At 37.3% G+C, this 115,343-nt stretch carries 102 protein-coding genes, 1 pseudogene, 1 riboswitch and 1 other annotated feature (1 of these 105 running past the window's edge); of the genes and pseudogenes, 18 read left to right on the forward strand and 85 right to left on the reverse strand.

The genetic code is table 11. The features are described from left to right. Positions 1-649 precede the first annotated feature (649 nt). From lysS to pth, 12 genes are all read right to left on the reverse strand, one after another. Complete coding sequence (lysS, locus tag AB5M32_RS10180; RefSeq protein ID WP_010720573.1) at positions 650-2,146, reverse strand: lysine--tRNA ligase; 1,497 nt, start codon at positions 2,144-2,146, stop codon at positions 650-652. Positions 2,147-2,264: 118 nt separating this feature from the next. After that, a complete protein-coding gene (gene dusB, locus AB5M32_RS10185) occupies positions 2,265-3,260 on the reverse strand; it encodes a tRNA dihydrouridine synthase DusB (protein WP_034700012.1) in 996 nt (331 codons plus the stop codon). Continuing rightward, complete coding sequence (hslO, locus tag AB5M32_RS10190) at positions 3,261-4,148, reverse strand: Hsp33 family molecular chaperone HslO (protein ID WP_010720575.1); 888 nt, start codon at positions 4,146-4,148, stop codon at positions 3,261-3,263. A 175-nt stretch (positions 4,149-4,323) separates the two neighbouring features. Further along, positions 4,324-6,435: an ATP-dependent zinc metalloprotease FtsH gene (gene ftsH, locus AB5M32_RS10195; protein WP_063627630.1), complete on the reverse strand. Its 2,112-nt coding sequence runs from the start codon at positions 6,433-6,435 to the stop codon at positions 4,324-4,326. A 90-nt stretch (positions 6,436-6,525) separates the two neighbouring features. After that, positions 6,526-7,071 carry a hypoxanthine phosphoribosyltransferase gene (gene hpt, locus AB5M32_RS10200; protein ID WP_010737292.1) on the reverse strand — a complete coding sequence of 182 codons (546 nt, stop codon included), beginning with the start codon at positions 7,069-7,071 and terminating at the stop codon, positions 6,526-6,528. Further along, entirely contained in the window at positions 7,071-8,513 is a 1,443-nt protein-coding gene (gene tilS, locus AB5M32_RS10205) for a tRNA lysidine(34) synthetase TilS (RefSeq protein WP_063627631.1), read from the reverse strand. Before tilS ends, hpt begins: the two co-directional genes overlap by 1 nt. Before the next feature lie 110 nt (positions 8,514-8,623). After that, positions 8,624-9,106 carry a S1 domain-containing RNA-binding protein gene (locus AB5M32_RS10210; protein ID WP_010720579.1) on the reverse strand — a complete coding sequence of 161 codons (483 nt, stop codon included), beginning with the start codon at positions 9,104-9,106 and terminating at the stop codon, positions 8,624-8,626. A 44-nt stretch (positions 9,107-9,150) separates the two neighbouring features. Further along, the gene (locus tag AB5M32_RS10215; protein ID WP_010737290.1) at positions 9,151-9,564 is read right to left on the reverse strand and encodes a septum formation initiator family protein; all 414 of its coding nucleotides are present in this window, start codon (positions 9,562-9,564) and stop codon (positions 9,151-9,153) included. A gap of 62 nt (positions 9,565-9,626) precedes the next feature. Further along, complete coding sequence (locus AB5M32_RS10220; protein ID WP_178287069.1) at positions 9,627-9,902, reverse strand: RNA-binding S4 domain-containing protein; 276 nt, start codon at positions 9,900-9,902, stop codon at positions 9,627-9,629. Then, positions 9,902-11,512, reverse strand: a complete 1,611-nt coding sequence (locus AB5M32_RS10225; RefSeq protein WP_178287067.1) for an oligosaccharide flippase family protein — start codon at positions 11,510-11,512, stop codon at positions 9,902-9,904. Before AB5M32_RS10225 ends, AB5M32_RS10220 begins: the two co-directional genes overlap by 1 nt. Positions 11,513-11,527: 15 nt before the next feature. Continuing rightward, complete coding sequence (mfd, locus tag AB5M32_RS10230) at positions 11,528-15,049, reverse strand: transcription-repair coupling factor (protein WP_178287065.1); 3,522 nt, start codon at positions 15,047-15,049, stop codon at positions 11,528-11,530. A 15-nt stretch (positions 15,050-15,064) separates the two neighbouring features. Further along, a complete protein-coding gene (gene pth, locus AB5M32_RS10235; protein ID WP_010720584.1) occupies positions 15,065-15,625 on the reverse strand; it encodes an aminoacyl-tRNA hydrolase in 561 nt (186 codons plus the stop codon). Positions 15,626-15,978: 353 nt separating this feature from the next. On the opposite strand from pth, the gene AB5M32_RS10240 reads away from it, so the two are divergent. The 3 genes from AB5M32_RS10240 to AB5M32_RS10250 all read left to right on the forward strand — a co-directional run bounded on the left by AB5M32_RS10240 (position 15,979) and on the right by AB5M32_RS10250 (position 19,085). Then, complete coding sequence (locus AB5M32_RS10240) at positions 15,979-16,953, forward strand: L-lactate dehydrogenase (protein WP_005875171.1); 975 nt, start codon at positions 15,979-15,981, stop codon at positions 16,951-16,953. Between the two features lie 170 nt (positions 16,954-17,123). Then, a complete protein-coding gene (locus AB5M32_RS10245; protein WP_010720585.1) occupies positions 17,124-18,530 on the forward strand; it encodes a L,D-transpeptidase family protein in 1,407 nt (468 codons plus the stop codon). A gap of 111 nt (positions 18,531-18,641) precedes the next feature. Continuing rightward, positions 18,642-19,085, forward strand: coding sequence for a hypothetical protein (locus tag AB5M32_RS10250; protein WP_368024455.1), 444 nt, complete (start codon positions 18,642-18,644; stop codon positions 19,083-19,085). Between the two features lie 238 nt (positions 19,086-19,323). On the opposite strand, the gene AB5M32_RS10255 is transcribed toward AB5M32_RS10250, so the two are convergent. Then, positions 19,324-19,830 carry a VanZ family protein gene (locus AB5M32_RS10255; protein WP_010720587.1) on the reverse strand — a complete coding sequence of 169 codons (507 nt, stop codon included), beginning with the start codon at positions 19,828-19,830 and terminating at the stop codon, positions 19,324-19,326. A gap of 118 nt (positions 19,831-19,948) precedes the next feature. Here AB5M32_RS10255 and AB5M32_RS10260 point away from each other — a divergent pair, with 118 nt between their 5' ends. Beyond that, a complete protein-coding gene (locus AB5M32_RS10260) occupies positions 19,949-21,751 on the forward strand; it encodes a M3 family oligoendopeptidase (protein WP_178287064.1) in 1,803 nt (600 codons plus the stop codon). Between the two features lie 462 nt (positions 21,752-22,213). On the opposite strand, the gene AB5M32_RS10265 is transcribed toward AB5M32_RS10260, so the two are convergent. The 18 genes from AB5M32_RS10265 to AB5M32_RS10350 form a co-directional block, all read right to left on the reverse strand. Then, positions 22,214-23,776 (reverse strand): NlpC/P60 family protein, encoded by a 1,563-nt coding sequence (locus AB5M32_RS10265; protein ID WP_063627634.1) that lies wholly within the window; start codon positions 23,774-23,776, stop codon positions 22,214-22,216. A gap of 217 nt (positions 23,777-23,993) precedes the next feature. After that, positions 23,994-24,503, reverse strand: coding sequence for a rod shape-determining protein MreD (gene mreD / locus AB5M32_RS10270; RefSeq protein ID WP_010737284.1), 510 nt, complete (start codon positions 24,501-24,503; stop codon positions 23,994-23,996). A gap of 3 nt (positions 24,504-24,506) precedes the next feature. Continuing rightward, complete coding sequence (gene mreC / locus AB5M32_RS10275) at positions 24,507-25,361, reverse strand: rod shape-determining protein MreC (protein WP_010720591.1); 855 nt, start codon at positions 25,359-25,361, stop codon at positions 24,507-24,509. A 155-nt stretch (positions 25,362-25,516) separates the two neighbouring features. Next, positions 25,517-26,152 carry a thiamine diphosphokinase gene (locus AB5M32_RS10280; protein ID WP_010720592.1) on the reverse strand — a complete coding sequence of 212 codons (636 nt, stop codon included), beginning with the start codon at positions 26,150-26,152 and terminating at the stop codon, positions 25,517-25,519. Beyond that, complete coding sequence (rpe, locus tag AB5M32_RS10285; protein WP_136770961.1) at positions 26,153-26,803, reverse strand: ribulose-phosphate 3-epimerase; 651 nt, start codon at positions 26,801-26,803, stop codon at positions 26,153-26,155. A 12-nt stretch (positions 26,804-26,815) separates the two neighbouring features. After that, positions 26,816-27,715: a ribosome small subunit-dependent GTPase A gene (gene rsgA / locus AB5M32_RS10290; protein ID WP_088745191.1), complete on the reverse strand. Its 900-nt coding sequence runs from the start codon at positions 27,713-27,715 to the stop codon at positions 26,816-26,818. A 128-nt stretch (positions 27,716-27,843) separates the two neighbouring features. Beyond that, positions 27,844-29,886 carry a Stk1 family PASTA domain-containing Ser/Thr kinase gene (pknB, locus tag AB5M32_RS10295; protein ID WP_178287062.1) on the reverse strand — a complete coding sequence of 681 codons (2,043 nt, stop codon included), beginning with the start codon at positions 29,884-29,886 and terminating at the stop codon, positions 27,844-27,846. Next, on the reverse strand, positions 29,883-30,623 hold the full coding sequence (locus tag AB5M32_RS10300) for a Stp1/IreP family PP2C-type Ser/Thr phosphatase (protein ID WP_010720596.1): 741 nt from the start codon (positions 30,621-30,623) through the stop codon (positions 29,883-29,885). Before AB5M32_RS10300 ends, pknB begins: the two co-directional genes overlap by 4 nt. 12 nt (positions 30,624-30,635) lie before the next feature. Next, entirely contained in the window at positions 30,636-31,994 is a 1,359-nt protein-coding gene (gene rsmB, locus AB5M32_RS10305) for a 16S rRNA (cytosine(967)-C(5))-methyltransferase RsmB (protein ID WP_178287060.1), read from the reverse strand. Beyond that, a complete protein-coding gene (fmt, locus tag AB5M32_RS10310; protein WP_010737278.1) occupies positions 31,994-32,935 on the reverse strand; it encodes a methionyl-tRNA formyltransferase in 942 nt (313 codons plus the stop codon). The genes rsmB and fmt overlap by 1 nt, the downstream gene beginning before the upstream one ends. Next, the gene (gene def / locus AB5M32_RS10315; protein ID WP_010720599.1) at positions 32,928-33,419 is read right to left on the reverse strand and encodes a peptide deformylase; all 492 of its coding nucleotides are present in this window, start codon (positions 33,417-33,419) and stop codon (positions 32,928-32,930) included. Before def ends, fmt begins: the two co-directional genes overlap by 8 nt. A 13-nt stretch (positions 33,420-33,432) precedes the next feature. Beyond that, the gene (priA, locus tag AB5M32_RS10320; protein ID WP_368024456.1) at positions 33,433-35,841 is read right to left on the reverse strand and encodes a primosomal protein N'; all 2,409 of its coding nucleotides are present in this window, start codon (positions 35,839-35,841) and stop codon (positions 33,433-33,435) included. 245 nt (positions 35,842-36,086) lie between these two features. Further along, the gene (gene rpoZ, locus AB5M32_RS10325) at positions 36,087-36,392 is read right to left on the reverse strand and encodes a DNA-directed RNA polymerase subunit omega (RefSeq protein WP_010720601.1); all 306 of its coding nucleotides are present in this window, start codon (positions 36,390-36,392) and stop codon (positions 36,087-36,089) included. A gap of 4 nt (positions 36,393-36,396) precedes the next feature. Next, positions 36,397-37,011: a guanylate kinase gene (gene gmk, locus AB5M32_RS10330; protein WP_010720602.1), complete on the reverse strand. Its 615-nt coding sequence runs from the start codon at positions 37,009-37,011 to the stop codon at positions 36,397-36,399. Positions 37,012-37,314: 303 nt separating this feature from the next. Next, positions 37,315-37,599, reverse strand: a complete 285-nt coding sequence (locus tag AB5M32_RS10335) for a hypothetical protein (protein ID WP_010720603.1) — start codon at positions 37,597-37,599, stop codon at positions 37,315-37,317. Positions 37,600-37,615: 16 nt separating this feature from the next. Next, positions 37,616-38,506 (reverse strand): YicC/YloC family endoribonuclease, encoded by an 891-nt coding sequence (locus AB5M32_RS10340; RefSeq protein WP_178287056.1) that lies wholly within the window; start codon positions 38,504-38,506, stop codon positions 37,616-37,618. An 18-nt stretch (positions 38,507-38,524) separates the two neighbouring features. Continuing rightward, entirely contained in the window at positions 38,525-38,743 is a 219-nt protein-coding gene (locus AB5M32_RS10345) for a YdbC family protein (protein ID WP_010720605.1), read from the reverse strand. Further along, on the reverse strand, positions 38,713-40,428 hold the full coding sequence (locus AB5M32_RS10350) for a patatin-like phospholipase family protein (RefSeq protein ID WP_178287054.1): 1,716 nt from the start codon (positions 40,426-40,428) through the stop codon (positions 38,713-38,715). Before AB5M32_RS10350 ends, AB5M32_RS10345 begins: the two co-directional genes overlap by 31 nt. A gap of 262 nt (positions 40,429-40,690) precedes the next feature. On the opposite strand from AB5M32_RS10350, the gene AB5M32_RS10355 reads away from it, so the two are divergent. Next, entirely contained in the window at positions 40,691-41,467 is a 777-nt protein-coding gene (locus AB5M32_RS10355) for a hypothetical protein (RefSeq protein WP_010720607.1), read from the forward strand. A gap of 76 nt (positions 41,468-41,543) precedes the next feature. Here the strand turns inward: AB5M32_RS10355 and thiT are convergent, their stop codons facing one another. The 9 genes from thiT to mprF form a co-directional block, all read right to left on the reverse strand. Next, on the reverse strand, positions 41,544-42,104 hold the full coding sequence (thiT, locus tag AB5M32_RS10360) for an energy-coupled thiamine transporter ThiT (RefSeq protein WP_010720608.1): 561 nt from the start codon (positions 42,102-42,104) through the stop codon (positions 41,544-41,546). Between the two features lie 84 nt (positions 42,105-42,188). Next, a riboswitch (TPP riboswitch) is annotated at positions 42,189-42,290 on the reverse strand. A gap of 17 nt (positions 42,291-42,307) precedes the next feature. Then, positions 42,308-43,276 (reverse strand): ribose-phosphate diphosphokinase, encoded by a 969-nt coding sequence (locus AB5M32_RS10365; protein WP_010737274.1) that lies wholly within the window; start codon positions 43,274-43,276, stop codon positions 42,308-42,310. Between the two features lie 93 nt (positions 43,277-43,369). After that, positions 43,370-44,743, reverse strand: coding sequence for a bifunctional UDP-N-acetylglucosamine diphosphorylase/glucosamine-1-phosphate N-acetyltransferase GlmU (gene glmU / locus AB5M32_RS10370; RefSeq protein ID WP_178287052.1), 1,374 nt, complete (start codon positions 44,741-44,743; stop codon positions 43,370-43,372). Positions 44,744-45,119: 376 nt separating this feature from the next. Then, positions 45,120-45,938, reverse strand: a complete 819-nt coding sequence (purR, locus tag AB5M32_RS10375; RefSeq protein ID WP_010720611.1) for a pur operon repressor — start codon at positions 45,936-45,938, stop codon at positions 45,120-45,122. Between the two features lie 165 nt (positions 45,939-46,103). Continuing rightward, positions 46,104-46,928 (reverse strand): metal ABC transporter permease, encoded by an 825-nt coding sequence (locus AB5M32_RS10380; protein WP_010720612.1) that lies wholly within the window; start codon positions 46,926-46,928, stop codon positions 46,104-46,106. Next, complete coding sequence (locus AB5M32_RS10385) at positions 46,901-47,581, reverse strand: metal ABC transporter ATP-binding protein (RefSeq protein WP_010737272.1); 681 nt, start codon at positions 47,579-47,581, stop codon at positions 46,901-46,903. Before AB5M32_RS10385 ends, AB5M32_RS10380 begins: the two co-directional genes overlap by 28 nt. A gap of 17 nt (positions 47,582-47,598) precedes the next feature. After that, the gene (locus AB5M32_RS10390; RefSeq protein WP_010720614.1) at positions 47,599-48,549 is read right to left on the reverse strand and encodes a metal ABC transporter substrate-binding protein; all 951 of its coding nucleotides are present in this window, start codon (positions 48,547-48,549) and stop codon (positions 47,599-47,601) included. A 324-nt stretch (positions 48,550-48,873) separates the two neighbouring features. Next, complete coding sequence (gene ispE, locus AB5M32_RS10395) at positions 48,874-49,722, reverse strand: 4-(cytidine 5'-diphospho)-2-C-methyl-D-erythritol kinase (protein WP_014834412.1); 849 nt, start codon at positions 49,720-49,722, stop codon at positions 48,874-48,876. A 241-nt stretch (positions 49,723-49,963) separates the two neighbouring features. Next, complete coding sequence (gene mprF, locus AB5M32_RS10400) at positions 49,964-52,537, reverse strand: bifunctional lysylphosphatidylglycerol flippase/synthetase MprF (protein ID WP_178287050.1); 2,574 nt, start codon at positions 52,535-52,537, stop codon at positions 49,964-49,966. Between the two features lie 174 nt (positions 52,538-52,711). Here mprF and proC point away from each other — a divergent pair, with 174 nt between their 5' ends. After that, on the forward strand, positions 52,712-53,518 hold the full coding sequence (proC, locus tag AB5M32_RS10405; protein WP_010720617.1) for a pyrroline-5-carboxylate reductase: 807 nt from the start codon (positions 52,712-52,714) through the stop codon (positions 53,516-53,518). 153 nt (positions 53,519-53,671) lie between these two features. Here the strand turns inward: proC and AB5M32_RS10410 are convergent, their stop codons facing one another. The 9 genes from AB5M32_RS10410 to AB5M32_RS10450 form a co-directional block, all read right to left on the reverse strand. Continuing rightward, positions 53,672-53,833 carry a hypothetical protein gene (locus AB5M32_RS10410; RefSeq protein WP_010720618.1) on the reverse strand — a complete coding sequence of 54 codons (162 nt, stop codon included), beginning with the start codon at positions 53,831-53,833 and terminating at the stop codon, positions 53,672-53,674. Positions 53,834-53,957: 124 nt separating this feature from the next. Beyond that, on the reverse strand, positions 53,958-56,861 hold the full coding sequence (gene lanM, locus AB5M32_RS10415; protein WP_178287048.1) for a type 2 lanthipeptide synthetase LanM: 2,904 nt from the start codon (positions 56,859-56,861) through the stop codon (positions 53,958-53,960). Positions 56,862-57,335: 474 nt separating this feature from the next. After that, positions 57,336-58,892, reverse strand: a complete 1,557-nt coding sequence (gene rny, locus AB5M32_RS10420) for a ribonuclease Y (protein WP_010720620.1) — start codon at positions 58,890-58,892, stop codon at positions 57,336-57,338. Positions 58,893-59,461: 569 nt separating this feature from the next. Further along, positions 59,462-60,502, reverse strand: a complete 1,041-nt coding sequence (recA, locus tag AB5M32_RS10425) for a recombinase RecA (RefSeq protein ID WP_010720621.1) — start codon at positions 60,500-60,502, stop codon at positions 59,462-59,464. A 105-nt stretch (positions 60,503-60,607) separates the two neighbouring features. Next, entirely contained in the window at positions 60,608-61,855 is a 1,248-nt protein-coding gene (locus tag AB5M32_RS10430; protein ID WP_126342878.1) for a competence/damage-inducible protein A, read from the reverse strand. 315 nt (positions 61,856-62,170) lie between these two features. Then, on the reverse strand, positions 62,171-62,749 hold the full coding sequence (gene pgsA / locus AB5M32_RS10435) for a CDP-diacylglycerol--glycerol-3-phosphate 3-phosphatidyltransferase (protein WP_010720623.1): 579 nt from the start codon (positions 62,747-62,749) through the stop codon (positions 62,171-62,173). A gap of 168 nt (positions 62,750-62,917) precedes the next feature. Next, positions 62,918-63,808, reverse strand: a complete 891-nt coding sequence (locus AB5M32_RS10440) for a RodZ domain-containing protein (protein WP_010720624.1) — start codon at positions 63,806-63,808, stop codon at positions 62,918-62,920. Positions 63,809-64,038: 230 nt separating this feature from the next. Then, positions 64,039-65,328: a M16 family metallopeptidase gene (locus AB5M32_RS10445; RefSeq protein ID WP_368024457.1), complete on the reverse strand. Its 1,290-nt coding sequence runs from the start codon at positions 65,326-65,328 to the stop codon at positions 64,039-64,041. Beyond that, positions 65,321-66,589 (reverse strand): pitrilysin family protein, encoded by a 1,269-nt coding sequence (locus tag AB5M32_RS10450; protein WP_088762081.1) that lies wholly within the window; start codon positions 66,587-66,589, stop codon positions 65,321-65,323. Before AB5M32_RS10450 ends, AB5M32_RS10445 begins: the two co-directional genes overlap by 8 nt. Before the next feature lie 235 nt (positions 66,590-66,824). Between AB5M32_RS10450 and mscL the strand changes: the two genes are divergently transcribed. Further along, positions 66,825-67,289 carry a large conductance mechanosensitive channel protein MscL gene (mscL, locus tag AB5M32_RS10455; protein WP_368024458.1) on the forward strand — a complete coding sequence of 155 codons (465 nt, stop codon included), beginning with the start codon at positions 66,825-66,827 and terminating at the stop codon, positions 67,287-67,289. A 90-nt stretch (positions 67,290-67,379) separates the two neighbouring features. Here mscL and AB5M32_RS10460 read toward each other — a convergent pair whose 3' ends face one another. The 12 genes from AB5M32_RS10460 to AB5M32_RS10515 form a co-directional block, all read right to left on the reverse strand. Next, positions 67,380-67,817 carry a GNAT family N-acetyltransferase gene (locus tag AB5M32_RS10460; protein ID WP_178287044.1) on the reverse strand — a complete coding sequence of 146 codons (438 nt, stop codon included), beginning with the start codon at positions 67,815-67,817 and terminating at the stop codon, positions 67,380-67,382. A gap of 92 nt (positions 67,818-67,909) precedes the next feature. After that, positions 67,910-68,155, reverse strand: a complete 246-nt coding sequence (locus AB5M32_RS10465) for a Veg family protein (protein WP_005875105.1) — start codon at positions 68,153-68,155, stop codon at positions 67,910-67,912. A gap of 113 nt (positions 68,156-68,268) precedes the next feature. Beyond that, positions 68,269-68,847, reverse strand: a complete 579-nt coding sequence (locus AB5M32_RS10470) for a sigma-70 family RNA polymerase sigma factor (RefSeq protein ID WP_034700053.1) — start codon at positions 68,845-68,847, stop codon at positions 68,269-68,271. A gap of 77 nt (positions 68,848-68,924) precedes the next feature. Further along, positions 68,925-69,455, reverse strand: coding sequence for an NYN domain-containing protein (locus AB5M32_RS10475; RefSeq protein ID WP_034700055.1), 531 nt, complete (start codon positions 69,453-69,455; stop codon positions 68,925-68,927). A 4-nt stretch (positions 69,456-69,459) separates the two neighbouring features. Then, entirely contained in the window at positions 69,460-70,347 is an 888-nt protein-coding gene (gene rlmB / locus AB5M32_RS10480) for a 23S rRNA (guanosine(2251)-2'-O)-methyltransferase RlmB (protein WP_010720632.1), read from the reverse strand. Continuing rightward, positions 70,340-70,735: a Mini-ribonuclease 3 gene (locus AB5M32_RS10485; RefSeq protein WP_010720633.1), complete on the reverse strand. Its 396-nt coding sequence runs from the start codon at positions 70,733-70,735 to the stop codon at positions 70,340-70,342. Before AB5M32_RS10485 ends, rlmB begins: the two co-directional genes overlap by 8 nt. Then, a complete protein-coding gene (gene cysS / locus AB5M32_RS10490) occupies positions 70,732-72,144 on the reverse strand; it encodes a cysteine--tRNA ligase (protein WP_053765951.1) in 1,413 nt (470 codons plus the stop codon). Before cysS ends, AB5M32_RS10485 begins: the two co-directional genes overlap by 4 nt. After that, positions 72,141-72,677, reverse strand: a complete 537-nt coding sequence (gene epsC / locus AB5M32_RS10495) for a serine O-acetyltransferase EpsC (protein ID WP_010720635.1) — start codon at positions 72,675-72,677, stop codon at positions 72,141-72,143. The genes cysS and epsC overlap by 4 nt, the downstream gene beginning before the upstream one ends. A gap of 75 nt (positions 72,678-72,752) precedes the next feature. Beyond that, positions 72,753-72,993: a binding site (T-box leader), on the reverse strand. Continuing rightward, positions 72,990-74,450 carry a glutamate--tRNA ligase gene (gene gltX / locus AB5M32_RS10500; protein WP_010720636.1) on the reverse strand — a complete coding sequence of 487 codons (1,461 nt, stop codon included), beginning with the start codon at positions 74,448-74,450 and terminating at the stop codon, positions 72,990-72,992. It overlaps the preceding feature by 4 nt. A gap of 216 nt (positions 74,451-74,666) precedes the next feature. Further along, positions 74,667-75,827, reverse strand: coding sequence for a PIN/TRAM domain-containing protein (locus AB5M32_RS10505; protein WP_010720637.1), 1,161 nt, complete (start codon positions 75,825-75,827; stop codon positions 74,667-74,669). A gap of 33 nt (positions 75,828-75,860) precedes the next feature. After that, the gene (gene radA, locus AB5M32_RS10510; RefSeq protein ID WP_010720638.1) at positions 75,861-77,231 is read right to left on the reverse strand and encodes a DNA repair protein RadA; all 1,371 of its coding nucleotides are present in this window, start codon (positions 77,229-77,231) and stop codon (positions 75,861-75,863) included. 50 nt (positions 77,232-77,281) lie between these two features. Continuing rightward, positions 77,282-77,812 (reverse strand): dUTP diphosphatase, encoded by a 531-nt coding sequence (locus AB5M32_RS10515; protein WP_178287042.1) that lies wholly within the window; start codon positions 77,810-77,812, stop codon positions 77,282-77,284. A gap of 201 nt (positions 77,813-78,013) precedes the next feature. Between AB5M32_RS10515 and proB the strand changes: the two genes are divergently transcribed. The 3 genes from proB (at position 78,014) to AB5M32_RS10530 (ending at position 80,509) form a co-directional block, all read left to right on the forward strand. Then, positions 78,014-78,820: a glutamate 5-kinase gene (proB, locus tag AB5M32_RS10520; RefSeq protein WP_010720640.1), complete on the forward strand. Its 807-nt coding sequence runs from the start codon at positions 78,014-78,016 to the stop codon at positions 78,818-78,820. Continuing rightward, the gene (locus AB5M32_RS10525; RefSeq protein ID WP_034700060.1) at positions 78,817-80,061 is read left to right on the forward strand and encodes a glutamate-5-semialdehyde dehydrogenase; all 1,245 of its coding nucleotides are present in this window, start codon (positions 78,817-78,819) and stop codon (positions 80,059-80,061) included. Before proB ends, AB5M32_RS10525 begins: the two co-directional genes overlap by 4 nt. Positions 80,062-80,164: 103 nt before the next feature. Beyond that, on the forward strand, positions 80,165-80,509 hold the full coding sequence (locus tag AB5M32_RS10530) for a hypothetical protein (protein ID WP_368024459.1): 345 nt from the start codon (positions 80,165-80,167) through the stop codon (positions 80,507-80,509). Positions 80,510-80,597: 88 nt separating this feature from the next. Here the strand turns inward: AB5M32_RS10530 and AB5M32_RS10535 are convergent, their stop codons facing one another. Then, positions 80,598-80,915: a hypothetical protein gene (locus AB5M32_RS10535; protein WP_010737260.1), complete on the reverse strand. Its 318-nt coding sequence runs from the start codon at positions 80,913-80,915 to the stop codon at positions 80,598-80,600. 262 nt (positions 80,916-81,177) lie between these two features. Beyond that, positions 81,178-82,392, reverse strand: a complete 1,215-nt coding sequence (locus tag AB5M32_RS10540; RefSeq protein WP_053765955.1) for an MFS transporter — start codon at positions 82,390-82,392, stop codon at positions 81,178-81,180. Positions 82,393-82,504: 112 nt separating this feature from the next. On the opposite strand from AB5M32_RS10540, the gene AB5M32_RS10545 reads away from it, so the two are divergent. Next, positions 82,505-83,020, forward strand: coding sequence for a PadR family transcriptional regulator (locus AB5M32_RS10545; protein WP_178287040.1), 516 nt, complete (start codon positions 82,505-82,507; stop codon positions 83,018-83,020). A gap of 152 nt (positions 83,021-83,172) precedes the next feature. Here AB5M32_RS10545 and AB5M32_RS10550 read toward each other — a convergent pair whose 3' ends face one another. Beyond that, positions 83,173-83,613: a DUF2798 domain-containing protein gene (locus AB5M32_RS10550; protein ID WP_010720646.1), complete on the reverse strand. Its 441-nt coding sequence runs from the start codon at positions 83,611-83,613 to the stop codon at positions 83,173-83,175. A 445-nt stretch (positions 83,614-84,058) separates the two neighbouring features. After that, on the reverse strand, positions 84,059-84,907 hold the full coding sequence (locus tag AB5M32_RS10555) for an SDR family oxidoreductase (protein ID WP_178287038.1): 849 nt from the start codon (positions 84,905-84,907) through the stop codon (positions 84,059-84,061). A gap of 127 nt (positions 84,908-85,034) precedes the next feature. Between AB5M32_RS10555 and AB5M32_RS10560 the strand changes: the two genes are divergently transcribed. Together AB5M32_RS10560 and AB5M32_RS10565 are read left to right on the forward strand one after the other, a co-directional pair. Continuing rightward, positions 85,035-85,502 carry an Rrf2 family transcriptional regulator gene (locus tag AB5M32_RS10560; RefSeq protein ID WP_010737255.1) on the forward strand — a complete coding sequence of 156 codons (468 nt, stop codon included), beginning with the start codon at positions 85,035-85,037 and terminating at the stop codon, positions 85,500-85,502. Between the two features lie 156 nt (positions 85,503-85,658). After that, a complete protein-coding gene (locus AB5M32_RS10565) occupies positions 85,659-86,891 on the forward strand; it encodes an SWIM zinc finger domain-containing protein (protein WP_034700067.1) in 1,233 nt (410 codons plus the stop codon). A gap of 347 nt (positions 86,892-87,238) precedes the next feature. Here the strand turns inward: AB5M32_RS10565 and essC are convergent, their stop codons facing one another. The 11 genes from essC to AB5M32_RS10620 all read right to left on the reverse strand — a co-directional run bounded on the left by essC (position 87,239) and on the right by AB5M32_RS10620 (position 102,489). Beyond that, complete coding sequence (essC, locus tag AB5M32_RS10570) at positions 87,239-91,600, reverse strand: type VII secretion protein EssC (protein ID WP_368024460.1); 4,362 nt, start codon at positions 91,598-91,600, stop codon at positions 87,239-87,241. Positions 91,601-91,622: 22 nt separating this feature from the next. After that, complete coding sequence (essB, locus tag AB5M32_RS10575; protein ID WP_178287034.1) at positions 91,623-92,795, reverse strand: type VII secretion protein EssB; 1,173 nt, start codon at positions 92,793-92,795, stop codon at positions 91,623-91,625. Beyond that, a complete protein-coding gene (locus AB5M32_RS10580) occupies positions 92,796-93,071 on the reverse strand; it encodes an EsaB/YukD family protein (protein WP_010720653.1) in 276 nt (91 codons plus the stop codon). A gap of 151 nt (positions 93,072-93,222) precedes the next feature. Then, a complete protein-coding gene (locus AB5M32_RS10585; RefSeq protein WP_010720654.1) occupies positions 93,223-93,516 on the reverse strand; it encodes a WXG100 family type VII secretion target in 294 nt (97 codons plus the stop codon). Between the two features lie 260 nt (positions 93,517-93,776). Then, entirely contained in the window at positions 93,777-94,646 is an 870-nt protein-coding gene (locus AB5M32_RS10590; protein ID WP_010737250.1) for a phytoene/squalene synthase family protein, read from the reverse strand. Continuing rightward, positions 94,633-96,123 (reverse strand): NAD(P)/FAD-dependent oxidoreductase, encoded by a 1,491-nt coding sequence (locus AB5M32_RS10595; RefSeq protein ID WP_063627654.1) that lies wholly within the window; start codon positions 96,121-96,123, stop codon positions 94,633-94,635. The genes AB5M32_RS10590 and AB5M32_RS10595 overlap by 14 nt, the downstream gene beginning before the upstream one ends. 859 nt (positions 96,124-96,982) lie before the next feature. Continuing rightward, positions 96,983-97,945, reverse strand: coding sequence for a tRNA-dihydrouridine synthase (locus tag AB5M32_RS10600; RefSeq protein WP_010720657.1), 963 nt, complete (start codon positions 97,943-97,945; stop codon positions 96,983-96,985). Positions 97,946-98,061: 116 nt separating this feature from the next. Beyond that, positions 98,062-98,580 carry a GNAT family N-acetyltransferase gene (locus tag AB5M32_RS10605; protein WP_081128962.1) on the reverse strand — a complete coding sequence of 173 codons (519 nt, stop codon included), beginning with the start codon at positions 98,578-98,580 and terminating at the stop codon, positions 98,062-98,064. A 260-nt stretch (positions 98,581-98,840) separates the two neighbouring features. After that, positions 98,841-99,611, reverse strand: coding sequence for an ABC transporter permease (locus tag AB5M32_RS10610; RefSeq protein WP_010737247.1), 771 nt, complete (start codon positions 99,609-99,611; stop codon positions 98,841-98,843). Then, positions 99,604-100,539, reverse strand: coding sequence for an ABC transporter ATP-binding protein (locus tag AB5M32_RS10615; RefSeq protein WP_010720660.1), 936 nt, complete (start codon positions 100,537-100,539; stop codon positions 99,604-99,606). The genes AB5M32_RS10610 and AB5M32_RS10615 overlap by 8 nt, the downstream gene beginning before the upstream one ends. Positions 100,540-100,839: 300 nt before the next feature. Then, the gene (locus AB5M32_RS10620; RefSeq protein WP_178287033.1) at positions 100,840-102,489 is read right to left on the reverse strand and encodes a DNA mismatch repair protein MutS; all 1,650 of its coding nucleotides are present in this window, start codon (positions 102,487-102,489) and stop codon (positions 100,840-100,842) included. 251 nt (positions 102,490-102,740) lie between these two features. On the opposite strand from AB5M32_RS10620, the gene AB5M32_RS10625 reads away from it, so the two are divergent. After that, the gene (locus AB5M32_RS10625; RefSeq protein WP_010737245.1) at positions 102,741-103,109 is read left to right on the forward strand and encodes a hypothetical protein; all 369 of its coding nucleotides are present in this window, start codon (positions 102,741-102,743) and stop codon (positions 103,107-103,109) included. Between the two features lie 122 nt (positions 103,110-103,231). Here AB5M32_RS10625 and AB5M32_RS10630 read toward each other — a convergent pair whose 3' ends face one another. Next, complete coding sequence (locus tag AB5M32_RS10630; protein WP_178287031.1) at positions 103,232-104,665, reverse strand: 6-phospho-beta-glucosidase; 1,434 nt, start codon at positions 104,663-104,665, stop codon at positions 103,232-103,234. 585 nt (positions 104,666-105,250) lie between these two features. Between AB5M32_RS10630 and AB5M32_RS10635 the strand changes: the two are divergent. From AB5M32_RS10635 to AB5M32_RS10650, 4 genes and pseudogenes are all read left to right on the forward strand, one after another. Further along, positions 105,251-106,134 (forward strand): annotated as a pseudogene (locus AB5M32_RS10635) (ABC transporter ATP-binding protein). Next, positions 106,131-106,883 carry an ABC transporter permease gene (locus AB5M32_RS10640; RefSeq protein WP_063627659.1) on the forward strand — a complete coding sequence of 251 codons (753 nt, stop codon included), beginning with the start codon at positions 106,131-106,133 and terminating at the stop codon, positions 106,881-106,883. The pseudogene AB5M32_RS10635 and the gene AB5M32_RS10640 overlap by 4 nt, the downstream one beginning before the upstream one ends. Further along, positions 106,880-107,995 carry a sensor histidine kinase gene (locus AB5M32_RS10645; RefSeq protein ID WP_094940713.1) on the forward strand — a complete coding sequence of 372 codons (1,116 nt, stop codon included), beginning with the start codon at positions 106,880-106,882 and terminating at the stop codon, positions 107,993-107,995. The genes AB5M32_RS10640 and AB5M32_RS10645 overlap by 4 nt, the downstream gene beginning before the upstream one ends. After that, positions 107,988-108,593 (forward strand): response regulator transcription factor, encoded by a 606-nt coding sequence (locus AB5M32_RS10650; protein ID WP_010737241.1) that lies wholly within the window; start codon positions 107,988-107,990, stop codon positions 108,591-108,593. Before AB5M32_RS10645 ends, AB5M32_RS10650 begins: the two co-directional genes overlap by 8 nt. 250 nt (positions 108,594-108,843) lie before the next feature. On the opposite strand, the gene AB5M32_RS10655 is transcribed toward AB5M32_RS10650, so the two are convergent. The 8 genes from AB5M32_RS10655 to rpsI all read right to left on the reverse strand — a co-directional run. Beyond that, positions 108,844-109,359, reverse strand: a complete 516-nt coding sequence (locus tag AB5M32_RS10655; RefSeq protein ID WP_088745227.1) for a YjbQ family protein — start codon at positions 109,357-109,359, stop codon at positions 108,844-108,846. Then, entirely contained in the window at positions 109,356-110,051 is a 696-nt protein-coding gene (locus tag AB5M32_RS10660) for a triose-phosphate isomerase (RefSeq protein ID WP_081128968.1), read from the reverse strand. Before AB5M32_RS10660 ends, AB5M32_RS10655 begins: the two co-directional genes overlap by 4 nt. Before the next feature lie 12 nt (positions 110,052-110,063). Beyond that, positions 110,064-110,891 carry a class II fructose-bisphosphate aldolase gene (locus AB5M32_RS10665; RefSeq protein WP_178287029.1) on the reverse strand — a complete coding sequence of 276 codons (828 nt, stop codon included), beginning with the start codon at positions 110,889-110,891 and terminating at the stop codon, positions 110,064-110,066. A 26-nt stretch (positions 110,892-110,917) separates the two neighbouring features. Continuing rightward, entirely contained in the window at positions 110,918-111,202 is a 285-nt protein-coding gene (locus tag AB5M32_RS10670) for a PTS sugar transporter subunit IIB (RefSeq protein ID WP_178287027.1), read from the reverse strand. A gap of 22 nt (positions 111,203-111,224) precedes the next feature. Beyond that, complete coding sequence (locus AB5M32_RS10675; protein WP_034700117.1) at positions 111,225-112,571, reverse strand: PTS galactitol transporter subunit IIC; 1,347 nt, start codon at positions 112,569-112,571, stop codon at positions 111,225-111,227. 23 nt (positions 112,572-112,594) lie between these two features. Continuing rightward, positions 112,595-113,056: a PTS sugar transporter subunit IIA gene (locus tag AB5M32_RS10680; protein WP_178287025.1), complete on the reverse strand. Its 462-nt coding sequence runs from the start codon at positions 113,054-113,056 to the stop codon at positions 112,595-112,597. Between the two features lies 1 nt (position 113,057). After that, a complete protein-coding gene (locus AB5M32_RS10685; protein WP_178287023.1) occupies positions 113,058-115,001 on the reverse strand; it encodes a transcription antiterminator in 1,944 nt (647 codons plus the stop codon). A 218-nt stretch (positions 115,002-115,219) separates the two neighbouring features. Then, positions 115,220-115,343: the end of a 30S ribosomal protein S9 gene (gene rpsI, locus AB5M32_RS10690; RefSeq protein WP_002287505.1), read on the reverse strand. Its footprint extends 269 nt past the window's final position; only the last 124 of its 393 coding nucleotides appear in the window; its start codon lies beyond the right edge, outside the window; it ends in the stop codon at positions 115,220-115,222.

Here is a 115,343-nt window from a genome sequence, read left to right on the forward strand (position 1 = left end):
AACTTCATTTTTCAGAAGTGTTTCAGCAACTCATTTATCATAACTCATCGTTTGTTATTTGTCAACAACTTTTTTGAAGTTTTTTTCGATAGAATCAAGCTTCGTAAGCTATTGTTTTTTAACGACTCAGTTATCTTATCATGTGATCTCTCACACGTCAAGAACTTTTTGAAGTTATTTTTTATTTTTGTCAGAAGTTATTTAGTGATAACTTTTGAACAAATAATAATATACCAACTAAACCTTTAACGGTCAACGAATTTTTTGTATTTTTTCAAGTTTTTTTCATTGGACGATCATTTCTGTAATTTTAAAAATAATCATTCGTATTTTAATAGTTTTCCCGCGATATTACTCATCCCTTATTCTTTAATATTCGTTATAAATAAGAAAGATCGTTTAATCAATCCACTCAAATACAAGCAAGCAATTCCTTTATCTATGCCTCCACATAATAAATTTCTCGATTATCCTCGCCTTGCATTTTTTTACCGTACCTCATTATTTCAAAAAAGAAACTGACAAAAAGTGGTGTAAGTTTTACGCTATCTACTAGAAATAGAGTGATCCTTTGACTTCTCTCTTTTACTAGATTATAAAAAAAGAAGCCAAGAGTTCTTGGCTTCTTTTTTATTCATATTCACCATATCTAACGCATCGTTGGGAATAGCAAAACATCACGGATCGACTGTGCATCCGTCAATAACATAACTAAACGGTCAATTCCGATACCTAGACCGCCAGTTGGTGGCATACCATATTCTAAAGCTTCCAAGAAGTCTTCATCGACACCGTGTGCTTCATCGTTTCCTAGCTCACGTTCTTTTTCTTGGGCTTCAAAACGTTCTCTTTGATCAATTGGATCATTTAATTCGGTAAAGGCATTCGCAAATTCCCGACCAACGATAAACAATTCAAAACGATCGGTAAAGCGTGGATCTTCTGGATTCTTTTTCGCCAATGGAGATACTTCTACTGGATGTCCGTAAACAAAAGTTGGTTGTGTCAATGTTTCTTCCACAAAAGTTTCAAAGAACTCATTGATGACATGTCCTACGCCCATTGCTTCGGTCACTTCTACGTGATGCTCTTCAGCAAGTGCTAATGCTTCTTCTAATGTCATTTCTTTCCAGAAATCGACACCTGTTTGCTCTTTGATCGCATCTACCATATGGATACGTTTAAAGTCACTTTCCAAATCAACTGCTTGGCCATCATAAGTGATTTCTGCTGTACCAAGAACTTTTTGGGCTGCATTACGAATGATTCCTTCAGTCAAGTTCATGACATCCTGGAAATCTGTATAAGCGGTGTAAGCTTCTAACATCGTAAATTCTGGATTATGAGTTGTATCGATTCCTTCATTACGGAAAACGCGACCGATTTCGTAAACTTTTTCCATTCCACCCACAATTAGGCGTTTTAAATGAAGTTCTAACGCAATACGTAAGTATAAATCAATATCTAGTGCGTTATGGTGTGTAATAAATGGACGAGCTGCAGCACCACCGGCTTCATTGTGTAAGACTGGTGTTTCTACTTCAATATAGCCATTACCATCTAAGTAACGACGGATTTCGCTAATAATTTGGCTACGTTTCATGAAGCGATCAAAACTTTCACGGTTACTGATCAAATCAAGATAACGTTGACGATAACGTTGTTCGATATTAGTCAATCCATGGTATTTATCTGGTAGCGGACGTAAAGCTTTTGATAAAATAGTGATTTCTGATGCCTTGATTGAAACTTCGCCAGTATCAGTCTTCATGATTTCACCTGTTACGCCAAAGAAGTCGCCTAAATCAGCATGTTTGAATACATCATAGGCTTCATCACCTACTTGATCTTTACGTACATAAATTTGGATTTGGCCTTCACGATCTTGTAAGTGAGCAAATCCAGCTTTTCCTTTACCACGACGAGTGATCATTCGACCGGCTACACTTGCAGTTAGCCCCATCTCTGCTAATTCTTCTTTTGTTCTTGGATCAAACAATTCATGTAATTCTTCTGAATTGTGCGTACGTTCAAATCGTTTACCAAAAGGATCAATCCCATTTTCTCTTAATTGCTCCATTTTTTGACGGCGAACAAGCATTTGATCGTTTAAATCTTCTACTTGATGTTGTTGTTCCTGTGTCACAAAAGTTCCTCCATTCTCATGTTATTCTCTTTCCTATAATGCCAATGAAACACAAAAAAAGCAAGCCGAACTTAAAGTTCGACTTGAAAATTCACGAAAAACTTAGAAAATCACTGGATTATTTCACAGATACTTTTTCTGTTTTCTCTAAAAAGCGGTCAAGCAGTTCATTGATTTCTACTTGTTTTTCTGCTTGATTGATTGCAACTTTTACTTTTGCTGCTCGAGAGATTCCTTTTAAATAATAGGAAGCATGTGTCCGAAATTCTCGGCACGCAACAACCTCTCCTTTTAAATCGACTAAACGTTTCAAATGTAATTTAGCGGTCTCGATTTTTTCTCTTGGTGTTGGTTCAGGGATTAACTCCCCGGTTTCTAAGTAATGCTGGGTGCGATGGATCATCCAAGGATTGCCTAACGCTGCACGCCCGATCATTACACCATCCGCTCCTACGTATTCTAACATTCTTTTAGCATCTTCCGGAGTTTTGACATCTCCATTGCCCATAAATGGGATCTTGAGCTGACTTTTAACTTCTTTCAATACTTCCCAGTTTGCTTTACCTTCATACATTTGTACTCTCGTACGTCCGTGCATGGCGATTGCACTGGCGCCAGCTGCTTCAGCCGCTAAAGCATTTTGCACAGCAAAGACATGTTGTTCATCCCAACCGATTCTCATTTTCACAGTAACTGGTACATCAACGGCAGAAGAGACAGCTTGCACCATCTCATAAACTTTATCTGGATCCAATAACCATTTAGCGCCTGCTTCTGCTTTGATGATTTTGTTCACTGGGCAACCCATATTGATATCAATGATGTCAGCCGCTGTATTTTCTTGAACGAATTGGGCAGCCTCGACCAAAGTATCTTTGTTTCCACCAAAAATTTGCAAGCTTAGTGGATGTTCTGTTTCTTCGATATGCAGCATCTCTAATGTTTTCTTGTTTCTAAAATGGATTCCTTGGTCACTGATCATCTCACAGACGACTAATCCAGCACCGAACTCTTTGACGGTCACACGAAAAGCTGAATTAGTGATTCCAGCCATCGGTGCGACAACTACTCGATTGGGAATTTCAACATGTCCGATTTTCCATGTATGTTCCACTTATTTTCCTCCCAGCGCTTCTGCTTTTAGCTCGGATAATTCTGCTTCACTGTATTCATACTTGTTGTTGCAGAATGAACAAACGGCTTCTGCTCCGTGATCTTCATCAATCATCGCTTGGATTTCTTCTGCCCCTAAAGCAATAATTGCTTCCCCAAATTTTTCTTTTGAGCAATCACATTTGAATTGTACCGGCATTTTCTCTAAAATATTCAACTCACTAGTTCCTAGTAAACCTTCAAGAATTTTTTCAGGTGTTAATCCTTCGTCTAATAAAGTAGAAATACGTGGTGTCGTTTTTAATTGTTCTTCGATTTTACTGATAGTTTCTTCATCTGCACCAGGCATGATTTGGATCATAAATCCACCAGCTGTTTTGATACTGTCATCCGTGTTAACTAAAACGCTCAATCCAACTGCTGAAGGAATCTGTTCTGAGATTGCAAGATAATAGGTAAAGTCTTCCGCAATTTCTCCAGAAACAATAGGTGTTTGTCCCGAAAATGGTTCTTTCAAACCGAGGTCTTTAGTAACACTGAACATCCCTTGCGTTCCCACAGCACCACGCACATCAATTTTTCCTGCTTCATTCAAAGGTAGGCTCAAATGAGGGTTTTGGATATAGCCTTTGACTTCTCCTTTACCATTCGCATCTACCACAATCCCATTAGCCGGACCATTCCCTTGAATCCGCACAGTTAACTTGTCTTCGCCTTTTAGCGTCGAACCTAGTAAAAGTCCGCCAACAAGCGTACGACCTAATGCAGCCGATGATGTATGCCAAGTGTCGTGTCGTTTTTGGGCTTCTGCAACAGTATTTGTTGCTTGAACTGCATAAGCACGTACATAGCCATCATAGGCCAGTGCCTTGATCAAATAATCTTCCATTTATTTATGTACCTCTTTTCCGATTTTTAAATTCATAGTGAATCATACTAGTTACGCTGATAATTTTCAACTTATGAATGTTATCTTTTCTTTTATTTGCCTATTCTATAATAAAAAATAAAACAACTACTAAAAAAGAGCCACGACTTTTGTCGTAGCTCTCATTTTTTAGCGATTATTTCGGTTGATCACCCGAATCATCTGTTGAAGAAGTTTGATGTTCTTCTTCATTTAATTCTTTTTTCTCTTCTTCAAATTCTTTCTTATCGTGCTCAAAATCTTGCTTTTCTTCCGCTTGTTTTTCTGCGTCTTTTTCTTCCAAAGCACGTTTTGCTTCTTCAAAAGTTTGCGCTTCTTTTTCACTAGGATAGTTAGCAGATTCTGAACCTTCAGGCATAACACCTTTTTCAAATAAAGATTTGATTGCTTTCGCATCGAGTGTTTCAAATTCTAACAGTTTTTCAGCGATCAATTTATGTTGCGCTCGATGTGCTTCGATGATCTCATGCGCTTTTTGATGAGCTTCCATCAAAATCTTACGCACTTCTTGGTCAATTTCAAAGGCCACTTGTTCAGAGTAAGCTTTCGTTTGACCATAGTCACGACCAACGAATACTTGATGATTTCCTTCATATTGAACTGGACCTAAACGATCACTCATTCCATATTCAGTTACCATGCTTCGTGCTAAAGCTGTTGCTTGTTCAAAGTCATTAGAAGCCCCAGTTGATTGAACGTTGAAGATGATTTCTTCTGCTGTTCGACCACCAAGCAAACCAACGATTTGTTCAAACATATCTTCTTTTGTCATCAAGAATTGATCTTCTTTTGGTAAGGCGATCATATAACCACCTGCACGTCCACGTGGAATAATGGTAACTTTATGAACCACACGTGCCCGACTCAAGACTAAACCAACGATCGTATGACCTGCTTCGTGATAAGCCACCATTTCTCGTTCTTTTTTGCTGATTACGCGATCTTTCTTAGCTGGACCTGCAATCACGCGATCTTCTGCTTCATCAATATCTGAAGCATCGATTTTCTTCTTGTTACGACGAGCCGCAACTAAAGCTGCTTCGTTTAAGACATTTTCTAAATCTGCACCAGCAAAACCTGGTGTTTGTTGTGCCACGACTTTCAAATCAACGTCATCTGCCATCGGTTTGTTTCGTGCGTGAACACGTAAGATTGCTTCACGGCCTTTCACATCTGGACGACCAACTAAAATTTGACGGTCAAAACGTCCTGGACGTAAAAGTGCAGGGTCAAGTACATCTGAACGGTTTGTTGCAGCAATGACGATAACACCTTCATTCCCATCAAATCCGTCCATTTCAACTAGCAATTGGTTCAGTGTTTGTTCACGTTCATCATGTCCACCGCCCATGCCTGCGCCACGTTGACGACCAACAGCATCAATTTCATCGATGAAGATGATTGCTGGAGCATTTTTCTTCGCTGTTTCAAATAAGTCACGAACACGACTTGCCCCAACACCCACAAACATTTCTACAAAGTCAGAACCTGAAATAGAGTAAAACGGTACACCCGCTTCTCCAGCTACAGCTTTTGCTAACAATGTTTTACCAGTTCCTGGAGGTCCTTCTAAAAGAACACCAGCTGGGATACGTGCGCCTAACTCAACAAAACGTCGCGGATCTCTTAAGAATTCAACAACTTCAACCAACTCTTGTTTCTCTTCTTCTGCACCAGCGACATCCGAGAAGCGTACACGGTTCGCTTTTTTGTCTGCTTCTTTGGCTTTTGATTTACCAAAGTTCATGACACGGCCACCGCCGCCTCCGCCACCACCTTGTTGCCCCATCATCATATAGAAGAAGAACACAAGGATGATAATTGGTAAGAAGCTTAGCAATAAGGATACCCATACGCCACTGCTTGATTCTTCTTTGACTGTTGTAGCTACGTTATGTTCTTTCGCTAAATCAGTCACTTGGCTAAGTGTGGTATCGTTTGGCAAAATAATCGTTGTAAAGTGTGTCGTTTTTGTATCTGTCGATCCTAAGATAGCAAGTCCACCACTGTTAGAGACGGTTTGCTGTTCTTTATACTCTCCAGAAATTTTATATACACCATTTGCAGGTTGCACTTCAAATTCTTTGATTTTCCCTGCTTGTAATTGTTCTGTAAATTTTGTGTACTCGATATCTGACGATCGTTGGCCGTTATTACCAAAGATAAAATATACGACCATAACCATCGCTAAGATTACGAGGACATAATACAAGGCATTTTTCATCATGCCATTGTTTTTTTTGTTCATAGTTGCCCTCCCTATGCGTTATTTTAATTTAGCATTTTTTTTATCAATCCTGACCATTCTATTGTAACACAATTTATAGTAGATACAGCACTAATTTGATTGATAAACGCTAGGCTTCAATACACCGATGTATGGTAAATTACGGTAAGCTTCTGCATAATCTAATCCGTAACCCACTACAAATTCATTAGGAACATTGAATCCAACATAGTCTGCTTCAATATCAACTACTCTACCTTCTGGTTTATCAAGCAATGTGACAATTTTCACTGATTTTGCTTTACGGTATTTAAATAGATCAACCAAATAAGCGAGTGTTCTTCCACTATCGATGATATCTTCAACGATCAGTAAGTCACGGCCTTCAACATTGGTATCTAAATCTTTGACGATTTTGACTTCTCCTGATGAAACCGTTGCATTTCCATAACTTGAAACATCCATAAAGTCTATTTCCAAGTGAGCATCAATCGAACGTATGATATCTGCCATGAATGGAACAGCGCCTTTTAGAACACCAACAACGAGTGGATTATTATGCTTATAAGTTTCTGCCAATTCTTTGCCTAGTTCTTCACAACGAACTTGTATTTCTTCTCTTGTAATCAAAACTTTTTCAATATCCTTTTCTAACATCAGGTTCTCCTTCCAATTGCTTCTTTGTGATATTTGTAAAGAAGTATGTAGTGTATTTTATCAGTTTCTACACCAATACTCAAATAGGAATAGGTAAATGGGACCAAACTATAAATATTTTCATTTTGATCCCTCACGACCCATGCCTCTTTTCTTTGTGAATCAGGTACTTTGTTATCAATCAAATATCTGGATATTTTCTTTTTTAGTTTGCTATTTAGCTGGATACGCTCTCCTGCTTGTCTCTTTCCTACAAACAGTTCTTGATGTGAAGATAGCCAAAGATCATGAGAAAACTCGTCCCAATCATCTGCTTTTCTAGCTTCTTCGGCTGCTTCAGGTGTAAACAAGCCGATCCAGCAGCTTTCATCTAACCTGATGCGTTGATTCAACTCCAACTTATACGCCTCTGTTCGTTCTTGTATTGTTTTTGAGGGATCAGCTTTCTCTTGGATAAGATAGATTTTTTCATAGCTACGTTGCAGAACCCACCCTCGTTCAAGAGTAATTTTCCATTGGCCTTTTTTCTGTTGACACTGTTGTAAAATCAGTTGGATTTGTTTTTCTTTGATCACGATCGCTGTTTTTTCAAAAAAATGATCAAAGAATGCGTATAAGAAATAATAGCTTTCTTCTTCTGGCATCTCCGCTAATAGTTTCCAAGGAAAATGCACCCATTCGTTTTCTTCTACGACATTTTCCATCAAGACTTTCTTCATGTGTGTTTGAATCAATCGATCTGCCCATTGGATCTGCTGCGAAAAACGTTGAAAATGAACCATTGCTTGTGGATTTTCTTGTTTTAGTTGAGGCAGAACCAAATGACGAAGGCGATTACGTTGAACATCCAACTCTTGATTCGTATGGTCTTCAAAATAAACCAGCTCTCGCTCTGAAGCATATTGATATAATTGCGCCTTACTAAATCCTAGTAACGGACGAATCAATCGACCATTGGAGAAGGGTTGGGCTTCTTTGATCCCAGCATAGGTACTAAGTTGCCCCCCACGCAACAACTTCATTAAAACCGTTTCCATTTGGTCATCCCCATGATGTGCCGTCATTAGGCAGTCATAGCTGCCGCTTTGCATCTGCTTCGCAAACACTTGATAACGAAACTCTCGAGCCGCTGTTTCAATGCCCTTTTTTGTTGGCTTTTCCCAAACTTCCACTTGTAATGGGAGTTGATGTTGTTGACAATACTTCTTTAAATACGCAACTTCATGAACAGATTCTTCTCTTAATTGATGATTGATATGGGTCACTGCCAAAAAGAAACCCCATTTTTTTTGCGCTTCCATCATTAAATCCAGAAGAACCATAGAATCTACTCCCCCAGAAACCGCCAGTAGCGCTCTTGTTTTTTCATTCAAATAACCATTGATTTCACAATTTGTCAAAAAACGTTGTCTGATCTTCCTTGCGTCTTGTTCTTCTTCCATCGAATCACTTCCTTGTTCCTTCTCGGCTTCGATCAACCTACCATCAAAGATTCCAATGAAAAAAAGAGCGGACAAAAGTCTGCGACAATTGCCTGCTCTTAAGTTTTTGGTTAGCTGCGACGTCCGCCGCGTCCGCCACGTTTACCTTCTGTATTGCGCTTCAAGGAAGTCAATCGATCATCACTATCCTTTAAAAATGAACTCATTAATGAATCGAAGTCTTCTTTATGGTTATTAGAAGATTGACTGCGAGAAAAAGGTTTTTTCTGTGTTGAACGACCTCGATTATCGCGAGGATCTCTTTGTTGGTATTTTTTTGGACGCTTATCATCATCTGATTCTGTTGATTCCGCTGGTTTTGGTTGTGTTTGACGGATTGATAATCCAATTTTACCATCATCATTAACTGAGATAACTTTAACAGTTACTTCATCACTGACACTTAAAACATCATGAATATCTTTGATATAGCCATTTGAGACTTCACTGATATGAACTAGACCAGTTTTTCCAGCTCCTAAATCAATAAACGCGCCAAAATTTGTAATTCCTGATACTTTTCCTTGCAGTTTTGCTCCTACCTCGATTGACATAAAAAAAATGTTCCTCCTAATTATTAACCTATTTATAATACTGCTTATTTTGCAGTTGTTGAACTAGTTGTTTGGTCTGTGTCATCCGTATTTGATTCTAATACTGGATAAACCTGCTCGCCTTCTTTTGAATAAAAGTATTTGCTTCTCGCAAGTTTCGCCACATAGTCATCATCTTTCAATAATGAGACATCCTGTGTTAGCTGATCCACATCAGCATTGACTTGGCTTAATTCCGTATTTGCTTCAACTTTCAATTCGTTTAATTGATTCATTCTTTGCATATCACGAAAAATTTGAAAACCTAAAATTGCGAAAATGACCAAAGCACCTATAAAAATAACTGCTAATCGACGTCTACGAAAAATCAACTGGCGTTGTTGTTCTTGAAATTCGACATATTTTTTCTTTGCATACTCTGTATCTAAAGCAGCAATTTTGTTGCTTTTTTTTGTCACTTCTCTTCGCTCCAATCTTTTTTGATTGTCGTTTTCATTATACCAATATCATTGAGGGTTGTCTAATCTATTTCGTCAGTGTTTTGCTTGCGAATCTCCGAAATGATCGCATACATTTTTTGAGCATCTTCTTTTTTCGTTGACTCATGTAATTCATTGACTTTTACTTCCATTGTTTTGTTTCCAAATTGGATCTTCAATTGATCGCCTACCTTGACATCACTAGAAGATTTAGCCAATTTTCCGTTGATTTGAATTCTTCCTTTATCTGCCACTTCTTTTGCTACAGAGCGGCGTTTGATAATTCGAGAAATTTTAAGAAATTTATCTAATCGCATTAGGATTCCTCACTTTTATTTTTTATAAGTTTATTAAATCGTAAAATATTTTTTCCAAACGGTAACATCAACCATTCTCTAACCGTAAATAATTTTGTCCAGATCACAGCATTCACAAAGACGAACGCTCCGATTCCTACACCTGCTAAACTGGCAAAGAATGCAGAAGACCGATGAGCAACCGGTCCAAAAATCATCGTCAGTCCGCCATAATAAATCAGTAAGGCTAAGATCATCCATCCCAAACATTGAAGCAATTTACTTCCAAAGCGACGTTCTTTCCAGAACTGATTGATTTCACTAGTCTCCGTGTGGACAAAATACCATAGAGTGACAGCCAATCCTAGCAAAGTCGACAAACTAGCTCCTACTGTCCCTAGATAACCAGTTAGAAACGGGGTTGCCAAAGCTTTGGCTAACAGCCCCCAGCCTGCACCTTTCAAAGAGGGACGAAAAGAATTTTTACTTTGGGCAATACTTTGATAGGTTTGGATGATTGCTGTTAAAGCAATTGCAAAGACGAATAGCACCAACGCTGCATTCCCAGCGTAATCTTTAAATAGCGCATAGTTGATATACGGTAAAAGCATAGCTAGTCCTACAGAAGCAGCTAATGCTAAAGTCGTTGTTAACCGTAAATAGATTTTGGCAGTCTTTAGAAATTGACTATGCACAGCCGTCATCAAGTACTTCGTCAATGCAGGTAAAAAAGTCGCACTTAATGCAGTCGCAATCACTAGTCCTAATTGAACTAACGGTTGCCCACGATCATAGACCCCTTTTGCAATTTTTGCACTTTGTTCAGAAAGTCCATAAACTTGAAGCGCATTTTTTACAAAAAATGAGTCGATCAGCTGAAAGAAAATCAGCAGACCACTATAGATTGACACTAAGCCCCCTTCAACTAAAAAACGCCGGATCAATCGTTTGTCAGGTCGTTTCGTGACCGAAAAATGTCGAAAACTTAACGCTCCACCATGGATTTTTTGTTCATAATAGCGCAACACACCATAGGCACAAAGTCCCCCGATGACTGCACCACTCATAGCAGCAGTTCCTGTTTGGTAAACTGACCAGCCAAATAGTCGAAAAGCAAAGGCACTGAAAACGATGATCGCCACTCTCACAAATTGTTCAACGACTTGTGAAACAGCTGTCGGTTCCATCAAAAATCTGCCTTGGAAATTTCCTCGATAAAAAGATAGTCCTGGCATCAGTAAGAAAGTAAATGAAACGATTTGGATCAGCGGTCGTAATTGCTGATCCCCCATCATCCAAGCAATCCAACGGCTAAAGAGAAAAGTAAACAGCCACAGAACAATCCCTGTCCAAAAAACTAATGGATAAAGCCGTTGCAGTGCTTCTTTTCGCTGAATTGGATCTTTTCGTTCAGCGACATATTTTGAAATGAATTGCGGTAAACCAGACAACGCTAAAGTCATGGCAATCCCATAGATTGGGTATACTTGTTGGTATACATAAAATCCTTCATCACCAACTAAGTTTTGGAGCGGAATGCGGTACAGCGCACTTAGGACTTTTGCTATGAAAGAAGCAATCGTCAATATAAATGCGCCATGCATCACGCGACGCATCTCTTTATGGTCCAAAGTATTCGCTCCTTCCTAAGCAGTCAGATATTTTTGTTCACGTAATGCTTTGACAAAACGTTGGATTTCTTGCAACCAAACTGCTTCATCGGTCTTGTTAGGAACCGTTAGTCGAATCACCATTTTTTCTTTTTCTACACCTAAACTTGCTTTTAGTTTTGTTGCAGTCAAAGCTTCAAATAACTGTTCTACAGTATAGCGTTTTGTTCCTGCTTTACTTAAATTAAAGACGATAGTCTGCTGTTGCTTGCGAATTGTTTCAATCAAGGCGCGATCGCCATCCATTTTGATTTGGCCAATCGTTAAGAGATGTGCCACCTCTTCAGGGTATTCCCCAAAACGGTCTAAAAGATCATCTTCTAATTCATCAAGCATTTCTTGTGAATCAAGTTCCCTGATCCGTTTATAGATTTCAATTTTCTGTCTTTGGTCCGAAACATATTCTTCTGGCAAGTAAGCATCGACCCCAAGATCGATTTCAACTGCTGTTTTTTCCACTTGGTTGTTCTTTCCTTGTTTACGTAAAACAGCATCACTTAACATTTGCGAATACATGTCGAATCCGACAGCATCAATAAAGCCGTGCTGCTGCGCACCTAGCAGATTTCCTGCTCCTCGGATCGATAAATCCCGCATAGCGATTTTAAAACCAGAGCCTAGTTCGGTGAAATCTTTAATGGCTTGAAGACGTTTTTCGCTGACTTCATTCAAGATTTTTTGTTGTTCATACATGAAGTAGGCGTACGCCACTCGGTTGCTTCGTCCCACACGACCTCGTAATTGATAAAGAGTCGATAGCCCCATGTAATCAGCATTTTCAACGAAGAGCGTATTCGCATTTGGAATATCGACACCCGTTTCAATGATCGTCGTTGTGACTAACACATCATATTGTCCTTCAATAAAATCAAACAATGTATTTTCTAATTGTGCTTCAGTCATTTGACCATGCGCATAACCGATTCGTGCTTCTGGTACAAGTTCTTGGATTTCTTCCACTTTTTGTTCGATCGTCTCTACTCGATTATAGAGATAGAACACTTGACCGCCACGCCCCATTTCTCGATGGATAGCTTCACGGATCGCTCCAGGATTTTTTTCCATCACGTAAGTTTGAATCGGATAACGATTGGCAGGCGGTGTTTCGATCACTGATAAATCACGAACCCCGAGCATTGACATGTGGAGTGTCCGTGGGATCGGTGTCGCTGTCAACGTCAAGACGTCCACTTGGGCACGTAGTTGTTTCAAACGTTCTTTATGTTTTACACCAAAACGCTGTTCTTCGTCAACGATCAATAACCCTAAGTCACTAAATTCAATGTCTTTAGATAAGATACGATGCGTTCCGACTACGATATCGATTTGTCCAGTACGTAATTGTTCAATCGTTTCTTTTTGTTGTTTTTTCGTTCGGAAACGACTCAATAGACCTACATTTACTGGAAATCCTTCAAAACGTTCCAACATCGTTTCATAATGTTGTTGGGCGAGAATGGTCGTAGGAACTAAAAAGGCAACTTGTTTACTTTCCTTGACGGCTTTAAAAGCAGCTCGTAAAGCCACTTCCGTTTTACCGTAGCCAACATCACCAACGAGCAAACGATCCATCGGTTTTTCTTTTTCCATATCTCGTTTGATCTCTGCGGCACTCCGTAATTGGTCATCCGTTTCAGAGTATGGGAAGGCATTTTCAAATTCTTTTTGATACCCATCATCCGGTCCAAACGCATACCCTTTTTCTGATTCTCTGGCAGCATATAGTTTGATCAGATCATCTGCGATATCTTCAATTTTAGACGAAACCTTTCTTTTGGTTTTCGTCCATTCACTACTGCCTAATTTATTGATACGAGGTGCTTTTGATTCAGAAGCAACATATTTTTGGATCAAATTCAGCTGGGTAACCGGAATAAATAATTTATCGTCATTTTGATAAAGGATCGTCATGTAGTCTTGATGGACACCATCCACTTCTAACGTTTCCATCCCAATATATTTACCGATCCCGTGATTTGCGTGAACGACATAGTCGCCTGCTTTTAGTTCATTATAGCTTTTTAAACGTTCCGCATTCGTTACGGTTTGTCGCCGTGTTTGTTTCTTCGTCGTTTTTTGGAAAATTTCTTTTTCCGTAATTGCGACTATTTTCTCTTGAGGAAGTTCGAACCCTGTTTGCAGCGCCCCTTCCACTAGTTGCACTTGTCCTCTGATCAGTTTTTCTTTTTCGGTTTCCACGACTAGGATCTCTTCATCACGTAACATCTGCTCCGCTTTTCTAATCCGTTCTTTCGTAGGAATAAAGATGACTACTGTTTGTTCTTGCTTACGCCATCGGTCCATTTCTGTTTTCAATAATGGCATTTGACCGAAAAATTGTTGCATCGTACGATATTGAAAATTGTGAATCGCTTGAAAACGTAAATTCCCCATACCCTTTTGAAAAAGCGCAAAAAAAGTCGTCACAAATTTTTCTTTTTGAACTAATTTATGCACATCATTGACAAAGACTTGCTCTGAGAAGACACGTAATTCACTAATTTTTTGTGTGTGCCATTCAGCTGCTTCTCTTTCGATCTCCCGATTTGTTTCCATGATTCGTTGATAATCATCCACAATGAATAAACTACTTGTTGGAAAATAATCAAGGATCGTCGTTTCTTCTTGATAAAGAAGATCAGCATAAAGTTTCGCGTCTTCTGTCGGATTTCCTGCTTGCCATTGCGCGATCACTTGTCCAAAATAATCCTGCACGAATTGACGGTCTGTTTCTTCTGAAATCGTCGCTAGTTTATTTTCTAACAACTTTTCCAGTCGGTCGATCCCATGAAGTAAATCAGCTTGGTCGTAGACCTGTTCACTTGTCGGTGCGATCCAAATTTCTGTTACTTTTTCGATCGAGCGTTGAGTTTCTACTTCAAAATATCGCATGGAGTCAATCTCTACATCAAATAATTCGATACGTACGGGATGTTCGAGATTGATCGGATAGATATCAATGATGCTGCCACGAATACTATACTCTCCTGTTTTTGCCACCATCTCAACTCGTTCGTAGCCTAATAAAGTCAATAGACGAGGCAGATCGTCAACGGCTATTTCCTCTCCCGTTCGCCAAGTCAATTGGGCTTGTTTCCAAACTTTTGGACTGGGTAATCGTTTATGCAATGCTGCTACTGGTAATAAATAGACCCCTGGTTGTTTTTGTTGCAGGGCATTTAGTGTAGCAACTCGTTCTCTTCTTGCTTCTGGGGAAGAAAAAGCCATTTCCGCAGAAAGAACTTCATCTACTGGAAAAGAATGTATTTGTTCTGCTGGCAAAACATGTTGCAAATCTTCTGCTAGTTGATTCGCATAATACAGATTAGGCATTAATACGACTAAGTTTTTCTTTGTTTTTTTGAACGCTCGAGCAAAGAGAAGAGTTTTGGCTGAACCAGCTAAACCAGTGATCAATTGTCTTGGTGATTTTTCTTCTATCTGGTTGAGCCATTCCTTTACCTGTGGATCTTTACCAATTAATTGAACGATATCCATTTTTTTCCTCCTTCGCTAATTGAATTTGTTCATCGTATCGATAAACGAATGACCATCCAGCATAAACTCGAGTGCTGCCACTGACTGATCGATACTTGCTTCAATCAATGGTTGAACTTCTTTACTAAATGGGCTTAGCACGTGTTGAACAACAGTTTTGTTTCCTTCTGGTCGACCAATGCCTACTTTGATACGGTCAAATACATTCGTATTCAAGTGAGAAATGATACTTTTTATTCCATTATGCCCTCCAGCACTCCCTTTTTGGCGCAAGCGGATCTTGCCAGTTACAAGATCTAAATCATCATAAACAACAACTAATTCTTCCGGATAAATACCGAAATAAGTCATTAATGGTCCTACAGCACGACCAGATTCGTTCATAAAAGTTTGCGGCTTCACTAATAAGATTTTTTCTCCTTGATAGAAAAACTCTGCAACTTCCGCTTCAAATGTATTTTTTTTAAACACAGCTTGTTGCTTTTCAGCCATGCGATCAACGACCATAAAGCCGATATTATGTTTGGTTTGTGCATATTTGGTTCCTGGGTTTCCAAGCCCTACGATCATTTTCATTTGTTCTACCACCTAATTGAAAAAAGCAGCACAAAAGGCTGGAGCGCCCTAAAGCAATCCAGTCTTTGACTCATTTTTTCATTTTTTTACTTTCTACTATTAAGTATAACACACAAGTACCTGTTTCAACAAAAAGAGAATGTTTAACAAATGATAAAGAAATTAAAATTTTCTTCAAAGTCTAATAAATTAATAACCTTTTAAAAATAGTGAAATCACGCACATGTAAGCTTTTACATATAATACAACCTTGTTATCTGTTATATTTTATAGCCAAATAGCGTGACAGCGGGCTTGATAAATGTTAGCATAGGCATGGGAAAAAACAAAATCAATGGAAGGATTGATATATAATGACTGCAGCTGCAGAAAAAAAAGATCATCAAAAAGTAATTCTTGTTGGAGATGGCGCCGTAGGTTCTAGCTATGCCTTTGCTCTAGTTACTCAAAACATTGCACAAGAAGTAGGTATCGTAGATATCAACACAGCAAAAACTGAAGGAGATGCTATTGATTTATCACATGCTCTAGCATTCACTTCACCTAAAAAAATCTACTCTGCTACTTATGCAGATGCACATGATGCTGACTTAGTAGTTATCACTGCTGGTGCACCACAAAAACCAGGTGAAACTCGTTTAGACTTAGTAAATAAAAACTTAAAAATCAACCGCGATGTAGTAACACAAATTGTTGAATCAGGATTCAATGGTATTTTCTTAGTTGCTGCTAACCCAGTAGATATTTTAACTTACTCAACTTGGAAATTCTCAGGCTTCCCTAAAGAACGCGTAATCGGTTCAGGTACTTCACTTGACTCAGCTCGCTTCCGTCAAGCACTTGCAGAATTAGTTGATGTTGATGCACGTAACGTCCATGCTTATATCTTAGGTGAACACGGTGACTCAGAATTTCCTGTTTGGTCACATGCTAACGTTGCTGGTTTACAAATTTATGAATGGGTTAAAAACAATCCAGACGTTGATGAAGAAGCAATGGTTAACTTATTCTTTGGTGTACGTGATGCTGCTTACACAATCATTGAAAAGAAAGGCGCTACTTTCTATGGTATCGCTGTAGCCTTAGCACGTATCACTCGTGCCATCTTAGATGATGAAAATGCTGTACTTCCACTATCTGTATTTATGAATGGTGAATACGGCTTGAACGATATCTACATTGGTGCCCCTGCAGTAATCAACCGTCAAGGTATCCAAAAAGTTATCGAAATCCCTCTAAGTGACAGCGAACAAGATCGTATGGCTGCTTCAGCTAAACAATTAAAAGAAATCTTAGATGAAGCTTTTTCTAAATTAGACGCTGAATAATTAGAATAAATTTAACCACTTAATCAAGCAGAATGTCAGCATTCTGCTTGTTTTTTTTACTTAACGATCGTTAAATTTTTGCTAAATCATTTGTCCCCTTCGTCTTTTTTCTCAAAATATGCTATGATTAGTTCGTTATACGCTAAACTATCAAATAAGGAGCTGCCCGCATGACAAGATCTTCTCATCATAAAAAATCGAAATCGCTACACATTGGTCTATTAACTACGCTAGGCGTATTCCTCGCATTAATCGGCTTTTACGCTTACCGCAGTACATATTACACCAATCATTTTTTACCTAACACGGAAATTAATTCCATCAATGTAAGTAACCTGACCGTGCAACAGGCAAATGACAAATTAAAAGACACCTTTTCCAATAAAAAGCTGACGATTGAAGAAAATGGGAAAGTTTGGGAAGAGATCGCAAAATCTGAGCTTGGTTATAAAGATGACTTTTCAGCAGATTTATCTCGATTGTTAAACCAACAAAATGCTTGGTCATGGGGCATGAACTATGTTTCCGCTAGTGAAAAACAAGAAATTGATCCACAAGATACTGATCATCAAAAACTAGATGAAACGTTGGCTTCCACGACGAATAAGCTAACCGAATTAAATAAAGATCGGACACAGACACAAGATGCGACGATTGAAAAATCTGGTGACTCTTTCAAAATAAAACCAGAAGTAACTGGCGATACGATTGATGTGACAGCAGCTATCAACGCGCTGAAAACCAGTGTGAAGGATGGCAAAAACAAAATTGATTTAACTAAATTTCAAACAAAACCAAAAGTGACAGCGACCGATAAAAATTTAACAAAACAAGTCGATGAAATGAATGCCATTGCTAATATCAAAGGAACCTATAGTATCAACGGCAATACTTTCCAGATACCTCGTTCTGAAATTGCTAACTGGCTAACTTACACAGATGGTAAAGTTGATTTAGATACAACACAAGTTAAAAACTATGTAACAGGTTTAGGAGAAAAATATAACACAAGTACGAATGACACAAAATTTAAAAGTACAAAACGTGGTGAAGTAACGGTTCCTGTGGGTACCTATAGTTGGTCAATCAAAACTGATGCAGAAACAGAAGCTTTAAAGTCAGCCATTTTGGCAGGTAAAGACTTTACCCGATCACCAATTGTTCAAGGTGCCACAACAGCTGATCATCCTTTAATAGAAGATACCTATATCGAAGTTGATTTAAAAAACCAGCATATGTGGTATTACAAAGATGGTAAAGTTGCGCTAGAAACTGACATCGTGTCTGGAAAACCTAAGACCCCTACTCCAGCTGGTGTTTTCTATGTTTGGAACAAAGAGGAAAATGCTACATTAAAAGGAACGAATGATGATGGAACCCCTTATGCAAGTCCTGTAAACTACTGGATGCCAGTTGACTGGACCGGTGTTGGTATCCATGATTCCGACTGGCAACCTGAATATGGTGGCGATCTTTGGAAAACTCGTGGATCTCATGGATGTGTCAATACGCCACCAAGTGTCATGAAAGAATTGTTTGGCATGGTAGAAAAAGGTACACCAGTAATCATTTTCTGATAGCTTCAATAAAAAATGAATTCATAAAAAAACTGGTTTCTCAACAAAGTTTATCTTAAACTTTAGAGAGACCAGTTTTTTTACGTCTATCACTATCAAAGGGGGAATAACATGGACGATAAGTTACAAGCTAAAAAAACTTATTATCAACAGTTTCTTGGTTACACTGAGCAACAGATCTTAGAATTATCCGCCAGTATCGCAGACCAGCAAAAACTACTCGTCAAACCAGAGAATAATGAATTTGAACAAAAGATTTTAGTCAAAAAACTAGCTAGTGACAAGAGAAAAATGCAATCATTTTTAAATGGTGAGGGCCTCCTCCGTTCAATCCTTCAGCAACTGGATAATATTCATACTACGATCGCGAATCAAGATCAAAATAATTCGCTATGGAATAGTTTTTTTCGCTCATCATCCAATGAGTTGGCTAATCACCAGAAATTATTACATACATATGAACTTCTGTTTGAAGAAATAATGAAAGGATTATACAGCGATACACAAAAGGCGTCACCGTATAAAAAACTAGTGCCCAAAGAGAGGTACAGATAATGATTCAAGGATAAAATCAACCACTCTTAAAATAAATTACAATCCAATCTATCCATAAATAAACAACAGCTGGCTTTGATCCACAAGTTCTATTTTATAAAAATGAATCACAAGTATACTACGAAATGAAGCCGAAAAATCCTAAAATAGAAAACTATTTTAGGATTTTTCGGCTTCATACTCAATTTTAATTACTTCTATAACTCATTTTTTCATGTACACTAATTGATACTTCTACCTAAAATTTTTTTCTCACAAAACCAACGATCAAGCATAAGACAATCGCTGTCAATGCCCCCATTGAATCGAGCATGACATCTTGGAAAGACGGTGTTCGATCCCCTGTAAGCATCTGATGAAATTCATCTAACCCAGCATAACCGGTCGCCGATAACCAAGCTAAGACACTTGTTAACCACCAGATTTTCATTTTAGGAAAGACCCCTAAAAACAAACTACCACCTAAAATAAAATAAGACCCAAAATGAGCACCTTTTCGTAAGAAAAATTCAACGAATTTACCATAACCTAAATGATCTACACTCACTACACCATCGCCATAAGTAAAACGAATATTATCAAATACTTGTTTAAACGGATGATTGGGAAACCACTCTTCGATCCTGGAGACTTGGGATTGTTGTCCGTAAGTTTGCGATGAACTGTAAAATAAGAGAGCCATGATGAGTACTGCAATAACTAAATAAAAGTTGCCATTTTTCATTTGTTTTTTTATTGAATTCATAAGTCACCTCTGCCATTTATAATAGCTCTTTTTTTGCGAAACAACAAACTTTTCTTAGAGACTTAAATAAGAAAATAATGCTATACTAATTGTATTATAAATTGAAGGGAGCTTTTTCATGACATATTCACTAAATTGGGATCTTGATTCAATTTTTTCAGGTGGAAGTGATTCCCCAGCCTTAAATGAACGTTTAGAACAATTAGAAAAACAAATCAATACCTATTATCAATCCGTTAATCAGTGGGATCATTCAGTCAGTACAAATGATGAACTTACGACACTGATCAAACAACAAGAAACAATTACAGAAGGTTTTTCTCAATGTAATAGTTATATTACGGCTTTGTTATCTGCGAATGTCAAAGATACCCAAGCAAAGCTTTTATCAGGAAAATTATATGCACTATTACCACGTTGGCAATCCGCCGATACGATTTTATCGAAAAAATTTGCAGAAATATCTGACAATAATTGGCAAACATTGCTCCAAACAGATGAATTTTCTTTGATTGCTTTTCGTATGAATGAGATTCGCAGAGACGGTCATCGTTTATTGTCCGAAGCAGAAGAAAACATCATCAATACACTCTCATTAGACGGGCTGAACGCGTGGAGCAGTCATTACGACACAATTGTGGGAACAATCGTGATTCCATTTGAAGAAAATGGCAAGGTAACTGACTTGTCAGCAGGTCAAGCCTTCAATAAAATGATGGGTGATCCAGATCAACTCGTACGTGAAAAGTTATTTATTGCCTGGGAAAAAGCTTGGCAAGAAAAAACGTCTTTACTATCGGACACATTAAATCACTTAGATGGTTTCCGTTTATCAACCTATAAACTACATGGTATGAACGACTATTTACAAAAACCATTAGAATACAATCGTTTGAAAAAAGAAACACTTGATGTGATGTGGGCAACTATCCAAAAAAATAAACAACCGTTAGTTGATTACTTAACAAGAAAAGCCAATCTTTTCGGTAAAGAAAAAATGGAGTGGCAAGATCAAGATGCACCAATTATTTTAGGAGATCTAAAGGAAAAGACGTTTACCTTTGACGAAGCTGCCTCTTTTATCATTGAGAATTTCCAAAAATTCAGTCCCAAAATGGCAACCTTTGCACAATCTGCATTTGAAAAAAGTTGGATTGAAGCAGAGGATCGTCCGGGAAAACGACCTGGCGGGTATTGTACTGAGCTGCCAGAAACCCAAGAATCCAGAATTTTTATGACCTATAGTAACTCAGTCAATGAAGTAGCTACGCTAGCCCACGAATTAGGTCATGCCTTTCATAGTAGTGTCATGTGGGATCTGCCAGCATTGAACCGTGATTACGCAATGAATGTTGCAGAAACTGCTAGCACGTTTGCTGAATTGATTGTCGCTGATGCTACCTTAAAAGCAGCCAAAACGAAAGAAGAAAAAATCAATTTATTAGATACTAAATTACAAAATGCTTTGGCCATGTTTATGAATATCCATTCTCGTTTCATTTTCGAAAATCGTTTCTATTCTGCGCGACAAGAAGGACTTGTTTCAGAAGAAGAAATCACTCAAATGATGGTTGAAGCTCAAAAAGAAGGTTATCATGATGCCTTAGCTACTTACCACCCACACTTCTGGGCAGCTAAATTGCATTTCTTTATTGATGATGTTCCTTTTTATAACTTCCCTTACACGTTTGGCTATTTATTTAGTTTAGGTATTTATGCTTATGCAAACAAAAAAGGAACAAGTTTTGAGCAAGAATACATTGAGTTATTAAGAGATACAGCTTCAATGACAACCGAAGAACTTGCTCAAAAACATTTAGGTGTTGACTTAACGAAACCAGATTTCTGGCAAGCAGGCATCGATATGGTTTTAGAGGATATCAATAGTTTCATGACACTTTCTGAAGAATATGTACATTAATTGATCAAGCTAAATCATTACTAGATAAAATGATCGATTCATAAACAGTAAAAATAGCAGTTTTTTCATTCATTGGAAATCCTATTTTGACTAATAAGTCCAAATGAGCTAGAGAGAATAGTGATTGGTTTACACCAACCTTCTTCACTCTAGCTCATTTATTTTGGTTGCTTCGTCTCTCATTCCAAACATCCATGATCATTTTTTGTGAAAATCACCAATGTCCCCTACTATTTTATAGCTACATATAAACTTCATTCTTTACTCACTGATTGCATTACAGACTAAAAAAGACACGTTGTCAAAGGATATTGGTAAAAAGAAACCTTAGAATCATAGGGTATCATTTTTATACTTTTTAAACCATAAAAAAGATGTTGGTGAATTTCACCAACATCAAAAAGAATAGAGCCACAAAAAAATGAACAGGAAGGTTTCTCCTCCTGTTCATTCTATTTATTATTACATACTTACTGCAAAATCAGGTGTGTACCATTGAACTGAACCAACTTTAACATTTTCACCTGGTTGAGGTGCATGGATATATTGTCCGCCACCTAATGAAATAGCTACGTGATAAGTTCCGCCAGCAGAACCCCAGAATAACAAGTCTCCAGCTTTTGCTTGAGAAACTGAAATTTTTGTTCCAGCTGATTCTTGAGGTACTGTCCAACCACCGATGTCACGGCCAGTTACTTGTAAATATACATAGCGTGTAAATCCAGAACAGTCAAAGCCACTTGGATCTTTACCACCCCATACATATGGAGTACCAATATATTTGTAAGCTTCTGCTACAATCGCAGCGCCGTTCACACTACCAGAAGGATTTGGTGCTGGTGTTGGAGCAGGCGTTGGTGTAGGTGTTGGAGCTGGTGTTACAGTATTATTGTTATTGTTGTTATTTGTTGTACTGTTATTAGTGCTATTATTAGTGCTGTTATTAGTACTATTGTTTGTATTATTATTTACATTTGTATTAGAGCTGCTTGAACTGCTTTCTGTATTCGCAGGTGTTGACTCTTGTGTAGAAGATTCAGGAACTGTTGATTCTTCTGTTGAAGATGATTCAGTAGAAGAAGAGCCAGTTGATGAATTTTCTGTTGTTGTAGAAGATTCAGTAGATGTTGATTCTTCTGTTGTTGAAGACTCAGGAGCTTTTGATTCTTCACTTGAAGATTGTGCAGCTGATGAGCTTTCTGTTGTAGTTGATGCTGATGATGAAGCTTGTGTTTGTGCAGCTTGTGCAGCAGCTTGTTCACGTGCTTCTTTTTCAGCTTTTTCTTGAGCTGCTTGTTGACGAGCTTGTTCTGCTAAGCGAGCTTGTTCACGGATACGTGCTTGCTCTGCTTCTGCTTCAGCTTTCTTACGGTTCAAGTCAGCTTTCTTATCTTCTGCTGTTGCTTGTTCAGCAGCCAATGAAGTTTTCAAGACATTTAAGTCAGCTTGTTTTGCTAATAAATCGCCTTTTTGTGACTCTAAAGCAGCTTGGTTGTCAGCAAGTTCTTTTTGTTTTGCTTCATTTTCAGCTTTTTTCGCTTCTACTGCTTGTTTGTCTTCTTTTTGTTGTTGTACTAAGTCTTGGTTTGCTTTAACGATTGTAGACATTGCTTGGATACGACCAACAGCATCTGCTAATGAATCTGCATTTAACACAGCGTCAATATAGTTTGAACTAGTATTTTTTACTTGTGTTTCACGTGCTTGTTTTTGGATTGTTGCTTCACGTTTTTCAATACGTTCTTGTAAATCTTTGATTTCTTGTTTTAATTGAGCAGATTCTTTACGCAATGTATCTTGTTTAGTTAATAAATCTTGCGCTTTTGTGTTAATAGCAGAAACTTGACCTTCTAATGCTTCAATTTGTGATTGTGCACTTGCTTGTTGGTTTTGTAAGTCTGCAATTTTTTTGTCTTGTTGTTGTATCTGAGAATCAAAATCGTCCGCCGCGGCAGCGATCGGTGATCCTACGGCAGTTAAAGCGATTGAACTTAGCATTACCGCTGATAATAAACTCTTTTTCACTCTTCATTCCTCCGACTGGCTTAATTTAATAAATATCTAAATATATTTAAGTCTTTCTTAACGATATAAAAATTGTACCATAGCAGTATGTCAACGATATAATAGTTATGTTACAAAAACATTTCAAAATAAAATCTTAAAATGACAAACATGTAAGTTTCAATGATTATTCACAAAATATGACATTTATTTCAGAAATCAGTACAAAAAAAAGAAATTATTCATCACTGAATAATTTCTTGAATGGAAAAACAAAAACTGCGAATAGAATCATCGTTAATAATAAAGTTGGCCCAAGATATCTAGTAATAAAGTAAGTGTTATTTACAGATACTAATTTGAATATCAATTGTACAGCTAAAGTGAACAACTCATACCCCGTAACAAAAATAATCATACTAAAAAATTCTGTAAAGATATTAAAGTGGATATAAGAACTCATCGAATACATAATAAAGACCATCAGTGGTAATGCCACCGCATAGATCCCGATTACACCGATATAGTAGGTATCAAAGATTGCTCCAAGGACGACCGTTGTAATCAATAAATACCTTTTAGGAAATTTCATACTGCAAAACAGCAAAGCCAAAATGAGAAAATGGGCACTAGCCATGTATTGCCCATTTGACCACTCGACAAACATTCTAGTCAAATGCCCATCGATCAACATCAATAAGAACAATACAACTGGCAAGTAATATTTCATTGTATCTTTTTTCAGCATAGGTTAATCCTCCACCAGTCGTTGCACGATCGTCACAACTGGCAGATCATACATTCCAGCGTAAGGCTTAACATATACTTCACGATCCAAGCCATAACTATCTGGTTTGGTCTTGATGACTGTTCCGATCGGCAGATCTGCCGGTGAGTTCCCACCTAAGCCAGAAGTTTGAACGACGTCGCCTTCTTTGATATTCGTATCTCCAGTTAATTGTGTCACGACTAACGCTTGCAGTTTTTCGTCATAGTTTTTCAATAATCCAAACGCTTCTCCACTAGAAGAAGATACCCGAACTGGGAAATGATTCGAACTTTCATTTGACGAAGTCAGCAGCTCGATCTTAGAAGAAGTACGATTGACTTCAACTACTCGACCAATTAATCCTTTTTGTGCCATTACCGCCATGTTCACTTCAATGCCATCTTTTGATCCTTTATCAACGATCAACATATCTTGCCAAGTATCTGGTGAGCGTGTAATCACATTCGCCGTTACTTTTTCATAGTTAGTCAATGTTTGATTTAAGTTAAGTTCTTTCTTTAATGCTTCGATTTCTTTTTGGTCATTTTTATTTTTTAATGCTAATTCATCATAACTATCGATTTTCTCTTTTAATCGCTCATTTTCAGAATAAGTCGTGAAAAGATTATGGACTGAATCCACTCCATTTTCGACCCATCTTACGGGCGCAGAGATTGCACGGTCAACAAATGAAACACTGTCATTGACAAAAGACTGGAAGAAATTAGGTTTTCCTTCATTCGCTCGTTGCGCGGCAGTCACACTTAAGATTGTCACCACAATGATAACAATGATTAAGGTAATAATAATATTTTTATTAGGATTGAACTTCTTCACAAAGACACCTCGAATTAATTAGACTCTTATGGTCAATTTTATCACTAATTGAGGCGAAACAAAAGGTATGACACCTCTCTTAAGCTTTTTTTTAGTAAATAATTTGACTTGTCATTTTTAACTATTTCTGTTGTATTTACTCGGTTAGAGCAAACTTAATCTTTACTTTGAATCACTGCGACCATCCCAGTTGAAAAGGAAAAATCAGCCGTATCTGAAACAAATTCATTGCTTGCATAAGAAGTTGCTTGGCTCACATCAGTTGTTTCCAGTTCATACTTGCTCTTTTGGATGGACAGCTCTGTTACAGGCGTCAAACAACAATAGGCCAAATAACGCATTTTATCCATCTTGGTAATCACATGTTTGCCAGGTAAATAGTAGGTGACATGATTTTGACGATCCCAAATAATGATCTTTTGAGCATGTGGTTTAAATCTTGGTTCTAACGGTAGCCAAAGGTTAGCAAGCAGGTGATCCAATCGACCACCAGTTGCGCCAATGATCGTGATTGTTGCTTCCGGATATCGTTCAATGGCTTGACACAACCCCAACTGCGTATCTGTATCATCTTTTTCTGCTGGTGCTTGGATCAGTTCATTCGTTGCTTGTTCAACTTGTTTTTTTTCATCTACCGATAACGAATCAAAGTCACCGATTGCTAAATCCAAGGGGAAATTGTTTTGAAGAAGATACCATGCACCACGATCAATGCCTACATAACAGTCATAACTGTTTTGTAGTTCTGGCCAATTTTCAGGAGAACCTCCTGCCACTAATAAAACCTGCATTTATTTCAATGCCTCTTTTAACTGGTTGATTTGACCCACTGGATCTTCTGAGTTATAGATATAAGAACCGGCAACGAAAACATCTGCTCCAGCTTTTTGACAAATTTGTGCGGTTTCAGGAACGATACCGCCATCTACTTCAATGGAATAATGCCAATTATTTTGCTCGCGTAATTCTGATAATTCAGCAATTTTCTCTACCGTTTCTTCAATGAAACTTTGTCCGCCAAATCCTGGGTTAACAGTCATCACTAAGACCTGATCTGCTATCGGTAAAACATGTTTGATCATCATTATAGGTGTGCCTGGATTAATCACGACTCCTGATTTCACGCCTAGATCTTTCATCATTTGCAATGCTCGATGAATGTGTGGAGTGGCTTCCACATGCACCGTGATGATATCTGCTCCAGCCTTCGCAAACGCCGGAATATATTTTTCCGGGTCAACAATCATCAAATGTACGTCTAGTGGTAACTTAGTAATTGGTCGAATGGCTTGTACGATATTGGGACCAAATGTAATATTTGGAACAAATTGTCCATCCATTACATCTACATGGATGTAATCTGCCCCTCCTTTTTCTACTAGTTCGATGTCTCTTTGTAAATTAGAAAAATCTGCGCTTAAGATAGATGGTGCTATTTTCATCAATGCTTCCTCCTATTTTCGTTTACCTTCTTTTTTAGAATAGATTGGTTTTCGATTTTCGACTTCCTGTAAAAATTGCAAATAGTTCTCATAACGTGTTTGGGCAATCTCACCTGTTTCGACCTGGCGTTTCACCTCGCACCCAGGCTCTTTAGCATGCATGCATTCTCTAAAACGGCAATGGTTCGATGCACTGACAAATTCAGGAAATTGTTTTGGCAATTCAGTCGTTTCGATCGTCAAAAAATCGATCGAGCTGAATCCTGGTGTATCTGCTACTAAACCATCATACAATGGGAGTAATTCCACATGTCTCGTTGTATGTCTCCCACGTCCTAAAGAATCAGAGATTTCCCCCGTTTCTAAGTTTAGATCTGGCGAAATTTGGTTTAAGAGTGTAGATTTTCCAGCACCAGATTGGCCCATAAAAACGGTCAATCGTTCTGGGAAGTAACGAATTAATTCTGCAGTATCTCCAGGATATTTCGGAACAATCACTGGATAACCGATCGTTTCATACGTTTGCTTGATCTCATCGATTTGCTGTTCGTTCGAAGCGAGATCTGTTTTTGTCAAAAATATGACAGGGTCAATGGATTCATATTCTAAAGTCACTAGAAAGCGATCCAATAAATTATAAGAAAAATTTGGTTCTACCAAGCTTGTAACTACGACACCTAAATCGACATTTGCTACCGGTGGGCGCACCAGTTGATTTTTACGAGGCATCACTTCTAACAAATAACCGTCCGTCTTGTTTTCGCTTTCAAATAGTACTTGGTCACCCACTAACGGAGTGATTTTTCGATTACGAAAGTTTCCTCGTCCTCTCGTTTGATAGGTCTCACCGTCTGCGTGTACATAATAAAACCCACTAATTGCTTTTCTGATTTGTCCTTTGATGTATGCCACCTCCAGTTTTCCTTATTTTACCACAGGAAAGAAAAATCATGTGGCGTTCCTGACAAGAAACTTAGCGAAACTCAATAAAAAATAGCAGAGCACGTTTAGAAACGCTCTGCTATTTTTTATTGTTATTACTATTTGGATGAAGACGACGTGCTTTCTTCTTTAGACGTAGTAGTACTTGAACTTTCTTTGCTACTTGACGATTCTTTGGTTGAACTTGATGATTCTTTTGATTCTTTTGATTCTTTGGTTGGTTCTGGTCCTTTTGAATAAATGACATTGACGATCGTTCCTGGAGTGATCGATGCCCCCACGCCAGGAGCTGTTCGGATCACTTTATCTTTTTCTACGGTATCAGAATATTCATAAGACTCATGTCCGATGTATTCTGCGCCAATACTTGATAAATAACTTTGTGCATCACTTTTCGTATAGCCTGAAATATCATTTAATGTTTTCGCATTTGGTCCTTGACTAACGACAAAACTGATATAGCTATTTTCAGTCAATGGTTCACCGTAACTAGGTAATTGGCTAATGATTGAACCAGCTGGAACCGTATCGCTGTAATCATAAGTCTCACTGATCCTTTTATAACCATTTGAGCTCAATATCCCACGAACGGTGTCATAATTTTGACCAGTATAATCCCCCATCGTTGGTTGCGCGCCTTGGCTTACAACAAATGTGATCTTATCTGTCGTTGGATCGACTTCCGTTCCTTCTTCATCCGACTGGGAAATGATTCGTCCATTTTCTACTTCATCACTGAACTCGTCTTTTTTCTCGATACTATCAGCTGGAAAACCAAGCTTCTTCAATCGGCTACTTACTTCGTCAAAATTCATCCCAGTATAATCATCTAACTTGATTTTTTTCTTACCTGTGCTGACGTAAAGGGTAACTTCACGGTTTTGTTTCACTGTAGTTCCCGCTGCTGGGTCCGTTTTGACAACGTCTCCTTCTTCGATTTGTTCATCAGGGATCTCTTCGGTTTTTGTTGCTGCTTCTAATTTAGCTTTTGCTAAAGTATCTCTGGCAGACGCTTCTGATAATCCCGAAACGTCAGGAATTTCAACTTCTCCACGACCTCCAGAAGCAAAAAAGACGGCTGTTCCGATTCCTAATAAGGCTAAGATAACCAATAAAATAATCCACCATTTTTTATGCTTTTTACTCTTTGGATCAGGAAGTGTCTCTTCTGCCATCACAGGAGTTTCTTCTGATTTTTCTTTAGGTAATGGCATGGATTTAAATGACTCTGGCATTGGTGTATCTTCTTCTAATGGTGTGATCACTTGAGTTTCTTTGGTCATTGCTTGTGGCACCCATTTGGCTTCATTTGCCCGAGCAGGAGACAGCGCTGTTGCTAAGTCTTCTGACATTTCTTCTGCTGTTTTATATCGATCTGCCGGTTCTTTTGCAGTAGCTTTCAATACCACATTTTCTAAAGCTTGCGGCGTTGTTGGGTCTAGATCCTTGATTGAAGGTAACTCATCTTGGAAATGCTTCAAGGCAATCGTCACTGCAGACTCACCATCAAAAGGAACACTGCCAGTTAATAATTCGTAAAGAATGATCCCTAAGGCATAGATATCTGATTGTTTCGTAGCCATACTTCCTCTAGCTTGTTCAGGAGATAAGTAATGGACAGAGCCTAACATCGTATTCGTTTGTGTGATCGATGTTTCAGATAATGCGATTGCTATACCAAAATCAGTGATTTTGACCACGCCCTCATTATCGATCAAGACATTTTGTGGTTTCAAATCACGATGAATGATTTGGTGCGTATGTGCTAAAGAAATAGCTGATAAAATTTGTTGCATAATATTGACTGCTGTATCATAAGGAACAGGATAATGGGTTTGAATATAGCGTTTCAGGTCCATTCCTTTTACATATTCCATCACGAGATACTGCATGTTGTCTTCTTCTCCAACATCATACACACTAACAATATTAGGATGAACTAGTTCAGTCGCAGCTAGTGCTTCTCGTTGGAATCGTCTAATTGCCGTTTGATCATTTTGGAAATCGAATCGTAACACTTTGACTGCGACATCACGATCTAAAATAAGGTCATGGGCTAGAAAAACATTTGCCATGCCCCCACTACCAATATTTCCAGTGATTTGATAACGACCATTCAACTTTTTGCCTAACTCAATCATGCTACGTCCTCCTTGTATTCGATCAGAAGAACGGTAATATTATCTGCTCCGCCTGCTTCATTTGCACGTTCGATTAATTCTGTTACCTTGTCGAACAAAGCCCCTTCTTGATTGATAATCGTTCCAATCGTTTCTTCAGATAACATGTTCGTTAACCCATCCGAACACAACAACAAACGATCTTTTAATTGCCAAATATAAGTCGATACATCGACTTCTACAGATCCTGGCATTCCTACAGAACGAGTTAAAATATTTTTTCGTGGGTGGTTCGCTGCCATTTCTTCACTGATTTCTCCAGATTTTACTAGTTCATTCACTAAAGAATGATCTTCTGTCAGTTGAATGATTTTATCTTCACGGATCAAGTAGGCACGGCTATCCCCCACATGAGCAATAGTAAACTGATCTTCTGATAAAGCTGCTGCTACGATCGTCGTTCCCATCCCATTGTATTCTGGTTGCTCTTGGCCACGTTGATAAATACGAGTATTTTCTTCTTGGATCGTTTGGATGAACCATTGCGCTACTTTTTCGTCATCACTTAAACTTAGATTTTCCCAAGCAGTTCCTAAGTTTGTCACTGCCATCTGGCTCGCGATATCACCTGCACGATGACCGCCCATTCCATCTGCCAATACTGCTAGTTTAATTCCAGCTTGATTCGTAAAAACACTCGCATAGTCTTGATTTGTATTACGTCGTCTTCCTACATCTGATTGATATTCAATCTGCATTCTTTCACCTCATTACTTTTTACGCAAACAACAAATGAAAAACCCATCTGTATAGAACTGATGTGGGTATAAAGTCAACATTTTATCTTCGATTGATGATTGTAGCACAGGATCAACTAAAACATCAATCCTTTCAAAATCAGTATGTCGCTGTAAAAATGTTTCAATGACTTCTTGGTTTTCCTCTTTAAGAATCGTACAAGTACTATAAGTTAATATTCCAGAAGATTTTAACACAGATGCACAACTTTCCAAAATCGCCAATTGGATCGCTGGTAAATTAGCTAACTCGCTGGCATTTTTTTTATAACGAATATCCGGTTTTCTTCTCAATAGTCCTAATCCTGAGCAAGGGGCATCAACTAAGATACGATCAAATGTTTCAGCTGAAAATTCCTCTTTCACTTCACGTGCATCCATTTTTTGTGCATAAACAGTTGTAAAAACACCTAAGCGTTCCGCATTTTCTTCGATGAGTTTTACTTTATGTTCATGAACATCCAGTGCTGTAACTTCGCCACCACATGTTGGATCTAAAAACGTGGCAATATGCGTTGTTTTTCCTCCTGGTGCCGCACAAGCATCTAAAACATGATGTTCTGGCTCGATTTGCATAGCGGGTGCGACCAGCATCGAACTTTCATCTTGGATCGTCATGACCCCGTCATGGAATAAGGAACTAGATGCTAAATGTCCTTTTTCAGCAATTACCCCATAAGGACTAAGTTTACTTGCTGTCGCTGAAATTTCTTCTGCTTGGAGTGTCTCGATTGCTTGTTCTCTAGAGTATTTTCTGATATCTACTCGACCACTGACGTGACTTGGCTGGTAGAGGGAAAGTCCTAATTTTTCCGTTTCTTCATAACCGATTTGATCAGTCAATCGCTTGGTTAACCAGATCGGTAAACTGATTTTTACGGATAAGCGTTCAATCGGATCACTGATTTGTTCAACATCTGGTTTACCTTGTCGTTGATAATTTCTTAAAACACCATTTACAAATTTCCCAGTACCAGGATTTCCCTTGATCTTAGCAATTTCGACCGCTTCATTTAAAATCGCATGAGCTGGAACTTTATCTAGAAATTCCAACTGATAAACTGACAAATAAAGTAATGTTTTAACCCAATCATCCACTTTTTTTGCTTTTGCTATCAATGGAGCGACATAAAATTCCAGTAAAAGTTGACGACTGATCGTTCCATAGACCAATTCAGTAAACAAGCCAACATCTTTTTGATTTAAATCCCCTTGATTGATCATTTCGTTCAATAATAAATTAGAATAAGCACCGCCCTTGTTTACTCTTTCAAGGGTGATCAGTGCCATATAACGAACAGATTTTTTCATTTTTTTTGGTATTTTTGCCATTATTTCACCTGCTGCCCAATCATTACCTGTTGTCCACTACCATTCAAAAACTCATTGATCGCTTGTTTTCCTTTACCTGCTGGCTGTAGTTCTTTGATTGCCAACACCGTTTGTTTACCACAAGCAATCCACAGATTTTTCTTATCTTTTTTGATGATGGTCCCTGGCTCAGCCGTAGTTTTCTCAGCTAACGCTTCTACATTTAAAAGTTTCCAACGGGTTTGTTCGTATGTCGTAAATGCAATCGGCCATGGTCGCATCCCACGGACTTGGTTGTCGATCTCTTCTGCTGTCTTGTTCCAATCAATTGCTTCTTGCTCCCGTGTGATATTTGGCGAAAAAGTTACCTTTGATTCATCTTGTGGACGTGGACTCAAATTTCCATTCAAAATATCAGGTAATGTTTTAAGTAATAGTTGTTTCCCTAATGCACTTAACTTTTCAAACATGGTTCCCACATCGTCTTGTTTAGTGATTGGTAAACTTTCTTGAGCATAAATGCCCCCTGCATCCATCTTTTTGATCATTTCCATGATCGTTACACCGGTTTCTTTTTCCCCGTTGATAATCGAGTAATGAACTGGCGCCCCTCCTCGATATTTTGGCAATAAAGATGCATGTACATTTATAGCTCCGTGAACAGGTGCCTGTAATAATTTTTCTGGTAAAAATTGACCAAATGCAGCTGTGATAATCACATCTGGTTGTAGGGCAATGATTTTTTCCATTTCTTCTGAACCAGAGATTTTTTCAGGTTGTAAAACCAATAAACCGTGTTTCACGGCTGCTTCTTTTACTGGGGTAGGGGTGATGATTTTTTTACGTCCCACAGGGCGATCAGGTTGTGTCACGACTGCGACTACTTCATACCCTTCTTCTAACAAGCCTTCAAGGATCGGTACTGAAAAAGCTGGCGTTCCCATAAATACTAATTTAGTCATCAAGATGTTCCTCCATATACTCTTCTAATTCGGCTTCTGGAATTTGCTCAATCATTTTTTCAACGAATAATATACCGTCTAAATGGTCGATCTCATGCTGAAAGGCACGAGCTAAGTAACCAAAGGCTACTACTTCGATTTCTTCACCTTCACGATCATAATAGCGAACCGTTACTTCGTCAAACCGTTTGACGGTCCCATAAACATGAGGGATACTTAAGCAACCTTCTACATCAATGCTTTCTCCCTTTGCATCAATAATTTCTGGATTGATTAATTCAAACTTTTCACCTTCATCTACTTCTACGATTGCAACTCGCTTGTTTTGACCAACTTGTGGAGCGGCAATGCCAATACCGTCGTTAGCAACCATCGTTTCATATAGGTTATCTAGTAAAGTAATTGTTTCATCTGTGATCACATCGATTGGTTGTGCGACACGTTTCAATTTATCATTGGGGTGGATCAATATAGGATAGCGCATGTAAATTCCCTTCTTAAATAAAGTGTAATGGTTCATTATCAATCGCGACAAATAATCCTTGTCGTTGTTCTTTTTGGCTCTGGTCTAAAATATTTTTTAAGATATTCGCTAAATTAGGCTCATGTTTATATTTAATGATCAACTGGTAATAGTACCGATTTTTTACCCGATTCACTGTACTAGGGGTCGGTCCTAATAACAAGCTTTGATTTCCTAACACTTGCCGTAACTGATTCGCAACCTCAAAAATCTTCTTAGCAGCAACTTGTTCTTCCTCATGGCTGGTCGTGATTTTGACAGTAAAATAATAAGGTGGGTATCCACTACGATGTCGGACGGCCATTTCTTGTTGATAGAATCGCTCATAATTTTGTTCTTTTGCTAATTCAATTGCATAATGTTGCGGATTAAAGGTTTGGATAATCACTTCGCCTGCTTTTTCGGCTCGGCCTGCCCTTCCCGAAACTTGCGTAAGCAATTGGAACGTATGCTCGCTTGAACGAAAATCAGGCAAGTTAAGGGAAGTATCAGCATTCAAAACGCCGACCAATGTCACATCAGGAAAATCCAACCCTTTGGCAATCATTTGCGTCCCCAGTAAGATATTCGCCTTTTTTTGACCGAATTGTTGCAAGATACGTTCATGCGCACCTTTCTTTCTGGTCGTATCAACATCCATACGTAAAACACCAGCTTCTGGGAAAAGGGTCTTTAATTCTTCTTCGACTTTTTGGGTCCCTGTTCCATAGTAACGAATTTTATTCCCTCCACAGTTAGGACAACGGTGTGGGATTGGTTCTTCATGTCCACAGTAATGACAACGCATGGAGTGGGTGTCCATATGAAGGGTCAGAGAAATATCACAATTGGGACAAGGTAAAACAAAACCACAATCCCGACACATCACAAAGGAAGAATATCCTCGCCGATTTAGTAACAGCACAATCTGTTCTTTTTTCGCCAAACGGTCTTGGATTTTTGCTTGTAACTGTTTGGAAAATGTGGACGTATTATGTTGTTGCAATTCTTGTCGCATGTCAACAACTTCAATTGTTGGAAGTTGAGCAGACAAGTTGGCTCTTTGACTCAAATGGAGTAATTCATACAGCCCTTTTTGTGCTCGAGCACGTGATTCAAGAGATGGTGTCGCACTTCCTAGTACTACTGGACAATGATGATAATTTCCACGCCAAATCGCTAGATCTCTGGCATGATAACGTGGCGTTTCATCTTGTTTATAGCTTGATTCATGTTCTTCATCAATGATGATCAATCCGATATTTTCTAAAGGGGCAAAAATTGCCGAGCGGGCGCCAACAACAACCTGGGCTTCATTTCTTTCGATTTTACGCCACTCATCGTATTTTTCTCCCTGAGATAGCCCGCTATGTAAGACAGCTACCGCCTCTCCAAAACGCCCTTTAAAACGCTCTACCATTTGTGGTGTCAAAGCAATTTCAGGAACAAGCATAATCGCTGTTTTATTTTGAGCTAATACCTCAGCAATGGCCTGTAGATAAACTTCTGTTTTTCCACTTCCAGTAATTCCTTCTAATAAAAAAGTGTGACTCTTCTCTTGTTGCCCTGCTTCAACGATACGTTCTACTGCATGTTGTTGTTCTTTATTTAGCTGGAATGCTTGTGTTTGTTCAAACGTGCGATTTTTATAAGGATCACGATAACTTTCTACTTCTTCAAAAGTTAACCAGCCTTTGTCTTTTCCTTGATTCAAAGTTGCCGTGCTGATACCTTTTTCTTTGTAATAGCTAATTGGTTCAGCCTTTTTTTGCTCAGATAAGCAAAGCAGAAGTTCTTTTTGTTTCTTCGCATTCGCTCTTAACTTTCCCCACTCTTCCTCAAGCTGGACACTATTCAAATTTGAGCGGATCAAACGAATCGTTTTGACTTTGTTCTTAGTGTGTACTTCATATCTGATATCTACTAACTTGTCCTGACGCCAACGGATCAATTTGGATAAAATGCCCTCTTCTTGCGCTTCTTTCCAGGAGATTTCTGTTCGTCCTTTAAAGAATGCCTGGACGTCCGCCGCTTCACTTACAGGATAGATTTGTTTGTCATAGGATGCTTTCATGACAGCAGGAAGCATCGTTTGTAAGCAAGTGATCTTAAACGCATAAGTGATCGTCTTCATATAATCAGCCAATTGAAGTAGTTCTTGATTAACCACAGGTGCTAAATCTAATACTTGGACAATCGCTTTTAAATTTTTTTGTTCGATGCTATCTTGTACTCGCAAACCTACAACGAACCCTTGAACATGACGGTTGCCGTTACCAAAAGGAACTTCTACTCGCATCCCGACTTGAATCGCCGTTTCTACTTCAGAAGGAACCAGATAGGTGAAAGGCTGATCGGTTTGCATAGTGGGTACATCGACGATAACATCAGCTGTGATTGGCATGGTTTCCTTCCTCCTTTAGTTACTCTATCAAATAGACAAAATCGTTCTTGCCTATTTTACTAGAGATTGCTTGGTTTGTCTTATTTTCTGATGAATCCTTACAAAAAATTAACGGCGCAGCAGCATTCCGCAGAAAAGTCATTCTTATATGCTAAAACGTGATCCTAAAAAGAAGCCGAAATTCCACAAAAATTTGAGAATACAAATTTCGGAAATTTCGGCTTATCCAAAGAATCTAGCACTTTTTATTGGTTTTGCTCTTCACGGATACGTGACTCTAACTCTTGTTGTTCACGATCTTTTTTGGCTTTACGCTCTTCATCTTCCATTCTCAAGCGTTCCCGTTTTAATTCAGGATGAGGATCATTGATCACATTTCCTGCTTCGATTTCTTCTAATGCCTGTCCAACACTTTTTACTGATTCAAATGAATCCATCGTAGGTTGTGCTTTTGCATCTAGCTCGTGTGCACGTTTGCTTGCTAAGATAACTAGAGAATATTTTGAATTTACGCGATCTAACAATGAGTCGATTGAAGGTTTCAACATCATAAGACTACATCTCCTTTAACATTTTGATATATTTGCCGATCACACGGTCGACACGAAAGTGTTCACTGGCAATGATATTTTTGATTCGTTCTACCGCCAGGGGTACCTGGTCATTGACTACGGCATAATCATATAGTGCCATCATTTCAATTTCTTCTTTGGCAACTTTCATTCGTTCTTCGATTACTTCATCTGCATCTGTCCCACGGCCAACGATTCTTGATTTTAATTCGGCTAAATCGGGAGGAGTTAGGAAGATAAATACGCCATCTGGTACTTTTTCTTTGACTTGTTGAGCACCTTGGACTTCGATTTCTAAAAATACATCTTTTCCTTCGTCCAATGTTTTATTGACATAAGACAAAGGTGTTCCATAATAATTCCCTACATATTCAGCATATTCCAGCATTTCTCCGGCTTCGATCATTGCTTCGAATTCTTCTTTGCTTCTAAAGTAGTAATCGACTCCTTCGACTTCTCCTTCACGCATCTTACGAGTAGTCATTGAAATCGAATATTGGAAATCATTATCCTCACTCTCAAAAATTGCTTTTCGCACTGTGCCTTTTCCTACACCTGATGGTCCAGACAACACGATTAATAATCCACGCTCTGACATGACGACGTCCTTTCAACTAGTCTTTTTATACTAACGTTTATTTTGCACTTTTTTTCGACAACTTTCAAGGGCATCTTTGATTATAGCAAAAAAAAGCGCCTTTGACTGGCAAAACCTTTGCTTTTCACTCGGGCTTTTGATGATAGTGATTAACTATCAAGTTCATCCTTCATTCAAAAGTTCAAAAAAAGGTCCCTCTCACCTTACAGGTTCTAACTGAGCAGCATTCTTTTTCAAAAAAATAGTGAGAAGCGCAACATATGGTTGCAGCTCTTCTCACTAACATGCCGATTACCGTCGTTTTTAAAAACCCATGTTTGACAAGGTATTGACAACACCCATGATCTCATCTTTTCGAGAGAGTGCTTTTTCAGTTGGGTCTTTCACTTCTTCTGCATCGATTCTCACAATAAATTGACGATTCATCGTCACATAAGTCCCATCGTTAACTAACAATTGGATTTCTTTCTCCGTCACTTGCGCACAGGCATCTTGCCAAGCTTCAAATCCTGCTTTTTCAGAAGGAACATTTCTTTTGATGACCGTTTTCCCACTTAATTCATGAAACGTGATATCATAATAGTTCATTTTTTTCGTCTCCTTGCTATTCAATATTTTGGATCTGTTCTCGGATTTTTTCTAAAATCGTTTTTAACTGGATCACTTGGTTTTTGATTTCAATCGCACTTGATTTTGAACCAATCGTATTGATTTCTCGATTCATTTCTTGGATCAAAAAGTCGAGTTCTCTGCCAACTGGCTGTTTTACTTGAAGTAATTCATCCAATTTGCCGATATGGATCACTAAGCGATCCAATTCTTCATGAATATCTCCTCGCTCTAATAAAATAGCGAGTTCAGTCAGCAATCTTTGTTGATCGACCGTTGCTCCCAAGTAATCTTCTAGTTTCTTTTGATATTTTTCCTGATACTCTTGTTCGTATAACTCAACAAATTGTTGTAAGTCATTTAATACTTGTTTCAGTTCATCACTGTTTTTCTGAATGATCGCCTCTAAGGCTGTCCCTTCTTTTTGGCGACTTTTTTCAATTTCAGCTAGTGCTTCATGGACCGTTTCTAAAACCAAAGCTGTCAGTTCATCCATATTGTTTTCATTTTTTTCTTCAATCACGACAAAAGATTCATTCGTTGTCAAAGTTTCTAATAGACGTCCAATCTGTAATTGCTGTTTCTCTCCATAACGTTGGGCTATTCCTTCAGTTAAGTTCGTCATCAGCTCGTCAATCAAATTCCAATCAACAAAAACTTGTTTTTGATTTTGTCCCAAATACGTCAGGTTGATAAAAACTTCGACTCGACCTCGACTTAAATGTTGTTTCATCAATTGGCGAATATCATTTTCGAGATAATTTAACAATTTAGGACTACGTATTTGCATATCTAAAAAGCGTTGATTGACACTTTTGATCTCAACTTCTATTTGATACTCTGCGGTTTCACGGGTGGCTTTACCAAAACCAGTCATACTTTTCATTCAACAGGGTCCTTTCTGTTACATATTTTCGATAGCTTTTTGTAATGCCTCAAATTCTTCATTGGTTAGAGTAAGCCCTTTACCCATTTTCTCATGTTCGGGCGCCCAGTCACGAAGATCGAATTTAGGTGGGCGGCCATTCCAGCTGACTAGGTTCAGTTCTTTTCGCCATCCTTTATTATTTTCGGATAAAACAGCGATCTCTTCTATGATTTCGTAGGAAAATTCTTGTGCCATGGTTGTTCCTCCTTTAGATAAAGTAAATATAAATTCAATAGGGTGTCAAATAACTGCGTATGAAGCTTAGATTGAAGTTGCTCGTTCTTTTTTTGTTTAACTAAATGAGCAATTTCATTGATTTGTTCCTGTTCACTCTTTTGCTTTTTTTGGTATTTTTGAACTCTGCGCCACTCATTACTATTTAATTGTCCGACCTCTCGAATCATTTGATCGAAAAATGAACTTGATTCTTTTTGAATGATCTGTTCGATCAATTCATCTACATCACAAACTTTATTCGGTAAAACGAGCTTTTTTTTGGCTAATAGTTCAAGCATCGCCACCCCGCATGTTTCAATTACTACCCTGTCTTTATATATATTACGCAGAGTTTGCCAAAATTTTGGTTGTTGAACAAAAGTTGTTTCTAGCTGAAGATCATTCACTAGATAGCTTAAAAATTTACGCCAATATTGTTCTGCAAGTTTCGTTGAATAGAACGTATACCAATTCCCCTCAAAATCACCTAACTTTTTTTTCATTTCCAGATAGCCTAATTGGAGATTGAATTGGTTTCTCTGCCGATCAAAAATCAAGAAGGTTCCCAATGACCAATTAGAGCGGCAGAGCCATGGAACAGTCTCTTCTGGTATCGTAATCTTCTTAGTCACTCCGGGACCATCCACATCTACTATTAAGCACTCCGTTGCCCCTTCTTTAATTGCTACATCCACAGGCAAATTATTTCGATAACCACCATCAATATATTTTTGTCCAGCAATGTTTCGATAACTCATAGCGGGATAAAACGAGGCCGAAGCTAGGATCCAATCAGCAATTTCATTGCTTGCCAATTGCTGGATCGGTGTCACCACTTCTTTAAAATCAGGAAGTCGAGTCGAAACGGTAAATAAACGAGGACTTTTCATTTTTAAAATCTTCTCAGCATCTAATTTACTTTTGAGTAACTTTTCCAAAGGGGTGATTGAGGCTCCCCCCTTGATAATTGCTGCTCTCGTCATTTGCCGTGTTTCTTGGATAAACCTTTTCCGTAGATCTTCTGATAATGCAGTTTCTGGTAGCTGTAATACTTGATTCGTTGCGAGGGATTGCCATAAAGAAAGAGCTTGCGATAAATCATCTTGCAAGATCAATACACCGTTTAACGCACCAACTGAAGTTCCCGTAATTACTTCAAAATGAATCTGATGTTCTTTTAACGTTTGCCAAACACCGATTTGATAGGCACCATGAGCGCCACCGCCACCTAATACTAAACCAATATGATAGGTCAGTTTTTTTTGCCAGATTGTCTGAGCCAACTGATTGTCTTGCGTATAACCATGATGAGATAGGAGTGTCTGCCAATATGTCGACAGTGGTTCAATCCATTGAAAAGAACAATATTTTTTGAAATAAAAACGGGAACACCACTCTATCTCTTTAAAAAAAAGCGTCCAACTAGGCATGTCACCCACCACTAGTACATTTTTAATCAGCCATTGTTCACTGGTTCGTTCGGCAATAAAATAAAGGGTATGTTTGTTACCGATCATCCGCCAAGCTTGCCTTTTCTTTGTTGCCAACCAAAAGGCATCACGGCTTTCCTGATGGGTAGCATAAAAGGGTAGCAATTGTTTGGCTCGTTGAAGTGTAGAGTAGAGGACTGTTTTTTCTGAACCGTACACTTGTTGAATCAGCATAATCTTCTCCTTTTTTATTATAACAAGACAAATATATTCTTTTAAAGTATACTATTTTTTTGAGAAATACTAAAATGAATACATTGTTCTTGTAAAAGCTATAACAAAATCCATTCCATCCATTTATACAAAAACAATGAAAATGTCCATGTTTATCACAAAAAAAAGTGATTTTGTAATGGAATTTTAAAATAAAAGAAACAAGCTTTTTTTTAATAAATGTTGTAAAATGAAAGTGATAATGAGTGAGAGGAGGAGCATGATGTCTGAGTCAGTTTATGTACATATTGATACTACTAGCAATGCGGTTGTGACTAAGGGGCTGACTATTAGTGATTTTTCAAACAACATCGTGCATTTCCCACAAAATTTATTGTTATTAGATCCTTCAGAAAATGCTGGTGAATACGAATCCCATACTGGGTTGAAAGTGATTCGTGGAACAGAAAATATCCAACGCTTTTTCTCTTCTGCACGTAATCGTAATCATTCGAGTGATTTAAAATGGATCGATTTTAACGACTTAACGATGCTGAAAGAATTAACGCCATTAGAAATTTCAGAATTGTTATATTTTGGACACATGAAGACCCATCTTCACTCACCATTTTTTTATAAATTACAAAATAATTTCGTCTACTTCGATCTTAACGATCAATTAGAACGAATCTATTACCGCTATTTAGATGAATTTTATCGGATCTTTGCCAATAAACTAAGTATCATCTTGTCAAAAAAAATCAATGAGAAAAAATCGTTTTTCAAACGAGATATTCCGGTCGAAAAAATTAGTGTGGAATTACTGAAGAATATGCGTAATTTGATGCAAGAAGGAATCATTTTTTCTTTTGAACAAGGTGGATTGATCGATAACGATTATCATATCCCGATCTATGTCATTGAAGATTATATTTGGAAGCTAAAAGGAACAAGATACCTTGATGAAGAAGCAATTGGCACCTTAGTTTATCATGCAGAAGAAAAACGCTGGGAGCTTGTAGGAGAAGCTGCGGAACTCAACTATACTCCTTTAAGCTGATGCTTGGATGTTCCATCATTTTATACTTATAAAAAAAGAGCCTAGACACTTTTATAGTGACTGAGGCTCTTTTCGTTTATTTTTTCCCGATGAACAAAGCTGGAACTGTCCGACCGATCCCAAGCAAAACAACCATTGTAACAATTCCTGTAGCCAAGGCACTTGCACCATTCATGACTAAAGAAAAGAGCCATGGATTCATTCCCCACAAAGCATAACTTCCCCAAAAAACGACGCCTGCGACAAAATGCCAGAAATATCTAGCACCAACACCAACTAAAGTTCCTAATATAATAGTGGTTGTCATCCCTTTTTTATTGCCCATCGTTAGACTGTTTTGCAGCCTTTTAGCGAACACTCCTGCAAATCCTGCAAAAGTAAAAGCAATCGGATACTCGATCAATACTTGAATGACACTGAGATAATACACTTGTCCTGTTGGAAAATGTAAAATCCCCCAAATAAATCCTGATAAAATCCCTGCCTTCCAGCCTCTTCTTAACGCAAACAATGTCAGTGGAATCTGTCCTAATGAAATTTCAAAGCTACTACCTATTTGAAGAGGGATAAAGGATAACACCATCGCTAGTGCAGCTACAAGTGTCCCCTCAATCCATACTTTATATTTTTTCTCCATAAAAAAACTTCCTCCGTTCATTTGAAATCACAAAGGAGGAAGTAAATACAACATACTTCTACAACCAACGTTACATGACTAACGTCAATTGATCGTCACAATTCCTACGCTCGCATAACCGATACAGGTACGAAGGGTTTAGAAAAACTTCAATCTCAGCCTCATAAGGCTCCCCTTTGTGATACTATTCAATTTTTTAATTCTTATTTTTTTGTTTCAAACAATGGACTAACAGGTTTGTTTTCGTGGATACGTTTAATTGCATCACCCATCAAACCACCGACACTTACTTCATCGATTTTTTCGATCTTACGGTCATCTGGCAGATAGATCGAATCTGTTACAACTAAGCGTTCAATCGCAGAATCTTCAATACGCTGTAAAGCTGGTCCAGATAATACTGGATGTGTACATGATGCGTAGACACTTACTGCGCCTGCTTCTTTTAGTGCATTAGCCGCTAAGGTAATCGTCCCTGCTGTATCGATCATATCATCAATCAATACACAAGTTTTTCCTTCTACTTGCCCAATAATATTCATTACTTCTGCTACGTTTGCTTTTGGACGGCGTTTATCAATGATCGCAATTGGTGCTTTTAAAAATTCAGCCAATTTACGCGCACGAGTTACACCACCATGGTCAGGTGATACAACTACTACATCGTCCCCTTTAATCCCTTTTTCTAAGAAATAATTTGCAATCAATGGTGCACCCATCAAGTGATCAACAGGAATATCAAAGAATCCTTGGATTTGGACAGCATGCAAATCAAGCGTCAACATTCTAGTTGCTCCAGCTTTTTGAATCATGTTCGCCACAAGTTTTGCAGTGATTGGTTCTCTGGCACGAGCTTTACGATCTTGACGTGCATATCCATAGTAAGGCATTACTACGTTAATCGTTTTTGCACTGGCACGTTTCAAGGCATCAATCATGATCAGCAATTCCATTAAATTATCATTTACAGGACTACTCGTTGACTGAATAACATAAACATGTGATCCGCGAATACTTTCTTCAATATTCACTTGGATTTCTCCATCACTAAATTGAGTAACCGATGATTTACCCAATTCGACACCGACAGCTGCAGCAATTTTTTCTGCTAACGGGCGATTTGAATTTAACGCAAAAATTTTTAATCTTGGGTCAAAGTAATGTTTTGACATGGGGACCTCCACTTTCTTTTTCACAACTCTAGAATTCTACCTATTAAATACTAGTCATATTTTCTGAATAAATCAAGGGGTTTTACAAAAGTCTTAGTTTAAATAAGGGAGTTTTTTAGCATACTCTTCTTTATTGACCTGTCTTGCACGGGCAATTGCCATAGCATATTCAGGGATATCTTCTGTGATTGTTGACCCTGCAGCTACTGATGTATTTTTAGCAATTTCCACTGGGGCAATGATATTTGCATTAGAACCGATAAAACTATGATCCCCAATTGTTGTGCGGTGCTTGTTTTTCCCATCGTAATTCACAAAGACCACGCCACAACCAACATTGATTTCTTCACCTAATGTGGCATCACCGACATAAGTCAAATGACCAACTTTGGTATTTTTACCAATTTCAGCATTTTTGACTTCCACAAAATTACCAATATGGACACCTTCACCAATTTCTGCTTTTGGTCGTAAATGAGCAAATGGTCCCACGTCCGCATGACTTTTCACAAGACTTTTTTCGATCACAGAATGTTCAACTACCACATGATCTTCAATCACACTATCTACGATTCGAGAATGGGCACCGATCACGCAATCTGATCCAATGACGGTTTTACCTTGAAGTTGGACGCCTGCTTCGATCACTGTATCAGAACCAATCTCTACCCCGGCATCAATATAAGTCGTTGCTGGATCAACAAAACTTACACCATTGACCATATGCATTTTGTTGATTCTTTGGCGCATCAATTCATTAGCTTTAGCTAATGCAATACGATCATTGACTCCCATTGATTCGTCAAAGTCTTCTGTCTGATAAGCTGCTACTGTTTTTCCAGCATCTTTGAGGATTTCAATGATATCGGTCAAGTAGTACTCCCCTTGCGCATTGTCTGTTCCTACTTTGTTCAATGCTTCAAACAGAGCTTGATTGTCAAAACAATAAGTTCCTGTATTGATTTCTTGGACCAATGCTTCTTCTGGTGTAGTATCTTTTTGCTCAACGATTTTTTCAACGATCCCAATATGGTCACGAATGATACGGCCATATCCAGTTGGATCTTCGGCTTGTGCGGTTAGAATCGTGGCACTCGCATTTTTTCCTTGGTGATACTCAAATAAATTATTCAATGTTTCAGTGGTTAAAAGTGGTGTGTCGCCACTGATCACCAGTGTCGTGCCTTCTTTCCCTTGTAAAAAAAATGCGGCTTGCAATACTGCATGACCTGTACCAAGTTGTTCTGCTTGCAGAGCGTATTCACTACGTTCACCCAACTGTGCCTTTACTTGCTCAGCGCCATGCCCGACGATCGTAATGATTTGATCTGGGTTGGTTTCACTTACTCGATTGATAATATGTTCCACCATCGGCTGTCCTGAAACTGGATGTAAAACTTTATATAATTTTGACTTCATGCGAGTTCCTTTTCCCGCTGCCAAAATGATTGCATAACGTGCGTCCAACTGCGTCACTCCTAATTGTATTTGATGGTTTTAAGTTTAGCCCACTCTACTCAATTTTTCAACCAAGCAGACTATATTTGTAACTAGACCATTTTTATCTTTGGGGTTAAAAAATCAATTAGTCAATCAACAATAGTGAGAGAAAAATAGGGTTATATGAAAAAGGAGAACGAATTTCTCTCATCTGACAGATAACAGCTGGATATCTGATTTGTTGTTGCTGGTTGCTGTAGTGTTTCTATCGAAAATAAGCCAAAGAATTCCCAAAATAGGTAAAACTATTTTCGGATTCTCCGGCTTATTTCTCAGAGCTGGACACTTCTGTCACAATCTCTTCCAGCTATTATTGATCGGCAAATAAATAAATTTTCAATCTCTAATCTTTGAAATAATTTCCTGGTACAACTGTAATGTTTTTGGTCTTCGTGTCGACATCTTTCACGTATAGTAATGAAGTATAATCGTCAATTGCACGATGACCATTAAATTTGGATTCTGCAAAAACGGTGATTCCTACAAGTTCAGATTCAAACTCTTCGATCAAGCTCTTCATTCCATTGACTGTGCCGCCGCCTTTCATAAAATCATCAACGACTAGGACACGAGAACCCCGTTTAAGACTTCTTTTTGACAATTCCATCTTTTCGATTCGTTCAGAAGAACCAGAAACATAATTCACACTAACTGTCGATCCTTCTGTGATCTTTGAATCACGGCGTACGATAACAAACGGTGCATTTAAATAATAGGACACAGCTTGCGCGATCGGTACGCCTTTCGTAGCAACTGTCATCACTGCATCGATTTTTTCACCTAAATACTTAGAAGCAATGATTTTTCCAACTTGGCGCAATAATTCGGGCTCACCTAGTAAATCGGATAGATAAACATAACCTCCAGGCAACAAACGATCTTGTTCAGACAATCGTTCAGCTAACGACTCAATGTATTTTTTGGCTTCTTCGTAAGAAATCTCTGGTATAAATAAAACCCCACCAGCGGCACCTGGAATTGTTTCTAGGGTACCATACCCTCGTTCCTTAAATGTTTTTTTGATAATTGCCAAGTCTTCACTGATCGAAGATTTAGCAGATTCATAACGTTCGGCAAAACTTGTCAATGAAATTAATTCGTGAGGATGATCTAATAAATACTGAGTCATATCAACAAGACGTTCACTGCGACGTACTTTCACATATTTCAGCTCCTTTTAAGAAATTATATCGTTTTACATTATATAAGTTTTCATTTAAAAATTCGAGCATTTTGTAAGAAAATAAGTTAAATAGTTCGGTATTTATCTAAATATAAGAAAAAGCAATGAAAATTTTTCGTTTTCATCGCTTTTCTTTTTGATTTTTTATTTATTTTTTCGCTTAATGGAAACAAGCACCCGCTTGAACAAATTGACCACAAGAAACAACACGATAAAGACTAGTGTGATCGTCGCACCCGGTGGCGTATCTAGATAAAAGGAACTTGTTAGACCCGATAACATGCCGATAAAGCCAACACCGATACTAATGGCAATCACCACATTGAAACTTTTGCCTAAGCGCATACCGATCGCTGCAGGCAGGACCATAATTGCTGAAATCAATAATGCCCCGGCAATTGGGATCATGACAGCAATCGCAACACCCGTGATCACGTTGAACAGCATTGACATACGGTGAACAGGCAGACCATCAACATGGGCGGTATCTTCATCAAAAGTCAGCACGTACATTGGTCGCTTGAACAAAAAGAATAAGAAACCAATAATAACAAATAATACACCCAAAAAGATAACTTGATCCCAAGTAATCGTCACAATCGAGCCAAAGAGGTACGATTGGATACTTGTGGCTGAGTTTCCACCACTAAGATTCATCAAAACTAATGCCAGCGCCAGTCCGCCAGCCATTAAGATCGCAATTGAAATTTCTGAGTAAGTACGATAAATCGTACGTAAATATTCTAAAATCACCGCAGCTAATATTACTACGAACATCGTAGTCAACGTTGGATTGATATTCAAAAAGAAACCCAATGCCACCCCTGCCAGTGAAACGTGTGACAGTGTATCTGCCATCAATGATTGTCTTCGGATCACTAAAAAGACACCTAACATTGGAGCAATCCCCGCAATAAAAATGGCTGCTAAAAAAGCTCGTCTCATGAATTCATATGAAAGCAACGCCATGGAGAATCCTCCTTTCTTACCAAACGAATTTGTCGATCTGCATATTGCTTGATATCCTCATGATCATGAGTAATCATCAAAATTGCCTTGCCATGTTCATGGGCACTATGACGCAATAATCGATAAAATTCATTACGAGATTCTTCATCCATCCCCGTTGTCGGTTCATCCAATATAAATAAATCTGGGTCAGTCGCAAAAATACGGGCTAAGCTAATCCGTTGTTTCTGTCCACCGGATAATTCTCCGATCCGTCGATGACGCATCTCCCACATTCCAACAGATTCTAAAGCTCGTTTAACATGCTGATGATCTTTTTCAGAAAGTCGTTTGAACCAACGGCCTCTCGGATAGCGACCGGAACGAACCAATTCTAAGACTGTACTTGGAAAGCCAGCATTAAAAGATGCCACTTGTTGGGGAATATAACCAATACTTAATTTTTGTCCTTCTTGATTTTTTGGGGCGATTTTCACTGTTCCCTTAGAAGGTTTTAACAAGCCTAAGGAAGCTTTGATCAATGTTGATTTTGCTGCACCGTTTTCTCCTGTTAGAATAACGAACTCTCCTGCATCAACGTGATAAGACACATCTTCTAATACAGGTTCTTCATCATAATAAAAAGTCAAATCGGATATTTCGATATAATGCACGCGAAATGCCTCCGTTCTTAATTAATACTTTCTTTTAACGCTTTTAAGTTCTCTTCCATTACCGAAATATAATTTTCGCCGGCTTTGATTTGTTCACTTGTCAAACTCTCTAATGGATTCAATACTTCTAATTTAACACCCGTTTCTTTCGACAATGTTTCCGCCACTTTGGATGATGCATTTTCTTCAAAGTAAATCACTTTGATCTTATTTTTGTTCACAAAATCTTTTAGTTCAGCTAAGCGGCTTGGTGTGGGTTCTTGATCAGGCGTTACCCCTGCAATCGCTTGTTGGTGTAAATCATACTGATTCGCTAAATACGCAAATGCGGCATGTTGCGTCACAAACGTGCGGTTTTTGGCATCTTTGAGTGCATCCGTATATTTTTGGTTCAGGTTTTCTAATTTTTTGATATAAGCATCCGCATTTTTATCAAAAGTTGCCTTTTTATCAGGATACTTTTTCCCAAGCTCTGAAGCAATTGTTTTGACCTCTTTGATTGCTAACACAGGATCTAACCAAATATGTGGATCATACTCATGCGAATGACTTTCAGAAGAAGCTTCTTCATGTTCATGATCATGGTCATGGTCTTCTTCTGCTGATTTCAGACGATCAATTCCTTTAGCTGCTTCAATCATCAATGTTTTATTCGTATCGACAGAATCTTTCAATGAGTCAACAAAAAATTCCATATCTGGACTATTATAAACAAACACATCCGCATCAGCGATTTCTGCTTGTTGTTTTGCACTAGGTTCAAAATCATGCGGTTCAGTCCCAGACGGGATCAACAACTTGACGTTTCCTTCATTTCCAACTACTTCTTTCGTAAATTCATACATCGGATAAAAGGTCGTAACAATCGTTAACTCATTTTTCTTTGAATCCTTTTGGTTCGTACCACCACAAGCCGCTAATAAAAACATCCCTACAGCTAGTGTTAAACCAATCATATATTTTTTCATAAGACTCTCCTTTCGAACAAATCGTAAAATTACGATTTATCAACGGAACTTAATGTATCAGAATAAAAAAATAGAGTCAATAGAAATCCTTCAATTTCTGATTTATACGAACAAATTCAATGTAAACCGTAAAATGAATGATAGTTTGTTCATGTTACTGAGAGCCCAACAAGCTATCTAGTCCATTTTTTCCAATTTCTAAATAGAATAAATAACGTTTAGAGTAGCTAAGCTGCAACCAACTCAAAAAAATCTCAAAACAGCTTCTTCTGTTTTGAGATTTTTTATTCTTCATCTCTTAGCAACAACTAGTTCTGGCCTATTTTACAACGTGCGTACTAAATATACTTCATCACAGAAACCTTTCAGCCCGTTATAGACTCTTTGTGCTCTTGAATAATGTTGACATAAGGCAAAGACTGTCGGTCCGCTTCCGCTCATCAAAGCGGCATCTGCCCCATACTTTAACATGCGTTCTTTGATTTGATGGATAATTGGATGACGTTTGCCGGTAACATCTTCTAAACTATTTCCCATGTATTGAATCATCGTATGGTAATCTTGTTGCTGGATTGCCTCCACTAGTCTAGGAATGTTCTGATGCTGGATTTTTTGCGCATCTACTTCTTTGAAGACGGTCCTAGTCGAAACACTCATTTTAGGTTTCACCAAGATTACCCAACACTGAGGCATTGAAGGGAGAACTTGGACCACTTCTCCTTTGCCGCCAACAAACGCAGTATTACCATAAACACAATAAGGCACATCCGTACCAACTTCCAAACCAATCTCAGCTAATTCTTCCAGAGAACAACCGAGATTCCATAGTTGATTGATCCCTCTCAGTGCAGCTGCACAATCTGTGCTGCCCCCACCCAGTCCAGCTGCAACTGGAATATTTTTTTTCACAAATATTTTTACGCCTTTTTTGATATGATACTTATTCTTAAGCAATGTTGCTGCTTGATAAACGTTATTTCGTTGATCTACTGGCAAAAATGCCTTATTCGTTTCTACGATGATTCGATCCTCAGGTATCTCTTCAAAGAATAAGTGATCTGCTAAATCTACACTCGACATTACCATTTCCAGCTCGTGATACTCATCGGGACGCTTGTACAAGACATCTAATCCCAAATTGATCTTAGCTGGTGCTTTTTCTATCAGTTCCATCCTCTCACCCATTCAAAAAGTCTAAGTCGCAAGTATTCTATCACAGAGAAAAATAAAAGTATAGCTCATACGAGTGACGTGTTTACGATCTTAGCGGTTTTCTCAGACCTTTTCTGTCTACAGATAAAACAAACCATCCTTCGACCACATTCATTTTCTCTAGCTACCGTCAATCGCTTTTTCACGTTTTAAACTATAGGTAGCTAAAACACGTCACCAGTTATTCCTCTATTTACGCAATTTACAATTCCGTTAATACTTCTTCTGCAAAACTGATACTTTTTTCTTTTCCCTTCCCAATTAGTATAAACAACTGTAATGTGGCAAATGTAAAACTGCTTCCCTTCATGTAAGCAAAATAGCGACCTTCCCAGCGAGTGACATAGCGCAGTTTTTCTTCATAGGTCGATTGAAATGAGTAAAAGAAACTACCATAATTATAAACAATATGCATGATGCGCTCTTGAAAGAATGCAAAGTCTGTTTCCCCTACATTTGCTAACGGAGCTAAACCAAGATTTGCCTCAAGATAGCCCTTTTCTTGGTAGACAACAAATAGATTGACTAATAAATAATCGGATAGTTCAGCAGGTTCATCTGGCAATACACGTAATAGATCATAGCCTGCTTGGCTTTCAGATATTGGTTGCTCTGTAATAAATCCGACCACTTTTTGTTCTTTGCGTACCACTCCAACACCGCTGGCTAACAGATAAGATTTGTCAAAACGCCCAACAGAAAAATGCTTTTCTCTCGCACCATGTAACCACTGATCCGAAACCTCACTCACCGCAGCTAATAATTCCTCAGGTAATTGTTCGTACCAAGTGAAATGATAGCCTTCATTAGTTAGACGCTGGTACTCTAGCTGTTGATTGACCCAAGGCATTTCTTCTGTAGTCAAATCTGCCATTCCTACCTCGCCGACTTTTGTAAAATGAAAACCTAATTCATGCAACATTACCACATATTTTTCTGAGATCTTGTAAAAAGCAATTTGATACCCTAAGCAATCAGCTTTTTGCATAAATTCTGTAATAGCAGGACGAATCATTTTAGGATTGCCAATCGGGTCTCCCAAAACAAAGCATTTATTTCCTTTGATCTGGTAACCAAAGACGACTTGATCCTCTCCATTTTGTTGATAGTAATAATATTTATATCCTGGTAAACGAAGATAATGACTAGCAGATGTCCCCTGATAGACGGTCAACATCTGTTTGAATCTTTCGATTTGTAAATCTGACCCTAACTCATTCGTTTCAGAAGCAAGGTACTGATACAATGCTACTAATGCCAACAGCGAGATCCCTAGACCAATCAAGCCTGAAAACCAAACTTCATCGGATGGGAACAGGAGAAAGCGATCAGCTGTCAATCGATTTACCCAAAAACGTCCACTATGATACCCTGCAATTGCATAGACGATAAATAGAAACCCAAACAAACATAGATCAAAAAGAATGGCACCCCATGAATAAACAAATTTCTTACGGTAAAATTCTTTCCGAGCTAGCCAGACAGCCAGAAGAATCAAGATATACACTAAAATCAATTGCCAAGATAATGTTCGAGTAACTGTGTTAATGATTCCAAAAGCTAATAAAGCAATAGTTGGTAAAAAAGCCTTCTTCACTTTCATTGCTAACGCTCTTCCCAACCCAAGCAATAAGAATCCAATCAATAGATTCAACGTTTGGTCTAAAAAATTAAACGAGAAAGGTAATAAAATCTGAAACAATCGACTGATCGCAGAAAGATTCGTAATCGTAGATAGTAACACCATCATGATCCCTGCAAAATAAACGGCTGTGACCAAAATAAAATGCGCGATTTTTTGAAAGAGCAGTCGTGGTATATTGTCTAAAAAACGATTCACTTTTACTCCAGTATGTGACAGAAATAAAAATAAGCCAACCGCAAAAGGAACCACATAATAAAACAAACGGTAATAAAGTAACCAAACCACTGCAATATCTTGTCGAACAGCTAACTGACTCATACCTAAGATCATCAACACATCAAATGTCCCGACACCCCCAGGAACCATTGTCAACATACCGATTAACGTAGCGATAATAAACATTGGATAAATCGAAAATAAGGAAATATCTACATCCATCAAATAACCAATCGCTAAAAAAACGACCAATGCTCCAGTCCATTGCCCCACAGAAGCTAACAGTAACCCGACTAGACCCTTAGGATAGAATTCCGCAAATAATGTTCTTCTTTTTAAATAAGCAAAGAAAAAAATAGCCGGTGCTATCACACTACCGCCAAGTAACCAAATCCAATAACTTCTAAAAATACTAGTAGTTTGTAGAAAAAAAACATCAATGAACGTTAGAAATGACCATAATGATAAACCAGTCAACATAAATAATGCAACTTTAGAAACGGTAGCAAGTACCATTTTCCGATTTGTTTCTTTTCCATAAAAATTTGCTCTAAGACTGGCTCCAACAATTCCTCCAAAGCCCGCTAAGTTATTAATTGTATTCGTAATAAAAGCAGCTAAGAAAAAATCGTGACGCTTTATTTTAGGTTTCCCTTGTTTTTCCAACACGCGAATCGTCACCCAGTCATACAACAACATTGGCAAAACACCGATCAACCCCACTAAAACCATTAAACACAGCGTAACATAACTTTGTTGTCGCATAGTTTGCCAAATATCTTGCCAACTCATTCCATTTGCAATATTTACGACTTGATTGGCAACGAAAACTATAATAGATCCAAAAAAAATCATTTTTAAAATCAAGCTATGATTTTTCAACCACTGAAATGCCGTATGACTTTTATTTTTCACACTTTACCATCCTTACTTGAAAACTTTCAATTTATAAATCAATGTTAGCTTATTTACCTTATTTTTACCACTTATGCACTAGTTTCACCTGTTTATGTATCTATCCACACACTTTATTCTTTGCTTGCCCTTCATTGAAAAGAAAGCTATGCTAAAACAAAAGGAGAGGATAACATGAAAATTGGATTCATTGGAACAGGTAATATGGCGCAAGCAATCATTAACGGCTTGATTGAACACGAAACAGTGGCTAAAGAAGATATTTTTGTCTCAAGTGGTCATTTCGAAAATGCACAACGTTTTGCAGAAGCAACTGGTGTAACCGCCTGTCAAACAAATCAAGAAGTCGCAAAACAAGTAGATGTCATTTTACTGGCAGTCAAACCTAAAATCATTGACCAAGTACTGAAGGATTTAAGAAAATATAGTCAGAAATGTCTCTTTATTTCAATTGCTTCAGGAAAATCATTACATGATCTGGAAAAAGCCCTAAATGACCCCGAAGCGAAAATCATTCGTGTCATGCCAAACGTAAACGTTAGTGTGGGTGCAGGTGTCTCTGCTATCTGTAAAAATCATCATGTCACATATGAGGAATTCAAAGAAGCAACGCAAATCTTTGAAGCGATCGGCAGTGTCTATCCACTGGCAGAAGGTGATTTCAGTACGTTTATTGGGTTAGCCGGTAGTTCACCAGCATTTATTTATATGTTGATCGATGCCATGGGTCGTGCGGGTGTCTTTAATGGCTTACCTAAAAAAATGGCAACCGAGATCGCTGCCAAAGCTATTATGGGTTCTTGTCAAAAATTCCTAGCAAGTGATGAAAACCCTTGGGAGCTAGTTGACCAGGTTTCTTCCCCTGGCGGAACAACGGTTGCAGGTGTTGTGGCTTTAGAAGAAGCTGGCTTCATTCCTGCTATTATCAAAGGGATCAATACAACGATCGAAAAAGATCGAGAAATGCTGGATAAGAAATAAAACGAATGAGTCTGAAGGAATCTTTTTACTAAAAAAAGTAGGACATTAATCAGATTTTTTCTGATTAATGTCCCAGATTCAGACTCTTCATTCTGAATTATTATTTTTCAATATTCACAATAAAACCTCTGAAACCTTTCATCCGTATATATTTTAGCAACAGCTAGATAAAGAGCCACAACCAAAACTACCACAACCAAGGCTACCCATTGTTCCGCAGATGGTATCTAGCGAAGCATTCAAACTATGTTCGTTGTTTAATACTGCTAATTCTTCAGAAACATTGCCTGCTTTCATTAATAGTCCTACTGCCATTTTCTTCACCTCCTTTCAAGTTGATCAATCATTTTTTATTGTCATCAACTGTTTGTTACACTTATCAATCTATTATTCAATCAGATCCTATCTCTTCATTCGTATTTTCGATTGAAGGATTTATCTATAAATCGAATAAAAGTATGTTTGGTATGTTAGGGTTCTCCAACGCTAACAATCCCAAAATCACCCCGGAAAGACCGGTCATCAAACCAACATCTAGAAACTCGTCTTCTAAACAACTTTCATTAATTGTTCGTTTGTCTAAGTATGCATTCCAATCATCGAGTAAGAACGCATATGACTTTATATTATGATGAATGAAGAAATGACGGTAAAGCCACATATTTCCTAAAAAGCCATGACATAAGCAACTATCTACACGTTCTTTGTTTAATTCTTCTTTTAATCGAGCAAAATATAATAGCTCCTCTGGGCTTTCTCCTTCCATAAGATATCGATGAGTAAGCATTCCTACAAGACCATTACAATAAAAAGTATTTTGCTCAATCCATTTTTCTCCTCTTGTATCAAACCACACGCCGTTTTTACGATGTTGGTTTTCAAATAAGGTAACTGCGCCAATCGTTTCTTTTATTTTGGTTACCGAAAATAACTCTTCATAAATCGCTAAAGCATAAAGAATACCTGATGTTCCGTGAGAAAAACCTAAAATAAGTTTCTTTTCTACAGAGGATTCCCAATAACTTCCTTTTCCCTCTGATTCTATTAAATTATTTAATAAATTCTCCACACAAAGTCCAATTAATTTTTTTAATTCTTTATTAGGGCTCTTTTTATAAATATTACAAAAAAGTAGTAATAACCCTGCCGTACCACTCATAATATCCAGAATTTTGTCTTTTTTTATTTTTTGTCCCAGATATTGAAGGATATCTTGCTCAATTGCGATCAGTTTTGATGTTCGCAAGGATGGAGCAATCAAATTAAATAAATAGATATAACCACCTAATCCAGAAAAAACCCCTATATCATAATTTTTTTGATTAGATAAATCAAAATGATTAAGTAAATCATTCAATATTAATAGAAATCTGTTTTTGTAATCAAAATCATTTTTTGTTTTCCATAAATAATAGTAAGTGATTGCTACACCAATTTTCCCATTATACAAACTGTTATTCATTGGCTGCAGTTTTAAACGAATTTTAAAATCTTTGTCTTTTGTTAAATCTTCATAACCGGTATGAAGCCACGTCACCTGCTTATTGTGTACTATCCTTTTACTATGGATGTAAGATTCTAAAGTCTTGATCTCATCATTTTTTTCTCCAATTATAAAAAGATCTTCTAACGTAATATTTTTATCTCCAAAGCTTTTTTGCAAAATATTTAATTGGTAGTTTAAATCTTTCTCACTAAGAGAATGGATCTTTTTTTTCCATAGTGTTAAGAAATCTATACGACTGTTATTCGTAAATGTCATTTTTTTTGAAATGTTAAGTGTATTTGAGTTAAGTTTTGAAAAAACATAAGGGATATCCCCCTCTAGTATGTCCTCAATTTCATAGGTAAGAAATGGTGTAGAACCAAATCTTGCCATTTGAGAATAGACAAATAACAAGCGATCAAACGGTGCTGTCAAGAACCTAGGATGATAACTTAAAGTCGCTATTTTACTGTAAGTTGCTGTTGGTTTTATTAAATGTCGGATAGTAATATCATTTTTATAGCGCTCAACAATATCAATCAGCTCTGATTTTTTATCCAAAAATAGGTGAAATGTTTCTGTAAATCCTTGATAGATCTGTTGCTTATAGTCTAAAAAACGATAATTTTGTCCATGATACATCGGAACATTAGAATATGAATATTTAAATTCATCAGAATTTTCAGTTAATTTAATTTCTAAATCATCTTCTGAAACAATCAATTGTGGTACTGAAAAACGTTGGAATAAGTTTTCATGGCTTCCTAAAGCCGAAATATCATCTTTAAAAAATTCGTTGTACATAGGCACAATTCCAGAATTAAGAACAGAATTAGTCAAAATTTCATGTATCTTATCATTTACAGATAATGCTTCCATACGATCTAAATTGTTAAACAAGCATTCTAAATCAATGAGCATGGGTGAACCACCACTTGCAATTAGATTTTCAAGATGAATATCCGAAGCATTTAAATAGAAAAGAATTGCAATAATTGCCCCCATTTTATAATAGAAATCTTGAACTTCTTCTTCTGATTGACAAGGATCACTTACAATAAATTCTGACCAAGAATACGTTTTACGATTCAATAATTTTATTTGTGCTAGTTGTTTGTTAAAATTATTTTTATTAAATAAAGCAACGCATTCTCCAAATAATAAATCATTGTAATTACTTCGTGGTTTATAAATAATTTTATTCTTTTTACCTGTTATCACGAGTGGAAATTTTCCTGACAGATGCGGATCACCCAAAGAAAATTCAACTCCTATTTCTTGATCAAGTTGAATACTAAACAATTCGTTAATTTCCTTTGAATCATACTCTACATGTTGGATAACTTCAGAAATGTAACAGATTGTTTCTTTGATTTTTTTATCTATTAAATTGAATAAAACAGGAAATCTTTGAAACAAACCTGTGACGTATTTCTCATTAGATAAATAATTTCTAATATAACTTTTCACAGAGAGTTTTTGTAACTGTGACTTTAATAGATTAAAGTCATAAACAATCGTTCGCAAAAGAATCTCATGAATATTTTTGCAAAGGTTTTCATTAATGTTATTGCTAACATTTTTGTATTTTATTAGATTTGGGTACTTCATAAAATATTGCTCAGTTAGCTTTATTGTTACTTGTTGCGAGAATTTTTCAATTGAATCAACTTGTCTCCATTCTTTTAGTTCATTCAACATCTCTTCGTTCTGATCTTTTAGCATTTTTTTTGAATGAACATACTGTTCCTTAAATTCATTAATATTCTGAAAATGAAAAAATTGTAAAAATTCCTCTTGCATATCTGAAGTCATAAATTCTGCTAAATTGTATTCCAACAACTCATAATTATCCATCTGCTTACCCCACCTCATCTATATTTAGATCATATAGAATCAATTACTTGTGTTTTCAAGAACAAAAACTATATCTTTCTACCCAATAAATCCTAGTAAAAAATTGTACATAAAATTGATTTCAAACTCATAGATCAATATATTATTAGTTTATACAACTTTTATCTCTCGTTAACAAAATGTACACTAATGCAACAAATTTTATTTCCTAACTATTCTTCATCCTAGTTTGATTTTCTAGTAGTCATTAAGAATAATTTTGATCTACTTTAATGATAGAATAATCGTCTCTAGTTAGATTATGCCTACTTCTTATTAAGAAGCTAATTTAGAACTCAAAGTTAACACACCATGTTTATAGCTGCTCAACCTCTTATCAAAATAATGTTAAAACGATCAAGCTTGATTAAATAGTGGTTTAAAACAAAAAAGACGCTACGATTATCCTAACTAATCGTAACGTTCTTTTATTTTTTACTTAGCGTAGTCTGTCGCACGCGTTTCACGAATAACGATGACTTTGATATGCCCTGGATAATCTAATTCTTCTTCAATTCGTTTACGGATATCTCGTACTAAACGAACTGCATCTAAATCAGAGATCTCTTCTGGTTTTACCATAACCCGAACTTCTCGTCCAGCTTGAACAGCAAAACTAGATTCTACTCCGGCAAAGCTATTTGAAATGTTTTCTAAGCTTCTTAAGCGACGGATATAATTTTCCAAGGATTCACTTCTAGCTCCTGGTCGTGCAGCGGATAAGGCATCTGCAGCAGCTACCAAGACAGAAATAACTGACGTTGCTTCAACATCTCCATGATGAGATGCAATCGCATTGATCACTACAGGATTTTCTTTGTATTTAGCAGCTAACTCTGCGCCGATCTCTACGTGAGAACCTTCGATTTCATGATCTAATGCTTTCCCGATATCATGAAGCAAACCAGCTCGTTTAGCTAATTGGATATCTTCGCCTAACTCAGCGGCTAGTATACCTGACAATTTAGCAACCTCTACTGAATGTTTCAAAACATTTTGTCCATAGCTAGTTCTAAAATGAAGACGACCCATGATTTTGATCAAATCTGGATGAAGGGTATGCGCACCAACTTCAAACGCCGCTTCTTCCCCATACTCACGGATTCGTTCATCCATTTCTTTACGCGATTTTTCGACCATTTCTTCGATTCGTGCAGGATGGATTCGTCCATCTTGGATCAGTTTTTCTAAAGTCATCCGAGCGATTTCTCTACGAATTGGATCAAAACCTGAAAGGACCACTGCTTCTGGTGTATCATCAATGATCAAGTCAATTCCAGTCAATGTTTCTAGTGTACGGATATTTCGTCCTTCTCGACCAATGATGCGTCCTTTCATTTCATCATTTGGTAAAGTTACTACGGATACAGTTGTTTCAGATACTTGGTCTGCTGCACAGCGCTGAATCGCTAACGATAAAAGATTTTTGGCTTTACGATCTGCTTCTTCTTTTGCACGTTGTTCCGATTCTTTGACCATTAACGTCAATTCATGATTCAATTCTTCTTCAGTTGATTTCATGATGACATCTTTTGCATCTTCTTTAGATAAACCAGCAATTTTTTCTAATTCTCTTTGTTGTTCTTCAATCAACTTTTCAACGTCTTTTTCTCGCTCTTCAATCAATTGCTGTTTTGAACTAAGTGCTTCTTCTTTGCTTTCAAGTGAGGTCTCACGTTTTTCCAATGAGTCATCCTTACGATTCAACGTTTGTTCACGCTGAATTAAACGATTTTCTTGAGATTTTAATTCTAACTTGCTTTCTCTCAACTCACTCTCCACTTCAGAACGATATTTCTGGTTTTCCTCCTTAGCTTCTAACAATGCTTCTTTTTTTAGAGTTTCTGCTTCTTTCTTTGCACTATCAATAATTCCAGCTGCTGATGATTGAGCACCTGCAATTTCTTTTTCATGACGTGACTTTGCAACCATAAACCCTAAACCAAGACCGACAATTAAACCGATGATAGCGAGGAGAATATTGAATACCATAAAATCCACCTCCATACTATCTTTTTCATTTTTATCATCTATATAACTTTTATGATAAAGTACTCTAAACTTGTTAATATGCTTTATGCATAGGTGTACAAAAACATGCACAAGTTTATTCTAATGTTTGTACCCCGTAGTGTCAACTTTAAATACATAAGAAACGGCTTTCTCAATTTTCATTTAAAGGTCATTTTATGAATAAAAGATAATATTAAATAATAACCAAAACATATTAAGAACAAATAATTTTGCATTAATGAAAATTAAGAACAAAAAATGACTTTTAAGTAACATGTTATCCTTTCATTTAAGTAGAATAGTCCCTTTCTGTCGATGTAGTCAATCACTGCTTAAACATCCCCCATTTTCCATTATGTTTTAGGAGAAAGTATAGTCAAATGACTACTTAAAAGACAAAAAATAAGCCGAAATTTTAAAAAATTTCGGCTTATTAGATTCAATCGACAGCATATCAAAGCAAAACTCTCTCTCTGAACGATTGGAGTTCTCTCGATGCTCAAACATCCTTTGAATAGTTATTCGATTATTTCTATTCTTACTTCGTCTTATTCCTCTAAAGGAAGTTCTGCTTGCGTTTCTTCGGGTATTTCTACATCTTCACCGATCCCATAAGCCGCCCGGACTAAAGCAGAAACCTCTGCCATCATTTCAGGATGAGTGGACATGTAATTTTTTGCATTCTCACGACCTTGTCCAATACGATCTTCTTTGTAAGAATACCAAGCACCACTTTTATCAACGATATCTTTTTCAACCGCCATATCAAGCAATTCTCCTTCTTGAGAAATTCCTTGCCCATACATCACATCGACTTCAGCAATTTTGAATGGTGGTGCTACTTTATTTTTAACTACTTTGATCTTCGTACGGTTACCAACAATGTCTGTTCCTTGTTTCAATTGTTCCGCACGGCGCACTTCTAAACGAATCGTTGCATAGAATTTTAATGCGCGTCCACCAGGTGTGATTTCAGGATTACCGAACATCACTCCAACTTTTTCACGAATTTGGTTAATGAAAATAGCGATCGTTTTGGTTTTATTGATCGACCCAGATAGTTTACGTAGTGCTTGTGACATTAATCGAGCTTGTAACCCTACGTGAGAGTCACCCATTTCTCCATCAATTTCAGCACGCGGAACTAAAGCGGCAACCGAATCGACTACTACGATATCTACTGCACCACTTGATACAAGCGCATCAGCGATTTCTAGTCCTTGTTCCCCAGTATCTGGTTGTGAAAGAAGTAATTCGTCAATGTTTACCCCTAATTTTTGAGCATATTGTGGGTCTAAAGCGTGCTCAGCATCGATAAAAGCGGCTGTTCCGCCATTTTTTTGTACTTCAGCGATTGCATGTAAGGCAACGGTTGTCTTACCTGAACTTTCAGGACCATATACTTCAATGATACGTCCTCGTGGGTAACCACCAACACCTAAAGCAACATCTAATGCAAGAGAACCACTTGGGATAGTCGAAACTTGTTGGTCGATTTTTTCGCCAAGTTTCATGATCGAGCCTTTCCCATAGTTCTTTTCAATTTTTTTCAACGCAGCATCTAAGGCTGCTTTACGATCATCTGCCAATACGATAATCCTCCTTATATTCACAAATCAGTGCGACATTTCATTGTACTAATCATATCGTTTTTAATGACAAAAAGCAAGAAAAAACCGAACAAATATTCGCATTTATTTTTTTCTTAATAGTTGTCTTCTAATGAGATCAAATCCTTGCATTACTGCGCTATTCCTTATATGAGAACGGTCTCTGGTAAATTGGTATTTCTGCGAAATGACCTCCCCTTCACTTGTTGCAACCGCGATCCAAACTGTTCCAGCTGGCTGTCCTTCTAAGGTATCTGGTCCAGCCACTCCAGTAAACGAAATCGCATAATCTGTTTTTGCTAAATTACGTGCTTGGATAGCCATTTGTTCTGCACATTCTTGGCTGACGGTTCCATGCTGCTTCAATAGTGCATCATCGATGTGTAAAAATTCTGCTTTAGTTTCTAAAGAATAGGTAATGAAGCCTCCTGGGAAGACTTGAGAAACACCAGAGATCTCTCCCAAAGCTGATTGAAAGGCTCCAGCAGTCAAACTTTCTGCTGCAGTAATTGTTTGGTTTCTTTCCTTTAATAATTCTACGACCACTTTAGGCAATGAATTATCATCACCATATCCATAGAAGTACTCACCTACTCTCGCCAATACTTTTTCTTCCAAAGCAAGTAAGGCTTGGTTTCCTGCATGTTTGTCTTTGGTCTTCACAGTTAATCGTAAAGTGACTTCGTTAGGTTTTGCGTAAGGGGCAATCGTTGGGTTGATCTGTGTTTCAATCAAGTCTTTTAATTCTGTGACTAGTTGGGATTCCCCGATACCGTAAAAACGTAAAACTTTTGAGATCAGCATTTCTTCAGATGGAAAGTTTTGCTCCAATAATGGGCGAGCTTGTTCAATGAACATTGGCTTTAATTCGCTCGGTGGTCCAGGTAACAAGAGATAGACATGGTCTGCTGTTTGATAGAACGTACCTAATGCTAAGCCTGTGCGATTAGGTAAAGCAATCCCCCCATCGATGATTTGTGATTGTTGTAAATTATTTTCAGTCATTTTACGCTTGGTCGTTTCAAAAAATGCTAACAATTTTTTATAGCCTTCGGTGTTTTGGATCAATTCTTTCCCTAGATGTTTCGCAGTAACTTCTTTCGTCAGGTCGTCTTCTGTCGGTCCCAACCCTCCACATAAAATGATCAAGTCACTTCTGGTTTCTGCTAATTGGAGTAATGATTCTAAGCGGTCGGGATTATCACCAACCACCGTTTGATAATACACATCAATCCCGAGGTCTGCTAACTGTTCGGATAAAAACGTGGCATTCGTGTTGACTACTTGTCCTAGTAAAAGTTCTGTCCCTACTGCTATGATTTCTGATTTCATTTTTTCGCTTCCTTCATTACAACAGACGAATTCTCGTTGGCCTGTTTTGGTCTCTTCTCAATCTCTTTTTATCTACTAATAGTATACGCCATTTGCTAAACGTTTCATTTATCATTTGCTCATTTTCTGATAAAGAGTTTCATCATTTTCATCTTCATCATAAGATAGCTAGGCATCTAGCTAGTTTAGAAAAATGGCGATCAAATAAATGATTGAAACGTGAATCAGCATAAATAAATTCGTCTTACCCCAAAATATAAAATGTTATTTTGGGGTAAGACGAATTATCGGAATGGTACATCTTTGTAAGGAATCTTACATCGAACCTTTGAACACACCACTATTTTTCATAAAATAATCAACACCTGAATAAATCGTGAAGATCAAACAAGCATACAGCATGATTTGATCCATCGGTAAATTGATCAGATTAAATGGAATATTATTGATGAATAACAAAATAATAGCTACCATTTGCGTAGCCGTTTTTACTTTTCCTGGCCACGCTGCTGCCATGACTTCCCCATCTTCGACTAACAATAGTCGCAGACCGGTAACAGCTAGTTCTCGACAAACGATAATCGCAACTACCCATCCTGGTGCCTTACCTTGCCCCACCAACATGATAAAAGCGGTCATCACTAACATTTTATCTGCTAATGGATCAGCAAACTTTCCAAAATTGGTGACTAATCCTCTGGCACGAGCAATTTTTCCATCGAGCCAATCGGTAATACTTGCTAAAGCAAAAATAATCGCTCCTACTAATTGCGTCACAGCAAGTGAGGTTGTTCCTACGGTTACTTGTCCCCAATCTAAGGGTAATCCGACAACTAAAATAAAAATCGGGATCATACAAATTCTAAGTACAGTTAATTTATTTGGTAAATTCACACTATCGACTCCTTTCTTCCCTATTCTACGTGACTCGTTCTAAACTTTCCACCGATAATGATCAGTTTTTATCAGCAGTCGTGAAAAAAGATAAGCACCTAAGATGAATCTGCCTTCCCAGGTACTTATCTTGTTTTCTTTTTTCACATCATTCTACTTATAAGCGATTTACTCTGCATACTGTAGTGTCAATGTGACATTTTTAGGATTTTGATTATTCGCTCCTGGATTAACAGGGATTTCTTCCCCGTTTATCTTAACCGTTGCATTACTTGCAGCTCCTAATCGAATCGTTGCATTGGTTGCCGTTTCCGGTAATTGCGTGCTTTGTGTTTCATTTGCTGCTAATGTCCCTTGATAAACATAGGCATTATCCACTAATACACCGATCCAAATTCGGTTAGTCGCTGCAAATTCAAGTGTAACAGGTTTTTTCGCATCCGTAACATTCACTGCGATCGTACTACCTGTGTCTTCACCAGCCGTAATCGCCATCTTTTTCTCTTCTTGTGTTGTTGAAGTGGTTGTCGTACTTGTTGAAGAAGAGGATTCACGCTCTTTCTTAGTGCTAGATGTCGTTTGTGTAATTGCACCGTCAACCGAAACTGAAGTTGCCGTTGTATCAATAATCGGGTCAGATTTTCGATCCTGCCAAGTCATATAACCCACAACAGTAATAATTGCTAAAGCGACTAAACCAAGTAAAATAACCGGTAGACTTGTCCAAAACTTACTTGGATTGGCTTCTTCCTGATGCATCGCTTTTCTCGAACCACTCACTGTTTCTGGTTCAGGACGTGCGACAACTTCTCCAGCTGATAATTTGCTTTTCCCATCAAATACATCAACTAAATGATCGCCATCTTCACCGACAGCTTCTGCATATTGACGAATAAATGCCCGAACATAAAATTTTCCAGGTAGTTGATCAAAATCATCATTATCGATTGCTTCTAGATAACGTTTTTGAATTTTCGTAATCTGCTGTAATTCATCTAAAGATATTTTCTTATTTAGGCGAGCTTGCCTTAATGTTTCTCCGATGGTTTCAAAAGCCACTCGTTCATCTTCTCCAGTCTTTTTATTCTAACCAGCAATTGTATAAACGCTAGTCGTCTAATTGTTCCTTTTCGTTAAGAATGTAACACGCCATACACCAACGCCCATTTTTTATTCTTTATCTTCTTAAGAATACCATAAACGAAGTTATCTTAGGGTAACATTAAATGCACTCTATAACGAAATTTAAGAGTTTAACTACTTTCCCATTCGTCATCTCTACTTCTATATCAGACATTTGGCTGCATATAAAACTCACTGAACGCTTCTTCTTTGATAAAAGAACGACCTACTTTTAATACATCTGCTAATTGAATGGATTCAATAATTTCTGGTAAATCAAATAATGTTTGATCCCCAAATAGGCTTTGCGTGAATTGGTTTGCAATGTATTCCAGTGAATTTAATGTTTGGAAATATTGTCCTAACATCTTTTTCTTCAACAATGTTAGATTTTCTTCAGACAGTTCTTGATCCTCTTCAAAATGCAGAAGAATTTCTTTCACTTTTTCAGCTGCTTTTTCTGGCTGATCCGTGTCTCCGCTAAAGTCAGCAAAATGAAATTCTCGATCTAAACTAAATTCAAAACCGAAGCTGTCATCAATTAAACCATCATTGTACATTTTCAAATAATTTTGAGAAGTATTCCCTAATAACAATTGGAATAAAAGATTGAGAGCGGTCTTGTATCTCAATAATTCCTTCCCTTCTGCTGGTAAAACATCTAGCCCTTTGATCCCCAAGACAAACTTATCTCTAGTGATTGCTGAGCGCATTGAGCTTTTTGCAATAATATCACCATTATTGTCAGGGAAATAACGTTCGATTTTTTGAGCTGGTGGAAAATCCTTAGCATTTTGATTGGTTCGAATCAATTCCATCAACTTTTCCGGCTCTAATTTTCCTACTACGAACAAGACCATATTACTTGGCTGATAAAATGTCCGATAGCAGGTGTATAAATCATCAGCAGTGATTGCTTCAATACTTTCAACTGTGCCAGCTATATCGATATGCAAAGGATGTTCAGGGTATAAATTATTCAAAATGCCAAAAAACATCCGCCAATTTGGATCATCTTCATACATTTGTATTTCTTGTCCAATGATCCCTTTTTCTTTATTAACAGTTTCTTCCGTAAAATAAGGTGCTTGGACAAAATCAAGTAAAGTCGTCAAATTTTTTTCAACTTGATCTGTCGTTGAAAATAAATAACTTGTTTTGGTAAAACTGGTAAACGCGTTAGCTGAGGCCCCTTGTTGTCCAAATAATTGAAAGACATCGCCATTCTCTTTTTCAAACAATTTATGTTCCAAGAAATGGGCAATACCATCTGGAACTTTTATCTTTTTATCTGAACCATATGGAATAAATTCATTATCGATCGAACCGTAATTTGTACTAAATAAACCATATGTCTTATGGTAATCATTTTTAGGTAATAAATAAACAGTCAAACCATTTGGTAATACTTCATGGTACAGTGTTTCGTTGATTTGATTATATTCTGTTTTATTCATTTGTTGTACCTCCGTCTAAAAAGAAAATGGCCTGCAACTCGATTTGTCGAGCTATTTTTTGGATGTCTTCGACCGTTACTTTTTCCATCCGTTTTAACCATTCTTCATCTGTTAATTTCGTTTCTGGCAACCAATTCTCTAAATAGGCAGTCTCGACAGCTACTTGCGGGGCATCTAATGATAATAGATATTGGTTTCGTAACATGGCCTTAGTTTGTGTCAATTCAAGTTCTGTGACTTCCCCATTTCGTAGACTTTCTAATTGTTCATGGATCAGATGCAATACTTGGTTACGTTTACGTCCATCAATTCCTGTTTGTACACTTAGGAACCCACGAAAAGTATCAATGCTGCTGGAAGCATAGTAAGCTAGGCTCTCTTTTTCACGAACATTCATAAATAATTTAGAGTGTGGGAAACCGCCAAATAATCCATTGAAGACCATCAATGAAAAACGATCCGGTTGGTCATAATAGACATTGGTTTGATAAGCCAAATTTAATTTCGCCTGAGTCACTGGTTCTTCGATCTGTCGCTCTTTGATGATATTTTCTTGCGGTTGGCTATAAAAAATTTCCGGGTGTAATCTTTCTCGCTCTGGAAATGCCCATTCACTAAAAGCTGCTTGGACTTCTGCAGGAGAGACATCTCCCACTACGAAGATATCGATCTGATCTTCTGTGATCATCTGATGATAATAGTCAGCTAACACTTCAGCTGTGAGTTCATCTAGATCTTCGATTGTTCCAAAACTTGGTATTTTCTGCGCCTCCGACTGATCAAAATACAACTCTTGAAGCGCCAGTGAAGCCATCGTTTGCTTGTCTTCATTTAAGCTCTCTAAATAAAGTTTCAAATTGTTTTTTTCTAAAGCAAAAGTGGCTGGATCAAATTTTTCCCCCGTAATGTTTGGATAAAAGAGAACTTCTTTCAAAAAAGCAACAGCTTGGTTTAAAATGCTGGTATCGTTGATATACTTGCCATTGACAAAGTTGATGCTAGCATCCAACCAGTGAAGATTGCCTTTTTTTCTCACGGACGTTCCAAAACTAGCACCATAAAGATCCGCCAATTTTGCACTTAACTGAGTCTGGTCAGGATAATTTAAACTGTTCGTTTCTAACAAGCTACTTAAAAGGGAACGTTTCGTGATGACTTCTTTTTTTAAACGCGTAGTAAAGCGAACAAAGATACGAACCGTTTTATATTGTTTTGTTTGCAAGACGTGGAGGTTTACACCTTCTGCCAGTTGATATGTCATAGTACATGCTCCTTTATTAGCAGTTCGTTCTCCGACATGGTTGATTTTATCTTGGAGGATAAAAGAATATGTGGCTACTATTTTTTACTGCTTTAATTCTCTCTTGCATCACTTAAGAGTCACCTTCTAGTATAGCATATAAGTACTTGAACGACAGACCTTAGCCATAAATGCATGTCGTTTTTATATTTTTTTATTCTTCGTTATACTAAGGATAAGTGAGAGGAGGAGAAAAATGATTAAAGAATTTAAAGAGTTTATTATGCGTGGTGACGTATTAGATTTAGCCGTTGGGGTTGTTATCGGGAGTGCATTTACTAGCATTGTCAATCAGATCGTTCAAGGTTTGATCACACCTCTTGTAGGCTGGGTTGTAGCGATGATTACTGGCACGTCTGATTTGGAAGGCGCCCTTTCTATCTTGGACTGGTCACCTACTAAAGGAGTTACGTTTGCTTTCGGCAATGTTATTAGTGCAATCATAACATTTATTATTACAGGGTTTGTCTTATTCTTAGTGGTGAAAGCAGCCAACCACGCTAAAAGATTACGTCCTGAAAAAGAAACAGAAGAAGCACCTGCCAAACCAACTGCTGAAGATTATTTGAGCGACATTCGTGATCTACTTGCACAACAAACAGCAGAAAACAACGGACGACCAACTACACAAGCAACCATTGATCAGACAACTGAAAAATAAAGAAAACTAAATGATACAAAAAAGAACAGCTATCAGTTTTCACTGTAACTGTTCTTTTTTGTATTGCGCTACTTAATCTTCATGATCACTTTAGCTCGATTTTTTCATATCGATATGGGGAATGTCATCTTCTAAATAAACATCTGAAATGGCCTCGAATCCAAATGACTCATAAAAAGATTGAAGATAGACTTGCGCCCCAATGACGATCGGTCGTTGCGGGTAATTGGCTTCAATCACTTCCATCGTACGTTGCACGATCTTACGTCCCATCCCTTCTTTACGATGCTCACTATTGACCAACACTCGACCAAAATGAATGGTTCCATCTTCTTCAAAAATACGTGTATAAGCAGAAATTTTCCCTGCTTCATCTTTGAAATACGTATGCCAAGCTTGGCTATCAATTTCATCCACTTCTTGGTAGGGACAATTTTGTTCTACGACAAAAACAGCAATGCGTTCTTTGACAATCTCATAAAATTCTTGAGTGGTCAAATCTGCAAATTTTTTTACATAATGTTCCATTTGAAAGTGCCTCCAATTCTCTTTTTTTCAGCATACCTATTTCCAAACAAAAAAGCAAACGAACCTTATAAAAAACTAGGCTCGCTTGCTTTTTAAACTGCTTCAGTTAAAAATTCAATCTCGACTGTTCGAGTAAGTACATCTGAATAGCTATACGATACTCGTTCAAAAGAATTTTCTTCAGGATCCAAATCAACAACGAATACTGAAGGATAGGTTTCTGTTAAAACGCCTCGGCGTTCTGTTTGACGCTTTCTTCCTGTCTGAGCAACCAGCATGATTGGGCTGCCGATACGACCTTCTAAATCTTTTTTGATTGTAGCTAAAGTTGTTGGCATACAGTTCACCTCATTACCCAATATACCACACTTTCTAAAAATTTTCAAGTTTACCATATAAAAAAAAGAAATGCAATAAAAACAAATAAGAAAAACATTAATAATTTTATAAATTATTCCTCATGATAATTTTTGAGATGTTGTTTTATTTTAAATTTCACACGGCTATACGCACTCTTGACTTGTTTGACATCCATTGAAAGTTCCTCTGCCATCCTCTTGAAATCGGTTCCTTGCATATAATAATAAAATATTTTTGCTTCCTTTTTTGAAAATTTGATTTCACAATCTTCAATGGCTTCATTTAACAGTAATCGTTGCATCGCAAGTGGTTCTTGAGTAGTGATTTCTGCTAAAAAGTCCGGACCTTCTGTTTCAACCTTCTGATCAATCGATAATTCATCTTTTTGGTCTCTACGTTTCAAGGCATTTTGTTTTCTTAATAATGAATAAATTTGATTACTGATAATGCTTTTATAATAGCTGCCAAAGCTAACGCCTTTGTTATTTTCATAAGTCTTTAAAGCTTGGTATAAGGCGATCCTTGCTTCTTGTTCCCAATCTTCATACACATAATTTCTTAGGTAGTACATATTTTTTAAACGTAACAAAAGTGGAAAATATTTTTGATATAGGATAGCGAATGCTTCTTCATCACCGTCACGTGCGGCGCGCAATAACTCCTCAGACATAAAATAATTCCTCCATCTCTTTCGATTATGGAGGAATCTTACCATCAATCATCCGATTGACTAATCATATAACTATGTTATCTATCTTTTCGCATTAAATCGTCTAACTTTTGGGACAATTTTTCTAATTGTTCTTTACTCCAAGGCGAATTACGACGAAAATTATCAAATTGCATATTTATATTATCTTGTGCAATGTTTTTCTCTGTTTTCTGGATCGTTTTATATAATTCATAGGCAGAAGTCCGCAAAGCCCCTTGTGAAAAGATCATCCATTGCTCGGCTAAGTCACTCGTGGCAACAGTTACTTGCGTTAAACGATCATTTAATTGACCAGCAATACGTTCAATATAGCTATCTGCCGTTTCATCTTCTTTTGTAAAGACGACTTCTAATTGGTATTTCTTATAGTTTTGCTGAATGCCTGGAACCAATTGTGCATCAAAAACAACTATCACTTCAATTCCTTCGTATTTGGCATAATTTGACAAACGATGCAACAAAGCTTCTCTAGCATCCGCCATCTTTTCTTGTTTTTTCAACAAAACGAGTTCTGGCCAAGAACCGATCATGTTATAACCATCAACAATTAGGAGCTGCTTTTTCATCTGATCACTCTCCTTGACGTTGAGAAAAAGCTTGATACATCAACAATCCAGCAGCAACACTCGCATTCAAACTTTGAACGTGACCGACCATTGGAATGGTCAAAAGTTCGTCCATTTCTTTTTTCAATCCAGGACTCATTCCTCGTCCTTCGTTACCAATCACTAAAGCAATAGCGCCTTTTGCATTCCATTTTTGGAAATTTGTACCATCCATATCTGTCCCAAAAACCCAAAAACCGGCTTCTTTTAGTTGTTGGACCGCTTGAACAAGATTGGTCACTCGTGCTACAGGTACATGTTCGACTGCTCCAGTAGAGGTTTTTGTGACGATTGGCGTAATGCCTACCGCCCGATGCTTAGGAATGATTACGCCGTCTACCCCACTTGCATCCGCTGTTCGTAGGATCGAACCAAAATTGTGAGGATCTTCAATACTATCTAAAATGACAAAGAAAGGTGTTTCTGTTTTTTCTTTGGTTTGCTGAAGAAGCTGGTCTAAGGATAAATATTCATACGGGGTAATCGCTAAGACTACTCCTTGGTGTACACCATGATCACTTAATGTATCTAATTTTTGTTTTGGTACCCATTTAACTGGTACAGCTTGATCTCTAGCAATGTTCTTTAACTCTTCGGTTTTTTCTCCCCGTGAGTCCTCTTGTAAAAATAATTTATTCCCTCTACCTTGTTGTAAGGCTTCTACTGCTGCATGATGACCAAAGACAAAATTATCTTCGATTGCTTCCTCTTTTTTCTCCCCAACTACAGGTTCATAGGAAGTGTCATAATGGTTTCGCTTTTTTTGCGATTTTTTCTGTGATGAAGCGTTCATTGGCTGTTTCGTTGCTTTTTTACGTTTGTTATAATGACGTTCTTTTTGTTCTCTACCCATTTTTTTCACCGACTTTCTGGATACACCATTCAATTAATTCTTCTAACCGTTCTGTTTGTTTCGTCAAATGCAGATACCCCATCAAAGCTTCAAAACCTGTGGCAATTCGATAAGTTGTGACATCTGCATTTTTTGCACTTGTATGACTTTTGGCATTTCTACCACGACGATAAAAAGTTTCTTCTTCTGGTGTCATCAATTTTTCTTCTAGCATCTCTTTAATCAGATAAGCTTGTGCTTTTGCTGAAACATAATTCGTGGCTGCTTTATGAAGTTTATTCGGTTTAGTCGCCCCTTGTTCGATCAAATAGTCACGAATATAGATCTCATAGATGGCATCCCCTACATAAGCTAAAGCTAGTCCGTTTAATTGTGTATAGTCTTTCATGCTTCTCTTCTCCAACGAGTTCCTTGCGGTGTGTCATCAAGCAAGATCCCTTTTTCTTTTAATTGGTCACGGATTTCGTCACTACGGGCAAAATCACGATTTTTTCTTGCTTGCGTACGTTCTTCGATCAACTGCTCGATCTCTTCATCAAGTAATTCCTCAGATGTAAATAAAATACCAAAAATAGCCAACCATTGGGTAAATAATGCTTCCCCTTTTGCTAGAACATCCGCTGAAACAGTTGTTTTCTCCAAATACGTATTTAACCATTTTGCCAATTCATAAACGACGGTAATTCCATTCGCAGCATTAAAATCGTCGTCCATTTCTTCAATAAAGCGTTGTTCGATTTGTTCAAGCTCAGCTAAATACTTTGTGTCATCCGCCAGAGATTTTTCTGCTGTTGCTAGGCGGAATTTAAGATTATCAAATGTATTTCTTAAGCGTTGCAAGTTTGTCGCTGCTTCCTTCATCGTTGCCTCACTATAACGAATCGGTCGGCGATATTGAGTTGTTGCCATGAAGAAGCGTAACACTTGTGGATCTACCGTTTGGATCATTTCATGGACAGTAATAAAGTTACCTAATGATTTACTCATTTTCTGATCATCATCGCCAATCGTGACGTAACCATTGTGCATCCAATAATTGGCAAATTTCTTTCCCGTTTTTGCTTCGCTTTGGGCAATCTCATTTTCATGATGTGGAAACTCTAAATCTTGCCCACCACCATGGATATCAATTGTTTCCCCTAAATGTTTCGTTGCCATAACGGAACATTCGATGTGCCATCCTGGACGTCCGGGTCCCCATGGAGAATCCCAAGAGATCTCATTAGGTTTTGCTTTTTTCCATAGTGCAAAATCAAGCGGATCTTCTTTCTGACTTTGTTCTGCTCCCGTCCGTTGACTCGCGCCCACTTCTAACTCATCAATCGATTGATCACTAAGTTGTCCATAGGTTGGAAATTTTCTTGTACGGTAGTAGACATCGCCATTTGATTCATATCCATAACCTTTTTCGATCAATACTTGGATGAAAGAAATAATATCTGACATATGTTCCATCACACGAGGATGCGCAGTAGCTGGCTCCACATTCAACGCCTTGGTATCTTCTTCAAATGCTTGGATAAAACGGTTGGCTACTTCTGGCGCCGTGATCCCTAATTCATTAGCAGCACGAATGATTTTATCATCTACATCAGTGAAATTGGAAACATAATCGACTTGATATCCCCGATATTCAAAGTAGCGTCGAATCGTGTCAAAAGCAATCGTGCTGCGGGCATTTCCAATATGAATATAGTTATAAACAGTCGGACCACACACGTACATACCGACTTTTCCTGCTTGAATCGGTACAAATTCCTCTTTTTGTCTAGTCAATGTATTGTAAATTTTTATCATTCTGATCTCCTCACTTTTTCTCCATTAATCCGTACTACTTTTGCAGGAACCCCCACGGCTGTAGCATAATCTGGAATGTCTTTTAAAACGACTGCACCGGCACCAATCTTCGTATGTTTCCCAATCGTGACCGGTCCTAATATTTGAGCATTGGCAGAAAGCATTGCCCCTTGTTTCACTGTGGGATGCCTTTTGCCCGTTTCTTTACCTGTACCACCTAACGTAACTCCATGAAAAAGAACTACATCATCAGCGACCTCTGCGGTTTCTCCAATCACGATCCCCATCCCATGATCGATAAAAACACCTTGTCCGATCTGGGCTCCAGGATGTATCTCGATTCCTGTTATAAATCGCCAAAATTGTGCATTGATTTTTGCCAGCAAGTAAAGTTTATGCTGATATAAGTAATGTGACACCCGATGCCAAAATAAGGCATGAAACCCTGGATATGTCAAAACGATTTCTAATGTTGAACGAGCAGCCGGGTCATTTTTTTTAGCTGCCTCTACCGCTCGGGCAAACCACCCCATCGTCATCGCTCCTTCCTCTCAATAATTTATGTAGTTCTCTGACAAATAAAGAAGCGCCTTTAACAAGTTTCCTTATTAAAAGACGCTAATTGGCGTGGTTCCACTTTTATTTATAATCAGATATGATTACCTCTAGCTGTTAACGTAAGCTTATACGTTCTCGACTACCTGAAATTCGTCACAAAGAGATGTGTCTATTTCACTCGCCGAAACCACTCCCAGAGGCATTTCAGTAAACATCGATCAGTGACTTCCACCGCCCGTCACCTCTCTTGAGATCAATGATTACTTACTTCTTTCTGTTCATCGTGTTTAGTTGATGACTTGATTTAAATGTGCTAATGATTTTTCACGACCAAGCAATTCGATCGTATCTGGTAATTCTGGTCCGTGCATTTGTCCTGAAACAGCTACTCGGATTGGCATGAAAAGATTTTTACCTTTAACGCCAGTTTCTTTTTGGACAGCTTTGATTGCTGCTTTTACGGTTGGGGCATCCACGACTTCCATTTGTTCTAGTTGTGCTTTAAACGCATTAAGAACAAGTGGAACAGTTTCGCCTGCTAATACTTCTTTAGCCGCATCGTTCAATACAGGATGTTCATTGAAGAATAAGGAAGAAGCTTCTACGATTTCAGCTGCGTAACTCATTTGTGGTTGATACAGACTAACGATTCTTTTGACCCATTCGATCGTTTTTTCATCAGGATTTTCTTGTACTCGACCGTCAGCGATCAAGTAAGGCAAGCACATGTCTGTTAACTTATCTAAATCCATTTCTTTCATGTAATGGTTATTCACCCATTGTAATTTCTTCGCATCGAAGGCTGCAGGTGATTTACTCAAACGATTTGGATCAAACATGTTGATCAATTCTTCTTGGTTGAAAATTTCGTCTTCGCCTACTGGTGACCAACCTAATAATGCAATAAAGTTGAACATTGCTTCTGGTAAGTAACCTAATTCACGATACTGTTCGATAAATTGTAAAATCGATTCATCACGTTTACTTAGTTTTTTCCCAGTTTCTGTATTGATGATCAATGTCATGTGACCGAATGTTGGTGGTGTCCAACCAAAAGCTTCATAGATCATCAATTGTTTAGGTGTATTTGCAATATGGTCATCCCCACGTAAGACATGAGTAATCTTCATCATATGATCATCTACAGCTACAGCAAAGTTATATGTTGGCATACCATCACGTTTTTGAATGACATAGTCGCCACCGATATTATCTGATTCAAAGGTGATATCCCCTTTGACCATATCTTTGAACGCATATTCCGTATTACGTGGTACACGGAATCGGATCACTGGTTCAATCCCTTGCGCTTCTTTTTCTGCTTGTTCTTCTGGTGTTAGATTTGCACAAGTACCCGCATAATGAGGCATTTCTCCACGTGCACGTTGTTCTTCACGAGTTGCTTCTAACTCTTCTTCTGTACAGTAACATTTGTATGCCCGATTACTTGCAAGAAGTTGATCAATCAAAGGCTGATAAATTTCTTTTCTTTCAGATTGACGATAAGGACCATATTCTCCAGGATTTTCAGGAGATTCATCCCAATCAATACCTAACCAAGCCAAATTTTCCAATTGGCTCTTTTCACCATCTTCAATGTTTCGTTTTTGGTCTGTGTCCTCAATACGAATAATAAAGTCTCCATCGTTGTGGCGAGCAAATAGATAATTGAACAATGCTGTTCGAGCATTCCCAATATGTAAGTGCCCAGTTGGACTTGGTGCATAGCGTACGCGTACTTTCGTCATTTTCTTCCTCTTCTTTCAAACTAGACTTTAAAATATGAGGCAAAACACGAAAAACATGTTCTGTTTTACATCCTCATATTTCTTAAAGGCTTTTTCATTAAAATGAAAGCCACTCAGCACAAATTTTACCTTTAATATGGGAAATAGTAAAGCCAACTGGTTGAATTTCCTTACCAGTTGGCTACTTTTTATACTCATATTCCGATTTTTCTTTCGTTAAGCATGTTTACTTTTTTCAGTTTCTTTTTTATTGTCTTTATTATCGATCCCACGACCTGCATGGGCTGGTTTTGCAAAAATCATCCGCCCGGCAGCTGTTTGTAAGGCACTTGTAACAACTACTTCGATATGTTCGTTCATATAATGCTGTCCATCTTCCACGACCACCATGGTGCCATCATCGAGATAAGCAACCCCTTGTTGACGTTCTGTTCCTGCTTTTACGACTAAAACATTCATGTTTTCACCTGGAATAACTACCGGTTTTACTGCATTCGCTAAAGCATTGATATTCAACACTGGTACATTTTGAAACTCTGAGACTTTATTTAAGTTATAATCATTTGTCACGATGACACCATCTAAAAGTTTCGCTAATTTGATCAATTTGCTGTCCACTTCAGTGATATCTTCAAAATCACCGTCATACATTTCAACAGAGATTCCTTCTTCTTTTTGCAAAGCATTGAGGATATCCAGCCCACGGCGTCCGCGAACACGTTTTAGGCTATCGCCAGAATCAGCAATATACTGTAATTCATAAAGCACAAAATTCGGAATCATCAGTGTGCCTTCTAAAAAACCAGTTTTGGTGATGTCATAGATTCGTCCGTCAATGATCACGCTAGTATCTAAGATTTTGTATTTATGAAAGTTCTCGCCTAATTTTCGTTCCAGTATTTGGCTCTCCACTTGACTAGGTGTTTCTTGTTCCACTTTCTTGTTTCTTGAACCAAAGATTTTTTTCCATTCATCGATTCGAGTGGTTCCCATCCTGAATCCTAAATAGCCTAAAATAACCATTAATAAGATGGGAAGAACACTATTTACAAACGGAATTTTCAAATTATATAGTGGCGTTGAAATAATTACACCTAAAGTTAGCCCGATAATCCCACCAATTGCACCAAACAATAGGTAAGTTAAACTAACCTCACTTAATTTTTCCTCAATTTGCTTGATAACAGCTGAGATATGTTTTGCCAATAGCAAAGACAATAAAAAGAAAATAAGTGCACCTAACAGGCTATTGGTAAATGTATTATTCAGCCATCCATTTGTTTGCTGACCAATTGTCTGCCAAGCCATTGGTAAAAAAGAAATACCTAAGCTGGCACCGACAATAATCATCAGCAAGGTGATGACACGTTTTTGCATACTCTTTCCTCCATTTCTTTAATTTTACTATTTTTAACGAAAGACACGTTTTAACGTTTCCGCCAAGGTAGCGACACCTACGACTTCAATGCCAGTCGGAGGATTCCACCCTCCTAGATTGTTCTTTGGCAAATAAACTTTTGTGAAACCCAGCTTTTGTACTTCTTTGACACGCTGTTCAATATGACTGACACGGCGAATTTCGCCCGTCAACCCGATTTCGCCAATAAAACATTCTGTCGGTTGTGTCCCTTTTTCTTTGTAACTGGAAGCAATACTCACAGCAATCGCTAAATCAATGGCTGGTTCATTTAATTTTACCCCACCTGCTGCTTTTAAGTAAGCATCTTGATTCTGCAACAGTAAGCCTGCTCGTTTTTCGAGAACTGCCATGATCAATGACACTCGGTTAAAATCTAAGCCAGTAGTGGTTCGTTTAGCATTTCCATACATTGTTGGTGTTACCAGTGCTTGGATTTCCACTAAAATTGGGCGGGTACCTTCCATCGCCACAACAATCGCTGAGCCTGTTGCTCCTTCTAATCGTTCTTCCAAAAAGATTTGGGAAGGATTCGCAACTTCTTCTAATCCATGTTCATGCATTTCAAATATACCAATTTCATTTGTTGAACCAAATCGATTCTTTACTGCTCTCAAAATACGAAAACTATGATGCTGTTCTCCTTCAAAATACAAAACAGTATCAACCATATGTTCAAGCATACGTGGACCCGCAATCGAGCCTTCTTTCGTTACATGTCCTACGATAAAAATCGCAATCCCATTTGTTTTCGCTATTTTCAACAACTCAGCAGTCGTTTCTCTCACTTGACTGACACTCCCTGCTACACTCGTAATATCAGGTTGTGTCATCGTTTGAATCGAATCAATGATCACATAATCTGGTGAAATCTGTTCGATGGCACGGCTAATTTCATTCATATCAGTTTCAGCATATAAGTAAAATTCTGTATTGATTGAGCCCAAACGCTCGGCACGTAATTTAATTTGTTCTGCACTTTCTTCTCCAGAAACATATAATACTTTCCCGCCGATATCAGCTAATTGTTGGGATACTTGTAAAAGTAATGTGGATTTACCGATGCCTGGATCGCCACCAATCAAAATCATTGACCCCGGAACTACGCCCCCGCCCAAAACTCGATTCAATTCATCTAATTTTGTTTTGACTCGTGGTTCCTTTTTAGGAATCACTTCTGCAATTTTTGTTGGTTTGGCTTTTTCTCCAGTCAAACTTGTTCGTGTTCTACGGTCAGTCGTATCTTGCTCGATTTCCTCGACCATCGTGTTCCATTTCCCGCAATTTGGGCAACGCCCTAAGAATTTAGGCGAAACATAGCCACAATTTTGGCAAACAAACTGGACTTTCGCTTTTTTTGCCATTGTCCCGCCTCCTTAAATAATTATTTTTGAATTAAATAAACCTTGAGTAGTTATACATCTGATGAACCAAAGCCACCTTTACGGGCCTGTTCTGTTTGGTCTTGATCTGCTTTTAAGAATGGTAAGAAAATTCCTTGTCCAATTCGCTCACCTTTTTTGATGACAACATCCTTCAAACCAAAATTAGTAAATTGGAACATGATATGCCCTTCATTTGCATCATTATTATAGTAATCACTATCAATGACACCTACTCCATTACTTAAAACTAAAAAACGCTTCAACGGATTACTTGAACGATTGGCTAACTGTAAAAATTCATTTTCTCCCATATAGGCTTTGATCCCAGTAGGAACAAGAACTGGTTTTAATGTTTTCTCGTCGACTGTTGTTTCTTCATTTTTCAATACCTCTGAAAGAGCTGTTATCCCTTGTTTTAATCCAGCTTTCCAAATACTTGGAATAACAATATCTTCTGCCGCTTCAAAATCATATCCAGCAGCATGATGAGTTGCTCGTTGAGGTAATTGTATCTTTTGTTGTGCATATGTTGAAATAACTTCAAATCCTCTTTTTCTCACCGAATTTCCTCCCAAAATAGACTATATTTATTTTACCATATTCATGATACCAAAAGGACGACTTAAAAAATTCTTCATTAATTTATGTTAAGATGAATAAAATACTGCTGTCATAAAAAAATAAATTTTATACATGACTTTATGGTGTAAAACAAGTAGAATAGAACGAAATCAAAACGTGTATTTAGTTAGAGGTGTCACATGCGAAAAGAAGTTACAAAAGCCAAACGAATTGTTATTAAAGTGGGAACGAGTACTTTAATCTATCCCAATGGAAACATCAACCTCGCTGCGATTGATCAGCTTGCCTTTGTCTTGTCTGATCTTCGGAATCAAGGGAAAGAAGTCGTATTAGTTTCATCCGGCGCTGTTGGTGTCGGGATGCACAAAATGAATCAAGCTACACGCCCCACAACGATCCCGGAACAACAAGCAATTGCTGCGATCGGACAGGCAGAATTGATGAACATTTATAATCAACGTTTCAGTGTTTACAATCAGCAAACAGCTCAAATCCTCGTTACTCGGGATGTGATCGATTTTCCTCAAAGTCGAGTCAATGTGATCAACACACTTGAACAGTTATTAGCAATGGGAACCATCCCGATCGTTAATGAAAATGATACTGTAGCAGTCGATGAACTTGAACATACAACGAAATTTGGTGATAATGATCAACTATCTGCGATCGTTACAAAATTGATCACAGCAGATTTATTAATTGTTTTATCTGATATTGACGGATTTTATTCCGCCGATCCTTCAAAAAATCCAGATGCAAAGATGTATCAAACTGTTTCGGTCATTGACGAGTGTTTAATGGCACAAGCGGGTGGTGCTGGCAGCACCTTTGGAACAGGAGGAATGTCTAGTAAGTTACAAGCAGCATTACGTATTTTTGAAGCCAACAGTACAATGATCCTGGCAAACGGAAAAAATCCTACCATTATCTTCGATCTTTTAGCCGGTAAAGAACTTGGAACCTTATTTAAGGAGGAACACGTATGACTGATTTAAATCAACTTGGAAAAAATGCAAAACAAAGCGCCCAAACTCTTGCTTTGATGAGTACAGAACAGAAAAATGACCTTCTCAAACAGATGGCATTGATGCTCAAAAAAAATCAAGGAGCGATACTTGAAGCCAATCAGAAAGATTTAGAGCAAGCAACCGAAAATCAGATGAGCGAAACGATGCTTGACCGCTTACGCTTAACGCCTGAGCGTATCCATGATATGGCTGAAGAAATCAGTAAAATCGCTTCATTAGAGGATCCAATTGGAAAAGTAGAACAAATGTGGAAGAATGCTGATGGGTTACTGATTGGAAAAAAACGTGTCCCACTTGGTGTCATCGGAATCATTTATGAATCTAGACCGAATGTGACGACTGATGCAGCCAGTTTGGCTTTTAAATCAGGAAATGCCGTTATTCTTAGAGGCGGAAAGGAAGCTTTCTTTTCCAATCAATTATTAGTGAAGCTTCTGCAACAAACGTTAACTGATGCTGGCTTGTCTCCTTACGCTGTTCAATTTGTGGACGATACATCTCATGAAACGGCTGCTGAATTAATGAAATTAACAGAGTACTTAGATGTGTTGATTCCTCGAGGCGGCGCAAATTTGATCAGAAGAGTGAAGGAACAAGCCACAGTCCCAATCATTGAGACTGGCACTGGTAACAATCATATTTATATCGATAAAGATGCTCAGTTGACCATGGCAACGAATATCATCGTCAATGCAAAAGCTTCTCGTCCATCTGTTTGTAATGCTGCAGAAACATTGTTGATCCATTCAGAGATCGCTCCTTTCTTTTTACCTGTTATTGAAAAAGCATTAGTAGAACACGGGGTTTCTCTACGTGCAGATACGCGTGCCATGGAATATTTAGAAACTGCAACCCTTGCAGAAAAAGCTGATTGGGATACGGAATATCTAGACTATATTCTGGCTGTGAAAGTCGTTGATTCTTTAGATGAAGCGATCGACCATATCAATCGCCATAATACAAAACATTCTGAAGCCATCGTTACGGATAGTTACCAAGCTAGCCAACGTTTCTTGAACGAAGTGGACGCCGCTGCGGTTTATGTGAATGCCTCAACTCGTTTTACTGACGGAGCTGTTTTTGGTTTTGGTGCTGAAATCGGTATTTCTACTCAGAAATTACATGCTCGAGGTCCGATGGGATTGAATGAACTGACCTCTACGAAATATATCATTTACGGCGAAGGTCAAATCCGCTAAAATGTTTCACACGAAACATTTTAGTCTTCACAATAAAAATATGACAAAATTTTTCTTTATTTTTTGATTCTTGAAAAGTTTTTTAGTTAGAAAGGTTACTTTTATGTTCGAAATTTTCACGATATTTTTAGTATACTTGATTTCTTTAAACATCGCTGCCTTTATAGGAGTGATGATTTTAGCCACTTTTTTCCAAATAAAAAAAAGAAATTTTAATCCCACTCAGGAAAAATGGCAAGTTTATCTTCAAAAAATTGGTCCTAAAGGCATTGTTCAAAGGCTACATGTTAGTTATATGCTCGCTTTAGGCATTTTAGCTGTGATCAATTACAATCTAGCGTTCCACCATTCGATTGCTTATACGATCACTTTATTGATTGCCGGGTTTTTCCATTTGTCTTTCAAATATCAATTAAACAAAAACAACTTACCCAAGCGCTTTAACTAGAATGCCTCATATCTACAATGAGTGAAATAAGCTATTATCGACTAAAAGAAACGCATTAAGCGTAATTTTAAGTCGATAATAGCTTATTTTAGCCAAGATGATCTTCATTATCGTTAGAAAAAATGGCAAACCCATCGAATGTCTCACCATCATAATATCTTAACAATTCTTCTGTCGACAGATTCATTGTTTTTTCTTTTTCTATTTCCATATCTGTAAGTAGTTGTTCACGATAGGCTTGATACATACTCGCTAGTTTCTGGTGCATGATTTTTCGAGATTCTCCTGTCGCATTGATTACAGGCAGCTCTTTTAGATAACCACCATAAACGGGTCGATCATCCACCAACTCGATGGGAAGTTCAACCAACGTGATACCTACTTCTTTGAAATATTCTTCAATCATCGCTTTTCCTCACTTTTTACTGGCTGTGTCTTATTCTCATCATAACATGATTTATGACAAAAACAGTGTATTCATTGACCTTTTTCGTTGAAACACATGTTAAAAATAAACCCTCTCACGATACCAGTTACCAGAACTGTAGATCGAACGTCACAAATAACAGAAAAAAAACCTTGAAACACAGTATGTGAAATTCAAGGTTTTATTGATTCATCATTAACTATTTTTTTCGGTTTTTATTCTTTCTTTCAAAACCTCATTTTTATTGATCTTCATCTGTTACAAAATAATTTTGATGATGAATAATACAAAAGACACTAATCACGACAATGATCGCAGCAAAATAAAAAGCATAACTTTCACCTAGTTTTTCGCCAATGATCCCTGCAATAAATGGCGCTAATGCCCCACCAAAGAAACGAACAAAGCTATAACTTGAAGAAGCCACATTTCTTGGTAAACCTGGTATCTCCATAGCAATCGTTGTCAATAATGTATTGATGATCCCTTGGAAAAAACCTGAAAGTACAATGCTGATTGGCACTAAAATTTGGATAGTTGAACCGGCACCTAGTAACGCCAAACAAATAATAAAGAAAACAAACGCTGCTAAAATCGTTCGGTAAGTAGTGAATTTTTGTTCTAGTACTGGTGCGACAAAAATCGAAGCAATTGCTAATAAAACGCCCCAACCAAAGAAAACAAAACCGACCTCTAACTCACTATACCCCACTAATAAGAATGGTGCATAGGCAAGCAACGTAAAGAAACCAAAATTATATAATAAGGCAATCAGACCGATTGAACGCAATTTGTGATTACTTAACGCCTTGACCCCTTCCCAAAAACCAACCTTTCTTTGTGGTTTTCCTGCCTCTGGAAGAAGAATCGCCAATGCTAAAAAGCCAATAAACATCAACGTAGCTACTCCATAAAAAGGATACCGCCACGAGCCACTTCCTAGTATACCACCAACTAATGGTCCAACAGCCATCCCACAGCCTAGTGCTGCTTCATACATCATAATAGCTTTTTCAGTGTTACCCACTAAAATACTTACAATAGTCGCAAGTGCTGTTGAAACAAATAAAGCATTCCCTACACCCCAACCAGCACGCAATCCGATCAATGTACCAATATCATTGGATAATCCACCTAAGCCAGCAAATACAACAATAATGACCAAACCTGCCATCAATGTTTTTTTCAAACCAATTCGACTCGATAAAAAACCTGTAAACAACATCACTACTCCCGTTACCAACATGTAGCTCGTAAATAATAATGTCGTTTGGGCAGGTGTTGCATCTAATTGAGCAGCAATCGTTTTTAAAATGGGATCTACTAAGCCGACTCCCATAAATGCAAACATACAAGTCGCAGCGACTACTAACGCTGAATTCTTTCCTTTACTTTGTTCCTGTCCTTTCTCTGTTAGTTCTTCTTTGATTTCTATTTGATTCTCCAAATTCCCCATTCCTTTCTCTATCTAGCATCATACATGATTTATTTTACATGTCAATATGCACACGTAAAAACAAAAATAAAAAATATGCTATAATAAGAGAAAATCAGTCAGGAGGTATCGTATGAATACTTTAGCCTATATCTTATTATGCGTTCTTTTGTCTAAACCTCGTTCCGGTTATGAACTAAAACAATTAATCACCATTTTCTGGGAAGCTCACCACAGCCAGATTTACACGACACTGGCTAAATTAGACCAGAAAGGTTATATTTCTGTCCTGGAAATCGAAGAACATTCGCAGAAAAAAATTTATACCCTCACCAATGAAGGAAAAGCGATCGTAGAAGAATGGATCAAAGAAGAGACCCCTGCTCCTACTCAAAAAGATGAATTTTTAGCCAAACTGTACGCTTTTTCTACCTTAGATAAAACAACAGCGACGGGTCTTTTATTTACAAGAGAACAACAATTAAACAAAATCATGCAAAAAAACCAAGCAAAACTAGCAGATCTTTCAGTAAATAAAAAAGAGGAATTTGGACGTTATGTCGTTATTCAACGAAGAATTTTACTTTGCCAGCAAGAACTACAATGGTGTACACAGATTCGTGAAATGATGCAAACATTTTTTGATTAATTGTTCTTAAAAAAAGAGCATGTGACTGAAGTAGCTCATTCAAAAAATAAACGAAAATTCCTAATAAGCGTATACGCAATTTTAGGCAAGTTCTTTTATCTCTTGATGCTATACAAGTCGCATCCTCTTTTTTTATAATCTAAAAGATCTTTTTAGTTTTGGATCGTGCTTAATACCAATCGAGAGATAGGACCTACGATTAGTAATTGCAAAGGCAATGCAACAATCACATTCATTTTCCATGCGGTAAGGTACGCTGAAAGTAATTGGTCAGGTATTCCCTGCTCAATCACAACACCAAACAACGACATACAGGTAACCATTCCTAGGACCATCAGACAAGAAATCGTTACGATCATTTGAAATTTACTTTCTGAATTTACTGGCAACTTGAAAGCTATTTTTTTCGCAATCACACCAACAATAAAGACATCTAGAATAAACGCCACGATGAATCCTGGAACTAAACCAATCAATAGATTTGAAAAATATAAATCCCCATGAAGCCAGAGATTATACACACTCATTCCTAAGACCATGAGAAAACACATTAGTGATGTAAAAATAATTCCTTCTTTTTTGTTTGTAGGCAACTATACCACTCCTTTAAATTTGTCACGAAAAGTATCGTAGCATATTTCTCATTTTCTCGTAAGTGTTTTTTTTATTACATTCAAAAAAGTCAATCTTCTACTTATCACTTAAATGCAAAAAAAAGAGCCTGATCCCAGACTCTTTAAATAGGTGTGAAAACGAATAAACAGTGTTCAACCAGCTACTCTTTGAAATAAGTCCGAATTTTTCAAAACAAAAAAACTGGTTCCAAAAAATCTTTCTTAAGGTTATCAGAGCTAAACGATGCTTCACGACCTTTTGTTCACGGTTTTCACTGACTAAACTTTCAGCAATAAACTCAATAAGAAACAGTAAGCAGGTAAGTGTCAACCGTAAAAACCTTATTTTTATACTTCTTGTCACTTGTGAGAATTTACCCTTGTTTTATAAAATTAAAAACGTTGTATCAACCGCTTTTTACAACTATTGATTCAACAATTCTTCTAGTCCATCTTTTAAAGAGACAAGTGGATGTCCCAAAGCTTGTTCAAAATCTTTTGAGGAAACATCGAGTTGATTATTCTTGATATCTTTTTGAATAGCTGCAAACATTTGTGCAGCAGATTCAGGATAACCAGCCTTCTCTAAATTTTTGATGAACTCATGGTCATTGGTAGCTACAATATCAATAGGTTTGCCTGTCACTTTTTTTAATTCTTTAGCTAGTTCTTCATACGTAATCGGTTTACCCGATAATTCAAGAACTTCTGGAAAGTTCAAGTTCGCTAGTGCTTTTGCTGCAACTTCGGCATATTCTCGTTTTAATGCCCAGCCAGTTTTACCTTCACCTGCTGAATAAATAAAGCGCCCATTCTTTAAGGCAAGTTCAATGAGTGGCCATTCATTTTCTAAGTACCAATTATTACGTAAAAAAGTATGTGCGATTCCAGAATCAGCAATTACTTTCTCTGTAAACTGATGATCTGGCGCTAGAATACTGGTCGAGTGATCGGCATCAGCAAAACTAGTATAAGCAATGTAAGAAACACCAGTTGCTTTTGCGGCCTTCACAACATTTTCATGCTCAGCTTGCCGATTACCAGGTGCACCAGACACAAACAACAAGCGATCAATTCCCTGTAAGGCATTTTTCATAGAAGAATAATCAGCATAATCTCCGAAACGGACATTCCAACCCTTTTCTTCAAGTGTTTTCCCCTTTTCTTCATTCCGCGCCAACACATAGATATTTTCCTGAGGAACGAGCTGTTTTAAGTACTCCATAGCATAGTTACCAAAACCACCAGTTGCTCCAGTAATGAGATAATTCATTCTAACCACTCCTTTTTTCACATTGATAAATTTTTTAAATAAAACCTGTACATTTTTAAGTTACACCATTATCTTAAAGAGTATGTTAAAATAAGTCAAGAATAAACGTCGAAAGGAATGGGATAGTATGAAATATTCTTTACAATTGAGCGATGCGATCCACATCTTAGCCTACATAGCAATTTTTCAAGATAGCGATATGTTATCTAGTGAGATGATTGCGAAAAGTATTGAAACCAGTGCAGCTAATGTCCGTAAAATCATGAGCCGACTAAAAAAAGCGAATTTGATTATTACGCAAGTCGGAAAAGCTGCACCTTCTTTAGCTCGTTCTCCTGAAAAAATTTCACTTTTAGATATTTATAAAAGTATTGAAGGAAATACTAATCTCATTCAAGTAGATCCGAAAACAAACCCAAATTGTATCGTTGGTGCGAATATTCAAGAAACATTGACGGCAAGCTATACCCAACTCCAAGCAAAAGTAGAGGAAGAAATGTCACATATCACGTTAGACTCTTTGCTACACAAAATTGCTGTATTAGAAATTGAAAAACGCCCTCACAATCACGAAAGAATAAAAAAATTTCTTTAAACAACGATTGGTAATTATTTTACTATAAAAAATATGCCTAAAAATAGCCATTTATATTAAAATTAAATAACTTACGTATCAACAAAAAAATACTGTTTTTCATTCATTTATCCGTTAAACTTATTAAGTAAGAATTAATATAAAGGAGGAGATTAGGTGAACAACTGGAAAGAATATTTTTTAGAAACTACAATAGATTTAGGATACTCCTATTTTATTGGGGAACAGGTAAAAAACTTTAAGGTTAAGCAAAAACAGATTACTGCCAACATTACTAGTAATGAAAACTATCATGCAATCATTGACCTCGTTGACCACTTTTATTTAGAAAAAATGGTTTGTAGCTGCCCCTGCTTATCGAATGATCATTGTCCCCATTTAGTAGCCGTTTTATTCGAATACAATAAATACTTACAAAAGAAAGATGCAAATAACAGCGCATATTTGGTTTCCTACGCGGAAGATTCACAAATCCGTCCTTTTTTAAAGATGATTTTAAAGGAAAATGACCACTTAGCAAAACGTTTTCAACAATATATTTATTCAGATGCTTCTTTTGATATCAATAAATATCAAGCATACTATGAGAAACAATCTGCTTCCTCGTTGAAGAAAGAACCCGCAGACAAAAAAAGAGGATTGAAAAAAAAGAAACAAATTTTATCTGTTAAACAAATGGAGTACTTAAACTATTCCAAGCAAAAAATTCAACATACTATCCAAGAAAACTGGCACTCCCCTACTATCAGGACACAATATGTTAATTACTTACTTAAAAACAGAATATACAAAGAAGCAGAAAAAGTATTACAGGAGAGTCTGCTTTTGGATCGTCAATCTCCTGATCTCGTTCAACTTCATCGTTATTCTCTAAAAAAACTCTATTATAAATTAGGAAAAAAAGAAGCATACATAAATCAAGTTTTTAAGTTATTGATTGAGAATGATGCATTAGATATGAATCTAGTTCACCAATTGAAAAAAACTTGTTCAAAAGACGAATGGATATCGTTGCGAAACCGTTTGTTCCAAGAATTGCATAATCATCAAGACATTGGCTTACTTTATTCACAGGAAAAATGCTATGATCTATTATTGAATCGTGTGTTAGAGACCTCTGGAATCAAAGAAGCTAATCGTTATTTCAATATTTTAAAAAAACAGACTCCCGAAGCACTATTACAGAAATATGAATATGAATTGCGGAAAATAGCCCACACTATGACTACTCGGAATCATTATCATAAACTGGTGAGATATATTGAAGAAATGGCTACTTTACCAAACAGCATGATCTCGGTTCAATTGTTGATCAAAGAATTAAAAGAAAAATACCCGCGAAAAAAAGCAATGATCCAAGAATTAAAATTACTCGAAAAAAAAATGTAACTATTTATTATGCCAACGTTATTTACGAGTGATCCTGAGTTTTTGCCAAAGACAGAAAAAAATGCTTTAAACTTCAATAATTAGAAGAAGTTTTTCAAAAAAATTACCGTTAAGAGTCTGGGACAAAAAAGGACTTCCCAGACTCTTTTAGGTGTAAAAATGAATAAATGGTGAGCATACCTTCTTACCAAATAGACATTCCAGAATTAATTCCTCGAAATCGCATGAATTTTCGAACACTTGAGAAGCTATTACAAAAAATTCTTCCTTCTGTTGTTGGAGCTAACCCTTGCACCCGTGCCCTCTTGTTCGGGTACATTATTTTTAGTGCGGTATCATTTTTCCCCTCACTCTTCTTCGACAGGAACTACTATGATTTCCAACTTTCCATCCTTTAAACTGTAAAAACTATTTTTATTATTTGGGTTATTTTCTCTTGTAAATGTAAAATCATCAACAAATCCTTGAGTTTGGAGACTCCCATCAAAAAGGATCTGAGAAACATTTTCTTTTACTATTTGAGTCATTCCACCATAAAAGTTGCCAGTTTTCGCTAACAGATCAATAAAAATGAATTGAAAACACGAATTTCCTCTATTTAATAACTTGCTTACTTCTCCCGAGAGTAACCCCATTTCTTCCACGAAATCAGCCAGTCCATTAAGAACCACGATTTTTCTCGTTTTTGGCGTGAACCACAGTTCATCCCAGAAATGAGTAAATTTCTCACTTCGTTTTGCGACATCATGCAAGCTAAAATACGAAGTCACTTCGTTTTTTATTTGCTCCAATGTTCCAGAAACATCGATTAAAATAACATTTTCTTCCACATCCATCATTTGTGACAGCCACCATGAAAACATCCTCTGCAATTGTACATTGGAAGTAAAAAATAAACCTAGCTGCTTTCCAAGAAAAAATGCAAATGATTCCACCTCAACTGTTTGCTTATTCAAACCTAGATACACCAAGTCTTTTTCTTTATTGCGCACAAACTGACTGAAAATTTTTGGCGTTAACCGTTCGGGCACCATCAGGATTTTTTCAGGACGTTTTCCTACCCAGTCTTGATCTATATTTGTTATTTCTTCTGCCATTTTTTCGAATATTTCTGATTCATTTTGACCATTAGTGGGTAAATAAAATTGTAATATCGTTGGTCGGTCAAGCATCACTTGCCCTCTTCCTTTAATAGGCAACGCAACAATCGCTTCTCTTCCCAGCACTTGTTTGATTTCACTTTCATCATGTAAATACATAAACAGCTTTGTTGCAAATTGACTCATCATATTTAGGCGAATACTCCCGACACGATTGGCAGATAGAATAAGGTAAATCCCTAAACTTGCACCATCTCTTAGTAAATGCACGATTGTTTCATCGATGGAATCTTTTCGTTTATCCTCTATCCCCAAACTCTCGTAGCTATCTAATATAATAAAAATGATCGGTAATTGGATGCTCGTTTTTTCTTGGTATTGGTAGAGATTTGTGGCACCCTTTTCTTTAAACAGTTGTTTTCTCTCCGCCAATGATCGATTGATTCTCACAAACATTTTTTGTCTTTTTTCTTCTTCTTCTAAAGTGACGATGTCAACGACATGTGGCAACTTCTTCAACGGTAAAAGGCCATTAGTACCAAAATCAACTAGATGAAACCATACTTGATTTGGAGTATTTTGTCTTGCAAGACTTAAAACAATTGTTTGTAATAACGTAGATTTTCCATATCCAGAACTAGCGAATACAACGGTATGACTACTTTTCTCGCAATCATAGTAATAATGACTTTGCTTTTGCTCATGAGGTACATCTAACAAGCCTATGGGAACCTTTAATGTATTCCGTTCATTTCCTTTAAAGACAGGCATTACTAACCATGTTGGTAATTCTGGTAACCAAGGTTGTGATGATTGGCTGAATGTTGATTGTTGAAAAGTTTGTACAATCAACCTTCTGACTGCCTCATATTGCGTAACTATACTGCCCGCTGCTTTCCTCGAATCTTTTTCTGTAGGAGCAAAGAGGACCTCCTTTTGACCAAATTCATTCACAACAACGATCCGTTCATCTTCAAGAGATTGGTTTGGTGCGTAGAGTGCTTTTGTATAACCACTTTGGAACAATTCATAGACGTCATTTTCTCCTACCTTAAGATAACCCCTCCCTGGTCTTGACACATAAGCTGCATCTGTTGTTTGTAAAAGTTCCTTTGAGTCTTGAACACTTGCCATTTTCAATGCCACTTTACTTTTACTATTCGCCTCGATTTGGTCGTTGACTACTCCAGCTGGTTTTTGGGTAGCTAAAATTAAATGGACGCCAAGTGAACGTCCAATCCGCGCTACTGAAGTCAGCTCCTCCAAAAATTCTGGCACATTGACTTTTAATTCGGCAAACTCATCGGATACTAGAAAAAGATGAGGCAGCGGCTGATCAGGGTACGCAGAAACGTTCCTTTGTTTTCGTTGTTTGTATAACTGCATATACTCATTGATGTTGTTTACTTCATAGGTCGCAAGTAACCTTTGTCGCTTTTCCAGCTCCGCTTTGATACTGATCAATGCACGGGACGTACCAACTCGGTCTAAATTAGTGATCGCACCCATAAAATGTGGCAACTTACTTACTGTTTGTGCGAGGCCGCCACCTTTCCAATCAATCACTAGAATCCCTACATCTTCAGGAGAAAAATTGATGGCTAATCCCACTAAATAAGTAATCAGAAATTCTGACTTCCCTGAACCAGTCGTGCCACCAATTAAAGCATGAGGTCCATGTGCCTGTTCATGGAGATCCCAGTAGATTCCCTGATTTTTTCTCTGCCAGCCGATCAATGAACGTAATGTCTTACTTGGCTCTGCGTTCAACCAGCGCTTAGAAATCATTAACTCCTCAACAGACTGAACTTGATATTGCTCTAATAAATTGATTTTTTCTGGCAGATTTTGATTTTCAATTTCTTCATGGAATAAGTTAGCTAAGCGAAAAATTGCTTGTTCAAGTGGATAACTAGTTGGTAAACGATTAGGTGTAAATGGTTGATTAATGTGTTGTTCTTTATGATTGATCAGCATAGCAATATCTTGACTTTGATACGCTATTAACGTCGTTACAGTTTCAGGCAACTGATCGATAGATTCCTTCACCCAAATAACTACGACACCATACCGATTTAATTCTTCCGTTAAAAACTCTCTGATTTCATGCTCCCACAAGCCTTCTTCTGTGATAATTGAAAAAACATAAGTTGGTTTAAAAGCTATCTTCTGATAATCAGCATGTTGTAGTTGCTGCTTCCTTTTAGAAAGGATCTTATAAAATGCACTCAAAACCAACTCTCGATTTTTTAAATTGAATAGGAGCCCTCTTTGTTTAAGTGGAAAGGATCGCAACGTATGATGTGGTAACCAACGCCAATTTTTCCATGTTTTTTCATATTCTTTTTCTTGAAGAAGAGTGATAAACTCAACCTCTTGGTAAGAGTGCAAGACAGAAATTTGAAATAGTAAAGATTGAAGAGCTTCCTGCAAAACATTCGATGGACCGACAAGCCCCACTGACTGAGTTGCAAACGAAATCGCAATAGGTGCGTTCTTTAATTTCTGATAAGGACGAATAAAATCGGATAGAACTTCATCGTTCCATTGATCCTCATCCAAATGAGAACTAACAATTTTAAAACTGGATGGACGTTCGCCTATTCCTAAGCGAACGGTTAAAAAATCTTTATCCTTTGGTCGACGTTCATAGATTCTTGGATGACATTCCTTTGTCATTCGTGCTAATTGATCATTAGAAGGATACATGTACTGTAAAACTTCTTTTTGTCTTTGCTGTAACCTGTTTAATTCAAAAGCTTTTTTGATTCTATATTGTTGGATAGTTATTTTTTGTTCACTTTTTTTTCGTTTTATTTTCTTTTTATTTAATAAATAATTGATAGTAGAGATACTGGACGTCAATAAATTAAGTCCATACATACCTAGTATCAGAAGAAGGTTTCGATTGCTAAAAAACAGAAACATTCCGCTTAAGATAAATATGCCTAAAGAGGGGAGAACCAATTTAAAAAAGGATTGTTTCTCCTGAGCTGCTTCGTGTCTCGGTAATCGAACCTCCACTTGTACTTTTGGCTCTTCCAGATAGATTCTAGGGCTTCTTCTAAAAAAGGGGAAGTGCTTAGGATATTCAGGTATATAAGGGACTTCAGAAAGTACCCATGGATTTAATTGGATCGCTTGACCTAAACCGATGATCTGCCACTGCTTTTCCCGCCTTTCGATAATCCACTGATCCACTACGATCTGATCACCTACTTGGAAAGTAAATACACCTTTTGTTACAAGTAGCTGGTTATAATAAACGGGTGCTTTACTAGGATATATACTCAATTGATAGTTATTATCCTGATAATCTATCGCAATCATTGCATCTGATTCAATCATCAAGGCAGAAGTCGTTGCACATGAAATATCAATCAATTGCTTCGGTGGATCGATCCACTTTCTCTGCAATGTTTCATGCTTTAATATCAGAAACCTCGGATCATCTTTGATCGAAGAGTCTGAAAAATTTATATGCTGTTTGATATAACAGATTTTTTTGCCGGCGATCACCAGCTCTTTATCATTTTGAGTAAATACTTCATGAATAAACATCTCCCCAAAATAAAAGAGATCAAAAAGGATGGAAAGACTGATATTCATCTGATTCTCGGTACATAGTGTCTTATTTTGTGGGATTTTCAGATTTATTCTCTCCTGGCTTTTTGCTATATTGACTAATTTTTTCTTGATAGTTTTTTAGTAATTTTTGCTTTTTTTCACCACTCATTTGATCGTTCATTTTTACTGTCAGATATAACTTAGTATAGACATGCAAAAGATACTGCTCATCTCCAATGTTTTGAGCGATATCCAATGCCTGTTGGAGATTATTTCTGTCAATGTAAATCCAATAAAGCAAACGATTCTCACTTGACTCTTGAGATAATTGATTTAAAATAGCTGTTTTTTCTAATGAAGTTAAATGATCTAATTGAATGACACTAACAGCCACTATATATTTGATACTTTGAGAAAACAAACTGGGGGATACATCTGCTAAAGCCGTTAAAACACCTGCATAATCCTTGGCTATATATTTTGCTTGTGCATCCACGCTCCGTTCTATTTGTGGTAATTGATAAAACGCATAATTTCCTGTTAATAAAGCAAAAAGGATGGTTGACAAGCTGAATAAAAGGCTACCCCATTTAAAAATAAAGTAATTTTTCCTACTGACCACACGTAATTCTGTCGTTCGAATCTCTTTTTGTGTTTCGATTTGGTCGCTAATAATCTGATTGATTTCTGTTACATTTTTTGCTCCATGGAGCAATTTCGACAAGTCATCTGTTAATCCTTCACTTCCTCCATTTAAACTCTCATAACTCAAATTAGGATATAAGATAGCCAACACCAGTGCCCGATATTGCTTCAGAAAATCATTTTCAGTGACCGTATATGGAGCGATAACTTGCATAAACCCTCGATGTGCAAGAAAAATCTCTTCTCCAAACAGAAACAAATTATCGGGATGAAACAATGGTTGGATCGGTCCATTCATAAAATCACACAATTGATTGACTTTTTGGGCAAGCAATAATCGTTGGTAAAAATCTAATTTAATCAAAACCTGTGAGAAACACTTCATTTGATTTGTTTTTTTGTATTGAATGATTAATTTTTCTGTAGATAAATGGCTAACGTCACCTGCCAGTAAATTTCTTTTAGGTTTTAAAAAAAATGTATATTGTTCGATCTGATCCAGCGCATATTGATTCGCTTGTAGCTGAATTTCCACTTGTTCATCGGTTATTTTAATACCTTCTTTTTCAAATACATCCTTTTCGCTCTTCAATTACTTGTTGTCACCACCATTAAGGATACGTGGCTTGATTAACAGTTGGTCACCATGACTAATTGGATAATCTGATAAAAGAAATTCTTCATTCAATCGTATTGATTTATTTGTCACTTCTAAATCGAACGCAGCCGGTAGCACGATCGAAGAAACCTGAAGTGCGTTCACAAATAATTCCTTTAAGCGCCTAATGGTTATTTCCCTAGGTATTTGCAAGTCGATCGTTTGCTGTTCGATTTGTAAACAAATATCAATGACTATTCCCTGTTTCATTGAGTTACCCCTTTTTTCATGTATGGCTTATTTTTTACATTCAAAGTCAAGGAATCAAAACAAAAACCAAATGAAAATAGCTAAAAAACAACTGACATTTGCTGCTTTAATGAGTACAAGTCAAACGAAGATTGGTTTTTACTGATAAACGCTATAGCAACCCAAAATTCCGAGCATCTTGACGATCCCGTTCTGAGACGGTATTCGCATAGTTGTTGAGTTGCTCATAAATACTTTCAAATAATTGTGTCATTTGTTTAACGCTACCTTCTAACTGGTGATACTGATCAAGATATGCTTGAAAAGCTTGTCCTTTCCAATTATGTGCAATTTGCTGGTTCATCGTATTTACTTTTCGGATAGCCTCTTGTATTTGGAGCGCTGATTGCTGATAGATCTTCGCTTGTGATTTTAATTGATCAGGCGTAACTGCAATTGGTCCCATTCTTCCATCCTCCTAGCATTTAGTTGGTAAAACTATTACCTTGGTCATGAATAATATACGACAAGTTCTAAAATATTCCGCTAAATCTTTATTTTTATCTGAAAATTTTTCTCGCATAGAAAGACCTATGTAACAAAACAGTGATAAAAAGCCCGACAACCTTTTTGGTCTCGGGCTCATTGCTTTCAATTTTTTCAACTAATGATCGTTTGAAAACAACAATATTGAATTTATATTCGGTTCTTTAATAATCAGACGGTTCAATAGCTTTTGAGATAACTTTTGACCTCTTTTAAAAGCTGTACTTTTCGATAATGACTAACTTTATTCTTATTATCAAATAAAGAATAATGCTGTTTTCTCACGATATTTAATTGCTCACGATAAATAAACGCAGCACTGGCAAGTGCTTGACGACAATCTTCTGTAATAAGAGGAAACATTTCAAATGATTCTTCATATAAGTTTTCAGCCTGCTTAGCCAGTGATTCCCATAAAGCGACTAATTGTGTTTGGGCTTGCTTTTCTTTTAACATGGTAGTTGCCACCCCAAATCTAGTCATGTCTTCTTTTGTCAGGTAGATTCGCCCCATTTGATAATCTTCTCCAACATCTCGTAAAATATTCGTTAACTGCATCGCTTCTCCTAATTTTTTAGCTGGTACAACGATGTCAGCTGGGCGCTCAGTTAAAAGCGGAAGCAACATCAAACCTACACTACCTGCAACGTAATAACAATATTCTTCAAGATCTTTTCTTGTTTCTGGTTGCTTAAAATCAGCATCTTTTCGTTGACCAGTCAGCATATCAAAAAAAGGAGCGGTTACCATGGGAAAATTGTCAAAGACCACTGATAGCGCACGCCAGACTGGATCGTTGGGAACCTTTCCCTCATTAAAATCTAGCAATTGCCGTTCTAACTGTCTCAATCCCGCTTGATTGTTGTCGCGATCAATCAAATCATCTGCACGTCGGCAAAACGCATACACGGCATAGACACTTTGAGCTTTTCGTTTAGGCAACTGTGAGAAAGCCAGGTAAAACGATTTTGAATTTTTCTTGATGATTGATTCACAATAGGCAAAATCTTTTTGGTATTCTTGAAAAGGATCATTGTTAATGGTTATCATCTCTCAACAGCTCCTCTACCGCTAATTTTGCGCTTTGCATAACAATTGGTACCCCTGCGCCAGGATGGGTACTACTCCCACAAAAATATAAATTTTCTGCTGCAGAAAATTTGTTATGCGGGCGGTAATAATTACTTTGTTTCAGTGTCGGTTTTAAGCCAAAAGTCGCTCCATTATAAGCATTGAAACGTTCAGAAAAATCTTTGGGCGTGATCAATGTTTCGGATACGATATGCTCATCGATATCCTTAAAAATCGTCTTTTCTTTGAGCAATCGGATGATTTTTTGGCGATAGGCTTGCATCGTTTGTTCCGTCCACTTCTCATATTTTGACAATTCTGGCACTGGTACTAAGACATATAAGCCTTCCTGACCCTCAGGTGCAAGCGAATCATCCATCAATGACGGTCGGTACAAATAAAAAGATGGATCATCTGGTAACTTTCCTCGTTCAAAGAGATCATCAACATTTTGTTTAAAGTCTTCTGCAAAATAAATACTATGCAAGTGTTCCTCTGGGTATTTCTTGTCTAAGCCAAGATACATCAAAAAACAAGAACATGAATATTCAAATTTAGCGATTTTTTTATTTGTATACTTTCCCCGTTTTCTTTCATCAGGAATTAATTCCTTCATCGCATAAGGAAAATCAGCGCCACATACAATAGCATCAGCCATCACTTGTTCTTTCCCGATTCGGATTCCTTTAGCAATCTTATTGTCAATTAGGATTTCATCTACTGATGTTTCGTAAACGATCTTTCCACCTAATTCTTCAAACAATCGAGCCAATGAAGTCGCTAACGTATACATTCCACCTTCAATAAAATAAACACCATAAAATAATTCGATCATTGGAATAATCGTATATAAAGAGGGTCCTTGATAAGGCGATACCCCGATATAAAGTGTTTGAAAAGCCAATGATTTACGCAAACGGTCATCCTTCACAAATTTAGAAATAGACGTATACGCATCGCTGAATGTCCGCAAGCGGATCCCTGCCCATAATGATTTAGGATTATAAAAATCCCAAAAACCACGAAATGATTTCGTGATAAAGGCTTCTTTTGCGATCGTATATCGCTGATAGATATCTGCTAAAAATGCGAAATAACCTTGTGTATCTTCTGGCGAAATGTTTTCCAACGTCTTTGTCAATTCAATTAAATCATTGGAAAACTCGATTGGTTCCTCTTTGTTGAAATACAGTTTTAACATTGGATCAACTTTTTTCATTGGAATGTAGTCATCGGGGTCTTTCCCACAAAATTCAAATACTTCCCGATAAATTTCTGGCATCATAACAATCGTTGGTCCTAAATCAAAGGTAAATCCTGCCGTTTTGATTTGATTCATTTTCCCGCCAACTTGACGATCTTTTTCGTACAGTGTGACTTCATATCCTAGCTTTTGCAACCGAACTGCGGCACTTAATCCAGCTACTCCCGCCCCAATGACAATAATTTTTTTCATGGGATCACCTACTTACCTTTTTTATCACTTGATAAATTTAATGATAACGCAAAATTTATCAAGTGATAAACTAATATGCTCAAAGAGGTTGAGACAAAAGTGTTTAGCATCAAGAAATAAGAAGGAATTTCCGAAAATTGACAAGAAACACAAAAACTAGTTTTTGATGTTGATTGTTACCTACTTGGTGCTTCTCAATTTTTGGTAAATTTCAGCAAATTTTCCGAAGATGCTACTTTTGTCTCACCGTGAACAAGAGGTCGTGAAAAGAGTGTTTTGACCTGAGCGCTCACCAAGTAAAAACTGCGACGAGTAATCGCAGGAGCATTAAGGATGGAAATCTCGAAACAGCTTCCCATGTTTTGAGATTTTTTGACTTATCGCCGAAGGTCAGCTCTTTGAACACCGTGAATCAGAGGTCGTGAAAACATCGGGTAGCTCTGATGACAATAAGAAAGAATTTTTTGAAACAGCTCCTCATGTTTTGAAAAATTCAGGCTTATTTCAAGGAGCTGATGTTTGAACACCGTTTAGCAAGAGGCTGCGAAAGAAGCGTTTAGCCCCGAGCGAATAAGAGAGGATTTTTTTAAATAGCTCCTCATATTTTAGAAAATCATCGCTTATTTTTGAGGAGTTGCTTCTTGAACGCCGTTTATTCGTTTTTAGAGATACTAAAAGAGACTGTGACAAGTTTTGTCTCATTTGCCATTCAATTTTCTCATTAAATAACTACTTTTACAAAAAAAAGCCCAATGATCACGAAAATTCATTCGGATCATTCGGCGTTTTATCTACTCTGATTTCTTTTATAAGATTCAAAAATACAAACAGAATACAGTATTCTTGAAATTTTCATCGGTTACTCTTGATTAGAAAAAGCATTTAAAAGCGCTCTGACTTCGTCGGTCGATTTAGTATTCATTAATTGAACACGTAAGTCACTTGCGCCCGGAAATCCTTTGACATAGATTTTAAAGAAACGATGTAGCCCAGTCATTGAACGGGGGATTTCTTTGGCATATTGGTCTTGGAGATCTAATTGCAGACGTAAAAGATCAATCAATTCAGTTGCTGAATGTTCCCTTGGTTCTTTTTCAAAAGCAAAAGGATTTTTAAAGATCCCACGACCGATCATAATCCCGTCTACACCATATTTTTCAACTAATTCCAAGCCCGTTTGCCGATCAGGAATGTCGCCATTGATCGTAAGCAACGTTTGTGGCGCAAGCTGATCTCTTAATGCTACGATTTGAGGGATCAACTCCCAATGAGCATCTACTTTACTCATTTCTTTTCTCGTACGTAAATGAACAGAAAGATTGGCGATATCTTGTTTCAATAAATGACTCAACCAACCTTCCAACTCTTCTTGTTCTGTATAGCCGATTCTTGTCTTGACGCTTACAGGTAATCCTCCTGCTTTCGCTGCTTCGATCAGTTCCGCTGCAACTTCCGGACGAAGAATCAAGCCACTCCCTTTCCCACGTTCAGCAACGTTAGGAACCGGACATCCCATATTCAAATCGATCCCTTTAAAACCCATTTCTGCTAGTTCGATACTCATTTGTCTAAAAAATTCTGGTTTATCACCCCAGATATGAGCAACCATCGGCTGTTCATCTTCGGTAAATGTCAAGCGACCTCTGACACTTTCTTTACCATCAGGATGGCAGAAACTATCGGAATTTGTAAATTCTGTAAAAAACACATCGGGCGCTCCTGCCGCCTGCACAACATGTCGAAACACCACATCTGTGACATCCTCCATTGGTGCTAATATAAAAAAGGGCTTCGGTAATTCTGCCCAAAAATTTTCTTTCACTGATAACTCTCCATTTCATTGTAGTTTCGCCATGTAATGCTCTTCGTTCACTATTCTAAAAAACAGAGTCATTATACTAGGAATCAACAAAAGAAGCAAAACCACTGCTTCCTTTACTAAAGCAATTTTTGATACGCCAATCGTTCATTGTCTATCTCATCGTCGACATAGACGATACCACGTAACTCAAACCCACAATGAGCCATGATACGTTGCATACTAGTATTCTTTTTGTGCGTATCAACTCTTACTTGTGCCATTCCTAAGGCCTTTGTTTCTGCTTCTGCATACTCAACGAGTCGGTAAGCCAGCTTTTGTCCGCGAAATGCATCAGCTAGTGCAATGCGATGGATTGTTGTATAGGGCGCATCAGCTTTTTCCCAACTTCCTTCAAAGATTTCTTGATAATTTTTATCAGGTGTTTTTTGTAAGGCTAATGTTCCAGCAATGATTCCATCGACTACCAAAACATAAGACCATGTTTTTTCGATATCTTGCCTGATCGTTTCTTCATTTGGATAACCATTTTGCCATTGCGGACTATCAGCGGAAGCTAATAACCGTTTTGCTTCATTAATGATTTTCATGACGGCTGGCACATCAGCTAACGTCGTTTCGCGAAATTCAATTGTCATTCCATATCCCCTTTTTATTTTTCTATACTAGATAAAACACTAAAAACTAAAGTTTAGTTATCATTTTAACATATTATATTTAGTTAATTTAAGAGTAGATCGTCTAAATTTGTATGAGGAAGTCCTTTAATCGAACAAAAAAAGTCTAGGATAAGCATCTATCCTAGACTCAACTATTTCTTGTCTATTACCAAAAATTTGATCAAATCAATCCGTTTCTGTAGAAAACCGAATAAGTTTTTTTGATCATTCCACAAACTCTAGCTTCTTAACCCTCTACCTTTATTGATTAAATACCAGCATAGTGAATAAAGCACTAAACTAAATAACACAAGAATCGTGATCGAAATCATGATAGGTACATCTGTCGTTCCAAGGAACCCATAACGAAATCCTGAAATCATGTAAACGATCGGATTAACTTTAGAAATTGCCTGCCAGATTGGTGGCAACATAGAGATCGAATAAAAGACACCACCGAGGTATGTCAATGGCTGAAGGACAAAGGTCGGCACGATCGACACATCATCATACGACTGTGCGAAAATCCCATTGATCAAACCCGCTAGTGAAAATAAAATCGATGTCATCAGCAAAGTAACAATCACGATGCCCCAAGAGAAGACATTTAGCGGAACGAAGAATAGCGAAATCATCGTTACCAACGCCCCGACCAAGATACTACGTCCCAGTCCACCAATCACAAATCCCCAAATAATCACATGTGTGGGAACGGGCGCAACTAAAATCTCTTCAATATTTTTCTGGAATTTTTGAGAAAAAAATGAGGACGAAACATTGGAATAAGAACTAGTGATAACGGACATCATGATCAACCCTGGAACAATAAATTCCATGTAGGAAAATCCACCCATATCACCAATACGTCCGCCAATCATTTTCCCAAAGATCACAAAATAAAGTGAGGTGGTAATCACTGGTGGAACCAGTGTTTGGACCCAAATCCGCAAGTAGCGATTGGTTTCCTTGATGGCTAAACTTTTTAAAGCTGTAAAATAAAGACTAAACATTTTTTTCCTCCACATGACCATTTTCTTCCGTGATTTTCAAGAATAATTCTTCTAAGCGATTCGATTTATTTCTCATCGAAAGCACTTTTATCCCTTGTTCACTTAATTGATCAAAGATTCCGTTGACCCCTTGATCCCGTTCTACTTCAACAGCAAGGGTCCGCTCATCTTCAAACGTACTAGTGTACCCTTGTAGAACTGGCGCTTGTTCATACGGTGCTAAGTCAAAAATAAACGTTTCAAATTGTAATTTAGAAAGTAATGATTTCATACTTGTATTTTCAATCAATTCACCTGATTGGATAATCCCGATATTCCGACACAACATTTCGGCTTCTTCCAAATAATGAGTCGTTAGAATAATCGTGGTACCTTGTTCATTTAATTCTCGCAAGAACTCCCACATTTCACGTCTTAGTTCAATATCTACACCTGCAGTAGGTTCATCTAAAATCAATAGTTTCGGTTCATGCATCAATGCTCTAGCAATCATCAGTCGCCGTTTCATCCCACCAGAAAGCATGCGTGCACGAACATTTCTTTTTTCCCATAGATTGGATTGCTTAAGGTATTTTTCACTACGCTTGATTGCTTCTTGTCGTGAAACACCATAATATCCTGCTTGATTCACTACGATCTGTTGAACTGTTTCAAAAGGATTAAAATTGAATTCTTGCGGTACTAATCCGATTTGTTGTTTGGCACGAACCAAATCAGTATCCAAGTCATAACCAAACACTTTTACTTCACCAGAAGTTTTATTCACAAGTGAAGTGATGATCCCAATTGTCGTAGATTTCCCCGCACCATTAGGACCAAGCAAGGCATAAAAATCGCCCTCTTCCACCGTTAAATCAATCCCTCGCAACGCTTCAACTCCCGTTGCGTATACTTTTTTTAAATTCTTTATTTCAAGAGCCTGTGTCATTTTTTTAACGATCTCCTTTTTTCCATCTGATTCTCTATTGTAACATGGAATGATTGAAAGAAAATGAATAAAGTTTTCAAAATAAAATAGAATTTTATGTATTCGAGCATCCAATATAAAATCAATCATTTCATCTTCTTTCGATCAGTTGTTCTACTAAAATAAATGAATCCTTTTATCCATTTCCAAAAAGGAAGAAAGCATGATTTCTCCATCAGGAAAAGGCACGCTTTCTTCCTTTTTTAATATAAATGAGTTTGCGACAAACCATTCAAGCCTGACATATTAAGTCCGTACGTTTTAGTCAAAAATCTCCCATTTTCGATGTTGATCAAAAAATGTTGCTGCTTCTTTTGCATCCGCAACTAGTTTTTCCGGATAATTTAAGACTTTCAATAATGCAATCGCATTTCTGGTTTTTGCTGGACCTTGCTTTAATTTAAAATCAAAACTGATTCCTTTTTCTGCTGTGACCTGTTCCTCAAAATGGACATTCTCACATTCATTTTTCAAGATCTCAGTCAATTCAATATCGTGAGTTGCCACAAAAGCTAGTGAAGGGTAATCTGCCAACCATCTTACTACTGCTGCAGAAGAAGCAATCCGTTCGATCGTATTGGTTCCCTTTAAAATCTCATCCACAAAACAATAACATCTTTCCCCTTTTTCCACTTGATCTAGTAGACGTTTAATCGATTTGATTTCTGAAACAAAATAACTATCTCCTGCAAACAAGTCATCTTCGATCGCCATAGAAGTCAGTACGTGACCTTGCTGCAAGGTAAACTTTTCTGCGAGGGCTGTTTGGATCGTCTGTGCTAAGATACAATTGATCGCAATACTTTTCACATAAGTAGATTTACCTGAAGCATTCGAGCCCGTCACTAAAATGTTCTGATGCCAATCTACCGGGTTCACTACCGCTTCTTTCAAGAGAGGATGATAGAGGTCTTCTGCCTCTACGCCATTATCCGTAAATTCTGGCTGACAGGTAATAGGCATGTAGGTACGGTAGTTGAGAACTGCAGCCGCTACTTCCATTTCTCCCAATAATTCCCAAACCTTCATTGCCTCTTTCGTTTTTTTCTCTAACCTGCTAATAACAAAGTGATAAGAAATAAACGGCAACATGAACATCATATTGACATAATCAAATAAAATTTCTGCTTCCGACCCACTTTTAACTCGAAAGGAAAACCCAAATTTAGGAATATCTTTTAATGGTTTAACATTTTGCCGTAATTCATCTTGAACCGGTGTAGCAATCTTTGCTACTTGATTCGCTGTTGAGATCGTTGAGACTAGGTAACCCATACTATTAATCTCAGTTTCTAATGTCTGTTTCTTGACTTGATAATAAAGTGTGTTAAAAATCAAACTACCAATCGCTAGATAGATACCTAAGACTTGTCCAAATAATAATAAAATTAAACCAATGATCGGTAAGAGACCTAAAAAAGTATAAAAGCCGACATGTCCGATCTGTTTACTTTGGCCATCCGCTAAATATTGCTTCGTAAAATTACCATCTTTTTTCCCTAGTCGTGCAAATTGATATTGGATTTTTTCTCTTGTTTGAGGGTTTTCTTGGTAAAAAGCAATTAACTTTTCTAATCGCTGATCTTTTCCAAAGTTAAAGCTCCTCAGCCGTTGATATAAAGCTTCTGAACCAATACTAGAGTATGTCAGATTGATGCCTTCAAAAACTTCAAACATATCCAAATCGTACCACGTCAAGTCATCCACTTCACTTGACCATGAACGAAATTCTTTTTCTGTGAGCCATGCTTCCTTTAAACTTTTTTCTTTATCAAATCGAGGTTGATAAGGCACTCTTCCCCACTTCTGATGGACACTTTCTTTTAATTTTCGACGCGCATTGAAATCTAGAGCAATGAGCAAAACGATCACGCCACAAATCAATAGCACAATAAATGTTTTTTGATCCATACATTTTTCTCCTATTCTGTTTTCCATTGGATAAAGTATAGCATTGTTTGACCCCTTTTATGAGCTGAATAATGAAAGTTCAACATAAAATAGCTGTTTATTCATATTTATTCAATTTATTCACTATGTAGCTATATGAAATGAAATTAAAAGAAAAAGCACACTTATTTCCACCAACTTAAAATAGCGCTTACAAAATAATTGTCGTATACTAGAGATAACGAATAGGTGAAACGAAAGGAAGAAAACAAATGGCTACTACTTCGATGAACAATCCTCAAAAACATGCGGAACAAAAAATGAAAACTATTGTCATTTTTGATCTGTCTTTTAATTTTATTTCTACCAATGGTAGTTTGCAAACCCAGTTCTTAGAAATGAAATTAGCGAAGTTTTTAAGAGAAAAAAATCAATCTTGGGCTCTTAAAATATATGAAGCAAGTCAGATAGACGAACACGCCTCGGAAGCAGATATTATTTTACTAACCCCAACGTTTGCCTATGCCAAAGAAGAAATTGAAAAGAAATTCCCTCAGATACCAGTGATAGCTATTTCTAAAGCAGAGTACGGAACAATGGATCTGGATCACTTATGGGAAAAAATAAAAACGGTTCTATAAATAAGGTTGGTCAACTTGCATAAACTTTTTACTCTCTTTCAATTTAATACAAATAAATAGTAAATCAGCTGATTTGAAAACAACCAGCTGATTTTTTGTGGTCTATTTACATGTTTGCTCGTCTAAAGCTCTGTTCCATTAGAGGTTGTTACCCGCTTATACCAATCATAGGAGTCTTTTTTATACCTTTCTAGCGTACCAGAACCATCATTGTTCCGATCAACATAGATAAAACCGTAACGCTTTTTCATCTCCCCTGTTGTAAATGACACGCAATCAATACAACCCCACGGCGTGTAACCCAAAAGCACGACACCATCTTCATTGATCGCCTTTTCCATCTCTTGGATATGACTACGTAAATATTCGATACGGTAAGGATCATGAATCGTGTGATCCGCCTCCAGAACATCAATGGCACCAAACCCATTTTCAACAATAAATAATGGGAGTTCATAACGCTCATAAAAAGCATTCAATGAATAACGGAGACCTTCTGGATCGATCGCCCACCCCCAGTCAGATTCCTTAATAAATGGATTCGTTACGGAGTACGTACTTCCACCACTAACATTCGTTGAAACATCTTGATGGACTTGCGAATCGACCGTATTACTCATGTAGTATGAAAAACCGATATAATCCACTGTACCTTCAGCGAGTGCTTGTCGATCTGCTTCTGTTATATCGATCTGGTACCCTTTACGCTCAAACATTTTAAGGGCATAATTTGGATAGTGTCCACGAACTTGTACATCACAGAAAAACCAACGATCATGCATCATCTGTTGCGCTAAGATTTGATCCGCTGGTCGAGAAGAAAATGGATAAATAGGAACCATCGCAATCATATTCCCAATCTCAAAATCTGGATTAATTGATTTTCCTAGTTTAACCGCCTTAGCAGAAGCAACTAACGTATGATGGCCACAAATGTACATCGCTTCTTCTGGATTTTCATAATCGCCAAAATGAACACCTGAGTTGGTCCAACCAAAAATATCATTTGAATAGTTCATTTGGTTGTTGATCTCGTTGAATGTCATCCAGTATTTCACCTTATTTTGATAGCGCTCAAATACCACTTCTGCAAACTTAAGAAAGAAATCGATCGTTTGACGATTCATAAATCCACCATATTCTTTGGCAATATGATAGGGCATTTCAAAATGGGACAATGTAATAACCGGTTCGATCCCATATTTCAACAGCTCGTCAAAGACATCGTCATAAAATTGAAGACCTTCTTCATTAGGTTCCAGCTCATCTCCATTTGGAAAAATACGTGACCAAGCAATCGATGTACGAAAACATTTGAACCCAAGATCAGCAAACAGTGCAATATCTTCTTTATAGCGATGGTAAAAATCAATCCCTACATGATTGGGATAATAATTATCTTCCACAACTCCATCTGTAATTACTCGAGGTACACCATGTGAGCCAGCTGTCATCACGTCAGCCACCGAAAGCCCTTTTGACGTTCCAATTACACCACCTTCAAATTGATGGGCTGCTAATGCACCGCCCCATAAAAAATTCTCTGGAAAAGCCATCCTATCCGCTCCTTTTTCATCTCAAATTTATTTCAATTGCTTTAGTAAACGAAGTTAGAACACCACCAAATGCACACTTGTCAGGAAAAACTTTAGTGACAAGCGCATCAGGTATCGTTTTCCAATCAATGATATCAACGAAAGTATACTCCAAGTATCTAAGTATCTTTCTTGAATCAAAAATACAAACGCTTTCAATTGGTTGTAAGAGGAAAATGAATGAAACATGTTCGTCATTTATTATACCGTAGAACGTCTGATAAAAGTAATTTACGTGCCCCATGAATCACAAACTTCCAAAAAAAATCAGTTGGTTGCCAAGTAACAAAAGTCCTCCCCCACATCAAAATTAGCGAAATTTAATAGTAGATATAAGTGAAAAGAGTTTCCATAATGAACAATCAACAAGGTAGTTTAGCTTTTCTCCACTTCTTTAATTAATAATAACAACTTTTTGACTATTCAGTCAGCAGTCTACATTTCTGTGTTCTTTAGACATGACAATTGTCATGTCCAACTGATGACATCCATGACTGTTTTACAACTCAAAAAATAGCTAAGATAACATCAGCAGGAGGAAAGAATATGAATCCAATAATCGATGTACAAAACTTATCGAAGGTGTATAACCGGACAACCGTTTTAGATAATATCTCATTTCAGATTGCACCCGGAGAGACTGTCGCACTATTAGGAGAAAATGGTGCAGGAAAATCCACTCTGATCAATCTACTTAACCAATTGATTCAACCAAATTCAGGAACTACTTATGTGATGGGACCCAAGATATCAGGAAAGTCCGTGACAAAGTCGGTGTAATGTTGCAACAAAACTTATCACTCGAACGAGTCACCGTCAAAGAGTGTTTAAATCTTGCTCGTAGTTACTATCACAACCCATTATCTTATGAAGCCTTGATTCGCTTAGCCAACTTAAAAGAAAAAGAGAAGTGTTACTTAGATCAATTGTCTGGCGGACAAAAACGTCGGTTGACTTTTGCAACAACTATGGCAGGAAACCCTCAACTAATTTTTTTAGATGAGCCGACTGCTGGAATGGATAGTAATAGTCGACAATCATTCTGGGAAAGTATTGACCGTTTGAAGCAAAATGGAAAGACTTTTTTTATCACTAACCATTATCTGGAGGAACTAGATCAGATTGCAGATCGAATCCTTATTTTAAAAGATACTAGGTTAGTATACGATGGTACCTTGAAATCATTGCGGAAAAAAAGTGGTCATATAACCATCCAATTTACCACTCCATTACCAAAAGAAACATTCACATCCATTTCAGCTGTTAAAGAATGTTTAAAAACTAATCAGCATATTCAATTAATAACTGATGAGCCAAACGTAGTGATGGAAGCTTTAATTCCTTATCTTAATCAATTAGACGAATTAGCCATTCAGCAAAATTCGTTGGCTTCTTTATTTCAAAAAGTAATTGGAGGTAGCGGTAAATGAAAAAATTCTTGTTTCAAGTTCAAATCAACTATAAACGCATCGTATTCCGTAACTTGCGCTTCCTCTTATTCAGTATCGCCATGCCAACAGGCTTTTACCTTATATTTACTCAGGTAATAACACAACCAGTAGCTTCGAAAACATGGAATATCGCTTATATGATTAGTATGATTGTGTATAGCTCATTGATTAGTTCTGTTATGACAGTCGCACATACTCTGTTAGAAGATCATACTAGAAAGTTCGATTTATTTGTAGCACTACGTCCAGGTTCAAAATCACAATATTATCTATCGATGTTAATCGTCTTTCTATCGTTAAATATACTTTCGGTTTTGGCACTAATAATGACTGGAATTTTAGTAAATCAGCTAACAATTAATTGGTTTCATTTAATAGGTCTTTTATTCCTCGTTCCATTGTTATCATTCCCACTTATATTGATTGGAATGATCATCTCTCTATTAGGTTCAGATAACGTAGTAAATTTGCTTAGTAATCTCATCGTTTTTCCCATGGCAATTTTAAGCGGACTATGGTGGCCACTTAGCATAATGCCCCCATGGGTACAAAAGGTTGGACACTGGCTACCAACTTATCAAACAGCTGTAATTTTAAGAAGATTTATCAATTATCAACGTTTTAATTTTGTTAGTTTTGGGGTACTCTTAGTTTGGACGATTATTTTATTCGTACTGTTCAAAGTAGTCGTCTTTTTTCAAAGTAAAAGTGAGGTTTCTACCATATGAGTTTTTTCGAAAAGCACATATTTTTCCCAAAACGATTCGGCATTGCACCTTATTTCTGGTTAGTATTTTTAATACCGACGATCTATTCATTGTTCCCCCTTACTTCTTGGTTTGACTGGTTATTTATATTACTTTTAGTTATTTTTTTAAAAGCTTACCGAGATGGCTATGAAGTTCATAAATTTTTAACATGGGACGTTTTCCTTCAATTATTGATTGCCTGCTTATTTGGTATCTTTCAAAAAAATGGATATCTCTTTATTTTCGTTGCCTGGGAGATTGGCTCCCTGCCAGTAACCAAACGTTTATTCTATCATTATTTGACTGGTTATTATGTAAGCGTCATGATTAGTCTTGGCGCTATGTTGTGGACCACTCGTTTCACCCATTCATCCAGTTACATTAATGTAGGTATCACTATCATAGCTGCTATTATTACACCACTAGCAGCTAAGTCGGTAGGGGAATCTTATCGGCGGATCTATCGCCTCAACCAACAAAATAAACGTTTAGAAGCAGTTGTGCGCCAAAATGAACGAGATCGTATTGCTCGTGATCTCCATGATCATTTAGGCCAAGCGTTTTCCATCATTTCATTAAAGGCTGAATTAGCGGAGAAATTAATAGCAATTGATTCACGCCAAGCAACCAATGAATTACATGATATTGCTGAGACTTCCCGAAAAAACTTATCATTAGTTCGTGGGATCGTTTCAAATTTACAAGAGCGAACAATTGCCCAAACGATGCTAGAAGAAGAAAAAAATTTAGTTCTTACCAATATTCAGCTTCATTCTGTAGGAGAGGAACTAGCCGAAAAATGGCCGACGAACATTCAACATACAGTATCCGCAGTTATTAAAGAAGCCATCACAAATATGATTCGTCACAGCAAAGCTAGTATTGCGATGATTGATTTTACCGAGAATATAGACACCTATTTTATTACCATTCAAGATAATGGACAAGGATTCACTCAACTAAAATCAACCGGCTATGGAATCAGCGGAATGAAAGAACGGATTCAAACTGAAAAAGGACAGTTGACGATCACTGGAACACAAGGAGTAAAGATTGTCATTTCGTTGCCTAAGGAGAATGAGCATGATTAAATTGTATTTGGCAGAGGATCAACAATTATTGAACACTGCATTAACGATGATTTTGAATCTTGAAACAGATTTTGAAGTTATTGGTTCTGCAACAGATGGTGATACGGCATTATCTGACATCATCAAATTGAAACCAAATATCGTTTTATTAGACATTGAAATGCCTAAATTGACTGGCTTGGAAATTGCTAAGCAACTTCGTTTATTGAAACAGGATGTGAAAATTATGGTTCTGACTACCTTTGCGCAAGAACACTATTTTCAGCAAGCTTTACAGAACAATGTCAACGGTTATATGCTAAAAGATAGTCCCAGTGAAGAACTTATTCGTTCGATCCGCTCAATCATGGCGGGTGATACGATTTTTTCACCTGAATTGGTTATTCAATCATTCATTACTCAAAAAAACCCTTTAACCCCAAGAGAGCTTGAAATTTTAACGTTGTTAAAAACCGGCATCAGCACCCAACAAATTGCCCAAACTCTATTTTTGAGTGAGGGAACTGTACGTAATTACATCTCTGCTATTCTAAGCAAAACAGCATCACGTTCACGAATTGAAGCGATAAATTTTGCAATAAAGCAAGGATGGATTTAAATAACAATAAATTAAGATCACTGAGAAGAACGCCTTAAGCAAGGTCTTCCCAATGATCTTATTTACCGATCAGATAACTGGCTATACTTTTTCTAAACTAAATAGTTTTTGTTTCCCTATAGTATTCACTATGATGAATTTTAGTAGTTTAACCAAAAAAACGGAATGAACTAACTATTATCTTTCGTATTAATTTTTATAGGTGTGATCATTCAATTAGTTTCCCAAATGTTTGTTTCTTATTACTTTTCTATTCACCCATTACTAAAATATGGCATTTTCGATTTCTAACACGGTTTTGATCAAAATCAATGAAATAAATCGAGCCGACAGCTCCTGTCATTAATGTTTCCTCTTTGACAATGAAATTTTCACTTGCTCCGAAGAATGATGCTCGGATATGTGCATCTCCATTTAAAATCGTTCCAGCATCACCAGCATAGTCTGGATCATCTAAGGACAGCAAGAAATCAAGATGCTTCGGACCAGGATAACGATAATCGGTATTTTCCGTTAATTCTCGAGGAATGATCCGATCAAGAATCCGATTTAAATCAACCTGTAAAAATTCATCCCCATTAAAATCTAAATCGTGCATGAATTCCTCAAAAATAACTGAACAAGTAGTATGTGGCGACTGAACAAGACAAATGCCATTTTTTATCCCACTTTTTGCCACAATTTCTTTTACTTGTTCGGTAATATTATGATACGTCACTCGCTGTCCATTTGAAGTCAAAACAAGTTGCTCAGTATAAGTTGTCATTTTGTCGATTGCTCCTTTTTCCATTTACTTACTTCTTCAATCATCGCTTTCAATGTGTCCACAGGATCTTTGGCACAAACAATCCCGCTGGTTCCACCCGTTGCATCAGCCCCCGAATCAAGTGCTTTGCGAACATCTGCTACCGTTGAAATCCCTGCTGCCTGCAGAACAAAAATTTCAGGATCCATCTTGCGTACAGCTTCATTGGTTTGAATCATATAAGAAATGTCACTTGCTTGACCTGTGCCTATTAATTCCGTAGGCTCACAAACCATTACATCCGGCTTCAATGAAGCTACGAGCTTCGCCTCTTCTAAAGAATTCGCACAGACAATAGTCAATAGACCAAGTTCCTTTGCTCGCTTGACGGCATCACACAGCTCACTAACCGATAAAGGACGTTCTGCATGATTCAGGAAGGTCGCTTCTGCTCCAGCCGCTACAACGCCTTCAGGTAAAACGTGTCCCATCCCTCTACCAGGGACTATCCCATCGATATGTTGAACACTCACAATCAACTGCGTTGTCTCTTCCTTAATCAGCCGAACATCAACATGTTGACAAGTAAAAATGATATCGATGTCGTATGCTGCAGCTAATTGATCCGCTGTTTTTGCTAGTTCCAATGCCTGTTCACCATACAAATAAGATTTAGGATTAACCACAAAAAATGGTTTTCTTACTGTTCTCATGAGAACCCTCCTCTATTTTGTTGCAAATACTTCGTAATAATGCGATAACGTATCCGCAATCGCTTGGTTCGCTAATCGTTTAAGTGTAAAATAATCCTCAGGTTTTTCTTCGTTAATTACATCCATTGCTGCTGTGATAAAATCAGTAAAGATATTAATTTTATTGATCCCTGAAACAGCACATTTGTGGAGATTTTCATCACCAGATGATGAGCCCCCATGCAACACTAATGGAATTGAAACTTCATTTTTAATTTCTTCCAACCGCTCAAAGCTGATTTTCGGTGTTCCTTTGTATTGCCCATGAGCCGTGCCTATCGAAACTGCCAATGAATCGACGCCGGTTTCTTTCGCAAAACGTGCTGCTTCCTCCACTTCGGTATAAATGGTGTCCGTGGTTTCCTTAAATTCATAACTATTTCCCGTTCCCACGTGTCCAATCTCAGCCTCTACCACAACGCCTCTTTCATGAGCATATTCCGCAATCGCCTTTGAACGACGAATATTTGTTTCAATCTCATCCTGCGAAGCATCTATCATCACAGAAGTGAACCCAAGCTCGATTGCTTGCTTGATGATTTCCTCATCTTGTCCATGATCCAAATGAAGTGCTACTGGTACACTTGCTTTTTTGGCTAAATATTTTGCAATTAATGCTGCCTCTTCAAGAGGACATTCTTCAATATGCGCTTGTGCAAAGGCTAAAATTAATGGCTTTTGCATTTTTTCTGCAACCTCTACAAAGGTTCTTGCAGAGTCTAAATCAAAAAAGTTTGCTGCCGGAATCGCATAGTTTTCTTTTTGCGCTTTTTCAAACATCTCTTTCGTTGTAACTAACATTTGATTACCTTCTTTTCAAGTATTTTTTAGGCTTTAATTTTCGATTCAATTTCGTCAAACAACCCATCAATGCCAATTCCGGTTAATAAAGGAAGCCCCATAATTACTTTATCTTTAATATTGTCAGGAACCACGGTCGTACTGACCACAATATCGTAGTCATCAATTTTGCCAATCTCATCAGCAACTTTTGATTGATATAGTTTCACTTCATTTTCGAGTCCTTTTGATTTCAACCATTCTTTTACTTTTCCTGTTACCACTGTTGAAGTAGCCACACCTGTTCCGCACATAATTAATAATTTTTTCATCTGTCATCTCTCCTATTTTGTATTAAGCTTCAGTTTGTTTAGCTGCTCTTTTAGGTAAAATGCGATTCACGTAGAATAGTAAACCTGTAATAATCAGACCAATTCCGACTAGGGCAAAGTAACCAAATAGTTTTGCACCACCCACGTATAGAAGTGTTGTCCACAGTCCACCTTCTGCCATCGCAGTTACTGATGAATGTCCTTGTAAATCAAAGTTTGCCGCTTGTGCTGCTTTTGTTAAAAATGGTGCCACCCATGAAGTGATGTATAAAATGGTGACCATGTAGATCGTCCCACCTAAGATTGTTCGAATAATGTTTCCACCAAAGACAGCTGCCATCAAACAAACTAAGAATGGAATAGTTGCCAAATCACCGAAAGGCAAGGTTGTGTTACCTGGTAAAATCACTGCTAATAAAATCGTGATTGGGACTAAGATTAACGAAGAAGACAATACAGCTGGGTGTCCTACTGACAATGCGGCATCCATTCCGATATATAATTCTCTTCCTGGGAAACGTTTTTGAACAAATGAATTTGCTGATTCTGAAATAGGCGTTAAGCCTTCCATTAAAAGTGCCACCATTTTAGGCATTAAGACCATTACAGCACCAGTTTTCACCGCTAATTGTCCAATTCCCGCAACATCATAGCCAGCTAAAATTCCCATAACCAAACCAATTAAAAAGCCCATGACTGTTGAATCACCAAAGATGCCAAACCGTTTTTGAATCGTTTCTGGATCTGCATGCCAATCTTTCAATCCTGGAATCCTATCGAATAACCAATTTAAAGGTAAGGCAAAAACAAACCCAGGTGCTGCTGTTCCGTGTGGGAAGGTAATATTTGGAAACCCATAGAATTTATTGATGATTGGTCCTAAAATATCGCCAAACAATAAAATCATCATTGTATAAATAACCGTTGCCAACATGCCCATTGCAAAGTCATTCGTTACTGCGTAGACAAGTGAAGCAACAAATGCTGCATGCCAGATATTCCAAATATCAACATTCAGTGTTTTTGTTAAGCCAACAATAATTAATAACACATTGACTACGATAGCTACTGGAATCGCCAAACTACCTAAAACGGTTCCATAAGAAATCGCAGCTGCTGCCGGCCAACCAACGTCAATGGTTGTTAAGTTTAGTCCAAAACGTTCAACCATCGCTTGTGCTGCTGGTCCTAAGCTATTGGTCAATAAATCGATAACTAAATTCAACCCGACAAATCCAACACCAACCGTTAATGCTGAAATAAAAGCCTTACTCGGTTTCGTTCCTAAAATCAAACCAAAAACAAAAATTAAGATTGGCAATACAACGATTGATCCGAGATCAACAAATTTTTGTAATAAATCTAACATAATGCTCCCCCTCAAAATGGTTATTAAACGAATCCTTCTTTTTCAATAATGTGATAATACTCCTCAGTATTATTTACAGCTCGAAGCTTTTGAACCACCTCTTTTTTTTGAAACATCGTAATTAACTTCTGTAACATTTCTAACTGTGCATGTGGTTCTTTCAACGCTAACATGAAGATCAAGCTGACTGAAATTTCCTTATCTGCAGTTCCCATTTCATAAAAAGTTACTGGTGTTTTCAATGACATAAATGCAATTTGAGAATCATTCACGTGTTCTGCATCCGTATGTGGTATAGCAATCCCAACATCATTGATTAATAAGCCAGTAGGAAACACTTCTTCTCTTTTCAGTACATTCTCTGCAAACGAATCCTTCACTAAACCTGTTTGATATAGACAAGTTGCAATAATTGATAAAGCTTCATTCTGACTCTTTACCTCAGATTGAAATAATGCAATTTTCTTTCCAAAATAACTCGTCATCTTACTTCCTCTTTCCTATAATTTCGTTAATAATCTCATTCCTTGTTTCTTTACTTGCAATACTTTTTATTCTCTCAGGTGAGACAAAGACATCATAAAGTAGTGCAATCATATTTTTCACTTGAATCATATCTTCTTCTGCAATCGCTAAGAATAAAACAACCCTTACATCCACATATCCCCAAGTAATTTTGTTTTTTAGAGTGATAATAGAAATTTTTGTTTTGACTACATATTTAGGATTTGCATGTGGGATGGCTACGCCTGATGAAAGTCCGGTAGCTCCTAGTTTTTCTCTTTGAAGTACAACCTCAAGAAAATTATCCTTTACTAATTGTTCTTCTTTATATTTCTCAGTGATGAAAGAAAGTACAGATTCTCTACTATCAAAATCTTGATTCAAGAACATCCAACCATCCTTCAAATATTTCTTTAAAATCGTTTTATCCGGTGCAATAGATGGTAAAAATGTATTGTCTTGTTGATTCAAGGTAAGAAGATGACGATTAATCAATGCAATTTCTTCTTTCGTTGGTAATGGTCGAACATAAATAATCGGCGTTTGATACTCATTTTCCAATTTGACTGTTGAAATAATCAAATCGACACTATCTAAGTTGTAATCCTGCAACTTTTGAACATCAATCACTTCATAGACTACGGTGCTAGGAGAACTATGACGAATACGCTGAAATAATAATTGCGAAGTTCCCAACCCCGTTGGACAAATAAGAAAAACATGCTTCGTATTCACAATTTTTTCAAAAGCTAACTGAAAATGAATAGTCAAAAAAGTAATTTCATCATCCGTTACTCTGATTCCCATTGCTTTTTCCAATTTTGGAATACAGTAAGTTGTTAGCGTATACATTGTGCTGTATTGTCGAATGATATCCTCTTTTAAAGGATTTTTAATGGTAATCCCCATTTGCAACCGATAAACCATTGGCTCAATATGGGCAAATAGAGATTGAAGCAGCTGACTATCTTGCTCCAAATCCTTCTCAACCAGTGTCGACATATCTTGAATAAATTGTTTGGTAGTCTCCATGATTTGTTGACTATGGGTTGCCAGATTCACAAACGGTCTCACTCCATGTCCCATAAACAACGAACAAATAAAGTAAAGATCATTTATCGTAAAGGAACAATTCAATTCATCTTTGACCCCATTTGAAAAATCTAGTGCTACCATGTATAATTCCATTTTCTTTATTTCGATAAACAAAGGGTTTTTATTTGTTTGTGAATGATAGCCATGCTTCACTCGACCAATCAAAGTTAACAACGAAAGTTTGAGTGAATGGACAATATAATTTGTTGGTTGCTGCTTAGACTGTTGGTAAAAATTCTTTACAAAATCATCCACAAACTTAACCATCGCTTGATCAAAAACAAAGTGATATTGGCACTTTTCATTCCCTACACCGATGTTTTTTTCAAAATAATTAACAAATGTCCGCTGGATCAACTCTTCAGGTGTTTTTTGTGTATCTATTACATGATTTGAAGTAATCCTAATCCCAGCTAACCGACAATATTTGATGATTTCCTCATAGTCCTTACGTAAAGTTGCAATACTGACAAAAAACTTTTTTTCAAAATACTCATATCTTTTTTTATCCGTTTTAAAAATTAGATTGGCGAATAAGTACACTCTCCGATAATTTGAACTATACTTTACCTCTGTTGACATAGCTTCTTTACTAGTGATAAATATTTTGGCATCATTTTTCTTGGTTGACGTTCCAATTAGGTAAATCCCAATGCGAGGTTTTTTTTCAATTTTTAACTCAAAACGATTCAAGAACTGTCCAAGCTTCTGAATATCTTGATAAATTGTTTTATTCGAAACATTGAGTTTTTCACTAAAGAAACTTGCTGGTTGAAAATTCTCCTCCTCTAAAAGTAATTCAATTAACTGACTCTCGCGCTTTGATAACATCCATCATCACCTCAGAAAACGTTTTCCTTGTCTATATCATAGAGTTTTTCTCCCTAAAGATAAATACGTAATCTGTTCCACATTAAAGTGGAACAGATTATTATGACCCTATACTTTTTGATGTTGGTGAAACTCACGACAATTTTTTGATGATTTAAAATGAAAAAAGACACCTTCCAAAAATGGAAAGTGTCTGAAACGTTGATATAATAGTAGTCTTAACGTTTTGAGAACTGTGAAGCTTTACGAGCTTTCTTAAGACCTGGTTTTTTACGTTCAACCATACGTGCGTCACGAGTAAGTAAGCCAGCACGTTTAAGAGCTAGACGGAAGTCAGGATCA

Origin of the sequence: Enterococcus sp. C57, from assembly GCF_040887305.1 — a bacterium.
Taxonomy (GTDB): domain Bacteria; phylum Bacillota; class Bacilli; order Lactobacillales; family Enterococcaceae; genus Enterococcus_B; species Enterococcus_B hirae.

Excerpts from the sequence above, each read along its gene's own strand:
- hslO (WP_010720575.1), bottom strand. The coding sequence starts at position 4,148 with ATGGAAGATTATTTGATCAAGGCACTGGCCTATGATGGCTATGTACGT.
- ftsH (WP_063627630.1), bottom strand. The coding sequence starts at position 6,435 with ATGAACAAAAAAAACAATGGCATGATGAAAAATGCCTTGTATTATGTC.
- hpt (WP_010737292.1), bottom strand. The coding sequence starts at position 7,071 with ATGTTAGAAAAGGATATTGAAAAAGTTTTGATTACAAGAGAAGAAATA.
- tilS (WP_063627631.1), bottom strand. The coding sequence starts at position 8,513 with ATGGAAGAAGAACAAGACGCAAGGAAGATCAGACAACGTTTTTTGACA.
- AB5M32_RS10210 (WP_010720579.1), bottom strand. The coding sequence starts at position 9,106 with ATGTCAATCGAGGTAGGAGCAAAACTGCAAGGAAAAGTATCAGGAATT.
- AB5M32_RS10220 (WP_178287069.1), bottom strand. The coding sequence starts at position 9,902 with ATGCGATTAGATAAATTTCTTAAAATTTCTCGAATTATCAAACGCCGC.
- mfd (WP_178287065.1), bottom strand. The coding sequence starts at position 15,049 with ATGGATATCGTTCAATTAATTGGTAAAGATCCACAGGTAAAGGAATGG.
- pth (WP_010720584.1), bottom strand. The coding sequence starts at position 15,625 with ATGAAAATGATCGTAGGGCTTGGAAACCCAGGAACCAAATATGCACAA.
- AB5M32_RS10240 (WP_005875171.1), top strand. The coding sequence starts at position 15,979 with ATGACTGCAGCTGCAGAAAAAAAAGATCATCAAAAAGTAATTCTTGTT.
- AB5M32_RS10245 (WP_010720585.1), top strand. The coding sequence starts at position 17,124 with ATGACAAGATCTTCTCATCATAAAAAATCGAAATCGCTACACATTGGT.
- AB5M32_RS10250 (WP_368024455.1), top strand. The coding sequence starts at position 18,642 with ATGGACGATAAGTTACAAGCTAAAAAAACTTATTATCAACAGTTTCTT.
- AB5M32_RS10255 (WP_010720587.1), bottom strand. The coding sequence starts at position 19,830 with ATGAATTCAATAAAAAAACAAATGAAAAATGGCAACTTTTATTTAGTT.
- AB5M32_RS10260 (WP_178287064.1), top strand. The coding sequence starts at position 19,949 with ATGACATATTCACTAAATTGGGATCTTGATTCAATTTTTTCAGGTGGA.
- mreD (WP_010737284.1), bottom strand. The coding sequence starts at position 24,503 with ATGCTGAAAAAAGATACAATGAAATATTACTTGCCAGTTGTATTGTTC.
- AB5M32_RS10280 (WP_010720592.1), bottom strand. The coding sequence starts at position 26,152 with ATGCAGGTTTTATTAGTGGCAGGAGGTTCTCCTGAAAATTGGCCAGAA.
- rpe (WP_136770961.1), bottom strand. The coding sequence starts at position 26,803 with ATGAAAATAGCACCATCTATCTTAAGCGCAGATTTTTCTAATTTACAA.
- pknB (WP_178287062.1), bottom strand. The coding sequence starts at position 29,886 with ATGATTGAGTTAGGCAAAAAGTTGAATGGTCGTTATCAAATCACTGGA.
- AB5M32_RS10300 (WP_010720596.1), bottom strand. The coding sequence starts at position 30,623 with ATGCAGATTGAATATCAATCAGATGTAGGAAGACGACGTAATACAAAT.
- rsmB (WP_178287060.1), bottom strand. The coding sequence starts at position 31,994 with ATGGCAAAAATACCAAAAAAAATGAAAAAATCTGTTCGTTATATGGCA.
- fmt (WP_010737278.1), bottom strand. The coding sequence starts at position 32,935 with ATGACTAAATTAGTATTTATGGGAACGCCAGCTTTTTCAGTACCGATC.
- def (WP_010720599.1), bottom strand. The coding sequence starts at position 33,419 with ATGCGCTATCCTATATTGATCCACCCCAATGATAAATTGAAACGTGTC.
- priA (WP_368024456.1), bottom strand. The coding sequence starts at position 35,841 with ATGCCAATCACAGCTGATGTTATCGTCGATGTACCCACTATGCAAACC.
- rpoZ (WP_010720601.1), bottom strand. The coding sequence starts at position 36,392 with ATGATGTTGAAACCTTCAATCGACTCATTGTTAGATCGCGTAAATTCA.
- gmk (WP_010720602.1), bottom strand. The coding sequence starts at position 37,011 with ATGTCAGAGCGTGGATTATTAATCGTGTTGTCTGGACCATCAGGTGTA.
- AB5M32_RS10335 (WP_010720603.1), bottom strand. The coding sequence starts at position 37,599 with ATGAACTATTATGATATCACGTTTCATGAATTAAGTGGGAAAACGGTC.
- AB5M32_RS10340 (WP_178287056.1), bottom strand. The coding sequence starts at position 38,506 with ATGAAAAGTATGACTGGTTTTGGTAAAGCCACCCGTGAAACCGCAGAG.
- AB5M32_RS10345 (WP_010720605.1), bottom strand. The coding sequence starts at position 38,743 with ATGGCACAAGAATTTTCCTACGAAATCATAGAAGAGATCGCTGTTTTA.
- AB5M32_RS10350 (WP_178287054.1), bottom strand. The coding sequence starts at position 40,428 with ATGCTGATTCAACAAGTGTACGGTTCAGAAAAAACAGTCCTCTACTCT.
- AB5M32_RS10355 (WP_010720607.1), top strand. The coding sequence starts at position 40,691 with ATGTCTGAGTCAGTTTATGTACATATTGATACTACTAGCAATGCGGTT.
- thiT (WP_010720608.1), bottom strand. The coding sequence starts at position 42,104 with ATGGAGAAAAAATATAAAGTATGGATTGAGGGGACACTTGTAGCTGCA.
- AB5M32_RS10365 (WP_010737274.1), bottom strand. The coding sequence starts at position 43,276 with ATGTCAAAACATTACTTTGACCCAAGATTAAAAATTTTTGCGTTAAAT.
- AB5M32_RS10380 (WP_010720612.1), bottom strand. The coding sequence starts at position 46,928 with ATGGCGTTGCTTTCATATGAATTCATGAGACGAGCTTTTTTAGCAGCC.
- AB5M32_RS10390 (WP_010720614.1), bottom strand. The coding sequence starts at position 48,549 with ATGAAAAAATATATGATTGGTTTAACACTAGCTGTAGGGATGTTTTTA.
- ispE (WP_014834412.1), bottom strand. The coding sequence starts at position 49,722 with ATGGAACTGATAGAAAAAGCACCAGCTAAGATCAATTTGGGATTAGAT.
- proC (WP_010720617.1), top strand. The coding sequence starts at position 52,712 with ATGAAAATTGGATTCATTGGAACAGGTAATATGGCGCAAGCAATCATT.
- AB5M32_RS10410 (WP_010720618.1), bottom strand. The coding sequence starts at position 53,833 with ATGGCAGTAGGACTATTAATGAAAGCAGGCAATGTTTCTGAAGAATTA.
- lanM (WP_178287048.1), bottom strand. The coding sequence starts at position 56,861 with ATGGATAATTATGAGTTGTTGGAATACAATTTAGCAGAATTTATGACT.
- rny (WP_010720620.1), bottom strand. The coding sequence starts at position 58,892 with ATGGTATTCAATATTCTCCTCGCTATCATCGGTTTAATTGTCGGTCTT.
- AB5M32_RS10430 (WP_126342878.1), bottom strand. The coding sequence starts at position 61,855 with ATGAAATCAGAAATCATAGCAGTAGGGACAGAACTTTTACTAGGACAA.
- AB5M32_RS10445 (WP_368024457.1), bottom strand. The coding sequence starts at position 65,328 with ATGAATAAAACAGAATATAATCAAATCAACGAAACACTGTACCATGAA.
- AB5M32_RS10450 (WP_088762081.1), bottom strand. The coding sequence starts at position 66,589 with ATGACATATCAACTGGCAGAAGGTGTAAACCTCCACGTCTTGCAAACA.
- mscL (WP_368024458.1), top strand. The coding sequence starts at position 66,825 with ATGATTAAAGAATTTAAAGAGTTTATTATGCGTGGTGACGTATTAGAT.
- AB5M32_RS10460 (WP_178287044.1), bottom strand. The coding sequence starts at position 67,817 with ATGGAACATTATGTAAAAAAATTTGCAGATTTGACCACTCAAGAATTT.
- AB5M32_RS10465 (WP_005875105.1), bottom strand. The coding sequence starts at position 68,155 with ATGCCAACAACTTTAGCTACAATCAAAAAAGATTTAGAAGGTCGTATC.
- AB5M32_RS10470 (WP_034700053.1), bottom strand. The coding sequence starts at position 68,847 with ATGTCTGAGGAGTTATTGCGCGCCGCACGTGACGGTGATGAAGAAGCA.
- AB5M32_RS10475 (WP_034700055.1), bottom strand. The coding sequence starts at position 69,455 with ATGAAAAAGCAGCTCCTAATTGTTGATGGTTATAACATGATCGGTTCT.
- rlmB (WP_010720632.1), bottom strand. The coding sequence starts at position 70,347 with ATGGGTAGAGAACAAAAAGAACGTCATTATAACAAACGTAAAAAAGCA.
- AB5M32_RS10485 (WP_010720633.1), bottom strand. The coding sequence starts at position 70,735 with ATGAAAGACTATACACAATTAAACGGACTAGCTTTAGCTTATGTAGGG.
- cysS (WP_053765951.1), bottom strand. The coding sequence starts at position 72,144 with ATGATAAAAATTTACAATACATTGACTAGACAAAAAGAGGAATTTGTA.
- epsC (WP_010720635.1), bottom strand. The coding sequence starts at position 72,677 with ATGGGGTGGTTTGCCCGAGCGGTAGAGGCAGCTAAAAAAAATGACCCG.
- gltX (WP_010720636.1), bottom strand. The coding sequence starts at position 74,450 with ATGACGAAAGTACGCGTACGCTATGCACCAAGTCCAACTGGGCACTTA.
- AB5M32_RS10505 (WP_010720637.1), bottom strand. The coding sequence starts at position 75,827 with ATGCAAAAACGTGTCATCACCTTGCTGATGATTATTGTCGGTGCCAGC.
- radA (WP_010720638.1), bottom strand. The coding sequence starts at position 77,231 with ATGGCAAAAAAAGCGAAAGTCCAGTTTGTTTGCCAAAATTGTGGCTAT.
- proB (WP_010720640.1), top strand. The coding sequence starts at position 78,014 with ATGCGAAAAGAAGTTACAAAAGCCAAACGAATTGTTATTAAAGTGGGA.
- AB5M32_RS10525 (WP_034700060.1), top strand. The coding sequence starts at position 78,817 with ATGACTGATTTAAATCAACTTGGAAAAAATGCAAAACAAAGCGCCCAA.
- AB5M32_RS10530 (WP_368024459.1), top strand. The coding sequence starts at position 80,165 with ATGTTCGAAATTTTCACGATATTTTTAGTATACTTGATTTCTTTAAAC.
- AB5M32_RS10535 (WP_010737260.1), bottom strand. The coding sequence starts at position 80,915 with ATGATTGAAGAATATTTCAAAGAAGTAGGTATCACGTTGGTTGAACTT.
- AB5M32_RS10540 (WP_053765955.1), bottom strand. The coding sequence starts at position 82,392 with ATGGGGAATTTGGAGAATCAAATAGAAATCAAAGAAGAACTAACAGAG.
- AB5M32_RS10545 (WP_178287040.1), top strand. The coding sequence starts at position 82,505 with ATGAATACTTTAGCCTATATCTTATTATGCGTTCTTTTGTCTAAACCT.
- AB5M32_RS10555 (WP_178287038.1), bottom strand. The coding sequence starts at position 84,907 with ATGAATTATCTCATTACTGGAGCAACTGGTGGTTTTGGTAACTATGCT.
- AB5M32_RS10560 (WP_010737255.1), top strand. The coding sequence starts at position 85,035 with ATGAAATATTCTTTACAATTGAGCGATGCGATCCACATCTTAGCCTAC.
- essC (WP_368024460.1), bottom strand. The coding sequence starts at position 91,600 with ATGAATATCAGTCTTTCCATCCTTTTTGATCTCTTTTATTTTGGGGAG.
- AB5M32_RS10580 (WP_010720653.1), bottom strand. The coding sequence starts at position 93,071 with ATGAAACAGGGAATAGTCATTGATATTTGTTTACAAATCGAACAGCAA.
- AB5M32_RS10585 (WP_010720654.1), bottom strand. The coding sequence starts at position 93,516 with ATGGGACCAATTGCAGTTACGCCTGATCAATTAAAATCACAAGCGAAG.
- AB5M32_RS10590 (WP_010737250.1), bottom strand. The coding sequence starts at position 94,646 with ATGATAACCATTAACAATGATCCTTTTCAAGAATACCAAAAAGATTTT.
- AB5M32_RS10595 (WP_063627654.1), bottom strand. The coding sequence starts at position 96,123 with ATGAAAAAAATTATTGTCATTGGGGCGGGAGTAGCTGGATTAAGTGCC.
- AB5M32_RS10605 (WP_081128962.1), bottom strand. The coding sequence starts at position 98,580 with ATGACAATTGAATTTCGCGAAACGACGTTAGCTGATGTGCCAGCCGTC.
- AB5M32_RS10610 (WP_010737247.1), bottom strand. The coding sequence starts at position 99,611 with ATGTTTAGTCTTTATTTTACAGCTTTAAAAAGTTTAGCCATCAAGGAA.
- AB5M32_RS10615 (WP_010720660.1), bottom strand. The coding sequence starts at position 100,539 with ATGACACAGGCTCTTGAAATAAAGAATTTAAAAAAAGTATACGCAACG.
- AB5M32_RS10620 (WP_178287033.1), bottom strand. The coding sequence starts at position 102,489 with ATGGATCAAAAAACATTTATTGTGCTATTGATTTGTGGCGTGATCGTT.
- AB5M32_RS10625 (WP_010737245.1), top strand. The coding sequence starts at position 102,741 with ATGGCTACTACTTCGATGAACAATCCTCAAAAACATGCGGAACAAAAA.
- AB5M32_RS10630 (WP_178287031.1), bottom strand. The coding sequence starts at position 104,665 with ATGGCTTTTCCAGAGAATTTTTTATGGGGCGGTGCATTAGCAGCCCAT.
- AB5M32_RS10640 (WP_063627659.1), top strand. The coding sequence starts at position 106,131 with ATGAAAAAATTCTTGTTTCAAGTTCAAATCAACTATAAACGCATCGTA.
- AB5M32_RS10645 (WP_094940713.1), top strand. The coding sequence starts at position 106,880 with ATGAGTTTTTTCGAAAAGCACATATTTTTCCCAAAACGATTCGGCATT.
- AB5M32_RS10650 (WP_010737241.1), top strand. The coding sequence starts at position 107,988 with ATGATTAAATTGTATTTGGCAGAGGATCAACAATTATTGAACACTGCA.
- AB5M32_RS10655 (WP_088745227.1), bottom strand. The coding sequence starts at position 109,359 with ATGACAACTTATACTGAGCAACTTGTTTTGACTTCAAATGGACAGCGA.
- AB5M32_RS10660 (WP_081128968.1), bottom strand. The coding sequence starts at position 110,051 with ATGAGAACAGTAAGAAAACCATTTTTTGTGGTTAATCCTAAATCTTAT.
- AB5M32_RS10665 (WP_178287029.1), bottom strand. The coding sequence starts at position 110,891 with ATGTTAGTTACAACGAAAGAGATGTTTGAAAAAGCGCAAAAAGAAAAC.
- AB5M32_RS10670 (WP_178287027.1), bottom strand. The coding sequence starts at position 111,202 with ATGAAAAAATTATTAATTATGTGCGGAACAGGTGTGGCTACTTCAACA.
- AB5M32_RS10675 (WP_034700117.1), bottom strand. The coding sequence starts at position 112,571 with ATGTTAGATTTATTACAAAAATTTGTTGATCTCGGATCAATCGTTGTA.
- AB5M32_RS10680 (WP_178287025.1), bottom strand. The coding sequence starts at position 113,056 with ATGACGAGTTATTTTGGAAAGAAAATTGCATTATTTCAATCTGAGGTA.
- AB5M32_RS10685 (WP_178287023.1), bottom strand. The coding sequence starts at position 115,001 with ATGTTATCAAAGCGCGAGAGTCAGTTAATTGAATTACTTTTAGAGGAG.